The organism is Pantoea agglomerans (assembly GCF_020149765.1).
GTDB lineage: Bacteria > Pseudomonadota > Gammaproteobacteria > Enterobacterales > Enterobacteriaceae > Pantoea > Pantoea alvi.
In genome coordinates this window covers 1991710-2101319 of record NZ_CP083809.1, presented here as the reverse complement: position 1 = coordinate 2101319, position 109610 = coordinate 1991710, and the positions used below count along the sequence as shown (strand labels likewise).

Annotated in this window: 120 protein-coding genes and 2 pseudogenes (2 of these 122 only partly in view); 89 read left to right on the top strand and 33 right to left on the bottom strand. The window is 57.5% G+C overall.

Going from position 1 to position 109610, the window contains the following annotated elements:
• Both LB453_RS23320 and LB453_RS12695 read left to right on the top strand, forming a co-directional pair.
• On the top strand, nucleotides 1-50 hold the 3' portion of the coding sequence (locus LB453_RS23320; RefSeq protein WP_263489576.1) for a hypothetical protein. 73 nt of this gene lie to the left of the window's left edge; the window shows 50 of its 123 coding nt (coding positions 74-123); its start codon lies beyond the left edge, outside the window; the stop codon is at nucleotides 48-50.
• Complete coding sequence (locus LB453_RS12695) at nucleotides 47-1369, top strand: ParB/RepB/Spo0J family partition protein (RefSeq protein WP_103795708.1); 1323 nt, start codon at nucleotides 47-49, stop codon at nucleotides 1367-1369. Before LB453_RS23320 ends, LB453_RS12695 begins: the two co-directional genes overlap by 4 nt.
• 201 nt (nucleotides 1370-1570) lie before the next feature.
• Here LB453_RS12695 and LB453_RS12690 read toward each other — a convergent pair whose 3' ends face one another.
• Nucleotides 1571-2098, bottom strand: coding sequence for a hypothetical protein (locus LB453_RS12690; RefSeq protein WP_103795709.1), 528 nt, complete (start codon nucleotides 2096-2098; stop codon nucleotides 1571-1573).
• Nucleotides 2099-2238: 140 nt separating this feature from the next.
• Complete coding sequence (locus LB453_RS12685; protein ID WP_103795710.1) at nucleotides 2239-2796, bottom strand: DUF4145 domain-containing protein; 558 nt, start codon at nucleotides 2794-2796, stop codon at nucleotides 2239-2241.
• 459 nt (nucleotides 2797-3255) lie between these two features.
• On the opposite strand from LB453_RS12685, the gene LB453_RS12680 reads away from it, so the two are divergent.
• Together LB453_RS12680 and LB453_RS12675 are read left to right on the top strand one after the other, a co-directional pair.
• Nucleotides 3256-4272 (top strand): DUF968 domain-containing protein, encoded by a 1017-nt coding sequence (locus LB453_RS12680; RefSeq protein ID WP_103795711.1) that lies wholly within the window; start codon nucleotides 3256-3258, stop codon nucleotides 4270-4272.
• Between the two features lie 21 nt (nucleotides 4273-4293).
• Nucleotides 4294-5061: an antitermination protein gene (locus tag LB453_RS12675; protein ID WP_103795712.1), complete on the top strand. Its 768-nt coding sequence runs from the start codon at nucleotides 4294-4296 to the stop codon at nucleotides 5059-5061.
• 12 nt (nucleotides 5062-5073) lie between these two features.
• Here the strand turns inward: LB453_RS12675 and LB453_RS12670 are convergent, their stop codons facing one another.
• On the bottom strand, nucleotides 5074-5358 hold the full coding sequence (locus LB453_RS12670) for a hypothetical protein (RefSeq protein ID WP_146053817.1): 285 nt from the start codon (nucleotides 5356-5358) through the stop codon (nucleotides 5074-5076).
• A gap of 142 nt (nucleotides 5359-5500) precedes the next feature.
• On the opposite strand from LB453_RS12670, the gene LB453_RS12665 reads away from it, so the two are divergent.
• The 31 genes from LB453_RS12665 (at nucleotide 5501) to LB453_RS12515 (ending at nucleotide 31131) form a co-directional block, all read left to right on the top strand.
• A complete protein-coding gene (locus LB453_RS12665; RefSeq protein ID WP_103795713.1) occupies nucleotides 5501-5854 on the top strand; it encodes a phage holin, lambda family in 354 nt (117 codons plus the stop codon).
• On the top strand, nucleotides 5838-6470 hold the full coding sequence (locus LB453_RS12660) for a glycoside hydrolase family 19 protein (RefSeq protein WP_103795714.1): 633 nt from the start codon (nucleotides 5838-5840) through the stop codon (nucleotides 6468-6470). Before LB453_RS12665 ends, LB453_RS12660 begins: the two co-directional genes overlap by 17 nt.
• Nucleotides 6458-6913: an Rz lytic protein gene (locus LB453_RS12655; protein WP_103795715.1), complete on the top strand. Its 456-nt coding sequence runs from the start codon at nucleotides 6458-6460 to the stop codon at nucleotides 6911-6913. The genes LB453_RS12660 and LB453_RS12655 overlap by 13 nt, the downstream gene beginning before the upstream one ends.
• Before the next feature lie 237 nt (nucleotides 6914-7150).
• Nucleotides 7151-7909, top strand: a complete 759-nt coding sequence (locus LB453_RS12650; protein WP_103795716.1) for a serine/threonine protein kinase — start codon at nucleotides 7151-7153, stop codon at nucleotides 7907-7909.
• Nucleotides 7906-8643 carry a PP2C family protein-serine/threonine phosphatase gene (locus LB453_RS12645; protein WP_103795717.1) on the top strand — a complete coding sequence of 246 codons (738 nt, stop codon included), beginning with the start codon at nucleotides 7906-7908 and terminating at the stop codon, nucleotides 8641-8643. Before LB453_RS12650 ends, LB453_RS12645 begins: the two co-directional genes overlap by 4 nt.
• Nucleotides 8644-9017: 374 nt before the next feature.
• A complete protein-coding gene (locus tag LB453_RS12640; protein WP_224481427.1) occupies nucleotides 9018-9242 on the top strand; it encodes a hypothetical protein in 225 nt (74 codons plus the stop codon).
• Nucleotides 9243-9280: 38 nt separating this feature from the next.
• Nucleotides 9281-9631: an HNH endonuclease gene (locus LB453_RS12635; RefSeq protein WP_103795719.1), complete on the top strand. Its 351-nt coding sequence runs from the start codon at nucleotides 9281-9283 to the stop codon at nucleotides 9629-9631.
• A 413-nt stretch (nucleotides 9632-10044) separates the two neighbouring features.
• Nucleotides 10045-10542 carry a phage terminase small subunit P27 family gene (locus LB453_RS12630; protein ID WP_103795721.1) on the top strand — a complete coding sequence of 166 codons (498 nt, stop codon included), beginning with the start codon at nucleotides 10045-10047 and terminating at the stop codon, nucleotides 10540-10542.
• Between the two features lie 3 nt (nucleotides 10543-10545).
• Complete coding sequence (locus LB453_RS12625; protein WP_103795722.1) at nucleotides 10546-12276, top strand: terminase large subunit; 1731 nt, start codon at nucleotides 10546-10548, stop codon at nucleotides 12274-12276.
• Nucleotides 12276-13580, top strand: coding sequence for a phage portal protein (locus LB453_RS12620; protein WP_103795723.1), 1305 nt, complete (start codon nucleotides 12276-12278; stop codon nucleotides 13578-13580). Before LB453_RS12625 ends, LB453_RS12620 begins: the two co-directional genes overlap by 1 nt.
• Nucleotides 13581-13591: 11 nt before the next feature.
• A complete protein-coding gene (locus LB453_RS12615) occupies nucleotides 13592-14437 on the top strand; it encodes a head maturation protease, ClpP-related (protein ID WP_103795724.1) in 846 nt (281 codons plus the stop codon).
• Between the two features lie 12 nt (nucleotides 14438-14449).
• Nucleotides 14450-15667 (top strand): phage major capsid protein, encoded by a 1218-nt coding sequence (locus tag LB453_RS12610; protein WP_224481426.1) that lies wholly within the window; start codon nucleotides 14450-14452, stop codon nucleotides 15665-15667.
• Between the two features lie 45 nt (nucleotides 15668-15712).
• Entirely contained in the window at nucleotides 15713-15898 is a 186-nt protein-coding gene (locus LB453_RS12605; RefSeq protein WP_103795726.1) for a hypothetical protein, read from the top strand.
• A 9-nt stretch (nucleotides 15899-15907) separates the two neighbouring features.
• Nucleotides 15908-16234 carry a head-tail connector protein gene (locus LB453_RS12600; RefSeq protein WP_103795727.1) on the top strand — a complete coding sequence of 109 codons (327 nt, stop codon included), beginning with the start codon at nucleotides 15908-15910 and terminating at the stop codon, nucleotides 16232-16234.
• Between the two features lie 11 nt (nucleotides 16235-16245).
• Nucleotides 16246-16572 carry a phage head closure protein gene (locus LB453_RS12595; RefSeq protein WP_224481425.1) on the top strand — a complete coding sequence of 109 codons (327 nt, stop codon included), beginning with the start codon at nucleotides 16246-16248 and terminating at the stop codon, nucleotides 16570-16572.
• On the top strand, nucleotides 16569-17018 hold the full coding sequence (locus LB453_RS12590) for an HK97-gp10 family putative phage morphogenesis protein (RefSeq protein ID WP_103795729.1): 450 nt from the start codon (nucleotides 16569-16571) through the stop codon (nucleotides 17016-17018). The genes LB453_RS12595 and LB453_RS12590 overlap by 4 nt, the downstream gene beginning before the upstream one ends.
• A complete protein-coding gene (locus tag LB453_RS12585; protein WP_103795730.1) occupies nucleotides 17015-17344 on the top strand; it encodes a DUF3168 domain-containing protein in 330 nt (109 codons plus the stop codon). The genes LB453_RS12590 and LB453_RS12585 overlap by 4 nt, the downstream gene beginning before the upstream one ends.
• A gap of 47 nt (nucleotides 17345-17391) precedes the next feature.
• Nucleotides 17392-17847 carry a phage tail tube protein gene (locus LB453_RS12580; protein ID WP_103795895.1) on the top strand — a complete coding sequence of 152 codons (456 nt, stop codon included), beginning with the start codon at nucleotides 17392-17394 and terminating at the stop codon, nucleotides 17845-17847.
• A gap of 48 nt (nucleotides 17848-17895) precedes the next feature.
• Entirely contained in the window at nucleotides 17896-18288 is a 393-nt protein-coding gene (locus tag LB453_RS12575) for a phage tail assembly chaperone (RefSeq protein WP_103795731.1), read from the top strand.
• A gap of 23 nt (nucleotides 18289-18311) precedes the next feature.
• Entirely contained in the window at nucleotides 18312-18581 is a 270-nt protein-coding gene (locus LB453_RS12570) for a DUF4035 domain-containing protein (RefSeq protein ID WP_103795732.1), read from the top strand.
• A 22-nt stretch (nucleotides 18582-18603) separates the two neighbouring features.
• Entirely contained in the window at nucleotides 18604-21882 is a 3279-nt protein-coding gene (locus LB453_RS12565) for a phage tail tape measure protein (RefSeq protein WP_103795733.1), read from the top strand.
• Nucleotides 21883-21885: 3 nt separating this feature from the next.
• Entirely contained in the window at nucleotides 21886-22227 is a 342-nt protein-coding gene (locus LB453_RS12560) for a phage tail protein (protein WP_103795734.1), read from the top strand.
• A gap of 50 nt (nucleotides 22228-22277) precedes the next feature.
• Complete coding sequence (locus LB453_RS12555) at nucleotides 22278-23015, top strand: phage minor tail protein L (protein ID WP_103795735.1); 738 nt, start codon at nucleotides 22278-22280, stop codon at nucleotides 23013-23015.
• A gap of 2 nt (nucleotides 23016-23017) precedes the next feature.
• Nucleotides 23018-23737, top strand: coding sequence for a C40 family peptidase (locus LB453_RS12550; RefSeq protein WP_103795736.1), 720 nt, complete (start codon nucleotides 23018-23020; stop codon nucleotides 23735-23737).
• Nucleotides 23730-24344, top strand: a complete 615-nt coding sequence (locus LB453_RS12545) for a tail assembly protein (RefSeq protein WP_103795737.1) — start codon at nucleotides 23730-23732, stop codon at nucleotides 24342-24344. Before LB453_RS12550 ends, LB453_RS12545 begins: the two co-directional genes overlap by 8 nt.
• A gap of 52 nt (nucleotides 24345-24396) precedes the next feature.
• Nucleotides 24397-27624 (top strand): host specificity protein J, encoded by a 3228-nt coding sequence (locus LB453_RS12540; protein ID WP_103795738.1) that lies wholly within the window; start codon nucleotides 24397-24399, stop codon nucleotides 27622-27624.
• A 311-nt stretch (nucleotides 27625-27935) separates the two neighbouring features.
• Nucleotides 27936-28586, top strand: coding sequence for a hypothetical protein (locus LB453_RS12535; protein ID WP_103795739.1), 651 nt, complete (start codon nucleotides 27936-27938; stop codon nucleotides 28584-28586).
• Between the two features lie 111 nt (nucleotides 28587-28697).
• Nucleotides 28698-28952, top strand: a complete 255-nt coding sequence (locus LB453_RS12530) for a TonB family protein (RefSeq protein WP_224481424.1) — start codon at nucleotides 28698-28700, stop codon at nucleotides 28950-28952.
• A gap of 61 nt (nucleotides 28953-29013) precedes the next feature.
• Nucleotides 29014-30354: a hypothetical protein gene (locus LB453_RS12525; protein ID WP_103795741.1), complete on the top strand. Its 1341-nt coding sequence runs from the start codon at nucleotides 29014-29016 to the stop codon at nucleotides 30352-30354.
• A gap of 217 nt (nucleotides 30355-30571) precedes the next feature.
• On the top strand, nucleotides 30572-30811 hold the full coding sequence (locus LB453_RS12520) for a hypothetical protein (protein ID WP_103795742.1): 240 nt from the start codon (nucleotides 30572-30574) through the stop codon (nucleotides 30809-30811).
• Nucleotides 30811-31131 (top strand): hypothetical protein, encoded by a 321-nt coding sequence (locus LB453_RS12515; protein ID WP_146053820.1) that lies wholly within the window; start codon nucleotides 30811-30813, stop codon nucleotides 31129-31131. The genes LB453_RS12520 and LB453_RS12515 overlap by 1 nt, the downstream gene beginning before the upstream one ends.
• A 32-nt stretch (nucleotides 31132-31163) precedes the next feature.
• Here the strand turns inward: LB453_RS12515 and pqqA (LB453_RS12510) are convergent, their stop codons facing one another.
• Nucleotides 31164-31235 (bottom strand): pyrroloquinoline quinone precursor peptide PqqA, encoded by a 72-nt coding sequence (gene pqqA / locus LB453_RS12510; protein ID WP_010617686.1) that lies wholly within the window; start codon nucleotides 31233-31235, stop codon nucleotides 31164-31166.
• Nucleotides 31236-31420: 185 nt separating this feature from the next.
• Nucleotides 31421-31681, bottom strand: a pseudogene (locus tag LB453_RS12505) (TonB-dependent receptor plug domain-containing protein); the annotation flags it as partial.
• A gap of 207 nt (nucleotides 31682-31888) precedes the next feature.
• Between LB453_RS12505 and LB453_RS12500 the strand changes: the two are divergent.
• Nucleotides 31889-32752 (top strand): NAD(P)-dependent oxidoreductase, encoded by an 864-nt coding sequence (locus LB453_RS12500; RefSeq protein WP_103795745.1) that lies wholly within the window; start codon nucleotides 31889-31891, stop codon nucleotides 32750-32752.
• Nucleotides 32753-32754: 2 nt separating this feature from the next.
• On the top strand, nucleotides 32755-33537 hold the full coding sequence (locus tag LB453_RS12495) for an AraC family transcriptional regulator (RefSeq protein WP_103795746.1): 783 nt from the start codon (nucleotides 32755-32757) through the stop codon (nucleotides 33535-33537).
• Here LB453_RS12495 and leuA read toward each other — a convergent pair.
• On the bottom strand, nucleotides 33458-35170 hold the full coding sequence (leuA, locus tag LB453_RS12490; RefSeq protein ID WP_224481423.1) for a 2-isopropylmalate synthase: 1713 nt from the start codon (nucleotides 35168-35170) through the stop codon (nucleotides 33458-33460). The two genes, LB453_RS12495 and leuA, sit on opposite strands and share 80 nt — an antisense overlap.
• 184 nt (nucleotides 35171-35354) lie before the next feature.
• Between leuA and LB453_RS12485 the strand changes: the two genes are divergently transcribed.
• From LB453_RS12485 to LB453_RS12400, 18 genes are all read left to right on the top strand, one after another.
• On the top strand, nucleotides 35355-36287 hold the full coding sequence (locus tag LB453_RS12485) for an ABC transporter substrate-binding protein (RefSeq protein ID WP_103795748.1): 933 nt from the start codon (nucleotides 35355-35357) through the stop codon (nucleotides 36285-36287).
• Nucleotides 36288-36417: 130 nt separating this feature from the next.
• Nucleotides 36418-36621, top strand: a complete 204-nt coding sequence (locus tag LB453_RS12480; RefSeq protein WP_103795749.1) for a hypothetical protein — start codon at nucleotides 36418-36420, stop codon at nucleotides 36619-36621.
• Nucleotides 36622-36996: 375 nt separating this feature from the next.
• Nucleotides 36997-38016 (top strand): dipeptidase, encoded by a 1020-nt coding sequence (locus LB453_RS12475; RefSeq protein WP_103795750.1) that lies wholly within the window; start codon nucleotides 36997-36999, stop codon nucleotides 38014-38016.
• A gap of 148 nt (nucleotides 38017-38164) precedes the next feature.
• Nucleotides 38165-38236, top strand: a complete 72-nt coding sequence (gene pqqA / locus LB453_RS12470; protein WP_010617686.1) for a pyrroloquinoline quinone precursor peptide PqqA — start codon at nucleotides 38165-38167, stop codon at nucleotides 38234-38236.
• A gap of 53 nt (nucleotides 38237-38289) precedes the next feature.
• On the top strand, nucleotides 38290-39207 hold the full coding sequence (gene pqqB, locus LB453_RS12465; RefSeq protein WP_103795751.1) for a pyrroloquinoline quinone biosynthesis protein PqqB: 918 nt from the start codon (nucleotides 38290-38292) through the stop codon (nucleotides 39205-39207).
• A 3-nt stretch (nucleotides 39208-39210) separates the two neighbouring features.
• Entirely contained in the window at nucleotides 39211-39966 is a 756-nt protein-coding gene (gene pqqC, locus LB453_RS12460; protein ID WP_103795752.1) for a pyrroloquinoline-quinone synthase PqqC, read from the top strand.
• Between the two features lie 4 nt (nucleotides 39967-39970).
• Nucleotides 39971-40249, top strand: a complete 279-nt coding sequence (gene pqqD / locus LB453_RS12455; RefSeq protein ID WP_103795753.1) for a pyrroloquinoline quinone biosynthesis peptide chaperone PqqD — start codon at nucleotides 39971-39973, stop codon at nucleotides 40247-40249.
• Nucleotides 40236-41378 carry a pyrroloquinoline quinone biosynthesis protein PqqE gene (gene pqqE, locus LB453_RS12450; protein ID WP_103795754.1) on the top strand — a complete coding sequence of 381 codons (1143 nt, stop codon included), beginning with the start codon at nucleotides 40236-40238 and terminating at the stop codon, nucleotides 41376-41378. Before pqqD ends, pqqE begins: the two co-directional genes overlap by 14 nt.
• A 2-nt stretch (nucleotides 41379-41380) precedes the next feature.
• Complete coding sequence (gene pqqF / locus LB453_RS12445) at nucleotides 41381-43663, top strand: pyrroloquinoline quinone biosynthesis protein PqqF (protein WP_103795755.1); 2283 nt, start codon at nucleotides 41381-41383, stop codon at nucleotides 43661-43663.
• 131 nt (nucleotides 43664-43794) lie between these two features.
• Nucleotides 43795-44379, top strand: a complete 585-nt coding sequence (locus LB453_RS12440; RefSeq protein ID WP_103795756.1) for a YceI family protein — start codon at nucleotides 43795-43797, stop codon at nucleotides 44377-44379.
• Between the two features lie 475 nt (nucleotides 44380-44854).
• The gene (locus LB453_RS12435) at nucleotides 44855-45835 is read left to right on the top strand and encodes a 6-phosphofructokinase (protein ID WP_103795757.1); all 981 of its coding nucleotides are present in this window, start codon (nucleotides 44855-44857) and stop codon (nucleotides 45833-45835) included.
• A 10-nt stretch (nucleotides 45836-45845) separates the two neighbouring features.
• On the top strand, nucleotides 45846-46160 hold the full coding sequence (locus LB453_RS12430) for a PTS sugar transporter subunit IIB (protein ID WP_103795758.1): 315 nt from the start codon (nucleotides 45846-45848) through the stop codon (nucleotides 46158-46160).
• Nucleotides 46153-47520, top strand: a complete 1368-nt coding sequence (locus tag LB453_RS12425; RefSeq protein ID WP_103795759.1) for a PTS sugar transporter subunit IIC — start codon at nucleotides 46153-46155, stop codon at nucleotides 47518-47520. The genes LB453_RS12430 and LB453_RS12425 overlap by 8 nt, the downstream gene beginning before the upstream one ends.
• The gene (locus LB453_RS12420; RefSeq protein ID WP_103795760.1) at nucleotides 47507-48349 is read left to right on the top strand and encodes a ketose-bisphosphate aldolase; all 843 of its coding nucleotides are present in this window, start codon (nucleotides 47507-47509) and stop codon (nucleotides 48347-48349) included. Before LB453_RS12425 ends, LB453_RS12420 begins: the two co-directional genes overlap by 14 nt.
• Nucleotides 48350-48403: 54 nt before the next feature.
• Entirely contained in the window at nucleotides 48404-48673 is a 270-nt protein-coding gene (locus LB453_RS12415; protein ID WP_103795761.1) for a hypothetical protein, read from the top strand.
• A gap of 9 nt (nucleotides 48674-48682) precedes the next feature.
• Nucleotides 48683-49120 carry a PTS sugar transporter subunit IIA gene (locus LB453_RS12410; RefSeq protein WP_103795762.1) on the top strand — a complete coding sequence of 146 codons (438 nt, stop codon included), beginning with the start codon at nucleotides 48683-48685 and terminating at the stop codon, nucleotides 49118-49120.
• Nucleotides 49117-49713, top strand: a complete 597-nt coding sequence (locus tag LB453_RS12405) for an AAA family ATPase (RefSeq protein ID WP_103795763.1) — start codon at nucleotides 49117-49119, stop codon at nucleotides 49711-49713. The genes LB453_RS12410 and LB453_RS12405 overlap by 4 nt, the downstream gene beginning before the upstream one ends.
• 107 nt (nucleotides 49714-49820) lie before the next feature.
• Nucleotides 49821-50249 (top strand): thiol-disulfide oxidoreductase DCC family protein, encoded by a 429-nt coding sequence (locus LB453_RS12400; protein ID WP_103795764.1) that lies wholly within the window; start codon nucleotides 49821-49823, stop codon nucleotides 50247-50249.
• Between the two features lie 2 nt (nucleotides 50250-50251).
• Here LB453_RS12400 and LB453_RS12395 read toward each other — a convergent pair whose 3' ends face one another.
• Nucleotides 50252-50581: a cupin domain-containing protein gene (locus LB453_RS12395; RefSeq protein WP_103795765.1), complete on the bottom strand. Its 330-nt coding sequence runs from the start codon at nucleotides 50579-50581 to the stop codon at nucleotides 50252-50254.
• A gap of 147 nt (nucleotides 50582-50728) precedes the next feature.
• On the opposite strand from LB453_RS12395, the gene LB453_RS12390 reads away from it, so the two are divergent.
• From LB453_RS12390 to LB453_RS12365, 6 genes are all read left to right on the top strand, one after another.
• Nucleotides 50729-51367, top strand: coding sequence for an RpiB/LacA/LacB family sugar-phosphate isomerase (locus LB453_RS12390; protein WP_103795766.1), 639 nt, complete (start codon nucleotides 50729-50731; stop codon nucleotides 51365-51367).
• Between the two features lie 175 nt (nucleotides 51368-51542).
• On the top strand, nucleotides 51543-52370 hold the full coding sequence (locus tag LB453_RS12385) for an MBL fold metallo-hydrolase (protein WP_103795767.1): 828 nt from the start codon (nucleotides 51543-51545) through the stop codon (nucleotides 52368-52370).
• 97 nt (nucleotides 52371-52467) lie between these two features.
• Complete coding sequence (locus LB453_RS12380; protein ID WP_103795768.1) at nucleotides 52468-53583, top strand: ABC transporter substrate-binding protein; 1116 nt, start codon at nucleotides 52468-52470, stop codon at nucleotides 53581-53583.
• Nucleotides 53584-53710: 127 nt separating this feature from the next.
• The gene (locus LB453_RS12375; protein ID WP_103795769.1) at nucleotides 53711-54118 is read left to right on the top strand and encodes a DUF2231 domain-containing protein; all 408 of its coding nucleotides are present in this window, start codon (nucleotides 53711-53713) and stop codon (nucleotides 54116-54118) included.
• A 12-nt stretch (nucleotides 54119-54130) separates the two neighbouring features.
• Nucleotides 54131-55423, top strand: coding sequence for a PQQ-dependent sugar dehydrogenase (locus tag LB453_RS12370; protein ID WP_103795770.1), 1293 nt, complete (start codon nucleotides 54131-54133; stop codon nucleotides 55421-55423).
• A gap of 658 nt (nucleotides 55424-56081) precedes the next feature.
• Nucleotides 56082-56711 carry a DapH/DapD/GlmU-related protein gene (locus tag LB453_RS12365; protein WP_103795771.1) on the top strand — a complete coding sequence of 210 codons (630 nt, stop codon included), beginning with the start codon at nucleotides 56082-56084 and terminating at the stop codon, nucleotides 56709-56711.
• 139 nt (nucleotides 56712-56850) lie between these two features.
• On the opposite strand, the gene LB453_RS12360 is transcribed toward LB453_RS12365, so the two are convergent.
• Nucleotides 56851-58170: an MFS transporter gene (locus tag LB453_RS12360; RefSeq protein WP_103795772.1), complete on the bottom strand. Its 1320-nt coding sequence runs from the start codon at nucleotides 58168-58170 to the stop codon at nucleotides 56851-56853.
• Nucleotides 58171-58653: 483 nt separating this feature from the next.
• On the opposite strand from LB453_RS12360, the gene LB453_RS12355 reads away from it, so the two are divergent.
• Nucleotides 58654-61008 carry a membrane-bound PQQ-dependent dehydrogenase, glucose/quinate/shikimate family gene (locus LB453_RS12355; protein WP_103795773.1) on the top strand — a complete coding sequence of 785 codons (2355 nt, stop codon included), beginning with the start codon at nucleotides 58654-58656 and terminating at the stop codon, nucleotides 61006-61008.
• 144 nt (nucleotides 61009-61152) lie between these two features.
• Here the strand turns inward: LB453_RS12355 and LB453_RS12350 are convergent, their stop codons facing one another.
• A complete protein-coding gene (locus tag LB453_RS12350) occupies nucleotides 61153-61893 on the bottom strand; it encodes a nitroreductase family protein (RefSeq protein ID WP_103795774.1) in 741 nt (246 codons plus the stop codon).
• A gap of 286 nt (nucleotides 61894-62179) precedes the next feature.
• On the opposite strand from LB453_RS12350, the gene LB453_RS12345 reads away from it, so the two are divergent.
• The 4 genes from LB453_RS12345 to LB453_RS23440 all read left to right on the top strand — a co-directional run bounded on the left by LB453_RS12345 (nucleotide 62180) and on the right by LB453_RS23440 (nucleotide 65732).
• On the top strand, nucleotides 62180-63301 hold the full coding sequence (locus LB453_RS12345) for a lactonase family protein (RefSeq protein WP_103795775.1): 1122 nt from the start codon (nucleotides 62180-62182) through the stop codon (nucleotides 63299-63301).
• A 212-nt stretch (nucleotides 63302-63513) separates the two neighbouring features.
• Nucleotides 63514-64647 (top strand): glutathione-independent formaldehyde dehydrogenase, encoded by a 1134-nt coding sequence (locus LB453_RS12340; protein WP_103795776.1) that lies wholly within the window; start codon nucleotides 63514-63516, stop codon nucleotides 64645-64647.
• Nucleotides 64648-64897: 250 nt separating this feature from the next.
• Nucleotides 64898-65329, top strand: a complete 432-nt coding sequence (locus LB453_RS12335) for a hypothetical protein (RefSeq protein WP_103795777.1) — start codon at nucleotides 64898-64900, stop codon at nucleotides 65327-65329.
• The gene (locus LB453_RS23440) at nucleotides 65316-65732 is read left to right on the top strand and encodes an Exc2 family lipoprotein (protein ID WP_224481772.1); all 417 of its coding nucleotides are present in this window, start codon (nucleotides 65316-65318) and stop codon (nucleotides 65730-65732) included. The genes LB453_RS12335 and LB453_RS23440 overlap by 14 nt, the downstream gene beginning before the upstream one ends.
• A 100-nt stretch (nucleotides 65733-65832) precedes the next feature.
• Here the strand turns inward: LB453_RS23440 and LB453_RS12325 are convergent, their stop codons facing one another.
• From LB453_RS12325 to LB453_RS12305, 5 genes and pseudogenes are all read right to left on the bottom strand, one after another.
• Nucleotides 65833-66051: a hypothetical protein gene (locus tag LB453_RS12325; protein WP_224481771.1), complete on the bottom strand. Its 219-nt coding sequence runs from the start codon at nucleotides 66049-66051 to the stop codon at nucleotides 65833-65835.
• A gap of 120 nt (nucleotides 66052-66171) precedes the next feature.
• Nucleotides 66172-66773, bottom strand: a pseudogene (locus LB453_RS12320) (hypothetical protein).
• 126 nt (nucleotides 66774-66899) lie between these two features.
• Nucleotides 66900-67466 (bottom strand): NTP transferase domain-containing protein, encoded by a 567-nt coding sequence (locus tag LB453_RS12315; RefSeq protein WP_224481755.1) that lies wholly within the window; start codon nucleotides 67464-67466, stop codon nucleotides 66900-66902.
• The gene (locus LB453_RS12310; protein WP_103795781.1) at nucleotides 67463-68479 is read right to left on the bottom strand and encodes an XdhC family protein; all 1017 of its coding nucleotides are present in this window, start codon (nucleotides 68477-68479) and stop codon (nucleotides 67463-67465) included. Before LB453_RS12310 ends, LB453_RS12315 begins: the two co-directional genes overlap by 4 nt.
• A 210-nt stretch (nucleotides 68480-68689) precedes the next feature.
• Nucleotides 68690-69586 carry a LysR substrate-binding domain-containing protein gene (locus tag LB453_RS12305; RefSeq protein ID WP_103795782.1) on the bottom strand — a complete coding sequence of 299 codons (897 nt, stop codon included), beginning with the start codon at nucleotides 69584-69586 and terminating at the stop codon, nucleotides 68690-68692.
• Nucleotides 69587-69782: 196 nt separating this feature from the next.
• On the opposite strand from LB453_RS12305, the gene LB453_RS12300 reads away from it, so the two are divergent.
• The 5 genes from LB453_RS12300 (at nucleotide 69783) to LB453_RS12280 (ending at nucleotide 75137) form a co-directional block, all read left to right on the top strand.
• Nucleotides 69783-70532, top strand: a complete 750-nt coding sequence (locus tag LB453_RS12300; RefSeq protein WP_103795783.1) for an SDR family NAD(P)-dependent oxidoreductase — start codon at nucleotides 69783-69785, stop codon at nucleotides 70530-70532.
• A 55-nt stretch (nucleotides 70533-70587) separates the two neighbouring features.
• On the top strand, nucleotides 70588-71886 hold the full coding sequence (locus LB453_RS12295; RefSeq protein ID WP_103795784.1) for an MFS transporter: 1299 nt from the start codon (nucleotides 70588-70590) through the stop codon (nucleotides 71884-71886).
• A gap of 12 nt (nucleotides 71887-71898) precedes the next feature.
• The gene (locus tag LB453_RS12290) at nucleotides 71899-72738 is read left to right on the top strand and encodes a transketolase (protein WP_103795785.1); all 840 of its coding nucleotides are present in this window, start codon (nucleotides 71899-71901) and stop codon (nucleotides 72736-72738) included.
• Between the two features lies 1 nt (nucleotide 72739).
• A complete protein-coding gene (locus LB453_RS12285; protein ID WP_103795786.1) occupies nucleotides 72740-73756 on the top strand; it encodes a transketolase family protein in 1017 nt (338 codons plus the stop codon).
• 313 nt (nucleotides 73757-74069) lie between these two features.
• Nucleotides 74070-75137, top strand: coding sequence for an NAD(P)H-dependent flavin oxidoreductase (locus LB453_RS12280; RefSeq protein ID WP_103795787.1), 1068 nt, complete (start codon nucleotides 74070-74072; stop codon nucleotides 75135-75137).
• Between the two features lie 215 nt (nucleotides 75138-75352).
• Here the strand turns inward: LB453_RS12280 and LB453_RS12275 are convergent, their stop codons facing one another.
• A complete protein-coding gene (locus tag LB453_RS12275) occupies nucleotides 75353-75682 on the bottom strand; it encodes an SMR family transporter (protein ID WP_103795788.1) in 330 nt (109 codons plus the stop codon).
• A 159-nt stretch (nucleotides 75683-75841) separates the two neighbouring features.
• The gene (locus LB453_RS12270) at nucleotides 75842-76102 is read right to left on the bottom strand and encodes a hypothetical protein (RefSeq protein WP_103795789.1); all 261 of its coding nucleotides are present in this window, start codon (nucleotides 76100-76102) and stop codon (nucleotides 75842-75844) included.
• Nucleotides 76103-76380: 278 nt separating this feature from the next.
• Between LB453_RS12270 and hpxO the strand changes: the two genes are divergently transcribed.
• Nucleotides 76381-77538: an FAD-dependent urate hydroxylase HpxO gene (gene hpxO, locus LB453_RS12265; RefSeq protein ID WP_103795790.1), complete on the top strand. Its 1158-nt coding sequence runs from the start codon at nucleotides 76381-76383 to the stop codon at nucleotides 77536-77538.
• A gap of 28 nt (nucleotides 77539-77566) precedes the next feature.
• On the opposite strand, the gene dcp is transcribed toward hpxO, so the two are convergent.
• Together dcp and guaD are read right to left on the bottom strand one after the other, a co-directional pair.
• Complete coding sequence (dcp, locus tag LB453_RS12260) at nucleotides 77567-79615, bottom strand: peptidyl-dipeptidase Dcp (protein ID WP_103795791.1); 2049 nt, start codon at nucleotides 79613-79615, stop codon at nucleotides 77567-77569.
• A gap of 60 nt (nucleotides 79616-79675) precedes the next feature.
• Nucleotides 79676-80995, bottom strand: coding sequence for a guanine deaminase (gene guaD, locus LB453_RS12255; RefSeq protein WP_103795792.1), 1320 nt, complete (start codon nucleotides 80993-80995; stop codon nucleotides 79676-79678).
• A 354-nt stretch (nucleotides 80996-81349) separates the two neighbouring features.
• On the opposite strand from guaD, the gene ydfG reads away from it, so the two are divergent.
• Entirely contained in the window at nucleotides 81350-82096 is a 747-nt protein-coding gene (gene ydfG / locus LB453_RS12250; protein WP_103795793.1) for a bifunctional NADP-dependent 3-hydroxy acid dehydrogenase/3-hydroxypropionate dehydrogenase YdfG, read from the top strand.
• 37 nt (nucleotides 82097-82133) lie between these two features.
• Here ydfG and LB453_RS12245 read toward each other — a convergent pair whose 3' ends face one another.
• Nucleotides 82134-82463, bottom strand: coding sequence for a YnfA family protein (locus LB453_RS12245; RefSeq protein WP_199187313.1), 330 nt, complete (start codon nucleotides 82461-82463; stop codon nucleotides 82134-82136).
• 131 nt (nucleotides 82464-82594) lie between these two features.
• Here LB453_RS12245 and LB453_RS12240 point away from each other — a divergent pair, with 131 nt between their 5' ends.
• Together LB453_RS12240 and LB453_RS12235 are read left to right on the top strand one after the other, a co-directional pair.
• Nucleotides 82595-82930, top strand: a complete 336-nt coding sequence (locus LB453_RS12240) for a DUF1283 family protein (RefSeq protein WP_103795794.1) — start codon at nucleotides 82595-82597, stop codon at nucleotides 82928-82930.
• A gap of 55 nt (nucleotides 82931-82985) precedes the next feature.
• Entirely contained in the window at nucleotides 82986-83282 is a 297-nt protein-coding gene (locus LB453_RS12235) for a DUF1161 domain-containing protein (protein WP_033747186.1), read from the top strand.
• Between the two features lie 83 nt (nucleotides 83283-83365).
• On the opposite strand, the gene LB453_RS12230 is transcribed toward LB453_RS12235, so the two are convergent.
• Complete coding sequence (locus LB453_RS12230; RefSeq protein ID WP_103795795.1) at nucleotides 83366-84832, bottom strand: MDR family MFS transporter; 1467 nt, start codon at nucleotides 84830-84832, stop codon at nucleotides 83366-83368.
• A 299-nt stretch (nucleotides 84833-85131) separates the two neighbouring features.
• On the opposite strand from LB453_RS12230, the gene osmY reads away from it, so the two are divergent.
• Genes osmY through osmV form a run of 4 tightly spaced genes read left to right on the top strand, consistent with a single transcriptional unit; the run spans nucleotide 85132 to nucleotide 88569 of the window.
• Nucleotides 85132-85845, top strand: a complete 714-nt coding sequence (osmY, locus tag LB453_RS12225; protein WP_103795897.1) for an osmoprotectant ABC transporter permease OsmY — start codon at nucleotides 85132-85134, stop codon at nucleotides 85843-85845.
• 13 nt (nucleotides 85846-85858) lie between these two features.
• Nucleotides 85859-86776: a glycine betaine ABC transporter substrate-binding protein gene (locus tag LB453_RS12220; protein ID WP_103795796.1), complete on the top strand. Its 918-nt coding sequence runs from the start codon at nucleotides 85859-85861 to the stop codon at nucleotides 86774-86776.
• Nucleotides 86777-86785: 9 nt separating this feature from the next.
• Nucleotides 86786-87433 carry an osmoprotectant ABC transporter permease OsmW gene (gene osmW / locus LB453_RS12215; RefSeq protein WP_033747177.1) on the top strand — a complete coding sequence of 216 codons (648 nt, stop codon included), beginning with the start codon at nucleotides 86786-86788 and terminating at the stop codon, nucleotides 87431-87433.
• Nucleotides 87433-88569, top strand: a complete 1137-nt coding sequence (gene osmV, locus LB453_RS12210; RefSeq protein ID WP_103795797.1) for an osmoprotectant ABC transporter ATP-binding protein OsmV — start codon at nucleotides 87433-87435, stop codon at nucleotides 88567-88569. Before osmW ends, osmV begins: the two co-directional genes overlap by 1 nt.
• Nucleotides 88570-88655: 86 nt before the next feature.
• On the opposite strand, the gene LB453_RS12205 is transcribed toward osmV, so the two are convergent.
• From LB453_RS12205 to LB453_RS12190, 4 genes are all read right to left on the bottom strand, one after another.
• A complete protein-coding gene (locus LB453_RS12205; RefSeq protein WP_103795798.1) occupies nucleotides 88656-90035 on the bottom strand; it encodes a nucleobase:cation symporter-2 family protein in 1380 nt (459 codons plus the stop codon).
• Nucleotides 90036-90217: 182 nt separating this feature from the next.
• Entirely contained in the window at nucleotides 90218-90916 is a 699-nt protein-coding gene (gene bioD / locus LB453_RS12200) for a dethiobiotin synthase (protein ID WP_103795799.1), read from the bottom strand.
• Nucleotides 90917-91020: 104 nt separating this feature from the next.
• The gene (locus tag LB453_RS12195) at nucleotides 91021-92238 is read right to left on the bottom strand and encodes an ROK family protein (RefSeq protein WP_103795800.1); all 1218 of its coding nucleotides are present in this window, start codon (nucleotides 92236-92238) and stop codon (nucleotides 91021-91023) included.
• A gap of 138 nt (nucleotides 92239-92376) precedes the next feature.
• Nucleotides 92377-93273, bottom strand: coding sequence for a LysR family transcriptional regulator (locus LB453_RS12190; protein ID WP_103795801.1), 897 nt, complete (start codon nucleotides 93271-93273; stop codon nucleotides 92377-92379).
• Between the two features lie 93 nt (nucleotides 93274-93366).
• Between LB453_RS12190 and LB453_RS12185 the strand changes: the two genes are divergently transcribed.
• From LB453_RS12185 to LB453_RS12170, 4 genes are all read left to right on the top strand, one after another.
• Nucleotides 93367-94626: an MFS transporter gene (locus LB453_RS12185; protein ID WP_103795802.1), complete on the top strand. Its 1260-nt coding sequence runs from the start codon at nucleotides 93367-93369 to the stop codon at nucleotides 94624-94626.
• 168 nt (nucleotides 94627-94794) lie between these two features.
• The gene (locus LB453_RS12180; RefSeq protein ID WP_103795803.1) at nucleotides 94795-95046 is read left to right on the top strand and encodes a hypothetical protein; all 252 of its coding nucleotides are present in this window, start codon (nucleotides 94795-94797) and stop codon (nucleotides 95044-95046) included.
• Nucleotides 95047-95170: 124 nt separating this feature from the next.
• A complete protein-coding gene (gene cybB / locus LB453_RS12175; protein WP_103795804.1) occupies nucleotides 95171-95713 on the top strand; it encodes a cytochrome b561 in 543 nt (180 codons plus the stop codon).
• A gap of 171 nt (nucleotides 95714-95884) precedes the next feature.
• On the top strand, nucleotides 95885-97069 hold the full coding sequence (locus tag LB453_RS12170) for a sugar transporter (protein WP_103795805.1): 1185 nt from the start codon (nucleotides 95885-95887) through the stop codon (nucleotides 97067-97069).
• Nucleotides 97070-97108: 39 nt separating this feature from the next.
• Here the strand turns inward: LB453_RS12170 and LB453_RS12165 are convergent, their stop codons facing one another.
• Both LB453_RS12165 and bhsA read right to left on the bottom strand, forming a co-directional pair.
• Complete coding sequence (locus tag LB453_RS12165) at nucleotides 97109-97366, bottom strand: hypothetical protein (RefSeq protein ID WP_103795806.1); 258 nt, start codon at nucleotides 97364-97366, stop codon at nucleotides 97109-97111.
• A 31-nt stretch (nucleotides 97367-97397) separates the two neighbouring features.
• Nucleotides 97398-97655 (bottom strand): multiple stress resistance protein BhsA, encoded by a 258-nt coding sequence (gene bhsA / locus LB453_RS12160; protein WP_103795807.1) that lies wholly within the window; start codon nucleotides 97653-97655, stop codon nucleotides 97398-97400.
• A gap of 293 nt (nucleotides 97656-97948) precedes the next feature.
• Between bhsA and LB453_RS12155 the strand changes: the two genes are divergently transcribed.
• Complete coding sequence (locus tag LB453_RS12155) at nucleotides 97949-98599, top strand: TetR/AcrR family transcriptional regulator (protein WP_103795808.1); 651 nt, start codon at nucleotides 97949-97951, stop codon at nucleotides 98597-98599.
• 61 nt (nucleotides 98600-98660) lie between these two features.
• Here LB453_RS12155 and rhaM read toward each other — a convergent pair whose 3' ends face one another.
• From rhaM to rhaB, 4 genes are read right to left on the bottom strand one after another with little or no spacing between them, the layout of a single operon-like run.
• Nucleotides 98661-98975, bottom strand: a complete 315-nt coding sequence (rhaM, locus tag LB453_RS12150) for an L-rhamnose mutarotase (protein ID WP_103795898.1) — start codon at nucleotides 98973-98975, stop codon at nucleotides 98661-98663.
• On the bottom strand, nucleotides 98965-99807 hold the full coding sequence (gene rhaD, locus LB453_RS12145; RefSeq protein WP_224481754.1) for a rhamnulose-1-phosphate aldolase: 843 nt from the start codon (nucleotides 99805-99807) through the stop codon (nucleotides 98965-98967). The genes rhaM and rhaD overlap by 11 nt, the downstream gene beginning before the upstream one ends.
• Nucleotides 99808-99816: 9 nt before the next feature.
• Nucleotides 99817-101073 carry an L-rhamnose isomerase gene (locus tag LB453_RS12140; RefSeq protein WP_103795810.1) on the bottom strand — a complete coding sequence of 419 codons (1257 nt, stop codon included), beginning with the start codon at nucleotides 101071-101073 and terminating at the stop codon, nucleotides 99817-99819.
• A complete protein-coding gene (rhaB, locus tag LB453_RS12135) occupies nucleotides 101057-102538 on the bottom strand; it encodes a rhamnulokinase (protein ID WP_103795811.1) in 1482 nt (493 codons plus the stop codon). The genes LB453_RS12140 and rhaB overlap by 17 nt, the downstream gene beginning before the upstream one ends.
• A gap of 290 nt (nucleotides 102539-102828) precedes the next feature.
• On the opposite strand from rhaB, the gene rhaS reads away from it, so the two are divergent.
• On the top strand, nucleotides 102829-103650 hold the full coding sequence (gene rhaS, locus LB453_RS12130) for an HTH-type transcriptional activator RhaS (protein WP_103795812.1): 822 nt from the start codon (nucleotides 102829-102831) through the stop codon (nucleotides 103648-103650).
• A 12-nt stretch (nucleotides 103651-103662) separates the two neighbouring features.
• Nucleotides 103663-104535 carry an HTH-type transcriptional activator RhaR gene (gene rhaR, locus LB453_RS12125; RefSeq protein WP_103795813.1) on the top strand — a complete coding sequence of 291 codons (873 nt, stop codon included), beginning with the start codon at nucleotides 103663-103665 and terminating at the stop codon, nucleotides 104533-104535.
• Nucleotides 104536-104627: 92 nt separating this feature from the next.
• Here the strand turns inward: rhaR and rhaT are convergent, their stop codons facing one another.
• On the bottom strand, nucleotides 104628-105662 hold the full coding sequence (rhaT, locus tag LB453_RS12120; RefSeq protein ID WP_224481753.1) for an L-rhamnose/proton symporter RhaT: 1035 nt from the start codon (nucleotides 105660-105662) through the stop codon (nucleotides 104628-104630).
• 357 nt (nucleotides 105663-106019) lie between these two features.
• On the opposite strand from rhaT, the gene LB453_RS12115 reads away from it, so the two are divergent.
• Entirely contained in the window at nucleotides 106020-106343 is a 324-nt protein-coding gene (locus tag LB453_RS12115) for a hypothetical protein (RefSeq protein WP_103795815.1), read from the top strand.
• Nucleotides 106344-106370: 27 nt separating this feature from the next.
• The gene (locus LB453_RS12110) at nucleotides 106371-106469 is read left to right on the top strand and encodes a YoaK family small membrane protein (RefSeq protein WP_146053821.1); all 99 of its coding nucleotides are present in this window, start codon (nucleotides 106371-106373) and stop codon (nucleotides 106467-106469) included.
• Nucleotide 106470: 1 nt separating this feature from the next.
• Here the strand turns inward: LB453_RS12110 and LB453_RS12105 are convergent, their stop codons facing one another.
• Nucleotides 106471-106737, bottom strand: coding sequence for a DksA/TraR family C4-type zinc finger protein (locus tag LB453_RS12105; RefSeq protein WP_103795816.1), 267 nt, complete (start codon nucleotides 106735-106737; stop codon nucleotides 106471-106473).
• 239 nt (nucleotides 106738-106976) lie between these two features.
• On the opposite strand from LB453_RS12105, the gene aldA reads away from it, so the two are divergent.
• Complete coding sequence (aldA, locus tag LB453_RS12100) at nucleotides 106977-108416, top strand: aldehyde dehydrogenase (protein WP_103795817.1); 1440 nt, start codon at nucleotides 106977-106979, stop codon at nucleotides 108414-108416.
• Nucleotides 108417-108663: 247 nt separating this feature from the next.
• Here the strand turns inward: aldA and LB453_RS12095 are convergent, their stop codons facing one another.
• Nucleotides 108664-109610 carry the 3' portion of an MFS transporter gene (locus LB453_RS12095; protein WP_103795818.1) on the bottom strand. Its footprint extends 328 nt past the window's final position, so 947 of the gene's 1275 nt are visible here — the last part of the coding sequence; its start codon lies beyond the right edge, outside the window; it ends in the stop codon at nucleotides 108664-108666.

Below are 109610 nucleotides of genomic sequence, written 5' to 3'. Positions count from 1 at the left end.
TGATAGCCGCGCTGATCGTTACCCTGTCCTGGGAGCTGGCATCCAAATGACTAACTTAGCAAGAATTTACGACAACAAAGCAAAGACTGAAACCAACATTACCACCCGAAAAACTTACCTGCTGGGCGTCGATGAGCTATACGTCGAAAGTGGTTACAACATACGTGAGATTGACCAGACCCACGTCGAAGAATTCCGCGATGCCTTTATCGCCGGTGAGCATGTGCCTCCGTTGGCTGTGCAGGTCACTGAACAGGGCATCAAGATCATCGACGGTCATCACCGTTACCATGGCGCGCTGCTGGCGAAAGAAGCTGGTTATGACATCCGCTTGGAGTGCAAAGATTTCGTAGGGTCCGAAGCCGATCGCATCGCCTTCATGGTCACGAGTAGCCAGGGGCGCGCGCTGGAACCGCTGGAGCGCGCAGCAGCCTATCAGCGCATGAGCAATCAAGGCATGGAACCGGCTGAGATAGCGAAGAAGGTGAAGCGCTCTATTGCTGACGTGGAGCATCACCTGCAGCTGCTTACTTCCGGAGATGAACTGATCGCCATGGTAAAAAACAAAGAGCTTGCTGCAACTACAGCCGTTGCCCTGGTGCGCGAGCATGGTGTGAAAGCCGGAAGTGTCGCAAAAACGCAGCTGGAGAAGGCGAAGGCGACTGGCAAGAAGAAGCTGACAAAATCCGATGCGATGCCTCAGTTCAGCGCTGCGCGCGCTCGTCGCCTGGTAGAACTGCTGTGTGATGCTCAGAAAGGCGAAGCCGAGGAGGGGAAAGGCGCTTTGCTTATCGACCTGAGCCGCATTGAAGAAGTTATGGCCATCATTTCCGAATACCGCTCAGGCATTCCCGCTGGCGCGTCGCCGTCTGCCGTAAACGCTGATAGCCAGTATGACGAAAACATGCCACTAACCCGCGCTGGCATTCTGGAGCAAAGCGGCGTTGAAGTCTGGGCCTGCGCCGCTGCGATGTTTGGCGACAAAGACATTTATCCATTCAATGAATCCCGTTTCGCGCATACCTGGGCGGCAGACTCATTTGAAAATCCAGCGGTCGTGGTAGTGCCGGCAGAGATTCTAGCCAAAGCACAGCGCCTGAAGCAGAAAAAGCTGGAGAACGCGGAGCTGAAAGCGTGGGTAGAAGCTCAGTATCCCGATCTGGAAGATGCGCAGGTAATGGAGAAGTTCAATCGCTTCAGTTCAGTAGCCATCGAGGCGCGGCTGAATACCGAAATGAGCATGGCAGAGTTTATCGGGCTGGTGGAGCGTGCTGATAAATCATCGTGGGAAAATATCCGTATGCTGCGCGCCGCCGTCACCGAACTGGCAGGGCAGATGACGATATCGGACATAGGGGGTAATGCATGAAAATGATTTTGCCATCTCCGATTAGCATAAACGGTCGCTCACCTTGCCTTTCTTAGATAAGAATAATCAGCACGTGTTAATGTATTTTTCATAAAATATAGTTTTGCTATGAAGGTCCGCTTGAAATTAAAGCGGACTGTAATTTGTATTTATTTTGCTTGCCAATAGTAAGCCAATTGTAGAAGTAAAAGGATAACTAACTTATATAAAGACTCCGGGGCGCTGTGTTGAGATGCATTCAGAGACTTTTTCAATGATTTCAAGGCAGTGTTTAATGAAATTATCATCAACCCTTACCAGACCCATAACACCAGATACATCACCTTCTTCAGTTGCGGGAGTCTCAGGTGTTTCTACAACAAAATCAATCGTGCTAATTTTCTCAAGAAGTTTAGCGTAACTTGCTCCATCACCATGTTTTAAGGCGTTTATTGCAAGGTAGCAATTGTGAAAATCTTCTTTTAAAGTGAGGTTGTTTGCTTCTTCAAGTATTAACTCAGTCTCTTTAAAGCCGTTTTTACAATTGAGCGCTAATTGTAGATGTGCTTCAAAGATTGAAAACATGCCTACTGCATGAATCATCCTTTGTAAGTTTAATGATTGAAGGTTTTTTACTGGGGTTGTTGCGCCAGTCTCTGATAATTCAATCACCGTTTTATCGTAAGCTTCATTTATTGTGCTTAAAGAAAAATAAGTGCATCTATATACCAATTCGGAAAATCGGTGCATATGTTAACTCCATTACTAATGGTGAATATAAAAATGCCCATATACTGATGGTTAGTATAAAGGATACTAAAATCAATATCTGTAGCTGGTTAAGTGTCATAATGGCTTATGCTGAAAACTGCATTTCCGTCCTGCAGGAATTACTCTGGCTCTATAATAAGCAAAGATATTTTAGCTGCGATTCTAAGGTATCGCTCAGCTTCATTTTTTGTGAGTTCAAAATCGTTTAAATGCAAAGCCTTATTTCTAAGCGCTTTCATTTTCCCTAATAAATCAGCTGTGGACTCGTCAATTCTTCCCTCTTTCACTAACCATTCAATAAATAACGCAGAGTTAATCCGAGGGACGGCTGCTCCTTGAACAAATCCGGCCTTACCAGCTGCTTCCTCAATTAGTGACCATGACTCGACAATCGCAGCTCTAGGGGAAATATCGGCGATTCTCTCCAGTTGAAACAATCTTTCGATGAAATCACTATCTTCTCCCGAAGAGTATTTAGAAACTTCATTAAGATGAGACTCAGTTGCCATGACTTCAGCATCAATTAAACCCAAATTAAATTCAGCTTCAGCACTTCCAATTTTTACTTTGGATATTCTTAAGATTAGCTCCTTCACGTCATTGCCATATTTGTTAACAAACCATACAAATGCTAGTGGCCAAGCCAAAGCAGAGACTAATTCTGTAATAGTAGACATCTATTTTTAAGCTCTAAGTTTTCATAATGCTTATATTACATTGTCTTAATATAAAAAAATATGGGCAAATTGTTTATGTATAGGTATCCTTTGCTAAGTCATTGATTGGTCAACGCAATGAATTTCTGCTTTTAACATAAGGGGACCATTAAAGCTATTAAAAGATGATTTTATACATCTAGGTCGTGAATTTTAGTTTTGAATTGTTATGATAGTTAGGTCGTTCAGCGTTTGCAGACGCTGCCGGAAAAGGTTGGTTCCGTTCATTTGCAGATGAGGGGGCGGGACCGGATTAAAAATGGTGTGGAGAGCAGACATGTCAAACCAGGTAACTGGCGGCTTAACGCCAGCCAGCCAAGCCGTAATCATTCCATCAAGCGCGCCTCTAAGCGTGCCATTAGTCACACATCGATATCCTCAGGCAAATTTCTCTGAGCGCCTGGCCCCCGGATTTACCTCGTGAGGGCGCTTCTAACACCGGAAGTGGCGCCGCGCACGGGGATAGTCTTGTTCAAGCCTGGCTCAGAACTGATGAGCCTGTTTCGTGGCCGCGTACTCATCAGCACGCCGACTGGCGATATGGCTGACCTGCCGTCAGGGAAAATCAACGATGGCAATCAGCCCTTACTGGATGAGCCGCTGCTGAATTCCTTCTTCCGTCATGAGCGTGTTATTGCCGCTGCTGGTGGCTTTCCCGATCTTACTGTCTGGGTAGGCATGATTAACGCATGCCAGTGCGATGACGGCGACGGCTTCCACTTCCACGAAATGACCACGCTTGAAACAGAAGATGGCGTGCTGTCGCTCTGCTACCACCATGACAACAAGCTGCGCAATAACGGCGTATCTGGTGAGATGGAAGAGGTTGCCGCGGCGAACGTCGCAGCGTGGATCATTCACAGCGCGTGTCTCGATATGGGCCTGCATGCTAACCATACGCTGACCTTGCCCGAACTGTGCTGGTGGGCATCCATCAAGGACGTAATCGACCTTGTCCCCGAAGCGCCGGCGCGCCGTGTTCTGAAGATGAAGGCAGAGCAGGTGGCTACCGGCACGCTGAAGGAATCACTGATTACGCCAGAGCGTCCGGGCCGGGAAGTTTTGCAGGAGGCCGGGGAAGTCGTGAAGAAGGTTATCAGCCTGGCGGCAGACCCGGAGTCGCCGGAATCATTTATGCTTCGTCCAAAGCGTAAGCGCTGGGAAAGCGAGAAGTATACGCGCTGGGTAAAGGCGCAAAAGTGTGCCTGCTGCGGTAAGCAGGCAGACGATCCGCACCACATCATCGGGCACGGTCAGGGAGGAATGGGGACGAAGGCGCATGACCTATTTGTGATACCGCTTTGCAGAGCGCATCACGATGAGCTGCACCGGGACATGAGGGAGTTTGAAAGCAAATATGGCAGCCAGATTGAGCTGCTTTTCAGGTTCCTCGATCACGCGATTGCAGTCGGCGTTATCGGGGCAGATAAAAAATAAAGGGTGTGGAGAAGGATTAGCATGAAAATTGAATCGGCGTTAAAGCATTTCAGCCCAAAGACTATGAACATCAGCGATACCTCACGCGCAACGGCATCTGAAGCGCTGACGGGTACTGACGTGATGGGCGCCTTTGGCATGTGCCAGTCAAAATCTCCGTTAGGGGTGGCGGCCGTCCTGGCTAAAGCAGGGCTGGGCGAAGAGGATAAAACGCGCGCAGTTAATTATTTACTGGCTTATGCGCGCACCTCGGTTCCCCGTCTGCTAATCAAAGGTGCAGGCGCCAAGTTGCTGCCTTGCCTGACCGTTATGTGCAAACTCGCTTTTGAAGAATACACACGCTCGGCTGCGTCTAAACATGACTGTCCTGATTGCGAGGGGCGAGGCATTACCAACAGCATCGCCAATGTGATGGTTCATCCTGGCTGTGGCGAAAAGACCCCGCCTAAATATCGCCTCGATACAACAGAGCATCGGTGCGTGACATGTCACGGGAAAGGATTCATCAGCGCTCGCTGCCGTTGTAACGGAACTGGACGCGTTCGCGACCTTGAACAGTCAAAGCTCAGAGGTTGCCCGGTTGAAAAAGAATGCGATCGCTGCAGCGGTAAAGGGTACAGGCGTAAACCATCCAGTAAGGCCTATAAAGTTGTGAGTATGATTGTCCCGGATTTGCATGTCAGGACGTGGGAGCGCAACTGGAAACCTTTCTTCGACGCGCTGGTTTCAAAGCTGGAAATGGAAGAGAGCCACGCGGACGCAGCCTTTAAATCGGTGACACGCCAGTAAACCGTGAAATAATTATCCATATGGCTGAATAAAAGAGTTGATTTTGTCGTAAAATGGATTAATATCGATCCCATAGTGGGCTTTCTGTACACGACGCTCACTACCATCATCAGTAAGCCCCGCCGCCCGGTGGGGTTTTTTATTTCCACACAATACCAAAGGCGCTGAGCGCAGGCGGCTTATCCGCACTGTCCGGGACTGCAAACCTGTAGTGCCTTTCATATTGTGATAAATACCAAAATTTACCCTGTTGCCGACGGGCAAGGCTGTTACCGCGTTTTGCGTCAGGGTATTCAAATCTTAGGGCTCGCTTCGGCGAGCCTTTTTCGTTTTTGCGCCCGGCCAATCAACTCAAGCTGAACCTTAACCGATGTGGCTGAGGCGCATTTCTCTTTGACTACGAACGGCACCGACCTATTGGGAGGTGAGGATGAAACGCATGCCAGAAAAAGACCCAGGCTTCTGGGCAAGCCTTCTTGCCTGGCTGTACGCCCACAAAAACGAATCCGGCTATGCAGGCCTGGCGGGAGTGATGGCTATTCTGCGCGCGTCGTGGATTGGCAAAGACACATGGCCCCGTCGTCTGCTCGATGCCGCGATGTGCAGCGTCTTTGCTTTCTTCCTTCAGCCGACGCTGCAGGTAATCGGATCGGTCTTTAACTGGAACTTCAGCGACGACACCACGCGTGTGGTTGCGGTGTTTCTAGGTTTTCTCGGCGTGGACTGGCTTTCATCAAAGCTGCGCAGGCTGATAGACAAGCGCTTAGGGGATACCAATGCTGACACCCAGTGATTTCCAGCGTGCTACTGGCGTATCTAATGCTGTTCGTGATGCATGGTTCCCGCATTTAGCGGCGAGCATGGCGGCGTTCGGCATCACAACGCCAATGAGGCAGGCTCATTTCCTCGCGCAGACTGGCCATGAGTCCGCAGGCTTCACAAAAGTAGAAGAGGGGCTGAACTACAGCGAGACAGCGCTGCTGGCAACTTTCAAGCGGCGGATAACCCCCCAGCAGGCTAAAGCCTATAGCCGTAATGAGGCGCACCCGGCAAACCAAAAGATGATCGCCAACATCGTTTACGCCAACCGTAACGGCAATGGCGATGTGAGTTCTGGTGACGGCTACCGCTATCGAGGGCGTGGATTAATCCAGATTACCGGTAAAGCCAATTACGCGGCGCTGGTGAAGCAGTTAGGCGTAGATATCGTTGCGTACCCTGACCGGCTGGCAGGGAATATGCTCGCGGCAATGTCGGCTGGCGCCTGGTGGAAGAATAACGGTCTGAATGAACTGGCTGACTCTGATGATGTTACCCGCATCACCAGAATCATCAACGGTGGCATTAACGGTCTGGACGACAGGAAATCCCGCTTAACTAAAGCTAAGGGGATTCTATGCTCAACGTAATCAGCTTCATCCGAAATTATTCTCATCTCATCATCATCGGCCTTATCTGCGTTTGTCTGTGGGGTCTCAATGCCCGCAATTCGCAGCTGAGCGCCACTAATGACCGGTTGGAAAAGCTTTCGAACAGCAAAGACGAACAGATTAACGATCTGCGCTCGAAGAATGACGATCTGGCCGGTAGCGTGAACGACCTGGTGAAAGCGGTAAATCAGCAAAACTCCGTGATGAGCCAAGTAGCTGAACAGCGCGCCGTGACAGCGCAGCAGAACCGGAAGCTTCAGAATGAAATTAAGCGTTACCTCGCGGCAGACAAATGCGCTGTTGCTCCTGTCCCTGCTGATGCTGTTGACCGGCTGCGGGATGCAGCAAAAACCGCTGGTGGAGTACCGGACAATCAAAGCGCCACGGTTAAGCCTTCCGACAGAACTCATAAGCCTGATTAAAGCGCCAGTGCCTGCCGAGCGCATGTCTTTCGGTGATAGTGTAATCCTCAACGCAGAGCTTTACAGCATCGTGGGGCAATGCAACCTTGACAGAGCGGCCATCAGAGCTATCGATAGTAGTAGGTAAAAAAAATAGCTACTAATTTCTTGTCTTAAGACATAGGAATTTTGATAAAGTCATAGAGAAATTTTGTAAATGATTGTAGCTTAGTGCTCACTGGAAAAATTTTTGGCGTGATGCTTATGGAACAGTGTGGCAACTATCTAATTGAACCTGTTGGGGTGATTGGCAGAGGAGGGTTTGGTTGCGTCGAAAAGATCAACCTTTACAACATGTATCAGGGGTTTTGCGGTTCTTTTGCAAGAAAAATTTTCTCCCCAGTCGATGAATCTTGTAGAGAAGAGTTTCTAAGAAGGTTTAAAAGAGAAGTAAATTATCAAGCTTTATGCTCTAACTCTTATATAGTCCCTGTTGTTTTACACAGTTTACAGGGAGATAGGCCCTATTTTGTTATGAGCCTTGCAGATAGCGATCTAACTCATGATTTGAGGGCAGGCTGGATGAGCCCTCTTCAGAAGTTGGAAGCAGTACGCATGGTTCTGACAGGGATACATTATCTTCATTGCTTAAAATATTACCATAGGGACATAAAGCCGTCGAACGTGCTCAGGTTTAGTGATGGCACTTACAAAGTATCTGATTTTGGTTTAGTGAAAAACGCTGACGCTGGTGCAGAATCAGAATTACTTACCAAAGTGGCTAGAGGTATGGGTACAGAGAAGTACGCTGCGCCCGAAGTATATGCAGGTGTCTATTCAGAAAGGACCGACATCTATGCTCTAGGCGTTTTGATTGAGGATATGAATATGTCGGACATTCCGGGTGTGCAGGAGCTTATAAATAAAAGCACCATGAGACGTCCAGCAGACAGGTATCAGATTGTTGAGCAGATGATCATGCATATTAACAAGATAATCGAAGGGGTGAGCAAATGATCAAGCTTATCTCTGCTGGAGCTTTTTCTAAGCCCAAAGACAAAAGCAGGGCAAACCAAGACTCAATTTTACCACCCTTAGCAATTGAAAATGGTATATTATTCGCTATTGCTGATGGTGTTGGGTCCTATGAAGGCTCTGGTCTTGCATCATCATTAGCCATTAAGAAATTGAAAGAGTTGATCGAAAGTAATTTTTTAATTGAAACTCATGCTGTCTTCAAAAGTATTAAAGAAACGATCAACGACATATCACTAAACCAATTGAGCCTTGAGCAGTCTGCTACTACGTTAACTTATTGCCATGTATTTGACGAAAAAATTATGGTTGGACATGTCGGAGATTGTCGGCTTTATATAAAAAGCGGCAGTAAATATTTACAAATTACCAAGGATCATACTCAGCATCAAAAATTGTTAGATGAAAAGCTCTTTACCAAAGCAGAGCTTAAAAAGATGTCTGGTAAAAACACTCTTACTTCGGCTATTTCAAAGGGAGTTCCCCTTGATGTACAAGAAGTTAGTCTATCGTTGGTTGATTATGCAGATGAAAATGGCTTGGTTAATTTAGTTGTGATGTCAGATGGAGCTCACCACTATTGGCATCAACGACCAACATTCTCTGAAAAAACAATGATAAACCCTCTATCTTTCTGCAGTAGTTTGTTAAAGAGGATTGAAAGAGGCGGTCCTGTAGATGACTATTCATTGATAGCAATACAAATTAAAATCTAGTACTTAACCGCCTCCGGGCGGTTTTTTATTGGAGTAAATATGTCATATCAAACCGAACAGCAGCGCCAGCGCGAGGAAGAGGATCGCCGCCGCCGTCACCAAAGCAATACCGGTTCAAGCAGTGATCTGATGAACACTCTTAACCCCATTAGCCCGATTTACGTTGGTAACGACTACAGCAGCTCAAGCAGCTCTGATTCATGCAGTGGCGGCTACGACTCTGGCAGTTCGTCAGATAGCGGTGGTAGCTGCGGCTCAGACTGATTGTTATTACAAAGCTCATCTGCTGGTGGGCTTGATAATGGTTAATTTTTCTTCACTAAGAATTATCTTAGCGGTAATCTATAGCCTCCATTAATGAACAGGAGGTTGTGATGCTAGAGAACTATTTTTTCAGCAAAAGTGGCTTTGAAACTGATGAAAGTCAAAAGCGTGAAAGGGCGGTGTCAGCAGCATTAGAAATCGCCAGAGCATCAGCCGCAGCCACGACGCAAAGGGCAAGAGGCGATAAAGTTGAAGATGATCTGAAGTTTGCTGCGCAAGGAATAGCAGCATTAGCCGATGCAATACAAAATGCGCTAAAACCTAAAAAAGTTTGAAATTAACCGCCTCCGGGCGGTTTTTTATTGGAGTTGGTATGCCATCAGCAATTCCTCGCGCATGCCGAAAGCTTGGCTGCGGTAAGACAACAACAGACCGTTCTGGCTACTGTGATGATCATCGCAATGAAGGATGGCAGCAGCACCAACGCGGGCAGAGCCGGCACCAGCGCGGCTACGGTAGTAAGTGGGATGTTATTCGCATGCGCATCCTGAAGCGTGATCGTCACATCTGCCAGGAATGCCTGCGCAACGGGAAGCCGGTCCCTGCCTCTACGGTTGACCACGTCACACCAAAAGCACACAGCGGCACCGATGTAGACAGTAACCTTCAGGCGCTGTGCTGGCCGTGCCATAAGCGCAAGACAGCAACGGAGAGAAACCGATGAGCCATTCACACTGTACTTATTGCGGATCGCAAAAGCATACCTTGGCGAACTGCCCAAATACTTGGGGTGGTTCAGCTCGACGAGCTAACTTGCGATGCGGTAATTGCGGGAAGCCTGGACACAACTCAAGTGCGTGTCCTCATAACGCGAGCAGTGGGCGGCGCCGCATGCTGAACGATGACTTTCACCTCGATTGATACCAACTTGAAACAATATCGTGTGCAAGCACAGCATCAATGGTAACGATTCTCAAATACATCAGAAGTTGAGACTAATTATCATTTGCAGGGGCGGGTTGAGAGTTCAGAGCTTTGGGCCTAAAGGACCGCCGCCTAACCTTTTTTCACACCGCCGCAGGTTAGAAAACTTTTTTTTGGGGTCCCCCAACCAGTAATTAATAGGAGTTTTCGATTATGCCAGGACCGCCGAAAACCCCGACTCATCTGGCTTTGGTGAAGGGGAACCCATCCAAACGGGCAGTAAATAAAAAAGAGCCAAAACCTCCTTCTGGGGTACCCCCAATTCCTAAGCATTTCGACAAGATGGGGAAGTACTGGTTTAAGCGAATCGGCGAAGAGCTTGATGCGGTCGGAGTAATGACAACTCTCGATGGCAAAGCGCTTGAGCTGTTGATCGAGGCTTACACCGAGTACCGCCAACACTGCGATACGCTAGAGCGGGAAGGCTATACCTATGCCGTTTACAGCGAGGAGGAGCCGGACGAAGGGAAAGAGCGGGAAATCAGGATGATTAAACCGCACCCGGCAGCAGTGATGAAGGCTGACGCATGGAAACGCATCAGAGCAATGCTCGCTGAATTCGGCATGACCCCGGCCAGCCGATCTAAGGTTGGTGCTAAAGGCCCGGCTGAGGCCGATCCTCTGGAAGAATTTCTTAAAAAGCGCAAATGATGAATGGCAACCGTTCAAGCTGGTATCCAGTACGCCGAGCGCGTGCTGTCTGGCGAGATTGTTGCTGGCGAACTGGTGCGCCTGGCGTGTCAGCGATTCCTCAATGATTTAGAGCATGGGCCGGAACGCGGTATCTACTTCAGTGAGGACCGCGCTCAGCACATTCTCGACTTTTATAATTTTGTTCCGCACGTCAAAGGTGCGCTGGCTGGTAAGCCGATAGAGCTGATGCCTTGGCACATCTTCATCCTGATAAATCTGTTTGGCTTCATTATCCCTCTGATTGATGAAGCAACGGGTGAGCCGGTGCTGGATGATGACGGTGATCCGGTTATGGTTCGCCGGTTTCGCACCGCTTATAACGAAGTGGCGCGTAAGAACGCTAAATCGACCGTCTCGTCTGGTATCGGTCTCTACATGACTGGTGCGGACGGTGAGGGCGGTGCAGAAGTTTACTCAGCCGCAACGACCCGCGATCAGGCGCGCATCGTCTTTGATGATGCCAAGAACATGATTAAGAAAGCGCCCCGCACGCTGGGGCGGCTTTTTGGTCACGTCAAACTGAACATTCACCAGGAGAGAACGGCATCGAAGTTTGAGCCGCTTTCCAGTGATGCCAATAACCTCGACGGCCTGAACATTCACTGCGGCATAGTCGATGAGCTGCATGCTCACCGCACCCGTGATGTGTGGGACGTCCTAGAAACAGCAACGGGCGCGCGTCTTCAATCGCTGCTTTTCGCCATCACCACGGCGGGCACGAATAAAGAAGGTATCTGCTTCGAGCAACGTGATTACGCCATTAAGGTTTTGCGCGGCGTGGTGGACGATGACACATATTTTGCTGTCATTTACACCCTGGACGAAGACGACGATCCCTTTGACGAAGCGAACTGGCCGAAAGCAAATCCCGGCCTCGGTGTCTGTAAGCGCTGGGATGACATGCGCCGCCTGGCGAAAAAGGCGAAAGAGCAGGTAGCCGCGCGTCCGAACTTCTTCACAAAGCACCTTAATATCTGGGTAACAGCTGAAAGCGCCTGGATGGACATGGATCGCTGGGCGAAGATGACGCCCACCGCCGAAGAGGCACAGCGCAAGGGCTGGCCACTTTGGGTTGGCGTGGACCTCGCGAACAAAATTGATATCTGTGCGGCTGTTAAAACATGGCGTGACCCGACAGGAGAAACGCACATGCAGCCTCGCTTCTGGCTCCCAGAAGGACGTATTGAGACGGCACCTAACCATATTGCTGAGCTGTACCGCAAATGGGCAGACGCCGGTTACCTTGAGCTTACTGATGGGGATGTTATCGACCATGGAGTGATCAAGGCGGAAATAGTTGAATGGGTTAAAGGGGAGAACATCAAGGAGATCGCTTTCGACCCATGGAGCGCATTGCAATTTAGCCTGGCGTTAGCCGAAGAGGGCCTGCCACTGGTGGAGGTACCGCAGACGGTTAAAAACCTGTCTGAGTCCATGAAGTCAGTTCAGGCAGAGATATACGGCAATAAATTCCATCACGACGGGAATCCCGTCATGACCTGGATGATGTCGAATATCACCGTCAAGCCTGACAAAAACGACAATATCTTTCCTAACAAATCCACGCCGGAAAACAAAATTGACGGACCGGTTGCATTGTTCACTGCCAAGAGCCGACTTCTGGTAAATGGCGGCGGCGATGCACAGGACCTGAGCGGCTTCTTTGAAAATCCGATAATGATAGGTTTCTGATGAAAAAGAATAAGCAGCCTGGCAAGGTCAAAAGCGCCTTGCTTAACTGGCTCGGTGTCCCTATCAGCCTGACGACCGGGACATTCTGGGAGGAATGGTTAGGCATGAGCAGCAGCGGAAAGGTGGTATCGGCTGATAAAGCGATCCACCTTTCTGCCGTCTGGGCCTGCGTCAGACTTCTGAGCGAGTCGGTTTCAACCCTGCCGCTTAAAATTTACGCGCGGCAGGCGGACGGGTCACGTAAGCCAGCAACGGATCATCCCGTCTATCAGGTGTTATGCCGGCGACCAAATCTGGAAATGACGCCTTCGAGATTCATGCTGATGCTGGTGGCGAGCATCTGCCTGCGTGGCAATGCCTTCATCGAAAAAAAGATGATAGGCAGCAAGCTCGTTTCGCTCGTTCCGCTGCTACCACAGAATATGGTAGTGAAGCGCCTAGAAAATGGCCGGCTCGAATACACCTATACCGAAAACGGACAGAAGCGAGTTATTCCTGAAAAGAACCTGATGCATATTCGCGGGTTTGGTCTTGATGGCGTCTGCGGAATGATGCCAATGAGGGAAGGCCGCGACGTTATCGGGGCGGCCATGGCCGTCGAAGAATCAGCAGCAAAAATATTTGAAAACGGTCTGCAAAGTTCCGGCTTTTTGTCCGCTGAACAGGCGCTGGACGCAGAGCAGCGCGAACGGCTGCGCGGCTACATGCAGGCGTTTACCGGTTCCAAAAATGCCGGAAAGATTATGGTCCTGGAAGGCGGACTGAAGTATCAGAACGTTACGATGAACCCTGAAGCGGCGCAGATGCTGGAATCGCGTGCGTTCAGCATTGAAGAAATTTGCCGCTGGTTCCGCGTGCCTGCTTTCATGGTAGGACATGCGGATAAGCAAAGCAGTTGGGCTTCCAGCGTTGAAGGAATGAACCTGCAGTTCCTGACTAACACGCTGCGCCCGCTGCTGGTGAATATTGAGCAAGAGATTTCCCGCTGCCTTCTGGACGGTGACGATGACTTGTTTGCTGAATTCTCTGTTGAAGGACTGTTGCGCGCAGACAGCGCCGGGCGATCTGCGTATTACACGACCGCGCTGCAAAATGGATGGATGTCTCGTAATGACGTCCGGCGTCTGGAGAATATGCCGCCGATTGAAGGTGGTGATCTCTACACCGTGCAGCTCAACCTGACGCCGCTGGAGGACCTGAAGCAAAACAGCAAGGCAGCGCAGGCGGCAAACCTTCTCAAAGTCCATAACTTCGTTTTTCCTGATATTCCGTTCGAACAATCCCCGCTGAAACAGGCGGCCTAGGAGCTATTCCCATGACACTGAAAAGCCTTCCGGCAGCGCCGGCGGGGCGGCCTTCTGCGCTCTCAAAACGGGACCTGCCGTCTGCCGCTATGGAACGCTGGAACGGCGGCATCAAAGCTGCCAAGTCCGATGACAACAGCATTTCTATTTTTGACGTAATCGGCGCGGATTACTGGGGAGAAGGCGTAACGGCCAGCCGCATCGCTGGTGCGCTGCGTTCGCTCAACGGGGCTGACGTGACGGTCAATGTCAACTCGCCGGGTGGCGATATGTTCGAAGGCCTGGCGATTTATAACCTGCTGCGCGAATACGAAGGAAAAGTAACGGTGAAGGTGCTGGGTCTTGCGGCTTCAGCGGCTTCCATCATTGCGATGGCCGGGGACGATATTCAGATCGGGCGCGGCGCGTTCCTGATGATCCACAACTGCTGGGTGTATGCGATGGGTAATCGCCATGACCTGGCGCAAATCGCGTCGGACATGGAGCCTTTCGACAAGGCTATGGGCGATATCTACTCGGTGCGAACCGGCCTCAGCAAAGAGGAGGTCGCCGCGATGATGGACGGAGAAACCTATATCGGCGGCAGTGATGCAGTTGATAAAGGTTTTGCCGATCGCCTGCTTTCCGCTGACGAAATTTCTGACGACGACGACAGCCCTGAGGCGGCGCTGCGCAAGCTCGATGCGCTGCTGGCTAAGACTGATACCCCGCGTTCTGAGCGGCGCAAACTGTTAAAAGCTTTATCCGGCAGCAAGCCAGGCGCTGCTGCCACTCCAGATGGTATGCCGGGCGCTACCGAAGAAATTAACCCTGACAATCTCAAACAACTTGAAGACGCCCTGGCGGCGTTCGGCTAATAAGGAAAGACCATGTCTGAAGTTAACGATTTACTGAAAAAAGTTTCGGCAAAGCTGGAAGAAGTTTCCGGCACTTTCAGCCAAAAGGCTGAAGATGCGCTGAAAGAGGCAAAAAGCTCTGGTCAGCTTTCTGCTCAGACCAAAGAGGCGGTAGACAAAATTGCTACTGAGTTCAATGCACTCACCGAAGCGAATAAGGCTCTGAAAGCTTCTCTGGGCGAGCTGGAACAGCACGTTGCTAATATGCCGCTCAACAACGCTAAAAAAGTTGTCGAAACGGTTGGTCAGGTAGTGATCAGCAATGAAGCTCTTAAAACCTTCGCTGCCAGTGTTGAAGGCGGCAAACGCGTCAGTGTTCCGGTCAACGCCGCACTACTTTCCGCCGATGTTGCTGATGGCGTGGTTGAACCACAGCGTCTGCCGGGCATCGACACAGCGCCTAAACAGCGGCTTTTTATTCTCGACCTGATCGCGCCAGGCCGTACCGCATCGCCGGCCATCTTCTGGGTGCAGCAGACCGGTTTCACCAATGCCGCGGCTGTAGTGCCTGAAGGCACGGCGAAGCCGTACAGCAATATTGAATTTGCTACCAAAATAACGCCGGTGACCACCATTGCGCACATGTTCAAAGCATCGAAGCAGATTCTGGATGACTTCGCGCAGTTGCAGTCAACGGTTGATGCCGAAATGCGCTATGGCCTGAAAAACGTCGAAGAGCAGGAAATCCTGTTTGGTGACGGCACCGGCGCGCATCTGCACGGCATCGTGCCGCAGGCAACCGCATACGCCGCCGCGTTCAGCGTTGAACAGCAGAACGGTATTGATGATCTGCGCCTGGCAATGCTGCAGGCGCAGCTGGCGCGCTTCCCGGCGTCCGGCCATGTTCTGCACTTCATCGACTGGGCGAAAATCGAGCTGACTAAAGACACGTTGGGCCGCTATATACTTGCGAACCCGTCAGCGCTGACCGGTCCGACGCTGTGGGGCCTGCCAGTTGTGGCCACCGAAGCAGCAGCGTTCCAGGGCAAGTTCCTGACGGGTGCTTTCAACGCAGCCGCGCAGTTGTTCGACCGTGAAGATGCCAACGTAGTGATCTCCACCGAGAACGCCGACGACTTCGAGAAAAACATGATTTCGATTCGTTGCGAAGAGCGTCTGGCTCTGGCCGTTAAGCGCCCCGAAGCGTTTATTTACGGCACCTTCACCGCACCGGCTCCTGCTGGCGCGTAATTCCTGACAGCGGCCTGCGGGCCGCTTTTCTTTTGAGGAAACGCCATGAAACTGCGATCAATCAAACCCATCTATCACAAGGGCGAAGTGCTGACCGAAGGCACAGAATTTGAAACGCTGGAACAGCACGGGCGCGAGTTGGTTGAAAGGGGTTACGCCGAAGACCCGTCTGTGAAAAAACCTGAAAGCGGCGCTGACAAAGAGCCAAAGGCCAAAGCAAAGGCAAAGTAAGGGGTTTTTATGCTGACCGTCGATCAGGTTAAGCATCACTGCAATATTGAGCAGGATTTTACAGAGGATGACGACTGGATCGAGGCACGCATCAAAGCGGCGGCGCGGTATGTGGAAAATTATACACGCCGTACGCTCTTTGAATCCGCCAACGACCCGCTTTATCTGGCAAATCCTGATCGCCTGCTGTATGGCGAAGATATAGAAACCGCCATGCTGATGCTTATAGCGCACTGGTACAACAACCGAGAAGCGGTGGCGACTGGCATCAGTGCGACCACGCTAGATTTTGCCGTTGAAGCTTTCCTTCAGCCCTACAGGATTTATGGCGTATGAGAGCAGGACCCATGCGTTACCGCGTGACGCTTCAAAAGCCCGCTTCCGGGCGCTTGCCGTCTGGTCAGCCGGCAACCGGCTGGACAGATGTGAAAAGCATACGCGCCGCCATATCTGATGTCTCAGGCCGCGAGTTGCTTAATTCTGGAGCTGAGTTAGCTGGCACCACGTCCCGTATCTGGTTGCGTCGCATTGCTGGCGTCACGATCACATCCGGGTGGCGACTTGTGCATAACCCACCAACGGGTGAAGGTGAGATTTACGACATTAAATCAGTAACGCGTGCCGAGAACGGCACCCGGCTTGAGCTGATGTGCGAAAAGGGGGTTAAGCAATGATTTCGACGAATCTGGATTTCTCCGGGCTAAACGATATTGCAAAAGACCTTGAGGCACTCAGCAAGGCGGAAAGCAACAAGGTTTTGCGAGACGCAACGCGTGCCGGGGCTGAGGTGCTGAAAGAGGAAGTTGTTGCCAAAGCGCCAGTAAAAACCGGAAAGCTGAAGCGAAACGTAGTTGTCATGACTCAGAAGGCACGCCGTCGCGGTGATATTTCTTCTGGCGTCCATATTCGTGGCGTTAATCCCGGAACAGGTAACAGCGATTCGTCGATGAAGGCTGGAAACCCGAAGAATGCTTTCTACTGGCGCTTTGTTGAAATGGGTACGTCAAAAATGCCCGCGCATCCCTTTGTCCGACCTGCGTTTGATGTCCGTCAGGAAGAGGCGACTCAGGCGGCGCTGGCGAGAATGAACCAAGCAATTGATGAGGTATTGTCAAAATGACAGAGGCCGACATCTATCCGCTGATTAGCAATATTGCAGGCGGAAACGTTTTTCCGTATGTCGCGCCATCTGGAACAGCGGCGCCCTGGATTGTTTTTCTGCTTCCCTCTGGCACAGACAGCGATGTCTTTTGTGGACAGGCTGAAACGGCTAGCACGCTGCAGATCGATGCATGGGCACAATCTATTGATGAGGCGCGCAGTCTGCGTGAAGAAATACGCGCAGCGCTTGCGTCGCTCAACCCCGTCTCCCTTAACGAAATGAATGATTACGAGCCTGATACCTCTCTTTACCGGGCAACGCTCGAAGTTCAACTCTGGGATTAACCCATGAATGCCGCCTCCGGGCGGTTTTTTATTATTTGGAGATCACCATGTCCTCAAAGTACGAGAAAACGCAGGGAACGAAAATTAATGTCTCTGCTGATGCAGCGACCGAAGCGAACCCGACCGGTGCAACCTGGCAAAGCATCAACTGCTCAACTAAAGAGCTGAGCTATACGGGCGGGCAAAAATCTGACATCGAAACGACTACGTTGTGCTCTACCGAGCAGGAGATGACGAACGGCCTGGCGGCTCCGGGTGAGGTCACTGTTTCCGGGAACTGGTCAGCAGATGAAGAGGGGCAAAATACCCTTCGAACCGCTTATGACACGGACGCGTTACACGCATTCCAGGTAATTTTCCCGTCTGGTAACGGCTATGCCTTCCTGGCTGAAGTGCGCCAGAACAGCTGGAGCATCTCAACTGCTGGAGTGGTAACGGCATCCTTTACTCTTCGCGTTAAAGGCAAGCCGGTTCCGATCGTACCGGCACCAGCTGCAGCCTAATAACAGCGGCGAAAGCCGCTTTTCCTGAATATAAATCGAGAAAATGAAATGGCAAAAACGGCATTACAGAATTCCTTACGCGCGCTGGCGCTGGCCCCGATGGCAGGGTTTCGAAGCAAAATTATCTCAGTCCCTGAATGGGAAAATGCCAAAGTAAAACTGCGAGAGCCGTCTGGGCAGGCCTGGCTCGAATGGCAGCAGATTATTAATCCAAATCCTGAAGGCGAGCCGGAAAAGCTGACCGCTGCGGAGCGCGCGCTGCGAAACAAAAACGCAGACGTAGTGCTGTTTATCGATGTGCTGCTGAACGAGGATGACTCACCCGTTTTTAAAGCCGAGGATAAGCCGCTTATTGAAAACATTTACGGACCGGTACATGCCCGTCTGCTCAAGCAGGCGCTCGATCTGAGCACGTCACAGGCTGACGCAGAAGCAAAGTAAGACAGCCCGGCACATTCTTCCTGATGACTCTGGCCCTTCGTCTTGGGCGGACTTTGCATGAGCTTAAATCGTCACTCACGGCCAGCGAGCTGCGCATGTGGATCGAGTATGACCGCCTTAATCCTGTCAGCGATCGACGCGGGGACATACAGGCAGCTCAGATTGCTACAGCCATCCTGAATTCGCAGGGCGCAAAAGTGAAAATGGAAGATGTGCTGCTTCAGTGGCAGGAACCTGATCCGGTTGAGGAATCCAGCGGGCTGGAAGATTTCTTTGCTGCGCTAGCCGGATAGCGCAGCCCTTACAGGGTGACTTATGGCTACGCTGCGTGAACTTATCATTAAAATTTCGGCGAACTCCACTTCATTCCAGTCCGAAATTGCGCGAGCGTCGCGCATGGGGTCTGATTATTACAAAACCATGGAGCAAGGCGGGCGAAAAGCCTCAGCTGCCACGCGAGAAACTCAGCGAGCCCTGGCTGATCTCAATTCTCAGCTGTCGTCAGTTCGTGAGCGTGCAGCAGGTATGGCTGGGGCATTTGCCGGCGCTTTTGCGACCAGCCAGCTGGTCCACTATGCCGATACATGGAACCAGCTAAGCGGTCGCCTGCGACTTGCCTCTACCTCCGCAGAGGATTTCACCCGATCGCAGCAGACGCTGATGTCTATCAGCCAGCGCACCGGAACGTCATTTGAGGCGAACGCGAATCTGTACAGCCGCATTGCCTCATCTCTGCGGGACGCCGGCTATGCATCGGCTGACGTCGCCAAAGTTACAGAGACCGTGGCCACCTCGCTTAAGCTGTCAGGTGCGAGCACCGAGGAGGCCAGTTCCGTTATTACCCAGTTGAGCCAGGCGCTGGGTTCAGGCGTGCTGCGCGGCGAGGAATTCAACGCCATTATGGAAAGTGGCGGCAGGCTGGCCAAGTTCCTTGCGGATGGTCTGGGAACCACCATTGGTGGCCTGCGTAACATGGCAAACAACGGCGAGCTGACCACAGATAAGATCGTGCCGCTCCTGACCAATGTCGACCAGTTGCGGAAAGAGTTCGATACGCTGCCAGCTTCAATCAGCGGCTCTGCGCAGAAAGTAGAAAACGCATTCATGGCATGGGTGGGTGGCGCTAACAACGCCGTCGGAGCCTCGTCATCCCTTTCAGGCGTGCTCGATGGCCTGGCAAAGAATATCGACACGGTGGCGAACGCTGCTGGCGTGCTGGTCGGGCTGGGTGTCGCCCGCTATTTCGGCAACATGGTCACTGGTGTTGCCAGCGCCACGGCCTCTGTCATTTCCACTACTGCTGCTGAGGTGGCTCTAGCAGAAGCCCAGTTGCGCGGTACTCAGGTAAGCGTCGCAACAGCCCGGCAGGCCGTATATCGTGCTCAGCAGGCACGTGCAGCAGCCGCTGGCATTGAGGCGCAGATTGCAGCTGAGCGTCAGCTTGCTGTCGCTCAGGCACAGTTGAACACCTCAATTACGGCCCGCTCATCTGCAGCCGGACGACTTACCGAAACAGCCTCTGTAATGTCTCGCATTGGCAGTGGGGTTCTGGGGCTGCTCGGTGGATGGCCTGGCGTGATTATTGCCGCCGGCACGGCCATGTACGGCGTATATCAGCATACGCAGCAGGTACATCAGGAGGCAGTGGCTTTCTCTGACAATCTGGACGCTATTAACAGCAAGCTCAATCAGATGTCAGTCGCCGGATTGCGTTCTACGTCAGCTGATGCGCGCGGTTCGCTGACAGCGCAGAAAAAAGACCTTGCCGATATCGATGAGCAAATCCGGCAAACACGCGACAGCTTGGCAGCCATGCAGAGCATGGAAAAGCAGTATGACGAGCATCCATGGCTGGCTCGAATTAACAACCTCATGACTGTTGAGGAGCTTACCCAGCGGCAGCAAGAAGCAACCGACCAGCTTAACAAGCTGGAATATCAACGTGAGCAGGCTGCTTCAAAGGTCGAAGCAACCCAGAAACTGGTAAACGATGCCAGCGATCTGGCCACTAAAAAGGCCATCGAGCAGGCTGGCGCCGTAGCAATTTTGAAAGGTGCTTATGATCTGCTGAATCGTTCGATGAGTGCTACGGGTGGTGCCACGCCTCCTCAGTATGCTGGTCCGGTTGTATCACTGGCTAAAGCTACACCTCAGCAGGCTACAGCCCTGGAGAAAGCCCGCCGCGATAACGAGCTGGCAAGCCTGTCAGGGTTGCAGAAACTGCATCGGCAGTATGAGTATGAAGCCGACGATTTGAAACTTACTGGCGCACTCTATACGCAGTACGTTTACAACAAGGACCAGGCTGCTAAAAAGGATGCCGAAGCAGCCCAGGCAAAAAAAGATGGCACTGCGGCGACCAATGCACAGAAAAAGGCCGAGCGCGAAGCGGCTTCTGTTGCTGAGCAGTACGCGCGGAAAATGGCCGATCTCAGCGTGGCGGTGGAAGTGCAAAAGGTCCGAGCCACCGAAGGTGAAAAGGCATCTGAGCTTTATGCCGCCTCACATCAGGCCGGGACGAAATGGACTGAGGAGCAGCGCAAGGCTATCAGGGCATCATCAACTGAACTGGAGAAATGGACCCAAAAAGCTGACGAAAATGTGCGAAAACAACGCGAGCAGATTGAAGCACTGAAAGACCTACGCGACGCAGCTCGTAAGTATCAGGACGATGCAACCTTGATCTCATCCACTGCAGGTATGGGAGACCGGAAGCGCGAGCGGTTCAACGAGCAACAGCAGGTGGATCGTGTGTTTGATAAAAGCGACAAGGGCGCTGAGGCCGTGGCGGCCCGAACAGCAGCAATCGACGCTTTGGATAGGAAATATCAGGAAACAGCCGCTGCCGAAGCGAACTGGCTCAATGGGGTTTCACGAGGTTATGAAAACTGGCTTGCAAATACCAGCAACATCGCTGGCACGGTTTCGCAGGGAATTACCTCTACTATGGATAGCGCGCTGGATAACATGTCGGCGATGCTGGTAGGGAGTAAGGCCGACTGGAAGAGCTGGGGTCTTTCTGTTCTTCAGATGATATCGAAAGTCGCGCTGCAAATGGCGATCGTCAATGCCATGGGCAGCAGCAGTTCTTCTTTCGGGAGCATCCTGGGTTCAGTTATCAGTAGCGCTGGTGGCGCTGCAGCTGGCGCTGCCGGCGGCACTACCGGCGCAATGGGGCTATCAACGAGCTTCAGCGCATATGACGAAGGTGGATTCACCGGTTCAGGAGGGAAATTTCAGCCCGCTGGCGTTGTTCACAAAGGGGAGTTTGTCTTTACCAAAGAGGCCACGGAACGTATAGGGGTTGCCAACCTTTACAGCATGATGCGGGGATATGCGAATGGAGGTGTTGTCAATGGGGGTTCAGGGACGCCTGCCTTTTCTTCCGGCGTGAACAGAGCATCAGGTACTGGCGTAGCCTCAATAAGCATTAATGCACCTATCAGTATTGTTCAGGGGGGCGGAACCGGGGAGACAACAACAGCGAACACTACCGACGCAGCGCGCCAGCTGCAGGGGATGATGAACAAAACAATCAATGACTGGGCGAAGCAGCAAGCGAACCCTGGTGGCTTGCTGTATCGGGGAGGATAACTGATGGCTATAGCCGAATTTGGCTGGTGCGTGAGAACTGGCGCTACTGAAGAACTCGATGTAACGACCATGCAGGCTCAGTTTGGCGATGGTTATAAGCAGGTGGCGGCAGCAGGCATCAACAGCGTTCGCGAATCATGGCCCGTATCCTGCAGCGGGAGCAAAGACGAAATGGCCACGGTCAGGGCATTTTTGAAAGCGCACGTGACCTCATCCTGCTGGTGGGTTAATCCGTGGGGCGAGCGGAAATTATACCGTATTAAAGCCGATTCAATTCGTCCGAGCTTTATCAATGGCAATTTTGTGGAGATTGCTTTCACATTTGAGCAGGCTTTCGCGCCGTGACATGTCACGGATTAACAGGGCGCTTTGCGCCCTTTTTTATTGGGTGAAATATGAGTTTTTCTCAGGACGTTCAGGCGCTGGAGCCGGGCGGAGTAGTGCAGCTAATTGAAATTGATGGCACTGCATTCGGCCTGGACACCATATTACGCTTTCATGCCTATAACCTGCCAACGGATGGCTGGGCTTCATTCGCCGCGGATAATCTTCCGTCCATCATCTGGCAAGGCAACGAGTATGAACCGTATCCGTATGAACTCAGCGGGATGGAGATGTCCAGTACTGGTTCTCAGCCGACGCCAAAGCTTTCAGTAGGAAACGTAGGTAACTACGTTACTGCGCTATGCCTTCAGTTCGACGATCTGGTGAAAGCGAAAGTCAGAATACGCACCACGATGACGAAATATCTGGATGCGGCAAACTGGACAGCAGGAAACCCGAACGCTAACCCGCAGGAAGAGCGGGTGCAGCTGTTTTATGTCAACGCGAAGACGGCAGAAACCCGCTCGCAGGTGGATTTTGAACTCTGTTCGCCGTTCGATATTCAGAGCCTGCAGTTACCGTCAAGGCAGATAACGCCGGTCTGCACCTGGTGCATGCGCGGCTGGTATCGAACTGGTACAGGGTGCGACTACAACGGTACAAATTACTTTATCAAAGACGGCACGCCTACAACTGACCCGTCGAAAGACGTGTGCGGTGGCCGTATGGCGGATTGCAAAGCGCGGTTCGGCGAAGACCAGCCCTTGTCATTCGGAGGCTTCCCGGCTGCCAATCTACAGGGGAAATAGCAATGCGCAAAAAAATCATGGCGGCCATTACCCAGCATGTAGCCGCAGAGTACCCGAAAGAGGCCTGTGGACTGGTGGTGCAGATTGGCCGCGCTCAGGAATATGTTCCCTGTACCAACGCGTCAGATAATCCGACAGAGCATTTTTCGATTCCGCCTGAAGAAAAACGCGCAGCGGAAAGTCGGGGGACTATCCTGATGGTTGTTCACTCTCACCCTGATGTTCCCCAGCTTATACCATCCGAAATGGACCGCGTGCAGTGCGATTACTCCGGCGTTGAGTGGGGCATCATGTCATGGCCAGACGGCGATTTCTGCACAATCAGCCCGCGCGGGGATCGTGAACTGGTTGGCCGGCCGTGGGTGCTGGGATATGCCGACTGCTGGACGCTCATCATCGACTACTACCGGCAAGAACACGGCATCACCCTCAATAACTGGTCTGTCGATTACGAGTGGTGGACAGATGGCAAAGAAAGCCGCTACGACGATAACTGGCAGGCTGAAGGATTTGTTGAAGTGCCAGCATCCGAGATGCGCGAAGGGGATATGATCATGATGCAAATTCAAGCGCCAGTCACCAATCACGCAGCCATTTACCTGGGCAACAATCAGATTCTTCACCACAACTCAGGCAATCTTTCTACCCGCGTTCCCTACGGGGACTACTGGCGGAACAGGACCGTGCGAATTGTACGCAGAAAGGAGCTAATGGATGCTTAAAACAATGCGCCTCAAGGGGCTTTTAGGTAAAAAATTCGGGCGCGTTCACCAGTATCACGTCGCCGATTTACGCGAACTCATCCGAGCGATGTGCTCGCAGGTGCCCGGCTTTAAGAAATACGTTTCGAATGCCCACCTGAACGGCGTCCGCTTCGCGTTTTTCAGCGGTAAAGAGAATATCGGCCTGCAGGAGTTTGACATGTCATCTGCTGCAACAGAATTTGAAATGGAGCCGGTTCTGGAAGGTTCGAAGCGCGGTGGCGTCCTGCAGATCGTAATCGGTGCCGTTGCACTCGTTGCCGCCTACTTTACGGCTGGTGCATCGCTCACTGCTATCGGCCTAAGCGCCACGGCGGCAACCGGCGTAACAACCGCTCTAACCGGACTGGGGCTCAGTATGATGCTGGGCGGCGTTGTCCAGATGCTGACCCCTCAGCCTAAATATAACGTCGGAGCATCATCGAGCACGGACAATAAGCCTAACTATGCCTTTGGCGCGCCTGTGAACACGGTAGCAATGGGTTATCCCGTTCCGCTTCTTTACGGCACGCGCGAAATAGGCGGCGCCATCATCAGCGCGGGCAGCTTTACCAGCGATCAGCAGTAGTCATCATCAGGCAGACAGGCCACCTCCGGGTGGCTTTTTTTATGGGTAAAATATGCGACTTCTCAGCGGCGAAACTATTTTTCACGGAAATAAAGGCGGTGGCGGCAGCGCTCACACCCCGACAGAGCAGGCGGACGATCTTCTCTCCATTGCTAAACTGAAAATGCTGCTGGCCATCTCAGAAGGTGAGATTCAGGGCGATCTAACCGCGCAGCAGATTTACCTGAATGATACCCAGCTTGCCAATGATGACGGCACCTATAACTTTACCGGCGTGATCTGGGACTGGCGCAAGGGTACGCAGGACCAGACCTATATTCAGGGCATGCCAGAGGTGGATAACGAGCTGTCTGTGGGCGTGACGGTTACACAGTCAGTGCCCTGGACGCGGCAGTACACCAATCTTTCTCTCGATGCTGTACGCATTAAGCTGAGCCTGCCGGCGCAGTATGCCTATAAGGACAATGGCGACATGGTGGGTACGGTCACGCAATACGCTGTCGACCTTTCCACCGATGGCGGCTCGTGGGTGACAGTTGTCGATGGCAGGTTTGACGGCAAAACCACATCTGAATACCAGCGCGATCATCGTATAGATCTGCCTGACGCGACCTCTGGATGGGCTATCCGGGTACGCCGCATTACTGCCGACTCATCTTCAGCAAAGCTGGTTAACGCCTTCAAGGTTTTCTCTTTCGCCGAAGTCATCGACAGCAAGCTGCGCTATCCAAATACCGCGCTGCTGTATGTTGAGGTGGATGCCAGCCAGTTTAACGGCAGTGCGCCAAAAATCACCTGTAAGCCGAAGGGCAAGCTGGTACGCGTACCAAATACATATGACCCGGTAAGCCGAACTTATGGCAGTAACTGGCAAGGGGAATTTAAGTTCGCTTATACCGATAACCCGGCCTGGGTTTTCTATGACCTGGTTCTGGATAAAATTTACGGCATGGGGAACCGCGTCGACGCTTCGATGATCGACAAGTGGGAACTGTACGCTATCGCGCAGTATTGCGACGAGATGGTTTCTAACGGCGCGGGCGGCACAGAGCCGCGATTTACCTGCAACGTGTTTATTCAGAGCCAGCAGGACGCCTATACCGTCCTTAAGGATATCGCTGCCATATTCCGGGGCATCACGTTCTGGGGCAATAGCCAGATTTTCGTTAATGCTGACGTTCCTCAGACTGACGCCAGCGGCAAAATGGATGTCGATTTCGTCTACCATTCTGCCAACGTCATTGACGGTCTTTTCACGTATGCCGGCGGCAGCTATAAAAACCGCTATTCCTCCTGTCAGGTATCATGGTCAGACCCGGTAAACCACTATTCCGACACGGTTGAGGGTGTTTACGATTCTGACCTGGTGCAGCGCTATGACGTCCGGGAAATGTCGCTGACGGCGATCGGCTGTACCTCGCAGAGTGAGGCGCATAGGCGCGGCCGCTGGGCTCTGCTGTCTAACGCCAAAGACGGAACCATTTCATTCGGTACAGGACTGGACGGTTACTTACCGGTTCCGGCAGAAATTATCGGTGTGGCCGACCCATTCAGGGCAGGCCGGCAGAATGGCGGTCGCATCAGTGCTGTTAACGGGCTGACGATAAAGCTGGACCGCGCTATTGATTACAGTGCTGGCGATCGTCTGGTGGTGAATCTGCCAGACGGGACGGCGCAGACGCGAACGATTGCCAGCGTCAGCAGCGATAAACTGTCGGTGACGGTTAACACTTCATTCAGGCTGGCGCCCGTGGCAGGCGCAGTGTGGGCCATCGACAGCGATAACCTCGCTATTCAGTACTATCGCGTCACTTCAATTGCCAGCAACGATGACGGCACCTTTACCGTTTCTGGCGTTCAGCACGATCCGAACAAATATCGCTACATTGATGACGGTGTACGCATTGAACCCGCGCCCATTACCGTCACGCCGATAAGCGTGCTGAAAGCGCCGACGAATATCGCCGTCTCCGAAGTGAGCTATGTCGAACAGGGACTGTCGGTTTCGATAATGCAGGTGACATGGGACAGAGTTGAGGGCGCAATTAGCTACGTAGCGCAGTGGCGTAAGGATAAAGGAGACTGGGTTAACGTCAGCCAGACCAGCGCGCAGGGATTCAGCATCAGCGGTATTTACACGGGCGTTTATGATGTCCGCGTGCGCGCCGTGAATGCAGCAGAGGTTTCTTCGCCATGGGGGTACGCTGATTCAACTTCCCTGACAGGCAAAGCGGGCAAGCCCGGCACGCCGGTAAACCTCATGGCGACTGACAATGTCGTGTGGGCTATCGACGTTACCTGGTCCTTTCCTGAAGGCTCGGGTGATACTGCTTATACCGAAATTCAGGTTGCCACCACTGCAGATGGTCAGAACCCACAATTTCTGGCATACGTGCCTTATCCTGGTGTTGGCTATCAGCACGGGCCAATGCCTGCAGGAGTTCGTCGCTGGTATCGCGCTCGTCTTGTGGATCGAATTGGCAATACGGGAGACTGGACGGCTTTCACGCCCGGCATGTCGAACGTTAACGCAGATGATCTGATCGGTAGCGTGGTAGAAGAGTTTCTTACTTCGCCTGACGGTAAGCAACTGCTCGAGCCGCTCATCACTGACCCGCAAGCTTTGCTACAGAGCATGCTGTCGGAATACGATTCGGTTAATCAGCAGTGGGCGAATTATGGCGATAACCGCGCCGGAATACTGCAGGCCCAAAAAGTAGCTGCTGACGCCCAAAGTTCGGTGGCGCAGCTTGAAACAAATGTCGTAGCCAGTTTCAAAGCGCAAGGAGAGCAAATCAGCGCCAATGAGGCGGCTATACAGCAGAAGTTTACGGCTTACGCTGATGTATCCAGCCCTTCAGCGATTTACACCCTTAAAACCGGCATTCGATATAACGGGACGAATTACGATGCTGGGCTTTCTGTCGCCGCAACGGTAAACGGCAGTGGCGGGGTAGATACCCGTGTCGCGGTAAATGCCAACCAGTTCGTTGTAATGAGCGGTGTAGGTAACAGCCTTTATTCTCCCTTTGTCATCAAAGACGGGCAGGTGCTTATCAGCCAAGGCTTTATTGGTCAGGGCTGGATTAATAACGCCATGATTGGAGATTACATTCAATCAAATAATTTCGTGGCTGGCTCTGTAGGTTGGCGCCTCGATAAGTCGGGGACATTCGAGCGAAACGCGGCAAATGGTTCAGGAAGAGTTATTGACACAGGGGTTCTCAAGCTGATCTACGACGCTAATGGAACTTTGCGAATCAGAGAAGGGCTCTGGTAAGGAGAAAAAATGCCATGCGGTATGCAGTGCTGGGATGCTACAGGGAAATTAGTTATCGACATTGGAGACTATAACACCAGATATTTGGGGAGAACGTCGATAACGCTCCCGGCGAACGCAAATGTGGTTGCTGGCTCTTTCGGCGGACTCACAACGTCAGGAACATTTGCTTCCGTTGTATTGGCATCGAGTTCGAGTTATTTCCAAAATAATAACTTCGCAACCAGAACTTATGACGGCGGCTATCGCGTCTGGCGATTATCCCGAGACTTAACCGCTGTTACATTAACCTTGGATTTATACGCATTCATATGAGCGGCTATCAGATTTTCAATTCTTCAGGCGCATTAGTAATAGATTCAAACTATAAGGGAAGCTATTACCGTGATAATGTGCAATACGGAGGGATTACTGATGTTGGCTATTACAATATTAGTTGTCAACTAGGTAACTCTACGGATATGGGTTTTGTAAGCGGAGGGGTGCCCGATGACGATAACTTGCGATGGTTTAAGCCAAATAACAATGCGAAATTTTTCGCATCTAACCCAGCATGGATGACGGCTAACGCTGGTTTGATGGCCAGGACGCACAGCGGTATGCCAGTGGAGAGCGGCTACAGAGATGTTTTTAATTCATCGGGTGAGCTTATTTGGTCAGCCGTCATGGCCGCAAAAATTCCTCGAATCATTGGTTTCTTTGAAATTCCGGCGAATTACGATCTCGATAGTACGGTTTACTCTCAGGCAATAGGCAATAACACGTGGATTCTTATGAGTTCTTGCCCAAGCGGAAACATATCTGACGACGGGGCGGCTACTGGTTATTCGGGGCTGTTTTTTAGGTTTGCAAATGGAACTCTTCAGTGTCAGTGGGTAAACCAACTTCAGCAAAGCTGGGCGAACACCTTAAAGCCATATGGTTTGCGCATACCTTATGCAATTCTTCCTAATCTAAGCTAAAGGTGATCGTTACGATCAAATAATTAAATTGCACTTTTCAGGCTAACGGTATTCTATGCGCTTATAACTTTTGAGGTGCTTATGTATAAATTCCTTTTTCCTGTTTTTTTTATGTTTGCTATCTTTAATGCCGATGCAAACATTATCAAATATCCTGTTCGAGCTGAAAATCTTCGCATCGATGGCGAAGTTAATGTGCTTTACGACGTTAACAGAAACGGGATGGTAGAGAACATCCGTCTGATCAGTGCGGAACCGCCTGATGTTTTCGATCGTAGCGTACGCAAGCAAATTTCGTACTGGAAGTTTACATCAGGCAAAGCCAAAAAAAACGAGCAGCTAAAAATCATTTTCAAAGCTAATTAAGCCAACATAAATCAACTAACCCGGCCATTGTGCCGGGTTTTTTTATTGCCCGGAGAGAAGCATGTCAGCAGGCACTATTGCACTAACAAACAACTCCGCCGCGGTCAGCGGCACTGGAACTAGTTTTACGACAGAGCTAAAGGTAGGTGATTTCATCGGTGTAATTGCTGGCGGAACGCCTTATACGTTGATCGTAGCAGCCATCGCTTCTAACACTCAGCTGACCCTTGGCGCCGCGTATGCAGGCCCAACCGCAAGCGGTCTGGCATGGAATGCCGTTCCCGCCAGCCTGTTATATGCCGTTACTCAGCAGATCATGAATGACATGGGGACGGCGTTACGGGGCATAAACTCACAGTTGGTGAACTGGCAGAGGATTTACAGCGATGCGTCTTCGGTTACTGTAGAGCGCCCGGATCGAACCACATTCACGGGTCCGAGCTGGGGATACATGGCCAACCAGTATACAAACAAAATTGACAAATCCCAGAACCTAAGCGATCTGGCAGATAAGTCCATCGCGTGGAAAAACCTAATTGATGGCAGGACTGCTGCAACGGCGCGTTCAGATTTGGGATTAAAAAGCCTGGCATTACAGGACCAAATCGACCGAACCGATTTGAATGCAGAGCTTTCAAACAACCTTTTTGCAGCAGGCTCAAGACCAAACACGCAGGGCGCGGGAGTTTTTTACTTTAATAACACTCCTTTTGCTCTCAACGAACAATACGGAACCTGTATTCAGGTAAATAACAGAACTGACACATCCAACGCAGCGGGTTCAGGCATCTGGCAACATTATCTTGCGCTGTGCACCAGCGGTAACATTCTCTATGTGACTAATATTAACGGCATCTATTCTGCACGTAAGCTTTATTCCACATCCAATACCACGACAAACTCAAGCGGTGCGCTTGTTCCTGCGTCGCCGATAGTGCGCATCGTCAATAACCGAGACACATCGAATCGAAGCGACCTTCTGGGTGTCAACAATGAAGAGTACACCTGGGCTACGGTTCGCGGCTTGTGCAATGAAGAATCGAGGGGTTGCACAGTGTCCCGGACCGATACGGGCACCTACCTGATTAAGGGTGCTATTGGCCTGGCTAAAGACCTCTGGTCTGTGATGGACTGCGGCAATGGTCAGGGCCGCATCATTGCGCTGGCAGAAGCAGAGGAAACTACAGAGGGTGTGGTAGTACGCTGCTACAAGCAAAAATACACCCTTTCTGATGATGGCGACCTTAGCGTTGGTAAGGGAGCGCTCATCGATATTCCGGACGAAACGTGGATTGATGTTCGTTTAGAAATGCCAGCTGATTCAGCGTACAACCTGCGCCAGCAGGAGGTAATGATTCAGATGCAGGCTCAAGATCAGGATGAAGGAAATCCCGACGCATAAAAAAGCCTTGGCGACGGGACAGAGGTATACCGGGCCGATCTGAGCTGGCTAAGGAGTAGGCCTTGTTGAATAAAACTTACCCACTCGCGTCTGGTACAGCCATAAACTCCTCGTCTCCAACCTAAGCTTTACAAAAAAAAACGAAACGAAGCGGCTTGCCAAAAACACACCTCAATATTACTGTATTTATATACAGTTATTTTGTGTGAGGGTCACCATGCCACGCGATTATGAGATCACAGCGGCTTTCAAAGAAGCGATTAAGTTAGACGCTAAAAATCGTCGATTAGTCACTACCGAAGACTTTCGAATAGCGCTCGAAAAGTACAATCACCACTGGCCGCTCGAAGAGTGCAACCGGTGGATTAAGCGCTACCAGTCATTTTTCTTTGAACTGGTCACTGATGGGGGCGCCAACAAAACGTGGGCGCTGCGAAACATGGGCTATGTGATCTGATGGGCTTCCAGTCTCCAGCACAAGATTACATTGAGCGCCGACTCACCGTTAACGATCTCATTGTGCATAATCCCGGCTCAACCCTCTTTATCGGGCGAGAAGAGGGGCTTCTGGTGGTAGATAGGTCTGCACGCATAAGCCGTGGTGATAAAATCGCGCTTATGCATGAGGGTGTGTCTCTTGTAGCCAGAACAGGCGAGAACTGTATCATCACGGATGAAGGGCAGCGCATCGCCGGCGAAGAACTGGAAGGTGTGCTTGTGCTCGGAAAGGTAACGTATGAAGTCATGCGTGTGTGGCATGATGACAGCCCAATGTAAAAAAAATGCCCGCACAGTTGCGGGCATCTTCATTAACGGTTAGAAATGTACAGAGTCACTTCCAGACCGAGGCGCAGATCAACAAATTCTGGCTTCTTCCACATAGTAATTCCCTCCTGAAGCGTTAAACACCACTCAATTATACCTCAAAAAGCCAAAGTAAAATGAGTACAGAAATGAGTACATGATTCACCATGACTCATATTAGGTCATCCTGATAAAACGCAGGAAAACTTGATATTAGCCATGCCTGCAGCCAAAGAAAGGCATAACTTTGCCGTCTCTATTCATAACTCTGTCGGTTCTGGATCTGCAGGCCGGGCACGCTGCCGAGATTTTCCGACAGATTGACGCGCGGGGCCGCCTGCCGCATATCCTCGCCGGTCACCACGCTGACCGCAGCGGGCGTATCGAGTTCAGAGAGGCCGGTTTGCGCCGGCGCGGCGCTGACGACCATGGTCGCGCTGCCGGTATCGTTCGCCGCCAGCAGCGGCAGCGGCAGCATGGCAGGCAGCAGCAGGCTGGCCTGACGCAGTGATGCAATTTTCATAAATGAAAGACCGTCATAAAGAGATGAAATGAACCAGATGGCACATTGTGCGCGTATGTTACGGGTTTTTACGATTATTTGAAAAGCGTAAATAATAAGGTCGATTTATGCGAAATTCAGCGTCGAAAAATGTTTTCCCGGCTGGATTTTTAGTGACTTTCCCTTCAGTGTTAAATGCTTAGTTCACGGATAACCAGAGGAATGCGTATGAGTCAACAACCGGCCGTCGCCGTATTGGGTTTAGGTGCCATGGGGCACGCTTTTGCCGCCAACCTGCTGAAAAAGGGCTTCACCGTCTATGGCTGGAACCGCACGCGGGCGCGCGGCGAAGATCTGGTCGCCTCCGGCCTGACGCTGTGTGACAGCCCGGCAGAGGCAGTGCAGGCCGCTGACGTGGTCATCGCCATGCTCTCCGACGGCGACACCACGGAAAAGACGCTTCATCAGGTGAAAGAGGCGCTGAAGCAGGGCGCGACCCTGGCGCAGATGGGCACTATCGGCGTTGAGAAAACCGACGCCCTGATCGCCTGGTTTGCATCAGCGCGCCCGGACGTGCTGTTTATCGACGCGCCGGTTTCCGGCACCAAAGCGCCAGCGGAAAATGCGCAGATCCTGGTGATGGCCAGCGGCGACCAGACGCGCGCTCAGGCGGCAGAAAAGGTCTTCGCCGCGATTGGCAAAGGCACCCAGTGGCTGGGCGAGGCGGGCAAATCGTCGCGCATGAAGCTGGTCGTTAACAGCTGGCTGATCGGCCTGATGCAGAGCCTGGCGGAGAGCACGCGCCTGGCGGAGGAGTTTGGCTTTACCACCGACGATCTCTGGAAGGTGCTGGAGGGCGGTCCGCTGGCGGCGCCCTACGCCAAAGGGAAGCTCGCGATGATCGCCAGTGAAGATTTTACCCCGCAGATGAGCCTGGTATGGGCGCTGAAAGATGCGAAGCTGGCGTTAGAGGCGAAGGGCGACGCGAAGCTGCCCGCGCTGGAGCAGATCGCTGAACTCTGGCAGCAGGCGGTAGACGCCGGCTACGGCGAGAAAGATCTGGCGTCGATTCATCACTATCTGAAGGGGTAACGATGTCGGCGCGGCTGACTTTTGATTTTGCCACCCGGCCGCTGGTGCCTTATGCGCATGATTACGCGCACGGTGACAGCGAACCCTGGCACCATCATAGCTGCGCGCAGCTGATCCACACCCTGAGCGGCGTCGTGCGCGTCGATACCGCGCAGGGCAGCTGGATCGTGCCGCCGAGCCGCGGCGTCTGGCTGCCTGCCTTTACCCGCCATGCGCTGCAGATAACCGGTAAGGTCGCCGCGCGCACGCTGTTCGTCGATCCGCTGGCGCGCGCCGATCTGCCCGCTGGCTGTCAGGTTGTGCAGATTTCGCCGCTGCTGCGCGAACTGATTGTGAGTTCGCTGCAGCTTCCGGAAAATTATCTGCCCGGCAGCCGCAGCGAGCGCATCTATGAATTGATTCTGGATGAGCTGCGCTGCATGGACGTGCTGCCGTTTAATCTGCCGGAGCCGCAGAGTGTGCGTCTGCAAAAGCTCTGCCGCGCTATTCAGCAGTCGCCGGGCGACTGCTGGACGCTGGAGGGCGCGGCGCGGCAGCTAAACCTTTCGGGTCGCACCTTAGCGCGCCATTTTTTATGCGAGACCGGCCTGCATTTTAGCGACTGGGTACGGCGCGCGCGGCTTGCTATCGCCCTGACGCGGCTGGCGCAGGGCGAGCCGGTGCTGAGCGTGGCGCTCGATCTCGGCTATGAAAGCCCGAGCGCTTTTAGCGCGATGTTTCGTCGTCTGCTGGGCGTTGCCCCGGCAGCCTGGTTTGCGGCGGAAGAAAAGCCGCCGCTGCGTTAAACAGCGCCTGGAGCGAGGCGCGGGCGATATCGCTGTCGATGCTCACGCCCCAGGTGCGCTTGCCCTGAGCGTCCAGGCAGCAGAGATAGGCGACCGATCGGCTATCGCTGCGTTTGCCCAGGGTATGCTCATGATAATCCTCAATGGTCAGGCTTAGCCCCAGCGCATGCTGCAGCGCGTCAATCGCCGCTGACAGCAGTCCGTTGCCGCGGCCGCGCAGGCGGCGTGTGCCGACGCTCAGAGAGAGGCTGACCTCCAGCTGCGTGAGATCGCCATCGCTGTGGCTTTCTGCGTTCATCAGCTTCAGCCTGGGCTCTTCTACGCCGTAGTGCAGACAAAAACGCTGCCAGACAGCGCGCTGCGTCATCTCTTTGCCGTCTCGGTCCGTTTCATGCTGAATATGCAGGCTGAAATCCTGCATCAGCGCGCGCGGCAGCCTCAGCCCGTGATTCTGCTCCAGCAGCCAGGCGGCGCCGCTTTTACCCGACTGGCTGTTGACGCGGATAACCGCCTCGTAGCTACAGCCAATATCGGCGGGATCGAGCGGCAGATAGGGCATCTGCCAGATCTTTTCCTGCTGCTGCTGGCGGATGGCAAAGCCTTTGCGAATCGCATCCTGATGCGAGCCGGAAAAGGCGGTAAACACCAGCTCGCCGGCATAGGGATGGCGAGGGTGTACCGGCAGCTGATTGCAGCGGGTCACCACCTCGATCACCCTGTTGATATCGCTGAAATCGAGTTGTGGCGCAACGCCCTGGCTGTAGAGATTAAGGGCCAGCGTGACAATATCGACGTTGCCGGTGCGCTCGCCGTTGCCAAACAGACAGCCTTCAACGCGATCGGCGCCTGCCAGCAGCGCCAGTTCCGCGCAGGCGGTACCGGTGCCGCGATCGTTATGCGGATGCACGCTGATGCAGACGGCATCGCGACGGCTGAAATGACGGCAAAAATATTCGATCTGATCGGCATAAACGTTGGGCGTGTTGACCTCAACGGTGGCGGGCAAATTGATAATCATCGGGCGCGCGGCGCAGGGCCGCCAGATATCCGCCACCGCCTCACAGATTGCCAGCGCAAACTCCGGCTCGGTAAAGCAGAAGGTTTCAGGCGAATATTCAAAGGTCCAGTGCGTTTCCGGACGCGCCTCGCAGCCGTCACGGATCTGACGCGCGGCTGCGCAGGCCAGCGCAACGATCTCCGCCTTGCTCTGGTTGAACACCCGTTCACGAAACAGCGGTGCCGTGGCGGTGTAGAGATGCAGGATCGCGCGCGGCGCATCCTGCAACGCCTCAAAGGTGCGGCTAATCAGCGCCTCGCGCGCCTGCGTCAGCACCTGAATGGTGACATCGCCGGGAATGCGCTGCTGTTCGATTAGCTGGCGCCAAAACTGAAAATCTGTCTGCGAGGCGGCGGGAAAGGCAACCTCAATCTCCTTAAAGCCGCAGGCCAGCAGCAGGTCCCAGAACGCCAGCTTGCGTTCCGCGTCCATCGGTTCGGCCAGCGCCTGATTGCCGTCACGTAAATCGGTGGAAAGCCAGCGCGGTGCGACGGTCAGCTGGCGGCTGGGCCACTGGCGATCGGGCAGGGCGATAACGGGAAAAGCACGGTATTTCTCGGCGGGTTGCGTCAACATAAAGCCTCCTGATTAAGTCCGTTCAGTCTGCCGCGGCGCACGCGCTTGCGGCGCGCGCAAAAGTGACAACTGATGGCGCAAAGGCGACAGCGTTATGCGCCTCGCGGCTATCCTCATGCGGAATCGGCATCGGCGTTTTTCAACGCCCGGTTTACTCTGGGTTTTTGCGCCAGGAGAAAACCCGATGAAATATCCCGCTTTTTATATTGTGCTTGCGCTGGTCAGCGTCCCCTCCGCGCAGGCCGTCACGCTGCGCATCGCCGATCAGAAAGGCAATATGCGCGCCGAGATGACGGCGGCGCATCAGCTCGACAATCTGAGCTACCGCATCGAGTGGGCGGAGTTTCCCGCCGCCGCGCCGCTGGCGGAGGCGCTCAATGCGGGCGCGGTGGATGCGGGCATTATCGGCGACGCACCGCTGCTCTTTTCGCTGGCCGCCGGTTCGCAGGTAAAAGCGGTGGCGGTCAGTAAATCGGTGCCTGCGGGACTGGCGGTGCTGGTGCGGCCCGATTCGCCCATCAAAACCGCCGCCGATTTGAAAGGTAAAAGCATCGCTACCGGACGCGGCTCAATCGGCCATTTTCAGGCGCTAAAAACCCTTGAGCAGGCGGGTCTGAGCGATAAAGATGTCAGCTGGCGCTTTTTACAGCCTGCAGATGCGCGTATTGCCCTCTCCAGCGGCGCGGTAGACGCCTGGGCAACCTGGGATCCCTATACCGCGCTGGCGGAAGTGACCCGGAGCGGCCGCGTGCTGGTCAACGGCGTCGGGCTCTCGACCGGCAACAGCTTTCTGGCCGCCACCGACGCCGCCATCAGCGATCGCGAAAAACGCGCCGCACTGCAGGATTACGTCAACCGGCTGGCGGCGGCGGATCGCTGGGCCAACAGTCACGTTGGCGACTACGCGCAGACGCTGGCGAAGATTATCGGTTTCCCGGCCGCCGCGGCAGAAAAGTCCTTTTCGCGCCGCCAGTCGCACTGGCAGAGTATCGACGACAATACGGTGCGCCAGCAGCAGGAGACCGCCGACTTTTATCAGAAATATGGCCTGATCCAGAAAACCCTGGATGTGCAGCCCACCTTTTATCGCGGACTAAAGGTGGCGCAGGGCAGTTAATGCCGCGTGCGGTTGCGCGCAAAAACAGAACGGCGCAGAAAACTGAACAAGGAATGTTCGCTGCGCCTGCCGTTTACTCACCTGAGCGCCCCATACACAGATGACCGCAGCGGAAAGGCGAGAAGCAGAGATGAACAGGCTGAAAACCCTGATGGGCAAATGGTTCGCCGAGCCGGATAAGTTTATGCGCGGCTTAACTAATGAAGTTTTGCATTACACCAGTCAGAACAAGCTGATCCTCGACGTTAACGGCAACGCCCGGCTGAATATGGATAAGCCGGAGGCAGGCAGAGCGATGCACGCCCGTATGGAAGAGCTGGCGCAAAAAGGTTAAGAAGGCGCCATGGGGCCGCTGGTCATCATGGTCGTGCTATACGCAAACCCCGCATCTGGCGCTTATCCCCTATATCAGCGGCTACCGCGACAAAGAGACGCTGCGCTTCTGCGAGCAGCACCGCTACTATGAACTCTACCTTGCGCAGAACATCACCCCGATTCCGAACCGCTCAACCTGCAGCATTTTCGTCATCCGATCCCGATGGCGGAAGTCGAGGCAGTTTCGCTGTTTGACGTCGCCACCTATAAGATTTTTGACCAGTTCTCGGTTAAGCCGCAGTCAGAGTGACCATTCGTGCCCTCTGATTTGGCGTTTATCCCGCAGCCGCGTAACATAGCGCGATGTTGAGTTCTTTAAGCGCTTATTTCTCCGATGTTAACTTTTGATGGGCATAACGATCTGCTGCTCAGGCTGTGGCTGCACCACCGCGACGCGCCAGTCGACGCCTTCTTTAACGGCATTGAACACGGCCATCTCGATTTTCCGCGCATGCAGCAGGGCGGCCTTTTCGGCGGCCTGTTCGCTATCTTCGTACCGCCGCAGGCTTATATCGCCCAGACGGCGCCGCACCTGGCCGACGCGCCCTGGCAGCCGCTGGAGATTATGTGGCAGCAGCTGGCTATTCTTACGCAGATCGCTGAGCAGTCGCAGGGCCGGGCGCGCCTGTGCCGCAGCGCCGCCGAGATTGCCCTCTGCCGTGACGCAGGCGTGCTGGCGCTGGTGGCCCATATCGAAGGCGCAGATGCGCTGGATGAAGAGGGCGAACAGCTGCAGGCGTTTTACGATGCGGGCGTGCGCAGCATCGGCCCGTTCTGGAACCTGCCTAACCGCTTCGGCGTCGGCGTGACCGGCGGCTTTCCCGGCTCGCCGGACAGCGGGCCGGGACTGACCGACGCTGGCAAAGCGCTGATCAAACAGGCCAACGCGCTTAATATGCTGATCGACGTATCGCATATGAACGAAAAAGCGTTCTGGGATACCGCCGCGCTCTCTCGCTCGCCGCTGGTGGCGACCCACTCTAATGCCCATGCGCTTTGCGCCCAGCCGCGCAACCTTACCGATGCGCAGCTCGCCGCTATACGCGACAGCGGCGGCATGGTCGGCATTAACTTCGGCAATGCGTTTCTGCGCGCCGACGGCAAGCGCGACAGCGACACCCCGCTAGGCGATATCGTCAGGCACTATGAAAGACTCATAATGATCATGGGCAGCGATCGTGTGGGATTTGGCTCCGATTTTGACGGCATCTCCGTGCCAGAGGCGCTAAAAGATGTGGCGGGACTGCCGCGCCTGTTCGCGGCATTGCGCGATGCGGGCTATGATCAGGATCGGCTGGAGAAGCTCGCCTCGGATAACTGGCTGCGCGTGCTGGGGCAGATCTGGCAGGGCTGATTCATTTTCTTAACATTTGCCGGTTGATCTCGCTGCGCCGTTAGCGCACCATCAGCCGGCTTAAAATTGCGTGCATAATCACTGGATTGTTTACGTAATGATACCTGACAGGTATCGCTTTGTTCATTCACCTTAGAGGAAGACTATTATGTGGAAAAAACCTGAATTTGTTGATTTACGTCTCGGTCTGGAAGTTACGCTGTACATCTCCAACCGTTAATCTCCATGCCCGCCTGCTGTGCGGGCATTTTGTTTCAACGCCGGGTTTCTCCTATGTTCATCAAAGTTCTTGGATCCGCCGCTGGCGGCGGTTTTCCTCAGTGGAACTGCAACTGCGCCAACTGTCAGGGCGTGCGCGACGGTACGATTCAGGCCAGCGCGCGTACACAGTCCTCGATTATTCTCAGCGACGACGGCGAAAACTGGGTGTTATGCAACGCCTCGCCGGACATCAGCCAGCAGATCGCCCATACGCCAGAACTGATAAAAAAGGGCGTGCTGCGCGGCACCGCCATCGGCGCCATTATTCTTACCGACAGCCAGATCGATCACACCACCGGCCTGCTCAGCCTGCGCGAAGGCTGCCCGCATCAGGTGTGGTGCACGCCGGAAGTGCACGCCGATCTTACCAGCGGCTTTCCCATTTTCACCATGCTGAAGCACTGGAACGGCGGGCTGCAGCATCGCCCCATTGCGCCGCTGGAGCCGTTCAGCGTCGACGTCTGCCCGAACCTGCGCTTTACCGCGATTCCGATCCTCAGCAACGCGCCGCCTTACTCGCCATACCGCGATCGTCCGCTGCCGGGACATAACGTGGCGCTGTTTATTGAAAACCTCGCCAGCAAACAGACGCTGCTCTATGCGCCGGGCCTCGGCGAGCCGGACGCGGTGATTATGCCCTGGCTGCAGAAGGCGGACTGCCTGCTGATTGACGGCACCGTCTGGAAAGATGACGAGCTGCAGGCCACCGGCGTCGGCACCAATACCGGCAAAGCGATGGGGCATCTGGCGCTCTCTGAAGAGCAGGGGCTGATGGCGCTGCTCGCCTCGCTGCCGGCAAAACGCAAGATTTTGATCCACATTAACAACACCAATCCGATCCTCAACGAGCAGTCGCCGCAGCGTCAGTTTCTGACGCAGCAGGGCATTGAAGTGAGCTGGGACGGCATGGCGATTCATCTCCAGGAGTGAGTGATGCAAATCACCGAGACGCTGACGCCGCAGGCGTTCGAACAGGCGTTGCGCGATAAGGGCGCCTATTACCATATTCATCATCCGTACCATATCGCGATGCATAACGGCAACGCGACGCGTGAGCAGATCCAGGGCTGGGTGGCGAACCGCTTCTACTACCAGACCAGCATCCCGCTGAAAGACGCGGCGATTATGGCGAACTGCCCGGATCCCGCTACGCGCCGCAAGTGGGTGCAGCGCATCCTCGACCATGACGGCAGCGACGGCCGCGACGGCGGCATCGAAGCCTGGCTTCAACTCGGGGAAGCGGTGGGTCTGACGCGCGACGCGCTGCTGTCGGAGCAGCATGTGCTGCCGGGCGTGCGCTTCGCGGTTGACGCCTATGTTAACTTTGCGCGCCGCGCCAACTGGCAGGAAGCAGCCTGCAGCTCGCTGACGGAGCTGTTCGCGCCGCAGATCCACCAGTCGCGCCTCGACAGCTGGCCGCAGCACTATCCCTGGATCAAGGAAGAGGGCTACTTCTATTTCCGTAGCCGCCTGAGCCAGGCGAACCGCGACGTTGAGCACGGCCTGGCGCTGGCGCTAGAGTTTTGCGATACGGTTGAGAAGCAGAACCGGATGCTGGAGATCCTGCAGTTCAAGCTCGACATTCTCTGGACCATGCTGGACGCCATGACCATGGCCTATGAACTGAAGCGTCCGCCTTACCATACGGTCACCGACAAGGCGGCCTGGCACACGACGAGACTGGTATAACGCTATGAATGACAACTTAATTCCCGCGTTCCGCCGCGGCTATCGCATGCAGTGGGAAGCCGCGCAGGATAGTCACGTGGTGCTCTATCCAGAAGGCATGGCGAAGCTGAACGAAACCGCCGCCGCGATCCTTGAACAGGTGAACGGCAAAGAGAGCGTTAGCGCCATTATCGCCGCCCTCGACGCGCGCTTCCCGGAAGCGGGCGGCGTCGGCGAAGACGTTAAAGAGTTTCTGCGCGCGGCCTGTGAACAAAAGTGGATAATGTTTCGTGACCCAGAATAAACCCGCCGTCAATCCGCCGCTCTGGCTGCTGGCGGAGCTGACCTATCGCTGCCCGCTGCAGTGTCCTTACTGCTCCAACCCGCTCGATTTTGCGCAGCAGGAGAAAGAGCTGACCACCGAGCAGTGGATTGAGGTGTTTCGCCAGGCGCGCGCCATGGGCAGCGTGCAGCTCGGTTTTTCCGGCGGTGAACCCCTGACGCGTAAAGATCTGCCGGAGCTTATCCGCGCCGCGCGCGATCTCGGCTTCTACACCAACCTGATCACCTCGGGTATCGGCCTGACCGAGAAAAAGCTCGACGCCTTCGCCGAGGCGGGCCTGGACCATATCCAGATCAGCTTCCAGGCGAGTGACGAAACGCTGAACGCCGCGCTGGCGGGCTCGAAAAAAGCCTTTCAGCAGAAGCTGGAGATGGCGCGCGCGGTGAAGAAGCACGGCTATCCGATGGTGCTCAACTTTGTGTTACACCGTCACAATATTGATCAGATCGACAAGATTATCGACCTCTGCATCGAGCTGGAAGCGGACGACGTCGAGCTGGCCACCTGCCAGTTCTACGGCTGGGCGCAGCTTAACCGGCAGGGGCTGCTGCCGACGCGCGAGCAGATCGCGCAGGCGGAAGCGGTTGTCAGCCGCTATCGCGAACAAATGGGCGCCAGCGGTAATCTCACCAACCTGCTGTTTGTGACGCCGGACTACTATGAAGAGCGCCCCAAACCCTGTATGGGCGGCTGGGGATCGATTTTCCTCAGCGTTACGCCGGAAGGCACCGCGCTGCCGTGCCACAGCGCGCGTCAGCTGCCGGTGCAGTTCCCGTCGGTGCTGGAGCAGTCGCTGGAAGATATCTGGTATCGCTCTTTCGGCTTTAACCGCTATCGCGGCTTCGACTGGATGCCGGAACCCTGCCGCTCGTGCGATGAGAAAGAGAAGGACTTCGGCGGCTGCCGCTGCCAGGCCTTTATGCTGACCGGTAACGCAGACAATACGGATCCGGTGTGCAGCAAGTCGCCGCACCACGATGTGATCCTCGAAGCGCGACGCGAAGCGGCCTGCAGCGACGTGAAAATCGGCCAGCTGCAGTTCCGCAACCGCACCAATTCGCAGCTTATCTACAAAACCCGGACCTTTTAATCATGGTGGAGACGCGTCAGCTGCGGCTGCAGAACGGCCTGCACGTCACGCTGATCCATCAGCCGGACGCGCAGCAGGCCGCCGCGCTGGCGCAGGTGGCGGCGGGCAGCCATGACGAACCTGACGCCTGGCCGGGGCTGGCGCATCTGCTGGAGCACCTGCTGTTCAGCGACAGCGCCAGCTATCAGGGCAGCAGCAGGCTGATGCCCTGGGTACAGGCAGCAGGCGGGCGGCTGAACGCCACCACGCTGCCGCGCAGCAGCGCCTGGTTTTTTGAGGTCGACGCCGGACTGCTGGCCGAGGGCGTGGCGCGCCTGGCGGATATGCTGGCCGCGCCGCAGTTTACGCCCGAGGCGATCGGGCAGGAAGCGGCGGTAATTGACGCCGAATACCGGCTTATCCAGCAGCATACGCCCTCGCGCCGCGAGGCGGCGCTCTTTACCCGCGTCGTCGCGCCCGCCACGTTTCAGCGTTTTCATATCGGCAGTCAGCAGGCGTTTGCGGATAGCGGGGCGCTGAAACAGGCGCTGCATCAGTTCCACCAGCGTTTCTTTCACCCCGGCCAGATGCAGCTGTGGCTGCAAGGGCCGCAGTCGCTGGAGGCGCTGCATCAGCTGGCGCTGCGTTTCGCCGCGCGGTTGCCCCAGGCGGGGGAGCTGAGCGGGCCAGCTGACGCGCTGCGTTTCGGCGCCGATGGGGATATCGCCCTGCAGACGCCAGGGCCGGGCCAGCTCTGGATCACCACCATTCTGCGCGGCGAGCCCGATCGCATTCGTGACAACGTCACTTTATTACGGGAGTTTTTGCAGGATGAGGCGCCGGGCGGTGCGATGGCGGGCCTGCGCAAGCGGGGCTGGGCAGAGCAGCTTGAGGCCCGATGGCTCAGTCTGGACAAGCAGCAGGGCTGGCTGGCGCTGCAGATTGACACCGCGCAGCCCGATGCGGTGTGCGCCTGGTACGATCATGCACTGCAGGCGCTAGCAAACACCTCATCCCGGCAGCAGCGCCACTATCTTCGCCTGGCGCAGCAGCGGTTCGCGGCGCTGACGCCGCTCGATCAGCTGCGCGAACGGGCGTTTGGTTTTTCTCCTCCTGCGCACGCGGAAGGTTTTCCGGCGCTGCTGCAGCTGCTGCGCGCCGCGCCGCAGGCGCGGCTGTGGAGTGATGCAGGGGTGCAGGGAGAGCTGACAGAGAGCCAGGGCTTCCGGCTTCATCTGCAGCCCTGGCGTGCGATGGCCTGTTACGAGGCGCAGCCCGTTATCCGGTTCCATCCGCAAAGCGCGCACGCCGCCGCACTGACGCCGCCTGCCGGGCGTGCGCCGCTGCTGCATCTTGCCGCTGGCGATGCGCCCGCCACCTTGCTACTGCGCCCCGATTTCTTTACGTCGCTTCGCCCGGCAACCGCTACCGCGCTGGATCGCCGTCTGCGCCCGCTTTTTGCGCTGCTGCGCCACCAGGGCGGCGTGGCCAACTGGCGGGAAAGTCAGGGCAGCTGGCAGCTGGAGCTACAGATCCCTCGCGGCGGGGAAAGCTGGCTGGCGTCGCTGCCCGATGCCTTACGCCTGGAGAGGAGCGGTGACGCCGCCGATCCGGCTGACGACGTGGCGATCCGCGAGCTGTTGCGCCAGCTGCCGCAGGCCGTCAGCGCGGCAGTGGAGACCGGCAGCTGGCGCGCCGCGCTCTATGGCGGGTCAGCAGAGCAGTATGACGCAATAGCGCGGTGGCTGGCGCCGGTGGTGACCGCGAGCGGCAAGGCGAATGCGCCAGACGCGCAGGGTAAACGGCTGATCGTCGATCATCCCGGCCCCGACAGCGCGCTGCTGCTGTTTCTGCCCTGTCCATCCGGGGTCTCGCTGGCAGCGCTGCGCGCCCTGGCGCTGATAATGGAGCCGCGCTTTTTCCAGCGCATGCGCGTCGAGCAGCAGATCGGCTATGTCGTCAGCTGCCGCTATCATCGCTGCGTCGATCGCGACGGCATTCTGTTTGCGCTTCAGTCGCCGGATATCGCGCCTGACGCGCTGCTGGCGCAGTGCCACCATTTCCTGCAGCAGCTTCAGACCGCGCAGGCGGGTGAAGAGCTGGAAAGATGCCGGGCGCGCCTGACCGCGCAGCTGGCACCGCCGCAGTCGGCGGCGCTGGCCTTGCAGCAGGCGCTGCGCAGCGCCTGCCTGTCAGACGATCTCAGCGAGGCGGCGGTGGCCGCGCTGACGCCAGCCGCGCTGCAACAGGCGCAGGCGGCGCTGCTGGACGCCTGGCCGCGCGCCGTCATACTGCAAACCCGTTAACTGCCATTGCAATAGTCACACGAGGATATTGCTGAATTTATTTGAAAATTAAGGCCAAAACTCTTCACTATAATTGCAGGGAAGTTTCGGCGACACTCATCTGGATTCAGTTGGATTAAAAGGAACCTAACGTGAAAAATATCAAACGTCTTGCACTGCCGCTGCTGGCTGCCACCGCTCTCTATGTCCCGTTCTCTCAGGCGGCTGCTCAGCAGTACGAGCTTGATCCGGCTCATACCTCCGTGACCGTGACCTGGACCCATTTCGGCTTCTCCCATCCGACCGCGGATATTCCAGACACTAAAGGGACGCTGGTGTTTGACAGCGAAAATCCTGCTGCGTCGCGCGTTAACGTTACGCTGCCTGTCAGCCAGATCGACAGCCACGTTCCGGCGCTGACCAAAGAGTTTAAAGGCGCAGAGTACTTCGACACCGCCAAATACCCGAACGCAACTTTCCACAGCACCAAAGTGGTAGCGAAGGGCGACAACAAGTTTGATGTTGAAGGTAACCTGACGCTGAAAGGCATCACTAAACCTGTCACGCTGCACGCCACGCTGAACAAGCAGGGTGAACACCCGATGGTGAAGAAGCAGGCGATCGGCTTTGATGCCACCGGTACTATTAAGCGCTCTGACTTCAAACTGGATAAATATGTTCCAGCCGTTGGCGACGACGTGACGCTGACTATTTCTACCGAAGCCTACGCGAAATAATGCCCAGACTCTCTCCCGCCTGCGGGAGAGAGTTTTGTCTTATCCCTAAATCCTGCTTATCAATTCCGCTCTGTTTTTTTCTTTCGCCGACCTGAATTGCAGTTAAATTCTGACGGACTGGTGCCTGCCAGACTATCGCCGGAAAAATTAATCTTTGTCCTGAATCAGGTTATTAACCGATAAAAATGAGGCGAAAATCACAATTCCGCACTGTGGTTACCTGTGTTTCTGTCGGCAAAAATCACCCGCTAAATCTCCCCGTTTATTTTTCTTCAAGCAGATGAAATTACAAAGAAAAGCGCGCCGCAGACGGTTTTCTTTACTGTGATGAGCGTCGCAAAAAGTCCGCTTTAAATCGCTGTGTCAATCCTGTCCTCGCTGTTATCTCTGCGCATTCTGTGATGTCCGTTGCAAATTATCCACCTTTCTCCCGGAACAATGAGCCTCAGGCTGATGAAGCGGCGAGAGGTTTATTATGCGGATCGGAATGGTGATCAGCGGCGGTGACGTCGCGGGAATAAATAACTTTATCTTTCAGGTGGCGCGGCTGGCGCAGGCAGAGATGGTGTTATTTAACGGCGGCATCCCTGGCCTGCTTGAAAATCGCCATCAGGAGATAAGCTGGCGCGACTTAATTGACTATTCCGTGGCATCCATTCCGCTGATGCAGTCGGGCCGCACCGAAAAGAGATTAATTCGCAGCGAATATGAGCGTATTGCGCGTCAGCTAAAAAGCCTGCGGGTAGAGATATTAATTATGGCGGGTGGCGACGGCTCGCTGCAATTTCTCCATACCCTGAGCGAATTTGGCGTGAACTGTTTTGGCGTCGGCATGACCATCGATAACGACGTGTTCGGCAGCGATTACACCATCGGTTTCTCCACCGCCTGCGAGCAGGTGCTGAAAGAGGTGGCAAAGCTGCGCAATACCGGCCGCGCGCTCACCGGACGCGTGTTTATGGCAGAGCTGCTGGGCGGCTTTTGCGGCGAACTGACGTTACAGTCGGCGATCAAAAGCAACGCGGATTTTGCGCTGATCCCGGAGTGTCAGATCCCCGTCACGCTGCTGGCGGCGCGGATCCGCGCGCGGCTGGAGGTGCAGAACAGCGTGGTGATCCTCTGCTCAGAAGGCTACACGCGCGAATATTCACCCGGCTTCCAGGGGGCCATCGACACCCTGATCAAACAGCTGGAGCCCCTGATCGGCGTGCGCGTTCGCAAAACCATTATTGGTTATGGCCTGCGCAACGGCGATCCCACCTGCGAAGAGATCTATCAGGGGGCTATCATCGCGACCGAAGTGGTGCGTTGTATTCAGTCGGGAATGCGAAATAAAGCGGTCATTATCAACGGCAGCAATAAACCTATTCCGATTGATTTAATTAGCATGAAAAAACGTCTTGTCGATACCGAAGGACATTATTACAAACTCGCTAAACAACTCAATATAATCTGAGGAGATTGCCATGCTTAAAATTTTATGTGTCTGCGGCTGCGGGCTGGGCTCCAGCTTTGCCATCGAGATGAGCGCAAAAGCCGTATTAAAGAAGCTGGAAATTGACGCTGATATCGATCACACCACCATATCAGAAGCCAGTGCCTTTAAGTCCGATATTATTTTAACGCAGAAAGCCTTTGCTGATGTATTAAACGCCGACGCCAGCCCGGAAGAGATGAAGCGCGTTATTGTGCTGAACAGGCTGACCGATAAAGGCGAAATCGAAGAGAAAATAGTCGCCTTTCTCAAAGAGCGCAATCTGAAGGTCGCCAGTCATGAATAGCGTAATCAATTTCCTGGTCAAAGATCTGTTAGGGCAGGCGTCAATATTGATCGCCTTTATTGCCCTGATTGGTCTGCTGCTGCAACGTAAATCCGCCGGTAAAGTTATTGAAGGCACGTTTAAAACCCTGCTCGGCTTTTTAATCATGATGGCCGGCATCAATATTATTGTCGGCACCTTAACCTTTCTGAATACCATATTTACCCACGGCTTTGGTATGCAGGGCTATATTACCGACGTGGCGGCCATTGCCGGACTGGCCAGTCGCGAGCTGGGATCGGAGGTGGCATTAACGCTGCTGGTGATCTTTATCGTCAATATTATTATTGCCCGCCTTACGCCGTTTAAATATATCTTCCTTACCGGGCAGGCGCTGCTGTGGATGGCCACCATCGGGGCCGTTATCGGCTACAAGGCGGGGCTGACCGGTCTGCCGCTGATCCTGACCGGCGGCATCTTTGGCGGGATTATGGCGGTGGTGATGCCGGCGCTGGCGCAGCCGGTGGTGCGCCGCATTACCGACTCCGACGATATTGCGCTGGGTCACTTCTGCACCATCGGCTATCTGGTGCAGGCGGCGGTGGCGAAAGTGGTCGGTAAAGGCTCGCGCTCAACGGAAGATCTCAAGCTGCCGGATAACTTTAAATTCCTCCAGGACACCTATCTGGCGATGGGCATTGTGATGGTGCCGATGTACCTCATCCCGGCGCTGGCGGCAGGGCCCGCCTTTATCGCCCAGTACAGCAACGGCATGAACTACCTGATGTACGCCTTTATGCAGGCGATGCAGTTTGTGGCCGGGGTGTTTGTGCTTTACAGCGGCGTGCGGCTGCTGCTCAACGAGCTGGTACCGGCATTTCGCGGTATAGCGATGCGCATCGTGCCCGACGCCCGGCCCGCGCTCGATTGCCCGGTTCTGTTTCCCTATGCCCCCAACGCCGTTATCGTCGGCTTCCTCGCCACCACCCTCGGCTCGGTGATTGGCATGATCGTCTTTCCGATGTTTGGTCTGGCGATGATCCTGCCGGGCCTGCTCACTAACTTCTTTGCCGGCGGCGCGGCAGGGGTGTTTGGCAATGCCCTGGGCGGCCGTCGCGGCGCGATGATCGGCGGCGTGGTACACGGCCTGTTTATCACCTTTTTACCCGCCATTCTGGTGCCGATGCTGGAAAGCTACGGCTTCACCGGTGTGACCTTCAGCGACGCTGACGTTATCAGCACCGGCCTGGTATTAGGCCACGCCTTCCAGGGCAACTGGCTGTTTGTCGCGCTGTTTGTGCTCTTTATTACCCTGATCGCCTGGTTTGTTAACGGAAAATCCACTAAGCCCCGTGAGGAAAAAATCCATGAATCTGTATAACTTTACCGATCTGCTACAGGTGGCAAAACAGCGTGATTTTAAAGCGCTCGGCTCGTTTAACCTGCACTGTCTGGAGATGCTGCCCGCCTTTTTTAAGGCCGCAGAGCAAACCAACAGCCCGTTAATGATCCAGATCTCAACCGGCACCGCAAAATATTTAGGCCACCGGCTGCTGGTTGACGCCATCTGTTCGCTCTCCGCCAGTAAAAACGTGCCGACCTGCCTGCACCTCGATCACTGCTCCGACCTGGCGGCGATTCAGACCGCCATTGATGCCGGATTCAGCTCGGTGATGTATGACGGGTCGCACCTGCCGATTGAGGAGAACATCGCCAACACGCGCCGCGTTATCGATATGGCGCGCCCGCATAAGGTGTCGGTAGAGGCGGAGCTGGGGGCGATAGGCGGCTCGGAGGATGGCAAAGAGGTGGCGATGGAGGAGACGGCGTTTACCACCGTAGAGGATGCGCAGCGCTTTGTGCATGAGACCGGCGTCGATATGCTGGCGATCTCCATTGGCACCGTGCACGGCCTCTATACCGGCAAAGCGCATATTCAGCATCAGCGGCTGGCGGAGATTACCCGGGCGACCGGTACGCCGCTGGTGTTGCACGGCGGCACCGGCGTCAGCGATGAGGATATGCGGCTGGCGGTGCGTAGCGGCATCGAAAAGGTCAACGTCGGCACCGAGATGAACGTGCAGTGGGTCGCGCGCTGCAAGCAGACCTTTGAAAAAGGCAGGGTCAACGACAGCGTCCGCAATTTCCTTGTGCCGGCAAATGACGCCGTGACCGATGTGCTGGTCGAAAAAATTCAGCTGTTCCGTTAATTCCTTTTCCACTCACGACGTTATTGCCCGGCGCGACAGGGGGCAGGAGGGGCTATGTTTGGATTTATGAAGAAGGCGACGCCAGATAACAGGCTGGATGAGGCAGAAAGCGAGCGTCTGGCGGCCAGCCTCAGCGCGGAAATCGCGGCGCTGGAGCAGCGGCTGGCGAGTAATGAGCGCGACGGCGAGGCGCAAAAACAGCTCATGGTGGCCTATAACCGGGCGCTGAGCTTGTTTGCCAGAAGCCGCCTTCACCGGGATGAAATGGATGCGCTGTTCGTTAAAATGGATGCGCTGCGTAATATTATGCGCAAGTCGATCTGAGGAGACCTGATGAGTATTAAACAGGTATTACAGGAGGCTAACGCCATTCAGATTGGCGTCAGGGTCAGCGACTGGCGACAGGCGATTGCGCTGGCGGCGCAGCCGCTGGTGCGCGGCGGCTATATCGACGCCTCTTATCCCGAGGCGGTGATCGCCAATACTCTGACGCACGGTGCCTATTATGTCTTTGAGGAGGGGATCGCCATTCCCCATGCGCGGCCAGAGAGTGGCGTGGTCAAAGACTGCTTTAGTTTGCTGCTGCTGGAGGAGCCCGTCTCCTTCGAGGGCAGCGATAAAGCGGACATTGTGATTATGTTCGGCGCACGCGACAGCAACGCCCATATTGAAGAGGGCATTCGCGCCATCGTGGCGCTGCTGGACAATGACGAAACGCTGGCGCGTCTGCGCCGGGCCAACAGCGTGGCGGAGGTCATCGATATCCTATGACGCTGACAACGCAACACAGGCAGGTGGTGCTGATCAACGGCATTCCCGCCTCTGGCAAAAGCACGCTGACTCAGGCGCTCGCGGCGCGGCTCGCACTGCCGGTGCTGACGCTCGACAGCCTGAAAGAGCCCTTTATGGCGAGCTTCGCGCCGGTGGATCGGCAGCGCAACCGGCAGCTGGGCTGTGCGGCCTATCAGGCGATCTGGAACATCGTCGGCCAGGCGCCGGCAGGCTGCGTCTACCTGATTGACGCCTGGTTTGGCTTTCAGCCGAAGGCGGTGCTGGAGCAGGGGCTGGCGGCGGCGGGGGTGACCCGGGTGCTGGAGCTGTGGATGACGATCTCACCTGACGAGGCGGTGGCACGCTATCAGGCGCGACTCGCGAGGCGGATGCCGGGGCACCCCGGCGCGGAGTATCTGCCGGAGCTGCGACGGCTGGCGGAGCAGGCGGAACCCATGGGGGTTGGCCCGGTGCTGCGTATCGACGGCAGCGATAGCAGTATCAACGCCGCCGAACGCTGGCTCAGCGCGCAATTATTGCCGCCGCGCCTGCGTCCGTGGGAGGCGGATAAGCCGCTGTATCAGCAGCGTTAATCTTATACCGGCCGCAGGGCCGGTCTTTTTATCTCCGCCAGCCGCTTGACGTATGAGCAATTAATGACCGTACTTAATTATTCATACCGTCATTAAAGGAGTCTACTATGTCACAGCCACCCTTTCTGAATCCCGGCGAAAAGGTCGTGCTCTATGACGGCGTCTGCAAAATTTGTAATAGCTGGGTCAATCTCCTGCTGCGCCTGAAACTTCCTCAACGCATCCGCTTTGCGGCCGTTCAGAGCGAAGAGGGTAAGGCGCTGCTGCGCTTTGCCGGCCTGCCGGATGAAAATATTCGTACCATTGTGCTGATTGACGGTAACCGTCACTGGATCCGCGCCCAGGCGATTTTGCGCGTAATGCGGCTGCTCCCTTTTCCATGGGGATGGCTGTCGCTGCCGGCCTTGCTGATCCCCCCTTTTATTAGCGACTTTTTCTATAACCGCATTGCGTTAAATCGCTACCGGCTGTTTGGCCGCTACGAGGAGCAGCATCCGGTCACGCCCGATTTTCCGGGACGGTTTTTACATGCCTGAGTTCAGGCTGGCGACAGAAAGTCTTCACGCTGCGGGGTAAAGATATCCAGCAGCGTGCCCGCCTCAAGGCAGAGGCAGCCGTGCACCACGTTGGGCGCCTTATAGAGCGTATCCCCCGCGCCTACCTCCTGGGTGACGCCGTCAATAGTAAAGGCGAAACGTCCGCTGAGCACGCAGGTCAGCTGCTCGTGAGGATGATGATGCAGCGGGCCGACCGCGCCCTGTTCAAAGGTCACTTCTACCGCCATCATGGTGCCGCCGTGCGCCAGTATGCGCCGCGTCACCCCATTGCCTGCCTCTTCCTGCTGCGTCTGCGATCGATATATAAACACAGGACCTCCTCGCTTATAGCCGTTATGGCACGCCGTCGGCTGCCGTTTTTGTGACTCGCCTCACGCCGTGGCGCGTGATTACCTCATGCACTTTAGCCGCTTTTGATTAAAATGAAACGGTGTTTCATAAATACTTAAGGGCAGATCATGAAAATTGCATTAATGATGGAAAACAGCCAGGCCGCCAAAAACGCTATTGTGCGCAAGGAGCTGGAAGAGGTGGCGCAGCTGACTGACCATCAGGTGTTTAACGTTGGCATGAGCGACGAACAGGATCACCATCTGACCTATATTCACCTGGGGATCATGGCCAGCGTGCTGCTGAACAGCAAAGCGGTGGATTTTGTCGTGGCCGGCTGCGGCACCGGCCAGGGGGCACTGATCTCGCTTAACCTGCATCCGGGAGTGGTCTGCGGCTACTGCATCGATCCGGCGGATGCCTACCTGTTTGCGCAGATCAACAACGGTAATGCGCTGTCGCTGCCGTTTGCCAAAGGCTTCGGCTGGGGCGCAGAGCTGAACCTGCGCTTTATCTTTGAAAAAGCCTTTAGCGGCGAGCGAGGCATGGGCTACCCGCCAGAGCGTAAAGAGCCGCAGGTACGCAACGCCGGTATCCTTAACCAGGTGAAATCCGCCATGCTGAAAGAGAGCTATCTCGATACGCTGCGCGCGCTCGATCCTGAGCTGGTGCGCACCGCCCTCAGCGGGCCGCGTCTGCAGCACTGCCTGTTTGAGCAGGGGCAGGTACCGGAAATCGCCGAGTTTGTTCGTCAGATCACGCAGTAACCTGCATCCCGCGCGCGGCGATCGCCGCGCCTTTGTTTCTCTCTCGCCCGCACCGGTTTCTTCGATTGTGCCGCTCACGCTTGCAGATGCGGCAGGGCTGACCATTATTGTTTCATTAACCCGTTCATCATTAACCGGCTTTTTGGCCGCTATGGCGAAAGGCAAGGAGGAAACAATGCGCGTTCATCATCTCAACTGCGGCTGTATGTGTCCCTTCGGCGGCGCGCTCTATGACGGATTCAGCCGCTCGCCGCTGGCGCACCTCAGCTGCCACTGCCTGCTGCTGGAAACGGACGCCCACGGCCTGGTGCTGGTGGATACCGGCATCGGCCTGCAGGATATGGCGCATCCCGGCCACCGCCTGTCTGGCTTCTTCCGGCTGTTCAACAATATTCAGTTCGACCGCAGGCTGAGCGCCTGGCAGCAGATTGTCGATCTCGGCTTTAAGCCGGAAGATGTGCGTCATATTATCCTGACGCACCTCGACTTTGACCATGCGGGTGGCATCAGCGACTTTCCGCAGGCGCGGGTGCATCTGCTGCAGCGGGAGCTGGATACCGCGCCGCAGCGCCAGAGCTGGCTGCAGCGGCAGCGTTTCCGTCCCCAGCAGTGGGGCAACCAGAGCGGCTGGCGCGGCTACGCTGCCGGCGGCGAACGCTGGTTCGGCTTCGATGCGGTAAGGGCGCTTGACGATCTCAACGACGAGGTGCTGCTGGTGCCGCTGCCGGGCCACACGCTCGGCCATGCGGGGGTCGCGGTGCGGCAGGGCGACGGCTGGCTGCTGCACGGCGGCGACGCCTGGTTTTACCGCGAGGAGATGCGGCAGGCGGAGCGGCACTGCACGCCGGGCCTGCGCTTCTATCAGTGGATGATGTGCAGCGATCGCGACGCCTGGCGCACCAACCAGCAGCGGCTGCGCGCGCTCTCTCTGCAAACTGACGCCCGGGTGACGCTGTTTTGCAGCCATGACCGGCGCGAGCTGGGCCTGCTCGACAGCCGGTAAAAGATTTTTCTCCGCCTCTTTTCCTTTAACGCATTTTGCGTGATAGTAACGGCGCTTTACATAAATAATTATCATTATCATCTGTATGGGTTAATCAATGAAAAGATGGATGTTAGCGCTGGGGTTGTTCTGCATAGCGGGGACGGCTGCGGCCAAAACCATTACCGACGTGGCGGGCCGTCAGGTTGAGGTCGCCACCGAGTCGAAACGTATTATCCTGGGCGAGGGGCGGCAGATCTATCTGCTGGCGGCGTTCGACACCGACGCGCCCTTTCAGCGCGTGGTGGGGTGGCGTGACGACTTTCACAAAGCTGACTGGGACGGCTATCAGGCATATGAAAAGCGCTATCCGCAAATTAAGACGCTGCCGACCTTCGGCGGCGCTAAAGACGGCACCTTCAATATTGAGCAGGCGCTGACGCTTAAGCCCGATCTGGTGCTGATGAATCTGGAGTCGAAAGCGGCGACCGACGAAGGCAAACTGATTGAGAAGCTGCAGGCGGTTGGCATTCCGGTGGTGTTTATCGATTTCCGCGAAGCGCCGATGGTCAACGCGGAAAAAAGCATTCGCATTATGGGCGAGCTGCTGAATAAGCCGGCGCGCGCGCAGGCGATTATCGACTTCCGCCGCCAGCAGATTGAGCGCGTCACCGCGCGGCTGAAAGATTTTCACGGCCCGCGCCCGAAAGTGATGATCGACCGCGCAGGCGGCTATACCGACGAGTGCTGCATGTCGTTCGGCAATGAAAACTTCGGGCAGATGGTGGAGATCGCGGGCGGCAACAATATCGCGAAAGATCTTATTCCCGGCACCTTCGGCACCCTGAATCCGGAACAGATTATCGCCAGCCGTCCCGACGTGGTGGTGGTGACCGGCGCGAACTGGAAGAACTACAACACCGTCGGCAAATGGGTTGGGGTCGGACCGGGCGCCGACACGAAAGAGGCGGAAAAGCGCCTGCACATGCTGATGATGCGCGACGCCTTTAAAACCCTTCCGGTGGCGCACAACGGCCACGCGCACGCCATCTGGCATCAGTTCTACGACAGTCCTTATCAGTTTGTCGCCATCCAGGTGCTGGCGAAGTGGCTGCATCCCGATCTCTTTGCCGATCTCGATCCGGATGCCACCTTCCGCGAATTCCATGAGAAATTTTTACCCCTGCCTTACCAGCCCGGCTACTGGGTCACGCTGCCCGCTGACAAGGGCTGACGCGGTTTTGCGGCAGGGACGCCGCATCACATCCTGAATCTTTCCGTCACTTTTCTTCATGTTTACTAATATTTTACAGGCGCAGCGCGTTTTATGTGCTGTAACGCTCAATGATATGGAGATGAGAATGACCAGACACTCGGGACGATCGGCTTTTGCCGTGGCGCTTTACACGCTGTTGGAACCTGTGCCGCTCGGCTTTTTTGTGGCGGCATGGATCTTCGACATTATTTACCTTAACAGTTATGTCGTGGAGTGGACGCACGCCGCCAGCTGGCTAATCGCCATCGGGCTGGTTATCGCCATTATTCCGCGTCTTATCGCCCTGATTGATCTGTTCCGCGGCAGCAGCCGCGCGGAGAAGGTCCATTTCTGGCTGACGCTGCTGGCGGTTGTGCTGGCCATCGTCAACGCCTTCGTTCACAGCCGCGACGCCTACGCTGTCGTGCCGTCCGGCGTAACGCTGTCCACCTGTGTGGTGGTGCTGATGCTGATCGCCAATGTTCAACTCGCGCTGCGTCAGCGCATCGCTTAAGGAGAGGCACCGATGAAAAAGCAAACGCTTATCGCCGTGGCGCTGACCGCGCTGCTGGCTGGCTGCGACAGCGGCGCCCAGCTCGATCCGCAAAAGCAGATCGGACCGAACCCGGAACTGCCTGAAGCGAAAAACTTCTTTATGCCGCCGATGCAGGTGCCGGAAGGGGTGCCGTGGAAGCAGGGCGAGATGCCGAAGGTGGCGCAGGGGCTGAAAATTGAAAAAATCGCGGAAAACCTCAGGCATCCGCGTCAGGTGCTGACGCTGCCTAACGGCGATGTGCTGGTGGCGGAATCGAACGGCCCGGCCAAACCCACCACGCGACCCAAGCAGCTGATTATGGGCATTGTGCAGAAGGCGTCAGGAAAAGGCGGCGAGGGCGGCAACCGCATCACGCTGCTGCGCAACGTCAACGGTAAATGGGAGCAGCACACCTTTATCGACAACCTCTTTTCCCCCTTTGGTATGCAGCTGATCGGCAATACGCTCTATGTCGCCAACGCCGACAGCCTGGTGAAGTTCCCCTATCAGGAGGGGCAAACGGAGATCCGCACGCCGCCTCAGCGGGTGACCGATCTGCCGGGCGGGCCGATTAACCATCACTGGACCAAAGCGCTGGTCGCCAGCCCGGACGGCAGCAAGCTCTATGTTGGCATCGGCTCCAACAGCAATATCACCGAGAACGGCATCGGCGCGGAATATCATCGTGCGGCGGTGCTGGAAGTGGACGCCGCCAGCGGCGCGACGCGCGTTTACGCCAGCGGGCTGCGCAACCCGACCGGGCTGCAGTGGGAGCCGCAGAGCAACCGGCTGTGGGCCATCGTTAACGAGCGTGACGAGATCGGCTCCGATCTGGTGCCGGACTATATGACGTCGGTGCAGGAGAATGGATTCTACGGCTGGCCCTACAGCTATTTCGGTCAGCATGTGGATACGCGCGCCCAGCCGCAGCGTCCCGACCTGGTAGAGAAGGCGATTAAGCCAGACTATGCGCTCAGCTCGCACGTTGCGCCGCTGGGGCTGCTCTTCTACCAGGCGGACAATATGCCGCAGTATCGCGGCGGCGCCTTCGTCAGCGAACACGGCAGCTGGAACCGCACGCCGCTTAACGGCTATCAGGTGGTGTGGGTGAAATTTGAAAACGGTAAGCCGGTCGGATTGCCGCAGCCGGTGGTGACGGGCTTTCTGACCGACGATCAGAAGCAGGTGCGAGGCTTGCCGGTCGGTCTGGCTGCCGATAGTCAGGGCGGACTGCTGATTGCGGATGACGCCGGCAACACGGTGTGGCGCGTCAGCGCGAAGTAGCTTTTTGCGGGCATAAAAAAAGGATTTGGCGTCACGGCCAAATCCTTTCTTTTTTTGTTCGCTTAACGGCTGGTGACCGCGCCGCGAACGAGGTGCTCAGCACTCTCCACACCTGCGATTCTAAATAGCGCGGAGAAATATTTCAAGTTTCGCCAAAATACTGTATGGTTATACAGGTGTTGAGCGCGTAGCTGAGCCGACTTGCTGACTGGCCGCTCCCAGGGGCACGGTTTTGAAAATCCCGGCAGGCATCAGGTGGTGCTGGCCTGTGGCTTTAGCAACGAGTGCCGCTCAGCGCTCTCCACAAGATGTGCTTAGGCGCCCGGCGGGTAGAGTCAAAGCCTCGGTAGCCGAACAGCGCGCTCCTGTTAAAGGAGAAGGAAAGTGATGGAGCTGATTAGATTGATCCTGGATCTTATCCGGATCATCTTGCAGATCATCGTTGCCCTTTTGCAACTGACCGGCCAGGATCACTAGCCGGAACTTGAATAAAGGCGGAGCTGACCACTCCGCCTTTTTCGTCGCCTTGTCCCGTCCTCGTCTTGCCCGGCCGCAACCTCGCTGTCTTCTGCCTGTCATCTTCGCCCGTTACCGTCAGCGCTGTTTCCGCCGCGCCGCGCGCGCCGCTTATCCAGACATCCGACCAGACGAGGCCACTATGTCTTTGCACGCTCTCTCTTCCGCCCGACTGCAGCAGACCTTTATCCACGACAGCGTACGCCTGCGCGACGCTACCGTCGGGCAGCAGTGCGAAATCCTGGCGCACAGCTGTCTCGAATACAGCACGCTGGGTGACTTCTCCTGTCTCGGCGAATACTGCAGCGTGGCGGACGCGCAGATTGGCCGCTTTACCGCTATCGCCAACCAGGTGCGCCTCGGCGCGCCAAACCATCCCATGGATCGCGCTTCACAGCATCGCTTTACCTACTGTCCTGAGTATTACGACGCCCGCGCGACGCGCGACAGCGGCTTTTTCGCCAGCCGCCGCGCCGCACGCGTCATTATCGGCAACGACGTCTGGATCGGTCACGGCGTGATTGTGCTACCGGGCGTCACGGTAGGTGACGGCGCGGTGCTGGCGGCCGGCGCGGTGGTGACCAAAGATGTCGCCCCCTACAGTATCGTGGGCGGCGTGCCGGCGAAACCGATCCGCATGCGCTTTACGCCCGCGATTGCGGCACGGCTGCAGCAGATCGCCTGGTGGGAGTGGCCGCTGGAAAAGCTGATGGCGAACCTGGCTGATTTCCAGTCGGGTGACATTGCGCGCTTCTGCGCACGCCACGGCTGAGGGCAGCGCCGCAGGTTGAGGCTCTGCGGCGTACCCGGCGGAGGGAACGGTTACCTGTACCGCAAACGGCTTCGATCCGCCGCGCGAGGCGGTGAGGGAACTGCGCAGCGCGTTACGGCCTGTCGTGCGCCCCCGACGGTTATAGCGCCTGCTGCGCCACGGCCGCCGCAGGCTGCGGCTGCAGACGCTTCTCTGGCTGCAGCAGCGTCATCGCCAGCATGCTGCCCAGCGCAATCAGGGCGGTGACGGTAAACATCGCATTGTAGCCGTAATACTCTGCCAGCCAGCCGCACAGCATTGGCGAGACAATGGCAGCGAGGTTGGCGATGGCCAGCGTCATGCCGCTAAAGGCGCCGACAGAGGCTTTTGGCGTCACGTCGATCACCACCGACCAGTAAACGTTATTCACCATGGCGTTGAGCGCGTTGCCCAGCGTCATCAGCGCAATAATCGCCGCCGCCGATCCGGCCCAGGGAATGGCCATAAAACAGCAGGCGGTGCCCAGCAGCGTCACGGCGGCAAACAGATTACGCGCTACGCGCAGATTACTGAAGCGCGCCAGCAGGCGATCGGCGAGTCGGCCGCCGAGCAGCACCGTCAGGCAGGCGCCGCTCCAGGGGATCATCGCCACATACCAGAGGGAATGGAGATCGTAATGGAAGCTGTCCTGCAGATATTTCGGCAGCCAGGTCACCAGGGTAAAGGTGATATAGAGAAAGGAGAAGTAGCCCAGCGCATTGCATACCAGCGTGCGGCTGGTGAAGAAGCGCCACCAGGGCAGCGGCGTATCGCCGTGCGCCTCCTGATGCTGTCCGTCGCGGATCAGCGCCCGTTCCGCCGCGTTCGCCGCCGGGTGCTGCGCCGGGGAGTCACTGAAGGTACGCGCAAACAGCAGCATCGCCAGCAGCGAGAAGACGCCCAGCAGAATAAACATCATGCGCCAGTCGTGGGTCAGCAGCAGCAGACCGACCGCAATCGGCGCGGTCAGCAGCGATCCTACCTGCGTGGAGAGCAGGCCGATGCTCAGCGCGAAGCCGCGCTCGTTATCTGGCGCCCAGTGGGCGATCGCTTTGTTCATCAGCGCGTAGGCCGGCCCCTCGGAGAAGCCGAACAGAATGCGCAGGGCGGCGAAGCCCATAATCGCCGAGCCGCCGAACAGCGCCATGCCCAAATCGCCGGCCCAGGCGGTGGCAATCTCCAGCAGCGACCAGAGCACGCCCGCTATCAGCCACACCTTGCGGGTGCCGAGCCGATCCGCGAGGAAGCCGCCGCACAGCGAACCGAACAGATAGCCGAAACCGAAATAGCCCAGCACCGCGCCCAGCTGCACTTTACTGAACTGATACTCCTGCGAGATGGCGTTAGCGGCAAACGACAGTGCGCCGCGGTCGATGTAGTTAATCAATGCCACGAAGAACAAAAGAGAAAAGATAACGTAACGATAGCGACTTGGCTGCATAGAGCTTCTCCTGCCTGAATAGGGTCAGCAAGGCAGAAGCAAGAACGGTGCCGGAATGGCGTTTGCCGCGCTGGCCGGGCGTCTGGCTCCGCGGGAAGGCGATACAGGCATCAAATTAACAGACTAATGGTTCGCCTGCGCATCATTAAGGTGCAGTAAAGCGATGCAGGCGGTGGCGATCGGGGACGAAAAGGGCATCGCGGGCTATTGTGTTAATTTTGTGTGTCTTATTTGTCATCAGCTTGAACAAAAGATGCGGTAAAACGCGTTAACTTATTAGCCGTATCGGACCATTACGGGCAGCTTCTGGCGTCGCATCTCTGCACAGCAAGCCTGTCGCGTTTTTTGCTGTCGCTAATTCGTTAGCCTCGCTAAAGGCTCGCAAGATATTGTGTTTTTACGAAAAATTTACCTAAGTTAAAATAACGTTGAAGTTATGTTTATTTATTTTATTTCGTCGCTGGAATGAGGAAGAGAAGGATCATGATTAACAAGCTAACCAGTATCGTGATGGCGATTGTCGCCGTTGCGATGCTGTATATGGGCGGGAAGCTTTTGCTGCTGGGGGGCAGCGCCTTTTATGCGCTGATGGCCGCAGGCTTGCTGCTTACCGCACTGCTGCTGTTCCTGAATAAACGCAGCGCGCTCTCGCTCTACGCGCTGCTGATGTGGATCACGCTGTTCTGGACTATCTGGGAAGTCGGCTTTGACAAGTGGCAGTGGATCCCGCGCGGCGACCTGTTCGGCCTGCTTGGCGTCTGGCTGGCGCTTCCCTGGGTGGTGCGTCCGCTGACCCAGCGCAAATTCCATCCTTTCCTCGGTTCTACGGTGGTGGTGATGATCGCGCTGGTGATCGGCCTCTGCTTTTACGATCCGCTGCCGCAGCAGGGCACCATTACTACTGCGCGCACGCCGTCCGCCTCCACCGGCGCCGGCAATGACTGGACAGCCTACGGCGGCTCCACCAATGCGCTGCGCTTCTCCTCGCTGAATCAGATCACCAAAGAGAACGTAAAAGATCTTGAGGTAGCCTGGACCTACCACACCGGCGACCTGCGCCAGAGCGATGACGCGACCGAGTATACCTTTGAGGCGACGCCGCTGAAGGTGAACGGCATGCTCTACTTCTGTACGCCGCATAATGAGGTGCACGCGCTCGATCCAGAAACCGGCGCGGTGAAGTGGAAATATGCGCCGCCGCAGAATCGCTCCTATATGCAGCAGCACCAGACCTGTCGCGGCGTTGCTTTCTACGACGCCAGCAGCGCGGCGGGGGCAGACAGCGGCTCGCAGCCTGCGCTCTGCCGTAAACGTATTTATAACGCGACCACCGATGCGAAGCTGGTAGCGCTGGACGCCGACAGCGGCAAGCCGTGCGCCGATTTCGGTCAGAACGGCGTGGTCGACCTGCATGTCAATATGGGCGAGGTGCGTCCGCATGCGCTGATGCAAACCTCCGCGCCGCTGGTGGCGGGCAATCTGGTGATTGTGGGCGGCTCGGTGATGGACAACGGCTTTAACCGCGGCAACCCGTCCGGTGTCATCCGCGCCTGGGACGCCGTCACCGGCCGTCTGGTGTGGAACTTCGATCCGGCTCAGCCAGAAGCGACCCAGCCGATTGCGGCGGATGCAACCTATCCGCAGGACACTCCGGTTGCCTGGGCGACGCTGAGCGCCGACCTGAAAAACGGCCTGGTCTACGTGCCGTTTGGCAACGCTTCGCCGGATGAAGTCGGCATCGAGCGCGATCCCAACAGCAACACGGAGAAATTCCGCGATGCGCTGGTGGCGCTGGATCTGAAAACCGGCGCCTTTAAATGGCGTTATCAGAGCGCCAGCCACGACCTCTGGGACCGCGATAACCCGTCTCAGCCGTCGCTGGTGGATATCGACTATCAGGGCAGCCCGCAGCCGGCGGTGATCCTGCCGACCAAAACCGGCAACCTGTTTGTGCTCAACCGTCTGACCGGCCAGCCGATCTATCCGGTTAATCAGGTGAAGGTGTCGACCGAAGGGGGCGTCCCGGGCGAGAAGTTCGCTGCCACGCAGCCGGTCTCCAGCCTGAACTTTATTCCGCAGCCGCTGACGGAAAAGGCGATGTGGGGTATTTCGCCGTTCGACCAGATGAGCTGCCGTATCGGCTTCCGCGAACTGCGCTATGACGGCAATCCGTGGACGCCGGCGACCGAGAAGGGCTCGCTGATTTTCCCGGGCAATTTCGGCGTGTTTAACTGGGGCTCGGTAGCGGTTGATCCTGAGCGTCAGCTGCTGATCGCCGCCCCGGTGCGTCTGGCCTATAAGTACAACCTGATCAAGCGTACGCCGGACACCGCCACCGAGCGTCTGTTTACTAAGGATGGTTCGCCTTACTGGAATGAAAACTTCCACGGCGATTACGCTATCCATATTCAGCAGTTCTCGTCAGAGCTGGGCATACCCTGTATTGCGCCGCCGTGGGGTCGTATGGTGGGCGTCGATCTGAAAACCGGCAAGACCGAATGGCTGCGCCGCGTCGGTACCACCAAAAACCTCAACACGGCGTTCCTGCCGGGCCGCTTCCCGATTGGCTTTCCGATGGGGATGGTGGCGCACGGCGGGCCGCTGGTAACGGCGGGCGATGTGGTGTTTCACGGTGCGACGGCGGATAATTTCTTCCGCGCCTATGACAGCACCACCGGCGCGCTGCTGTGGCAGACCGAGCTGAGTGCGGGCGCGCAGGCCACGCCGTCGACCTTTATGGGGAAAGATGGCAAGCAGTATGTGGTGATTGCCGCTGGTGGCCACGGGTCGCTCGGCACCAAAGGCGGCGACAGCGTGGTGGCGTTCCGTCTGAAATAACGCCAGCCATGCGCCTCGCGCAAAAAGAAAGAAAAAAGCGCCCGATCGGGCGCTTTTTTTTGCCGTGCATAACGGCTGAGTCTGGATTTCGAGCGCGCTGGCTTAAAGAGGTAGCGCTCCCGCGGGCCAGCGCGGCGGCAGGGGTTATTTATCGTTGCCGAAACCCTGTTTTTTCAGTGCCCCCAGCACGTGCGGGAAATAGATGTTCTGATAATAGCCGCTGACGCTTTCGCTCCAGCTTTCGCCATCGGAACGGCCGATGTTCTGCCAGTGCTGCACCATCTCCTGATTGTAGGCGGCGATCTTCTCCTCCAGGCCCGCTGTGCGGTAGGTCTCTTCGTGACGGAAGGTCTCCAGCGGCAGACGCGGTTTCTGGTGCGACGGCTCATCGACATAGCCAATCACCACGCCCGCGACCGGGAAGGTATATTCCGGCAGCTCAAGCAGGCTAATCAGCGCCTCTGGGTCGCGGCGGATGCCGCCAATCGGCACGATGCCGAGGCCTTCCGCGCGCGCGGCAGCCATCACCGAGCCCAGCGCGATGCCCACATCGGTGGCGCCGGAAACGATGCTTTCAATACTCTGCTGCGCGATCTGCTCGCGGCCGATCGCTTCCATCGCCACGCGCGATTTATGCATATCCAGCACAAAAGTCAGAAATACCGGCCCTTTGGCGATCCACGGCTGGCCGCCGGCAATCTGCGAGATCGCCTGACGCTTCGCCGCATCGCGGGTTACCACCACAGAGACCTGCTGCGAGTTAACCGAGGTCGGCGCGCGGTAAGCGGTGCTGATAATGCGATCCAGAATCGCGTCATCAATCGGCTGCTCGGTAAAACTGCGTTCGCTTTTATGGCTGGTAAAAATATCAATTAGTGAATTCATGGATCCTCCAGATGTGGAGGCTAAGAGTAGCAGGTTCGGGCCAGGCGAGATTTAACCGCATTGGTCATTGCGGGCAACCGGCTGCGTTTCAGAGGATTAGCGGGCTAATCGGCAGTGAGCCAGCACACATTTCTGAATAAATGATAAAAGATAACAACTATGTAACAATATGAATACGCTGGCATTTTGGGCAAATCCCCAACAGGCCTCTGGCAGCCACACATAACCCGGTCGCGTCCGGCTGCGTATACCTGAAGCGGCAACTCTTAACCCACTGAGGTGACACATGAATAACTCCCTGGCGCTGCGCCAGTCGATTCTTCTGCTGGGCATGGCCTTTAGCGGTTCACTGCTGGCGCAGACCTTTGTCTACGTATCGGCGGCGGAGGATGGCAATATCGCGCGCTACGCCCTGAACGAACGGACCGGCGTGCTGAAGCACCTTGGCGATACGCCAGCGGGCGGCAAGGTGATGCCGATGGCAATCAGCCCCGATAAAAAGACGCTCTATGCTGCCGTGCGCAGCCAGCCGATGCGGCTGGCGAGCTGGTCTGTTAACGGTAAGAGCGGGGCGCTGACGCCGTCGTCAGCGTGCGTGGCGGCCGCAAGCTATCCCTATATCAGCCTGGACAGGCAAGGGCGCTTTTTGCTGGCGGCTTCCTACGATAGCGGCCTGGTGCATGTTTATCGTCTCGGCGCGGACGGGAAGCTGGCGGCGCCCTTCATATCGGAGGTAGAGACCGGTCACGCCGCGCATTCGGTCATTGTGGATGCGACTAATCGCTCAGCTTACGTCGGCGTGCTGGGCACCGATCGCGTTCTGCAGCTCGCGCTGCATCCGGATGGCCAGCTGACGCCGCTGGAGCCAGGTTTCGTCGCCACGGCGGAGAAAAGCGGGCCGCGTCACTCGGCGCTGTCGCCGGATAATCGCTTCCTTTATAACGTCGGCGAAATGAGCGGTGCCATCACGCAGTTCGTCCGGCAGCCCGACGGCACGCTGACAAAGGTGGCAGACTATCCCAGCGCGGTTGCGGAGAAATATCAGCTGCAGCACGGCGTGGAGCGCACCGCCAGCTACAGCGACACCACGCCGCGCATCTGGGCAGCTGATATCCACATTACGCCAGACGGGCACTTTCTCTACGTGACGGAGCGCACCAGCAGCACGGTAACCGGCTACCGCGTCAGCCCACAGGATGGAAAGCTGCAGCTCATCAACAGCTGGCGGGTTGAAAAACAGCCGCGCGGCATCGCCATTACGCCAGACGGGCGCTGGCTGATCGCCAGCGGCGAGAAGAGTGCGGTCATCGGCAGCTATGCCATTAAAGAGAGCGGCGAACTGCAACGGGTTGCCGAAGCGCCCGTTGGCAAGGATGCAAACTGGGTCGCTATTGCCAGCATCCAGTAATCCCGGCCCGTGCTTCGTTCAAAAAAACTGGCTAAGCGCAGCCATTAATCACTGTTACAAAGTGACATAGTTGATTAAAATGTGAGCTAAAAGATGTTCTACACTTAAAAGTCAGTCAAAATATTTGATTGACGAGGCGGTGTCACTATGGGGGCGACAGCAAGTAGCCGCAGTCGCCGCCATAAACCGATCACTCATAAGAGGAGAACATTATGAAAGCAGTCGTTTACAACGGGCCTTTCGATGTTTCAGTAAAAGATGTTCCGGATGCCAGAATTGTTCGGCCAACCGACGTGCTTGTCCGTATCACCACCACCAACATCTGCGGTTCTGACCTGCATATGTACGAGGGGCGCACCAGCTTTGAACAGGGGCGCATATTTGGTCATGAAAATATGGGGCAGGTCATTGAGGTCGGCGGCGCCGTAGAGCGGATAAAAGTGGGTGATTATGTCTGCCTGCCGTTCAATGTTGGCTGCGGATTCTGTGAAAACTGCGAAAAAGGGTTAACCGGCTACTGCCTGACGGCCAACCCCGGAACGGCCGGCGCGGCCTATGGCTTTGCCGAAATGGGGCCGTGGGATGGCGGCCAGGCGGAATTACTGCGCGTTCCCTTTGCTGATTTTAACTGTCTGGTACTGCCGCCGGATGCGGTTGAAAAGGAGGAAGACTACGTCCTGCTGTCCGATATCTTTCCCACCGGCTGGCATGCCACCGAGCTGGCGGGGTTGCGACCAGGAGAAAGCGTCGCCATTTATGGTGCGGGTCCGGTCGGCTTGATGGCTGCGCATTCCGCCATCATTAAGGGCGCATCACAGGTGTTTGTGGTTGATACGCATCCCGATCGACTGGCGCTAGCGGAAAAAATCGGCGCAGTGGCCATCAATGGCGTTGGCGATGAGGCGGTAAATAAAATTCTTGAGTTAACCGACGGGCGCGGCACGGATTGCGGCTGCGAATGCGTAGGCTACCAGTGCTGTAATAAACATGGCCATGAGGATAACTCCGCCACCATGAACAGTCTGGTGGCATCAACCAAAGCGACGGGCGGCATTGGCGCGGTAGGCGTGTTTGTTCCGCAGGATCCCGGTGCGGCAAGCGAACTGGCTAAACAGGGCAAGATGCCTTTCGATTTTGGCAACTTCTGGTTTAAAGGTCAGTCGATTAAGACCGGTCAGTGCAACGTTAAGGCCTATAACCGTCAGCTTGCCAGACTTATCCATCAGGGCAAGGCGAATCCGGCGCAAATTATTTCGCACCGGCTGCAGCTGGCAGAAGCGCCCGAGGGGTATAAGCACTTTGACAACCGCGACGAGGGGTGGACCAAAGTGATTCTGAAACCCTGAATGCTTAACACCTGATAAAGCCGCATTCAGGCTCGGTACCGAGGAAAGGGAGACCGCTTGTCTGTGGCTTCATTCTGGTTCTCTGATTTGATGCGTGGCGCGCATAAGAAGCCGAAAGGAGAAGAGGGCGTAGAAAGAGAACGCCTTTAACGCCATAAGCGGTGCGTGTCAATTGAACCCACAGGCTAAATGGGTAATTATTTACCCGCATCTGTTATCAATGGAATCTGGATTAAACAGGGAATAGTTTATGCCAAACAGCACGGTTATTAAGTGGTTGCACCGCGCGCTCACTGCTGTACTTCTGTTGATTGTGGTGGGATATGCGACTATTCACTATTACGCATCACAGCCACCGGACGACGAGCTTTATTCAGAGCAGCAAATCACGCCAGAGGTGTATTTGTACGTAACAAAGTACAAGGGTGGTGGTGCAACGGTTTCGGATGTTTATCGTTATTACCTGGACACAAAGCAACAGGGTAATCCGCGGGAGCACCTTAAAAAGCGCACGCCTTTTATGGTTGCTGACACCGGCAGCGCCAGAATAACCGGCTATGGTTCGCACGTAAATGTGACGATAACAGGCCGAATTTATTCATTTACTAATTCAGATCTCTTTTACGCCGGTAACGTAGCCATCCTGCCAGTTATCGACCTTAACGCAACTGGCGCGTACTAACACCGCCAGCCATGCCGTTGCGAAACTCTCCAGCATTCACTTCGATCCCAATACGCGTCCGCGCCGGGAGCATAATTACCGCTGGATGACGGCGTTTCTGCGGCAGTTTTACGAACAGGGTAAAAAAGATCGGACGAACAACCTGACGCAGGTGCAGGCTGAACAGCGCGTTAAAGCATTTAGCGAATGTCCGACGGAGCCTTTCAGACCAGAGGCGCAGACCAGCCACATAGTTTCGCAGGTTTACAGCGCTGACCGTCCGAAGGAACAGAGTCAGATATTGCTGGAGAGCGCCACCGCGACATACTGTATAGAAAGGTTCGAGTCAAAAGAGAAGAGGAGGGAGAATAAAGGCTCTTTGAGAGATCTCTGTTTGCTGCGGCTAATATCTCATTTAACATAATATACATTATGTGCACCTAAATATCGGTAGCGGGAAACTGCCGTTTTCGGGCCGTAACTGCTCTGGTCATATCTTTGCGACTATCCCAGTTTTACTCGATCTATTTATCATCGGCTATCCGGTCAGCGCGTTCAGTAGAATCGTTGATAGCCAGCCTGTCCTGCTTCTCCTGCCGCGAGTCATACACCAGTTCTTCAGTTCCATCATCGTGATGGCGGATAATCTGATAATCCGGTTCAGGATTCTGGCATTCAGCCTCGTAAGCAGCCCGGAACGCCGGATCTTGCAGAAGTTGTTGCCGTAACTCGTGATGCGTAATGAATCTTTTCATCATTCTCCCTTGTAATGACGCTGCTGCGCTTAATCAGCTATAACGCTGAGATGTTATCTGCAGAGTTTAACTTCCCGGCCAGCAACACAGGCTCTTACCTCGCCTCAGTTAACATGCCAGCGGATAACACTCTGTCCAGTTGTAGTTGCATCTCGCTAATATCAGCTCTCCAGTCACATCGCCGAAATTAATGCCCTGACGTTCAAAAAAGAACTGACGCAGGGTCACGGGTAAAAAAGTCGCGCTGTAGCGTAAAACGGTGCTGTGCCAGAATGGTGCCGGCAATGAGCTGCCGGTGTGGCGCATCAGCAGCTCATTTTTCCATTGGGAATTCAGCACCTTCTCGCAGAATGACTGGCGCAAAGCTATTGCAGGACTCTCAGGAATGCCCGCAAGCAACAGCTGGCCAGGCAGCGCAACTAACCGAAGATGCCTGATAACAATTTTTTTTGCATGAAACTCACCCCAGATGCGGGTCAATTGCTCTACTTTCGCTGGCAGTTGCTCGTGAGGATTATAAAGCGGCAGAGTCAGAGGTAAGAAAGTAAAATGAAAGCCGTGTGTTGCTTTATACCTGCTGCAAGAGAGAGTTTTACGGGATCGTAGTAGTTTCCCTCGCGGATGTCCCCGATTCCTGCATTTTTCGCCCAGGCTGCGATCGTGTTCTCGCTTGCAGAACGATACATGCTTTGCAGAGCTGTTGATTTCATAACAGACCTTTATTTGACCGCCGCCGTCATGCCGATAATAACGGGCGGCGGGCGCATTTCAACTTGCTTGCCGGCGGAGTGACTATTTAACCCCCTTCTCAGCCGGAAACCTCTCTGGCTGAGCCGCTAAAGCGCAACAGTACGCTGAAGATCTGAACGGGTATCAATATCCAGCAGACATCCCTTGTCCGTTAACGCCACCGCCCGACACGGCGCGCTGTTAAGCACCCCACGCGCGCCGCTGTCGCCGGTCAGGGCTGCTAGCGCGGAATAAAACGCGTGCTGAAATCCCACCGGGTGCCCTGGCTTGCCTTCAACCTGCGCGCGAACCAGCGGTGCATGATGCAGCGCATCCGCCACGGCCAGCAGGCTTTCCTCCGCGATAAACGGCATATCACCTAACGTAATCAGCCAGCCGTCGTAGTCCGCTGTGGCTTTTACCCCCGCCGCGATAGAGTCGCCGATACCCGCGCTGCGGCAGATAACCGCGCGGCCAGCAGGAATCAGCGTATGGATTGCCCTGTCTTCCGGCCGCGTCACCACGAAAACATCCAGTCCGGTAGCAACGGCATGGTCCAGCGTGTGCTGTAAAACCGGCCTGCCGTTGAGCGAGGCAAGCAGCTTATGCTCGCCGCTGCTCGCTTTAAAGCGGCGGCTAAAGCCGGCCGCCATCACCAGAATGGCGATCCTCATAGCAAACTTCCCTGCCCGCACACTTCTGCCAGCCTCGGCTGCGCCGCCGCTACGCAGCCGTTTTTGTAGCGCACAATGTCCGCCATTACCGACAGCGCGATCTCCGACGGCGTTTTACTGCCGATATCGAGCCCGACCGGCGCGTGAATGCGGCTGATCTGATCGGGTGCCAGGTCGCCATACTGGCCCAGCCGCTCTTTTCTTCTCAGGCTGTTCTTTTTCGATCCCATCGCGCCGATATAGAACGCAGGCAGATTTACCGCCTCCATCATGGTGAGGTCGTCAATGCGCGGATCGTGGGTAAGCGACAGGATCGCCGTCCCGGCATGGCAGCCCTTCCGCTCCAGATAAACGGCGGGAAACTGCTTGATCAGCCTGACGTTTGGGTCCAGCGCCGAGGCCATATTCGCCAGCGCCTCGTCGCGGTGTTCGCAGACGATGGTTTCAAAGCCGAGCGCAACGGCAAAATTGGCGCAGAACACCGCGACGCTGGAAAGCCCACCGATAACCAGCCTGGGTGCGGTCGAGAGCGTCAGCGTTATCGCCGCCCCGTCGCGGTAAGTCAGCGTGCTGCTGGTATAGGCGGCCGGCTCCAGCGCATAACAGGGATGCGGCAGAATAATTTTCTTTTTCACCGCCGTCGCGGCGACCAGCGCATCGTGCATTTGCTGCAAATAGGCGCGGCTCTCTGCGCCGGGCGGCAGCTTTTCCACCAAAATATCGAGCACGCCGCCGCACGGCAGCGCCCTGTCCGGCTCAAATCCGCCTTCACCGTAGCGCACCACCTGGCTGGCGGCCGGAAAAGCGTTGCGATCGATATGCTCAATAAAACTCTCTTCAACGCAGCCGCCTGACAGCGAGCCGCAGTGATGCCCCTCTTTGCGGATGATCATCATCGCGCCGGGCGGTCGCGGCGACGATCCGTAGGTTGAAAGCACCGTACAGAGCCATACCTCATGCGCGTCAACCCACTGCAATCCTGTGTTTAATACCTGAATATCAAGGTTGTGCATGACCTGATGTCTCCGGCAACGATTAAAGCCAGGGCGCGTGCCCCGGCGGTAATTAAGTCGACAATATTGCTGCCGCACGCTATGTCGGTGACGAACGCGGCGGCTCGCCAGTACGAAAAAGATAGTCGAGAAGATCAGCATCGCGCGTCCAGCAATAAAAACTAGTCCGTCTGGCGTGAATGTGACAGTAGCGCGACTGGCGCTTTCCCATCAGGCGTCCAGCTGCGCCTGAATCCACTGCAAAAAGTAACTGACGCGCGGGAACTGCGCATAGCCGCGCGGATAAACCAGGTGATGGGCGCTGACCGGCAGGCTCATGGCGTCATCAAATACCCTGACCAGTTTGCCGCTGCGAAGATAGTCGGCAGCCAGCAGTTCGCTTTCGAAAATCAGCCCGTGGCCGAGCATCGCTGCCTCAAGGCTCATATAGGAGCGATCGAAGCGAAACAGCCACTCCTGAGTCGGCTGCGGCAATTGCTGCGTGGCGAACCACTGCGGCCACTGAATTAACGGCGATTCGGAAAGGATCAGCGCGTGGTTATTTAATTCGTCCGGCGCACGCAGCGGATATTTATCCAGATAGTCGGGCGACGCCAGCACTGACATTTTTTCATGGCGAATAGTTTTTATTTCAAACGCCTTCCATTCCGGAAAACCGTGGCGTACCGCAATATCGATATTATCGCGGCTGAAGGATAAGTTCTCATAGGAGCAGGAGAGCGAAACCTGTATGTCCGGGTGCGCTTCGCGAAACTGATGAATACGCGGCAGCAGCCATAACAGTCCAAAGCTGGGGGCGCAGTGAATGCGCAGCGCGCTGCGATCTTTCTCATTGCGCAGCCGCGCCGTAGCCTGCGTCAGGCTGAGGATCAGCGGACGAATCTCCGCCAAATAGCGCTCGCCCGCCAGGGTTAACGCTACCCCTTTTGCCGATCGGTGAAACAGAATCGAGCCCAGCTCCTTTTCCAGTTTTGCCAGCTGGTGGCTCGCCGCCGACGGCGTGATATTTAATTTTTCCGCCGCGCGAGCCACATTTTCTGACTGCGCCACTTCTTCAAAGACGCGCAGTGATTTTAATGAAGGAAGCTGGCTGACTGGTTTTTCCATAACTGTTTCCGCTCGCGATTTTGTGATTTATGTCCGTTTAAAACATTGAAAAATGTTAACTGCATCAAACCAACAATTTCATTCAGCATCAAATGAATTTTTTTGCATTGCCACTTTACGCGCTATTTCTGATGCTGAGGATGAACCCTGCCGGTAGCGATACCGAACCCTATAAAAAAAGAATCTGGAGCCAGTTATGTTGCTGAAAGAGAAAGTTGCGATTATTACGGGCGCCGCGTCTCAGCGCGGTATTGGACGCGCTACGGCCGCCTGCTTCGCTCACCATGGCGCGCGCGTGGTGGTGCTCGATCTTGATGAATCGGCAGCGCAGCGCACCGCGCTGGAGCTGGGATCCGGCCATCTGGGCCTTGCGGCCAACGTCACCGACGCCGAGGCGATTCAGCGTGCCGTCGCTGAGGTCATGAAGGAATACGGCCGCATCGACGTGCTGGTGAATAACGCCGGCATTACGCAGCCGGTGAAAACGCTGGAGATCGGCCTCGAAGACTACAACCGCATTCTGGATGTCAACCTGCGCGGCACGCTGCTGATGTCGCAGGCGGTGATCCCTGCGATGCAGCGTCAGGGCGGTGGCAGCATCGTCTGTCTCTCGTCGGTATCGGCGCAGCGCGGCGGCGGCATTTTCGGCGGTCCTCACTACAGTGCCGCGAAGGCGGGCGTTCTGGGTCTGACCAAAGCGATGGCGCGCGAGTTCGGGCCGGATCAGATCCGCGTCAATGCCCTGACGCCCGGCCTGATCCAGACCGATATCACCGGCGGACTGCTGCACGACGAGCGCCGTCACGCCATTATCGATTCGATCCCCCTCGGGCGTCTTGGCGCAGCTGACGACGTGGCGCACGCGGCGCTGTTTCTCGCCAGCGATCTCTCCAGCTACCTTACCGGCGTCACCTTAGACGTGAACGGCGGCATGCTGATCCACTGATCGTCCCCCTTTTCTCCAGCAGCCTGGCTGCTGGTTCACTCCCGGAGTGATAATCATGACAACGCTGAATATCGGTGCGGCGGTCGCTGCGCGCGACGGCGCCTATCGCAAAATCGCCTGGCGCCTGATGCCGTTCTTAATGTTGTGTTACCTCTGCGCCTATCTGGATCGCGTCAACGTCGGCTTCGCCAAGCTGCAAATGATGGACGATCTCTCACTGAGCGAAACGGTCTACGGCCTCGGCGCCGGGATCTTTTTTCTTGGTTACTTTCTCTTTGAGGTACCCAGCAATCTGATCCTGCATCGCGTCGGTGCGCGCCGTTGGATCGCCCGCATTATGATCACCTGGGGCCTGATCTCCGGCGCCTTCGCCTTTGTCGAGACCGCATGGCAGTTCTATCTGCTGCGATTCCTGCTTGGCGTTGCCGAAGCCGGACTGGCGCCCGGGCTGCTGCTCTATCTCACCTACTGGTTTCCCGCCCATCGTCGGGCGCGCATGACGGTGCTCTGGTTCGTCGCCATTCCGCTCTCCGGCATGATCGGCGGCCCGCTATCCGGCTGGATTATGGAAACTTTCGCCGGATCGCACGGCTGGGCCGGCTGGCAGTGGATGTTCATGCTGGAGGCGATCCCCACCATCCTGATGGGGTTTGTAGTGCTGCTGGTGCTGAAGGATCGCGTCGAGCAGGCGAGCTGGCTCGATGAAGGCGAAAAAAGCATGGTACGCGCCGAACTGGATGAGGATAACCAGCAAAAGTCGCATCACGGCACTATTAAAGAGTTTGTGGCGGACAAACGCCTCTGGACGCTGGCGGCGATCTACTTTTGCGTGGTGATGGGTCAATACGCCCTGACCTTCTGGCTGCCGACGCTGGTAAGAAATGCCGGCATCCGCGAGCCGCTGCATATCGGCCTGCTCACCAGCCTGCCCTATCTGTGCGCCATCGTGTTTATGCTGATGGCGGGCCGCAGCAGCGATCGCCATCGCGAACGGCGCTGGCATCTTATCGTGCCGATGGTGCTCGGCATGGCGGGCCTGACGATGGCGACTTTGCTGGGCCACAGCGTCACGCTGTCGCTGTTCTTCCTCTGCCTGGCGGCGGCGGGCATTCTTTCCGCCTCGTCGCTGTTCTGGATGCTGCCGACCAATCTGCTGGGCGGCGTCTCTGCCGCTGCGGGCATCGCGGCGGTGAACTGCCTCGCCAATCTCGCCGGATTCTTTTCGCCCTGGCTTATCGGATCGATTACCACGCTTACCGGTTCGCCCGCGTCGGGCATGTACTTTATCGCTGCGGTTCTGCTGCTCGGCGCGCTCTGCGTGCTGCGTATTCGGGCAGCGGACGTTAATCGTTAATCAGGAGGTTCTATGCATACTCTTACTTCGTCGGCGCCGCTGACCCTGCGGCAGCGCGCCGCGCGCATTCGTCGCCATGCGTTGCTGATGGGCCAGGTTCAGGGCCAGGGCTATATCGGTCAGGCGCTGGGTGCCGCCGATCTGCTCGCCGTAAGCTATTTCCATGCGCTGAACTATCGCGCCGAGGATCCCGAATGGGAAGGCCGCGATCGTTTCTATCTCTCTATCGGCCACTACGCTATCGCCCTCTATGCGGCGCTACTGGAAGCGGGCGTGATCCCCGAGGCGGAACGCGAAACCTACGGCAGCGACGAGAGCCGTCTGCCGATGTCGGGCATGGCGGCCTATACCCCCGGTATGGAGATCACCGGCGGCTCGCTCGGCCACGGACTGGGCATTGCGGTTGGTGCCTGCCTGGGGCTGAAGCGTAAGGGCTCGACCTCGCGGGTCTATAACCTGCTTTCCGACGGGGAACTGAATGAGGGCTCGACCTGGGAGGCCGCCATGTCGGCGTCGCACTGGCGGCTTGATAATCTGATCGCGATTATCGACGTCAACAACCAGCAGGCGGATGGCCACAGCAGCGAGATTCTGGCGTTCGAGCCTGTCCTCGAGCGCTGGCAGGCTTTCGGCTGGTATGCGCAGCGGGTGGACGGCAACGATATCGATGCGCTGGTTGCCGCCTTTGACGCCGCGCGCAACTGGCCGCAAGCGCAGCCGCGCGTAATTATTTGTGATACCCGAATGGGCAAAGGCGTGCCTTTTCTGGAAACCCGGGAGAAAACCCACTTTATCCGCGTCGACGCCGATGAGTGGGATAAAGCCCTTACTGCGCTGGAACAGGGAGAATAAGATGAGCACTTCAACGTTAAAAAAACGCCTGACGACCTCGGCGATGATCGCCTCGATTGCCGCCGAGGGCCAGCCGACGGAAGCCGCGCCCTTTGGCCATGCGCTGGTCGAACTGGCGCGTCAGCGTCAGGATATCGTCGGCTTAACCGCCGATCTGAGCAAATATACCGATTTGCACCTTTTCGCCGACGCCTTCCCCGACCGTTTCTTTCAGATGGGGATGGCGGAGCAGCTGCTGATGAGCGCCGCCGCCGGCATGGCGCGCGAAGGCTTTACCCCCTTTGTCACCACCTACGCGGTGTTCGCTTCGCGCCGCGCCTATGACTTTATCTGCATGGCGATCGCCGAAGAGAATCTGAACGTGAAAATCGCCTGCGCCCTGCCCGGTCTCACCACCGGCTACGGTCCAAGCCATCAGGCGACCGAAGATCTGGCGATATTTCGCGGTATGCCCAACCTGACGATTATCGATCCCTGCGATGCGCGGGAAATCAGCCAGGTAGTGCCCGCCATCGTCGATCATCAGGGGCCTGTCTATATGCGCCTGCTGCGCGGCAAGGTGCCGCTGGTGCTGGATAAGTATGACTATCGCTATCAGCACGGCAAAGCGCAGCGGCTGCGCTCAGGCAAACATGCGGTGATTATCAGCAGCGGCTTAATGACGATGCGCGCGCTGGAGGCGGCTGAACAGCTGGAAAGCCACGGCATTGAGGTCGCTGTGGTGCACTCTCCGGTGATCAAGCCGCTGGACGAGGCGACGATACTGCGCGAGGCCGGCGAAGCGGTCAGCGCGGGACGGCTGGTCATTACGGCGGAAAACCACTCGATTACCGGCGGCCTGGGCGAAGCCATCGCGGCGACGCTGCTGCGCCACGGCGTGACGCCCCGTTTCCGGCAGATCGCCCTGCCCGATGCCTTCCTCGACGCGGGCGCGCTGCCAACGCTACACGATCGCTATGGCATCTCGACTCAGGCAATGGTGACGCAGATTACGGCGTGGCTGGAGCGTGGCGTCTGACAGGCGGCAACTATCCGGAAGCCTTGCGCTTCCGGACGGTTAAGCCAGCTGCCCTTTTATCTGTAAGACAAGATATATATGCACAGAAGGTTATGATGATCAATATGTATATGACCTGTGTATGCTGTAACTAATGTAAAGTGATAATCTAACTCTTTACACTCGCTATTGCATCTGGATCTATCGCCGCCGCAGAGGCTGCTGCGGATATATGGTTTTTTGCTGCCTGACGCGCAGAGTTGAACACCGGAGTTGCGTTTCCTCTCCCACAACGCGATGCTGCCCGCTCTTAATTCCACCAGCAGGAGCGAAGATGGACAATCCCCTCTGCCGTGCGTTACAGATCGCTTTTCCTTTGATTCAGGCGCCGATGGCGGGCGTCTCTACCCCCGAACTGGCGGCCGCCGTGAGTAATGCGGGCGCGCTCGGCTCCATCAGCGTGGGTGCCTCTACCCCGGTGCAGGCCAGCGCTATGCTGAGCCGCCTGCGGCAGCTTACCGCCGCCCCGGTCAACGTAAACCTCTTCTGTCACGCCCCACCGCAGCGCGATGCCGAACGCGAACGCGCCTGGCTGGCGCGCTTTGCGCCGCTGTTTGCGCAGTATGGCGTCCCGCCGCCCGCGACGCTGACCGAGATCTACCCCACGTTCAACGCCGACTCCCCGCTGCTTGAGCTGCTGATCGATGCCGCGCCCGCCGCGGTCAGTTTTCACTTCGGCCTGCCGGAAAAAGCGGTTATTGAGCGGCTGAAACAGCAAGGCATTGTAACTCTGGCAAGCGCCACCTCGGTCGATGAAGCGCGCCAGGTCGCTGACGCCGGTATCGATTTCGTGGTGGCGCAAGGTTTTGAGGCGGGCGGCCATCGCGGCATTTTCGATCCAGAACAGGCGGATGCGCAGATGAGCACCCGGACGCTGCTGCAGGCGATACTCAAGGCGTGCGACCTGCCCGTTATCGCCGCAGGCGGCATTATGGACGGCAGCGATATCGCCGCAATGATGAGGCTGGGAGCCGCAGGGGTACAGCTGGGCACGGCGTTTGTGCTCTGCCCTGAGTCAGCCGCGAATGCTGCCTGGCGCGCGGCGCTGAAAAACGACGCGGCCGCCGGAACCGAAATGACCGCCGCGATCTCCGGTCGTCCGGCGCGCTGCCTCAGCAACGCCTTTTGCCGTGCGACGCGCGACCTGCCGCCAGCGGCGATCCCTGCCTATCCCCTGACCTACTCCCTTGGCAAAGCGCTGGCCGCCGCCGCGACGTCGCAGGGCGAGCACGGCTTTGACGCGCAGTGGGCGGGCCAGGGCGTTATGCGGGCGCGGGAAATGGCGGCAGCGGAGCTGGTTAACACGCTGATCGCGGAGTACCGCGCAGCGCAGCAGGCCTGATAACAGGGCTGCATCAGCAGCGACAGCCCGCCGGGTATCTTGCCGTCAGCGCTCAGCTGACCCATTCCCGCGCGGGTAAACCAGCCGGTGGCCATTACCTTATCCTGGTCTGCTGCCATATCAACAACGTCCAGATCGGTGGCGACATGGGTTATAAAAAGCGGGTCGCTGCTGACACAGGAGGCGTTGTAGCGGATAAGGTGAACCAGACTCCCTCAGTGCCCTACCGTTTTAGAAAAAAGATTCACTACCAGCACCCCGGCGATAATCAGCGCGAGGCCTATAATCGCGGGCAGATCGAGCTTTTGCTTAAACACCACCCAGCCGACGACGGAAATCAGCACGATGCCGACGCCCGACCAGATCGCATAGGCAATGCCGGTGGGCATGGTGCGCAGCACCAGCGCCAGGAAATAGAAGGCGATGCTATAGCCAACAAGCGACACCACGACGGGCCAGAGCCGGGTAAAGGATTCCGAAGCCTTAAGGCTGCTGGTTGCAATCACTTCCGCCACGATGGCGATAAACAGATAAAGGTAAGTCATAACATCCCTAAAAAGAGGCGGAACTTGTCCGCCAGTAGCCCGGTTCAGGCAGCAGAAAAGCCCTATTTTAGGTGATGGCCCACAGGAAAGGGAAACGGCGGCAGGATGGTTTGATCGCGATCTATAAACGGCAAACCTGCTGATTTGCCGTTTATGGCGTTATCTACACTGGCTGGCGCAGTTCTGCACGCAAATCTGCGTCTGGCTGCTGCAGGAGCCGTTGCCGCGCGTATTGCAGTGGGATCGCTCCACGTAGCAGTTCTGCTGACAGCTGGCGAGGTCGCACTTCGCCGCCACGGGCGTCAGCTGGGGCACAGGTGCCCGGCCGCTAAACAGCGTCGACGAGGCCGTCGGCTGAGCGATGGCACTCTGCCCCAGCAGTAAGGCGGCGAGCAGCAGTATGATGTAACGACTTTTCATTTTTACTCTCCCTGGGTTCGACACCGGCTAAGTATGGCTGGTGAACAGACAAACGTCTGCGCCGCGCGCGGAAAAGCGCCAGGCGGTCACACTTCCGCCGCCTGCCTGAAACGAAAGATTCAGGCAAACCGCAAAGCACCAAAAAGAGGCATTTATTCTCTCCTTCTGCCTGCTGCTGGCGCGTCCCTGCCCCTCTGCTGTCAGTAAAAGCCCGCCAGACGGGGGCTGCCGGGTTGGTACAAAAGTTGCAGCTTCAGGTTATCGACAAGGAGATATCTATGAAAGCGATTGTAATTGGCGGCGGCATCGGCGGCATGAGCGCGGCGCTCGCGCTGGAGAAGGTGGGCATTGAAACAGAAGTTTTTGAAGCGGTAAAAGAGATGAAGCCGGTAGGCGCCGCCATCTCTGTCTGGCCGAACGGCGTTAAATGCCTTAACGCGCTGGGGCTGAAAGCGCAGCTGCGCGCCCTGAGCGGCAATATGGCCTTTATGGCCTATCAGGATTTCGCCAGCGGCGCGACCCTGACGCGTTTCAGTATGGAACCGCTGGTGCGCCAGGTAGGAGAATATCCCTCTCCGGTGGCGCGCGCTGAACTGCAGGCGATGCTGATCGACAGCTACGGGCGCGAACGCGTCAGCTTCGGCAAGCGCGTGGCGCAGGTTGAACAGCATGAGCACGGCGTCACTGCCCTGTTCGAAGATGGCACCACCGCGCAGGGGGATCTGCTGATCGCCGCCGACGGTGCGCATTCGGTTATTCGGCAGAGCGTGCTGGGGGAAAAGGTCGAGCGCCGCTACGCCGGCTACGTCAACTGGAACGGGCTGGTGGAGATCGATGCCGCGCTGGCGCCCGCCGATCAGTGGACCACCTTCGTCGGCGAAGGCAAACGCGTCTCGCTGATGCCGGTGAGCGGCAACCGCTTCTACTTCTTTTTTGACGTGCCATTGCCGAAAGGCCTGGCGGAAGACCGCAGCACGGTCAAAGCGGATCTGCGCCGCTACTTCCAGGGCTGGGCGCAGCCGGTGCAGCGGCTTATCGACGCCATCGATCCGGCGACCACCAACCGCGTCGAGATCCACGATATCGATCCCTTTAGCCGTTTTGTCAGCGGTCGCGTCGCGCTGCTGGGCGATGCGGCGCACAGCACCACGCCGGATATTGGCCAGGGCGGCTGCGCGGCGATGGAGGATGCGCTGGTGCTGGCGACTTCTCTCGCCGCCCACTCGCTGGGCATTGAGGATGCGCTGCGGCGCTATGAGGCGCGCCGGGTGAGCCGTACCCGCGATCTGGTGCTGAAAGCGCGCAAGCGCTGCGACGTGACCCACGGCAAAGATCCCGCGGCGACGGCGGCCTGGTATCAGGAGCTGCGTCAGGAAACCGGCGAGCGCGTGCTGGCCGGCATGTGCGAGACCATTGAGGGCGGTCCGCTGGGATAAAAAAAGCGGGCGTTGCGCCCGCTTAATATTAGTCGGCCAGGCCGCGATTTTTCAGCATCGGCTCCAGCTGCGGCTCGCCGCCGCGCCACTTCTCATAGAGCTGTTTCAGATCGCTGCTGTTGCCGCGCGACAGGATCATCTGGCGGAAGCGGTCGCCGTTCTCGCGCGACAGGCCGCCGTTCTCCACAAACCACTGATAGCCGTCGTCCGCCAGCATCTGCGTCCAGATATAGGCATAATAGCCCGCCGCGTAGCCGCCGCCCCAGATATGCTGGAAATAGCTGGAGCGATAGCGCGGCGGAACGGCCTTCAGCGCCAGACCGTCGCTCTGTAGCGCCTGCTGCTCAAACCCCTCGACCGACTGCGGCGTCTCGCCGGCGCCGATGCTGTGCCAGTGCAGATCCAGCAGCGCGGCGGCCAGCAGCTCGCTCATGTCATAGCCCTTGTTAAAGCGGCTGGCGCGCACGATTTTCTGGTGCAGCGCTTCCGGCATCGCCTCACCGCTCTGGTAGTGGCGCGCATAGTTGAGGAACACCAGCGGCTCGCTCGCCCAGTGTTCGTTGAACTGCGAAGGAAACTCGACAAAGTCGCGCGGCGTGGCGGTGCCGGAGAGGCTCGGATAGCGCTGGGTGGCGAACAGCCCGTGCAGCGTATGGCCGAACTCATGGAACAGCGTAATCACCTCATCCCAGCTGAGCAGCGCCGGTTCGCCTTCCGGCGGTCGGGTATAGTTGCAGACGTTGTAGATCACCGGACGCGTCGCCAGCAGCCGCGACTGGTTAACGAGGTTGCTCATCCACGCGCCGCCGCCTTTATTGTCGCGCTTGAAGTAGTCGGTATAGAACAGCGCCAGCGGCGAGTCGTCGACATCAAAAATCTCATAGACGCGCACGTCAGGATGGTAGACCGGCAGATCGTGACGCTCGGTGACGCGAATGCCGTAGAGCTGATTCGCCGCCCAGAAAACCCCTTTCTCCAGCACGTTGTTGAGTTCGAAATAGGGGCGGATCTCGCTTTCGTCGAGATCGTACTGCGCTTTACGCACCTGCTCGGCGTAGAAGCTCCAGTCCCAGGCGGCCAGGGTAAAGTCGCCCTGCTGGCGATCGATGGTCTGCTGGATGGCGGCCGCTTCGCGTTCGGCACGCGCCCGCGCCGCCGGAACGATATGGCGCATAAAGGCGAACGCCGCATCGGGGGTTTTCGCCATCTGATCCTGCAGCTGCCATTCGGCGAAGCTGGCGAAGCCGAGCAGCTGCGCCTGCTGCGCGCGCACCTGTGCCAGCTCCAGCACCAGCGCCCGGGTATCGTTCTCGTCGCCCTTTTCGCTGCGGCTGACCGAGGCGTCGAACAGCGCCTGACGCGTCGCGCGCGTGCGCAACAGCTGCAGAGCCGGCTGCTGGGTGGTGTTCTGCAGCACCAGCAGCCAGGCGTTTTCCAGCCCGCGCGCCTGTGCCGCCGCCTGCGCTACCGCCAGATCCGCCGGACTCAGCCCCGCCAGCGCCTCGGCGTTCTGCACCACCAGCCCGCCCGCTTTGGTGGCGGCCAGCAGCTTATTGGTAAAGCGCGTGCTGAGGCGCGCCGCCTGCTGATTGAGCGCCTTAAGCTTCTGTTTGGCCTCCTCCTCCAGACTGGCACCTGACAGCTGAAAGTGCTGCCAGGTCACCTCCACCAGCCGCAGCGATTCAGGATCGAGTTCCAGCGTCTCACGCTGCTGGTAGATGGCGTCAAGACGGGCAAAGAGCGCGCCGTTCAGGACGATCTCGTCGTTAAGCGCGGTCAGCTGCGGCGCGATCTCTTCATCCACCTGCTGCAGATAATCGCTGGTATTGGCCGAGGTCATGGCGCTAAAAACCAGATTAACGCGTTCGAGCAGCTGTCCGCTGCGCTCCAGCGCCTCGAAGGTGTTGGCAAAGGTGGGCGCATCGGGATTATGTGCAATCGCCTGCACCTCCTGGCGCTTCTCTTCAATACCCGCCTGCAGCGCGGGCAGAAAGTCCTCTTCCTGAATCTGGTCAAACGGCGGTGCCTGCCAGGGCAGCGTGCTTACCTGAAAAAACGGATTTTGTCTGACGTTCATGCCTCGCTCCTGATTACCGTGCAAAGGTTTATCCTGGCAGGTTGCCGCGCCCGCAACAACTCAGCGCTGCGTTTCCGCCTCGTCGCGCCGCCATACCGGGCGTCCGTTCACCCAGGTCTCGGCGATATTGCGATCGTCGCCCAGCGTCATCAGTACGAACAGCCGCTCCCAGATATCCTTACTGTTGCCGATGCGCAGCCGCTGAAGCGGCGAAACCGCCGGGTCCAGCACCACGAAGTCCGCCTCTTTGCCGGGCGCGAAGTTGCCGATATGGTGGTGCAGATCGAGGGCGTGCGCGCCGCCGAGGGTGGCGTGGTAGAACGCCTCCGCCGCGCTGAGCCGATACTGCTGCAGCTGGCCGACCTTATAGGCTTCCCCCAGCGTCTGCAGCATATTAAAGGTGGTGCCCGCCCCGACGTCGGTGCCGATGCCGATCCTGACCCCCTGCTGCCAGCTGCGCTTCAGATTGAACAGCCCGCTGCCGAGGAACAGGTTCGAGGTCGGGCAGAAGGCGATGGCGGAATCGGTATGATGCAGACACTGCCACTCGTGATCCTCCAGATGCAGGCAGTGCGCGAACAGGCTGCGTCGTCCGGTAAGCTGGTGCCGATGATAAACGTCAAGATAGCCGTCGTGCTGCGGAAACAGCGACTTCACCCAGGCAACCTCCTGCGGGTTTTCGCTCAGGTGGGTATGCAGCCAGACGTCGGGATACTCTTGCCGCAGCTGCCGCACCTTCTCCAGCAGCGCCGGCGTCGAGGTGGGGGCGAAGCGCGGCGTCAGCGCATAGCTGAGTCGACCGCGCCCGTGCCAGCGCTCAATCAGCGCCCGCGTGTCGGCATAGCTCTGCTCCGGCGTTTCCAGCAGGGCTTCCGGTGCATGGCGATCCATCATTACCTTGCCGGCAATCAGCCGCATCTCTATCGCTTCGGCGGCGCTGAACAGCGCCTCGACCGACTGGGGATGCACGGTGCCGAATACCAGTGCGCTGGTGGTGCCGTTCGCCAGCAGCTGCTGCAGGAAAAAGGCGGACATGGCGGCGGCGTGGTCGGCGGAGTGGTACTGACTTTCCACCGGGAAGGTATAGTGGCTGAGCCACTGCAGCAGCTGCTCGCCAAAGGCGCCAATCATCTCGGTCTGCGGATAGTGGATATGGGTGTCGACAAAGCCCGGCACAATCAGCCGGCCGCGCAGATCAATAAGATCGGCTGGCGCATGGGAGAGCGTTTCCCAGCGATGCAGTCCGACAATACGCCCTGCCTCCAGCAGCAGCACGCCATCGTCGATATAGCGCGCCTGCGAGGCGATCGCATCGGGCTGATGCGCGACATCGGTAAAGTCAAAAAAGCTGGCGCGAATGGCCGTGAGGGGTGATGACATACTCTTTCCTTAATTCCGCTCCCGGGCGCGGTTTGCCGTCGGTCAATAAGCGATAAATTGCAACCTGCATGCCAGAACAAGACGATTAATCAGGATGTTATGTGAAAAAGGCATTTTTGCCGCGGCGGTAAAAAAGGTATCGTGTGCGCAACCGGTTGCCTCTCTGGCGGCTAAGGAAGGCTAAAAAAAGCCTGCATGGGCTCTGCCCGACGATGGTGCAGCGCGCGCCACCATAGCGCAGCGCCTCCCCTGAAAACGACCCTGACCGCCCGCGCGCGCATTTGCCGCGCAGCGGCGCTGCCGAAGTGGTATGGTGAAAACAGGTCAACCTGAAAACGTATAAGGAACAGTGAGATGATTATTTTTGTTACCGGCGCGACGGCCGGTTTTGGTCAAAGTATCACCCGCCGGTTCATTGCAGCTGGCCACAAAGTGATTGCCAGCGGCCGCCGCGCTGAGCGTCTGCAGGCGCTGAAGGAGGAGCTGGGCGAGAACCTTTATCCCCTGCAGCTCGACGTGCGCAACCGCGCCGCCATCGAAGAGGCGGTCGCCTCGCTGCCCGCCGGGTGGCGCAACATCGACGTGCTGGTCAATAACGCCGGCCTGGCGCTCGGCATCGAGCCGGCGCACCGCGCCAGCGTCGAAGACTGGGAAAATATGATCGACACCAACACCAAAGGCCTGGTCTTTATGACCCGCGCCCTGCTGCCGGATATGGTGGAGCGCAACGTCGGCCATATTATCAATATCGGCTCTGTCGCCGGCAGCTGGCCCTACGCGGGCGGCAACGTCTACGGCGCGACCAAAGCCTTTGTGCGTCAGTTCAGCCTTAACCTGCGCACCGATCTGCACGGCACCGCGCTGCGCGTCACCGATATCGAACCCGGCCTGGTTGGCGGCACGGAGTTTTCTAACGTGCGCTTCAAAGGCGACGATGAGAAAGCGGATAAGGTCTACGAAGGCGCAACGGCGCTGACGGCGGAAGATGTTACCGAGGCGGTTTACTGGGTCGCCACGCTGCCGAAGCACGTCAATATCAATACCCTTGAGATGATGCCGGTAAGCCAGACGCAGGCCGGCCTGAAAGTACACAAGCCCTGACGCCGCCCGAGGCCAGCCTGCCGCTGGCCTCCTCCGCTCAGGCGCGTCCCCAGCCCGCCACAATGATCAGCATGCCGCAAAACGCCACCAGCGCCCCGCTCCAGTCCCACGCGCTCAGCTTCACGCCATCCACCACGCGCAGCCAGAGCAGCGCGGTCAGCACGTAGACGCCGCCGTAGGCCGCATAGACACGCCCGCTCGCCGCAGGATGCAGCGTGAGCAGCCAGACAAAGGCCATCAGACTCAGCGCGGCAGGCAGCAACAGCCAGGCGGAGCCGCCTTTTTTCAGCCACAGCCAGGGTAAAAAGCAGCCGACTATCTCCGCGATGGCGGTAAGAAAAAAGAGCAGCGCGGTTTTGATCAGCATGGAACCCTCTCGGAAAGTTAAACAGAGCGCCCACTACTGGTGAGCAAATAAAGCGCGATGATATACTAAGCCCGGCCTGCCGCAACCCGGAACCATCCCTGCGCGCCAGGCGTTAACCGAAGGAAAAGATGATGAACAAATTGTTTCCGACCCTGCTCGCCGTGCTGCTGGCCGGCAGCGCGATGCTGACCGCTGCGCCGGCCAGCGCCAACACCAGCCGCCTGATTATTGAAGATGGCAACAACGCCGCCAGTAATGAAGCCGCGCGTCAGAGCAAAGAGCAATGGAATGACACCCGGCAGTTGCGCAATAAGGTGAACAGCCGCGTAGAGAAAGAGTTCGATAAAGCGAACCGCGCCTTTGATACCCGCGACGCCTGCGAAAAGAGCTATAACATCAACGCCTACTGGGAAGCCAATACCCTGCGCTGTCTCGATCGCCGCACCGGCCGACCGGTCACGCCCTGATTTTTTTCGCGGACTGCTATAGTCAGTAAGGTTCACTACGCAAAAGGAGAAGATGATGAAGAAACAGACCGGAATGTTAATCGCAACTTTACTGGCGCTGCCGATGCTGGCGCACGCCTCCTGCGAGTCCGTTAAAGCGGACATCAGCCAGAAAATTATTCAGAACGGCGTCCCGGAATCGGGTTTTTCGCTGGATATCGTGCCTAACGATCAGGTCGACCAGGCGGGCGGTCAGGTGGTGGGCCATTGCGAAAACGACACGCAGAAAATTGTTTATAAGCGCGTGGGCCGCGGCGACGAAGGCAGCGTGCCTGACAGCGCAGGCAGCTCGCAGGACGCGCCTGCGCAGTAATCTTAATCCGCTGACAACGCGGCGCGGATAAAGGCCATCTTATCCGCGTCGGCATCCAGTAAGGGCGACGCCGTCGCCCTTTTCTATTCTGCCTGTTCCGGCCGCTGCCGCGGCATCATCCAGGCGACCCCCAGCGCTAACAGCGCAATCATCAGCGCCACCACAAACACCCAGTGCAGCGAGGCGGCGATCGCCTGCACCATATGGTGCAGCCTCTCGCTGGAGAGCGCGTCGCGCGTTGGCGCCGACATAACCTGCTGCACCGGATCCTCAGCGTGCGGCAGCCGCTGCGCCAGATTAAGGTTCAGCACGGCACCCATCAGGGCGGTGCCGACAGCGGACCCCATCATGCGGCTGAACATAATCGACGCGGTGCAGATGCCGCGAATATCGTAGTGCGCATGGTTCTGCACCGACACCAGAAAGGTGGTGCTGGTCATGCCCATGCCGGTGCCGATGACAAAGGCGGTCGCCCCCGCCTGCCAGATGGGGCTCTCCGCGCGCAGCAGCAGCAGCAAGGCGCTGCCCGCCACCAGCAGCAGCGCGCCGAGCTGGGCGGTGAAGCGGTATGAGGTGCGCAGCATCAGCCGCCCGCTCAGCGTGCTGGCCAGCGGCCAGCCGATCGACATCATCGCCAGGGCGCTGCCCGCCTGCAGCGGCGTGCCGCCGGTGATGCCCTGGATCCAGGTGGGCAAAAAGGCGCTGATCCCCATCATCGCCGCGCCGATAATCAGGTTGCCGGCGTTACCGGCGATAATCAAACGGCTGCGCCAGATCTCCAGCGGAAACAGCGGTGCATCGGCGCGCTGCTCATGCTTTTTCAGCTGCCAGCCGGCGAACAGCGCCAGCAGCAGAAAGGCGAGTAGCCAGTAGCCGAGCCACTCCGCCTGCAGCAGCGCCATCAGCAGCGCGCTGACGCAGATCGTCAGCCAGAGGCTGCCCGTTACGTTCAGCGGCTGCGGCTTCTCATCGGCGCAGTGCGCAGGCAGGAAGCGCGCCAGCATCGCCATGCTGATAAGCCCTATCGGCAGATTAACCCAGAAGATCAGTGACCAGCTAAAGTGCTGTACCAGCCAGGCCCCGGTAAGCGGACCGACGATTGCCGCCACGCCCCAGACGCTGGAGAGCCAGCCCTGAACGCTGGCGCGTTCGCGCGGCGAGTAGATATCGGCGACGATGGTAGAGCTGAGCGGCATAATCGCCCCTGCGCCCAGCCCCTGAAAGGCGCGAAACAGGATCAGCCACAGCATGCTGTGGGCGAAGCCGCAGAGCACCGAGCCGAGCAGAAACAGCGAGGTGCCGATAAAAAACATTTTGCGCCGTCCCCACATATCCGCCAGCCGGCCGTAAAGCGGCACGCTCACCGCCTGCGTCAGCAGATAGACAGAGAAAACCCAGCCAAACTGTGAAAACCCGCCCAGCTCGGCAATGATGGTCGGCATCGCCGTGGCGACGATGGTTACCTCGATGGCGGCCATAAACATCGCCAGCATACAGGCGAAGAGGATCCAGCCGCGGTGGCTGACCTGCAGGTGTGCGCTTTCAGTCATACATCTCCCTTTTGTTATCCAGCAAGGCTAGCCTAAATTTGCGTCGCCGGTGTGCCTGACGTGCGCCGCTGATGTGACGGTGTCACGTTAGCGAGCCGTAAAGAGATAATTTCCTGCCGAAACCAGATACCATGCGGCTCTGGCCGCTATTCTGTCTATTTCTATCTGTCTGATTTTTCCGATAAAAACTGGCTTCACCCGTTTCATGCTGCTATAGGCTTAAAGGCTTTTTAACAAAACCTGAAAATTAGCGGTCAGTGCATTGCTGGCCCGCACAACAACCAACAGGGGAATTGATGATGCAACATGGTTCACTGGTCAGACGTGCCGGACTCGGGCTGCTGGCTATTGTGGGGGTGCTGGCGCTGCTGGTCTGGGGCATCGGTATCGATACGCTGCGCGCGCGGCGCGTCGACCTGATTTACCTGGGCCAGCAGCATCTCTATCTGGTCTTCTGGTCGATGCTGTTTGCGCTGCTGGTCGGCATTCCCAGCGGCATTCTGCTGAGCCGCCCTTTTGCGCGCCGCTGGGCCGAATATGCGATGCAGGTTTTCAACGTCGGCAATACCCTGCCGCCGCTGGCGGTGCTGGCGCTGGCGATGGTGGTACTGGGCATTGGCGAAAAACCGGCGCTCTTTGCCCTGTTTCTCGCCTCGCTGCTGCCGATTGTGCGCAACACCTTTTCCGGCCTGAGCGCGGTGCCGCCCTCTCTGATTGAAGCCGCAAACGGCATTGGGATGACCAAATTCCAGCGCCTGCGCCAGGTGGAGCTGCCCAACGCCTACCCGGTCATGCTGGCGGGCATCCGCATCGCCACCGCCATTAACGTCGGGACCGCGCCGCTGGCGTTTCTTATCGGCGCCAGCAGCTACGGCGAACTGATTTTCCCCGGCATCTATCTTAACGACTTTCCTACGCTGATCCTCGGCGCGGTCGCCACGGCAATGTTCGCGCTGCTGCTCGATATGCTGCTGGCGGCGCTGGGTCGCTTTCTCAGCCCACATGCGGCTTAACAGGGAGATTTTTATGACGACGCTGACGCGCTGGTTAAGAGCCACCGCCGTGGCCCTCGCCGCAACGCTGGCATTTAGCCAGGGGGCACAGGCCGCCGCGCCGCTGGTGATGGCGACCAAAAGTTTTACCGAGCAGCATATCCTTTCCGCCATGACGGTGATGTGGCTGCAGAAGAAAGGCTTTCAGGTGATCGCCAAACGCAATATCGCGACCACCATCGGCCGTAACGCCATGCTCAATAAACAGGTGGATATGACCTGGGAGTATACCGGCACCTCGCTGATCATCTTTAACCACATTAAAAAGCCGATGTCCTCTGACGAGGCGTACCAGACGGTGAAATCCCTCGACGGCAAGCTGGGGCTGGTATGGCTTAACCCGGCCCCGATGAATAACACCTACGCCTTCGCCATGCAGCGCGCGCGCGCCGAGAAAGAAGGCATCAGCACCATGTCGCAGCTGGTGGCGAAAATTGAACAGGTGCGCCAGCGCGATCCCGACCATAACTGGCGGCTCGGGCTGGATCTGGAGTTCTCCGGCCGCTCAGACGGCATGAAGCCGCTGCAGAGCGCCTATAACCTGACGCTGGATCGGCCGCAGATTCGGCAGATGGATCCCGGTCTGGTCTATAACGCGGTGCGTGACGGCTTTGTCGATGCAGGCCTGGTCTATACCACCGACGGACGGGTCAAGGGGTTCGATCTCAAGGTGCTGGAGGATGACAGGCACTTCTTCCCCAGCTACAACGTCACGCCGGTGGTGCGTAAAGATGTGCTGGAGAGCCATCCTGGCCTGGCGGCGGCGCTGAATCAGCTTTCGCCGCTGCTCACCAGCGAGGCGATTACCGAGCTGAACAAGCGCGTCGATATCGATCATCAGTCGCCCGAGCAGGTTGCGCGCGACTTTCTCACAGCCAACAACATGCTGTAAGGCGGCCCTATGGATACCTTTCACTACATTATTAACAACTGGAGCAGCCTGCTGGCGCTGACCTGGCAGCATACCTGGCTGGTGCTGGTGGCGGTTGGCTGCGCCATCGTCGCTGGCGTGCCGCTGGGGGTGCTGATCGTGCGCGTCAGGTGGCTGGCCGCGCCGGTGCTGGGCATCGCCACCGTGGTGCTTACCATCCCGACCATTGCCCTGTTCGGCCTGATGATCCCGCTCTTTTCGCTGATCGGCCAGGGCATCGGCGCGCTGCCGGCGATTACCGCGGTGTTTCTCTATTCGCTGCTGCCGATTGTGCGCAATACCCATACCGCGCTGGAGAACCTGCCTGACGGCCTACGCGAGGCGGGACGCGGCATCGGCATGACCTTCTGGCAGCGGCTGCGCTGGGTGGAAATTCCTATGGCGCTGCCGGTGATTTTCGGCGGCATTCGCACCGCCGTGGTCATGAATGTCGGCGTAATGGCCATCGCCGCGGTTATCGGCGCTGGCGGGCTTGGCCTGCTGCTGCTCGACGGCATCAGCGGCAGCGATATTCGTATGTTAATCGCCGGCGCGCTGATGATCTGCCTGCTGGCCATTATTCTTGACTGGCTGCTGCATCGTCTGCAGTCGGCGCTGACTCCTAAGGGGATTCGATAATGATAAAACTGGAAAACCTGACGAAAACCTTTACCCAGAAAAACGGCACCAGCGTCACCGCCGTCGATAACGTCAGCCTGCATGTACCGCAGGGAGAAATGTGCGTGCTGCTCGGCCCCTCGGGCTGCGGCAAGACCACCACGCTGAAGATGATTAATCGCCTTATCCCCAGCACCAGCGGCAAAATTTTGATCAACGGCGAGGATACCAGCACCCAGGATACCGTGACCCTGCGCCGCAATATCGGCTATGTGATCCAGCAGATTGGCCTCTTCCCCAATATGACCATTGAAGAGAACATCACCGTGGTGCCGCGCATGCTGGGCTGGGACAAAAAGCGCTGCCGCGAACGCGCCACCGAGCTGATGAGCATGGTGGCGCTCGATCCCCGCAAATTTCTGCACCGCTACCCGCGCGAGATGTCGGGCGGCCAGCAGCAGCGTATTGGGGTGATCCGCGCGCTGGCGGCGGATCCGCCGGTGCTGCTGATGGATGAACCCTTCGGCGCGGTCGACCCGATTAACCGCGAGGCGATCCAGAACGAGTTTCTTGATATGCAGCGGCAGCTGAAGAAAACCGTGATGCTGGTGAGCCACGATATTGACGAAGCGCTCAAGCTCGGCGACCGCATCGCGGTGTTTGGCCAGGGGAAAATCGTGCAGTGCGCCAGCCCGGATGAGCTGCTGGCCAGCCCGAAAAATGACTTCGTCGGCTCTTTCGTCGGCCAGGACCGCACGCTGAAGCGCCTGCTGCTGGTGCAGGCGGGCGACGTCACCGATCAGCAGCCCACTATCACCGTTAAGCGCGCCACCCCGCTGGCGGAGGCGTTCGCCCTGATGGATGAAAACGATATGCGTTCGGTCACGGTGGTGGATAACGACGGTAAACCGCTCGGCTTTGTCAAGCGCCGCGAGGCACGAGACGCCAGCGGCTACTGCGAAGAGCGGCTGCACACTTTTCGGGTAACCGGCAAGGCGGAAGAGAACCTGCGCGTGGTGCTCTCAAAGCTGTATGAGCACAACACCGTCTGGATGCCGATCGTGGATGAGGATGGCCGCTACAGCGGGGAAATTTCGCAGGACTATATCGCCGACTACCTGAGCTCCGGGCGCACCCGCCGCCGCCTTAATCCGTAACGCCTCAGAGGTTGCCTCCCTCCCACAGGCAAAAGGCCCAGGCGCAAATGTTATCGCGCCTGGGCCAAATTAGCTGTTATCCCTCTCTACAGCCCTTTTTCCACCGCTTCGCCCTGCGGCAAAACCACCGCACGCGGCTCGCTGGGCAGCACCAGATTGAGCAGGATCGCCAGCACGCCGCCGGTCGTCACCGCATGGCCAAAGATCTGACCCACCAGCGGCGGGAACTGCTTCAGCGCTTCCGGCACCGCCTCGACGCCCAGCCCCAGCCCAAAGGAGACCGCCACAATCAACATCTCGCGCCGCCCCAGCGGGGTTTGGGTCATAACGCGGATCCCGGCGGCCACCACGCTGCCGAACATCACCAGCGTCGCGCCGCCCAGCACCGGCGGCGGGATCTGCTGCATCAGCGCGCCAACGGCGGGAAACAGCCCGAGCAGCGCCAGCATCGCGCCCATTACCATGCCGACATAGCGGCTCGCCACGCCGGTCATCTGGATCACGCCGTTATTCTGCGCAAAGGTGGTGTTGGGAAAAGCGGAGAAAACCGCCGCCAGCACACAGCTGATGCCGTCGGCGCAGATGCCGCCCTGCAGGCGACGCTGAAACTGCGGCCCGCTGATCGGCTGCTGCGACAGCATACAGTTGGCGGTAAGATCGCCCACCGCCTCAATCACCGAGATCACCGACACCAGCGCAATCGGCAAGAAAATGGTCCAGTCGAAGGCGAAGCCGAAGCGGAAAAAGCCCGGCAGCGCCAGCCAGCCCGTCGCCGGCAGCGGTTTCAGCACCAGCATACCGCTCAGCGCCGCGGCGAGGCAGCCGACGGCAATACCGGCGATAACCGCAATCAGCCGCGCCCAGCGGTTGCGCATGCGGTTCAGCGCGATAATCACCAGCAGCGTCAGCGCGCCGAGCGCCAGATTGCCGGGCGCGCCGAAATTCACGGCGTTGTGCCCGCCTGCCCAGTCGGTAATGCTCACCTTAATCAGGCTGATGCCGATCAGCGTGATCACCGTGCCGGTCACCACCGGCGTCAGAACGCGGCGCAGCTGCGAGACGCAGCGGCTAATCAGCAGCGGGATCAGCGCGGCGACCAGCGTGCAGCCGAAGATCATCGCCATAATATCCTCCGGCGATCCGCCGCGGCTTTTGACGATCATCCCGCCGGAAAGGATCACGCCGAGAAAGGCGAAGCTGGTGCCCTGCAGACAGATCATGCCCGCACCAATCCCCGCCACGCGCCGCGCCTGAAGAAAGGTTCCCATGCCGGAGACCAGCAGCGACATGCTGATCAGATAGGGAATATAGGCCTGCAGCCCCAGTACCGAGCCAATGATCAGCGGTGGTGTAATAATGCCGACCACGCTGGCCAGCAGGTGCTGCAGCGCGGCGAAAAAAGCGGGCGCAGGCCTGATGCGTTCGTCCAGCCCGTACAGCAATGCTTTTTCTTCTGAATGCGACATAATCGTGCTCCGGCAGTCTAGTGATTAACGCTGTTAATGCATTAATCACGCCACGCGCGCAGGCAGCGAGAGAAAATATTGCTAACTGGCTGAATAGAATGGAATTAAAAAAGAGGCGCGCTGGGCTGGATCCTGAAACCATCGATTCAGCCGCAGCGGCTTTGAAGCATTATGTTTCACCCTCAGGCGATCTTTGCACCTGAATCGGGCAACGCGGCGATGCCCATTGAAGAGAGATCGAGGTAGCCGGCTAAATCGCGCTGTTCGGCGCGCGGCAGATAGGGCAATTCTCCCAGCAGCGGCGCGTCGATGCTGTCGCGCAGCACGTCAATCAGCTCCGCATAGTGCGCCAGTCCAGGGTTAATGCGGTTCGCGACCCAGCCCGCCAGCGGCAGCCCGTCGCGCGCGATCGCCTCGGCGGTCAGCAGCGCATGACTGAGGCAGCCCTGTTTGATGCCCACCACCAGCACCACCGGCATATGATGCTGAGCCACCCAGCCAGAGAGCGGCTTCGCATCGTTCATCAGGCTGCGCCAGCCGCCGGTGCCTTCGACCACCACGCAGTCGGCCTGCTGCTCCAGCCGCTGCAGGCTTTGGCTCAGCAGCGGATAGTCCACTGGCCGGCGCGGGCGAATGCTGACTTCGTCTTCTTCGTAAATTAACGGGTTAATCGCGTCGTAAGGCAGGGTAAGCGTCGAGCTGCTCTGCAAAACCAGCGCATCTTTACTGCGCAGGCCCTCTGCGCTCCGTACGGCGTTGCGCGCCACCGGTTTAAAACCGACTGCGCTCAGGCCCGCATGAGCGAGATACTGCAGAAGCGCGCGCGAAACAACGGTCTTTCCTACAGCGGTATCAGTGCCGGTAATGAACAGATTTTTCACCCCACTCCTCCTCAACGTAACGGTTTTGTTTTACAAAAAAGCAAAACCCATTGTAAGGAGTGCGGACGGCGGGCAGCTTGCGTTAGCGCAAAGTTCAGTCGCGCTTAACCTTGTAACAGCTTCACCAGCAGATAGCCGCTGTAGAGGGCGTCTTTGATCAGCGCCGCCGCGCCGAGGGTGCCCGGCTCGCGGAACGCCGTCGGGGCGAGCTGGATCACCTCGCTGTAGGCGGGCAGCGCCTGCTGACGAATGGTGCTGCTGACGGCGGGAAACAGCACCTCAGCGGCCTGGTTGAGCGGCGAACCGATTAAAATATGCTGCGGATTGAAAATATTGACCATCATCGCCAGCATCCGGCCAACGTGATGCCCAACCCCTGCGATGGCGTCGCGCGCCAGCCGATCCCCCTGCTGGGCCGCCAGGCAGAGCGACGCCAGCGTTAAGGGCTGCTGGTGCAGCACGCTGTCGGGCTGTGCCTCCAGGCGCTGCGCTGCCAGCGCCAGCAGGCTGCCGGTGCTGGCGACCGTTTCCAGACAGCCGTGATTGCCGCAGTAGCACTGCTGGCCATAGGGATCGATCTGGGTATGTCCAATCTCCACCAGCGCGCGGCCGCTTTTATGCAGCAGCTGGCCGCCGCTGATGACGCCAGCGCCGACCGTGTCGTCAATCACAATCTGGATAACGTCCTGCGCCCCGCGCGAGGCGCCGAACAGCGCCTCCGCCAGCGTCCAGGCGGAGATATCATGCTGCACGAAAACCGGCACGCCGGTGCGCTGCGCCAGGGTATCGCCCAGCGGGATATCACGCGCCTCGTAGCCCGGCAGTCGGTGCACCACGCCCGAGGCGGCGTTAATCAGCCCGGGCAGCGTAATGGCTATCGCCGTCAGCCGCTCCAGTTTGCGCTGATGGCGCATAAAAAAGGCGTCCACGCAGTCGATTAGCGAGGTGAGCAGCGGCTGCTGCGCTTCGTCAGGCAGCGGCAACGACTCCTCTACCAGCGCGCGGCTGCTGAGATCGCGCAGCGTCAGGGTCAGCGCGCCGCGGTGCAGGCGCACCGCGAGATAGTGCCAGGCGAGGGTATCGAGGATCAGGCCGATGGCCGGGCGGCCGCGCGAGCCAGGCTCCTGAAATTCCGTTTCCTGCACCAGATGGGCATCGAGCATTTCACGCACAATTTTGGTGATGCTGGCAGGCGCCAGCTGCGCCAGTCGGGAAAGTTCGATACGCGAAATCGGACCGTAGAGATCGATCAGGCGATAAACCACGCCTGCATTAGTCTGTTTGATCTGGTCAATATGGCCAGGCTGACTCTCCAGCTTCACGCCCTGTGCTCCCGGTTATTTTCGCGCTTCTAAATAAACAGCAGCTATGGTGAGGCAGATTGCGGCTTAGCGTCAAATATTTGATTTGAAATGTGATTTACAGCACATAAAAACCAGACTTTGCTGAAGGCCTGACCCCTATTTTTCCGCTGCGGGCGAGAGCAGCCGCATCATATTGCGCATCTGCATCGACGGCTCGCGCTCCGCCGACCAGACCAGCCATATCTCCGACAGCGCATCCTCCTCCCTGAGCGGCAGCCAGACCACATCGGCCAGCCGCGCGCGGGCGAAGGAGGCGGGCAAAATTGACACGCCGAGGCCGGTCGCCACCAGCCCGAGAATCGTCATCGCCTCGCCAACCTCCTGCATAATGTAGGGCTTGATCTGGTAGCGCCGCAGCAGGCTGAGGATTTCGCCGTGCAGCGCCGTGCCGCCCTGCGGATCGAAGAAAACGAAAGGTTCGCTGGCCAGCGCGCGAACAGAGATGGTCTCCTCATCCGCCAGCGGATGCGCCCAGTGCACCACCGCGCGCAGCGGTTCACGCAGCAGCAGCTGATAACGCAGGTCGGGCGGCAGCGCGGTGTTGCGCATCACCCCCAGATCGAGCCTGCCCTCATGCAGCGGCGCAAGCTGCTGGCGGGTGTTGATCTCCTGAATCTGGATATGCACCTGCGGCCAGCGCTGGCGAAACTGATAGAGCGCGTCGGAGACCAGGCCGGTAAAAGGCGCGGAAGAGGTAAAACCGATGCGCAGCTCCCCCTCCTCGCCGCGCTCCAGCCGCGCGGCGCGCTCGGCTGCCTGCTCTACCTGCTGTAAAATCGCGCGCGTATCGCTGAGGAACTGCTTTCCCGCCGGGGTAAGCTGGACGCTGCGGTTGGTGCGGGTAAGCAGCTTCGCCTCAATCGCCTGCTCCAGCTGCATAATCTGCTGGCTGAGCGGCGGCTGGGAGATACTGAGTCGCTGCGCCGCGCGGCCAAAGTGCAGCTCTTCCGCGACCGCGAGAAAGTAGCGCAGGTGACGCAGTTCGATATTCATAGTTTCAACATATCAATTAAGATTATTAATATATTAGACAACCTATTAGCGCTTTCCTAGAGTAGAGGGACTTTTTTCAGTTAAGGAATTAATGTGCGTCGCTCTTCTCAGGCGGTTACTCTCGACGACGGCGAGCCAGACGACTCGCCGGCACTCTCTCCCGCGGCCTCGCCCGTGTGGATCAAACGCGGCACGCCGCAGTTTATGCGCGTCACGCTGGCGCTCTTCTCCGCCGGTCTGGCGACCTTTGCGCTGCTCTACTGCGTGCAGCCTATTCTGCCGGTGCTGTCGGCGCAGTTCGGCGTCTCACCCGCCCAGAGCAGTATTTCACTCTCTGTCGCCACCGGGCTGATGGCGCTAGGGCTGCTGGTAACCGGGCCGCTTTCTGACGCCGTCGGCCGCAAAAACGTGATGGTCACCGCGCTTATGCTGGCGGCAATCTGCACCCTGATTTCCTCCGCCATGAACAGCTGGCAGGGGATTTTGCTGATGCGCGCCCTGACCGGGCTGTCGCTCAGCGGCGTTGCCGCCGTGGGCATGACCTATCTCAGCGAGGAGATCCATCCCAGCGTTATCGCTTTTTCTATGGGGCTCTATATCAGCGGTAACTCTATCGGCGGCATGAGCGGCCGCTTACTGAGCGGCGTGCTGACCGATTTCTTCTCCTGGCGCGTCGCCATCGCGGCGATTGGCTGCAGCGCCCTCGCCTCAGCGCTGATGTTCTGGCGCATACTGCCCGCGTCGCGCCACTTTCGTCCGGCGTCGCTGAAGCCGCGCAGCCTGATGATTAACTTTCGTCTCCACTGGCGCGACGCCGGGCTGCCGCTGCTGTTTGCCGAAGGCTTTCTGCTGATGGGCGCCTTCGTCACCCTGTTTAACTATATCGGCTACCGTCTGCTCGGCGCACCCTACCATCTCAGCCAGGCCGTTGTCGGCCTGCTTTCCGTGGTCTATCTGACCGGCTCATGGAGTTCGCCGAAGGCGGGCGCGCTGACGATGAAGTTGGGACGCGGCCCGGTGCTGCTCGGCGCCACGGCGCTGATGCTGGCGGGCCTGCTGCTGACCGCCCTGAGCGCGGTGTGGTGGATATTCATCGGTATGATGCTGTTTACCGCCGGTTTTTTTGCTGCCCACGCGGTCGCCAGCGGCTGGATAGGCCCGCGCGCGCGTCGTGCCAAAGGTCAGGCGTCGTCGCTCTATCTCTTTAGCTACTATGCGGGTTCCAGCGTAGCCGGCACCCTCGGTGGCCTCTTCTGGCACAGCTACGGCTGGCCGGGCATTACCCTTTTTATCTCCGCGCTGCTGCTGCTTGCCCTGCTGGTTGGCTGGCGCCTGCAGCAAAAAAGACTCTGACGCCGCGCGGCGTTAGCTAAACAGGACGCGGCTGCGTCCTTTTTAGCCTGTTAATACTGAGCATGCTTATTATTCAGATCCATAAAATAACAAAGCCCCTGTTAGCGGCTATAATTCCTCACACTCCAACAATAAATGTACTTTTCTTTCAGCAATGAGGATGTCCCAATGGGCCATTACTACTACGTTTCAAAAATTTCTGGCTACAATGATAATCACGTGGTCCACGCCGCTGGCTGCCAGTATCTCCCCCCGCTTGAAGCCCGCCTGTTTCTCGGCACCTTTTACACCGCCAACGCCGCTATTCAGCAGGCGCGCAAGTACTATCCCGGATCGCTGGGCTGCGAGGCGTGCTGCCCGCTGCCGGTAAAAAAAAACCTGAGGATACAGAATAGCGTGGCACTAAAGCATATCGCCTGACTCTGATAATGCTGGCCTCGCTCAGGAGGTCAGCCTGCGGGTTTGCGCCGTTGCGCCAGTTTGTTAAGATTTCGCCTCTTATTCCAGTAAGCTAGAGCTCTTCTTCCTGATGCCTGAGCAAACTATGCGCGAAAAATATGCCGCTTCACAAATTGCCCTTCACTGGCTGACCTTTCTGTTGGTCGCGCTGGCTTACGCGACCATCGAGCTGCGCGGCTTTGCCCAGCGCGGCTCCTGGCAGGGCTACGCGATGATTATCACCCATTTCAGCGCAGGCTTTACCGTCCTGCTGTTGATGCTGGCCCGTCTGCTGTTGCGCAAGCGCCACCGCACGCCGCCGATAACGCCGCCTGCCGCCCGCTGGCAAACCGGCCTGGCGCATCTGGTGCATACGCTGATCTATGCGCTGTTTATCACCCTGCCGATCCTGGGCATAACCTCGCGCTATCTGCGCGGACGCGACTGGTGGCTGTTTGGCATACCGATGCCGGTGGCAGGCGAGCCCAACTTCGACCTTTCCGATACCCTGATCGGCTGGCATGAAACCCTGGCCCCGCTGGGATACTGGCTGATTGGCCTGCATGCCGCTGGCGCGCTGTTTCATCACTATTTCCTTAAGGACAATACGCTCAGGCGTATGATGCCAGGCAAAACCCCGCGCGGATAACCGCTTTTATCGCCCGCCGGTCGGGCGATAAAAAACTTTCAGGATAAAACTGCGTTTCATCGTTCCCCTTGCCGTGCAATTCCTCCACAATAGTCAATAATTTGTGACGTAAGTCACTTTCGTGGATGTGAACCGCATCTTTTTTGCTGCTGCTCTGACTGATCTATTTTCATGCAACCAACTACTGTATCCCGTAAAACGGCCTGGCTACGCGTGGTGCTGCTGGCTATCGCCGCCTTTGTTTTCAACACCACCGAATTTGTCCCCGTCGGTCTGCTCTCCGATATCGGCGCCAGCTTCAGCATGAAAAGCGCTGACGTGGGCATTATGCTTACGATTTATGCCTGGGTGGTGGCGCTGCTTTCGCTGCCTCTGATGTTGCTGACGCGCAATATCGAGCGGCGCATTCTGCTGTCGGTGCTGTTCCTGATCTTTATCGTTAGCCATGTGCTCTCAACCTTCGCGTGGAGCTTCGCCTCGCTGGTGCTGTCGCGCATCGGCATCGCGCTGGCGCATGCGGTGTTCTGGTCGATCACCGCCTCGCTGGCGATCCGCGTCGCGCCCGCCGGTAAAAAGACCCAGGCGTTAAGCATGCTGGCGACCGGTACCGCGCTGGCGATGGTGCTGGGCGTGCCGATCGGCCGCGTGGTGGGACAATATCTGGGCTGGCGCACCACCTTCGGCATGATTGGCGTCTCGGCGCTGGTGCTGATGGTGCTGCTGGCGCGCATCCTGCCGCGTCTGCCGAGCGAACATACCGGCTCGCTCAGCAGCGTGCCGATGCTGTTTCGCCGCCCCGCGCTGGTCAGCATGTATCTGCTGGTAACGCTGGTGGTCACCGCCCATTACACCGCCTACAGCTATATCGAACCCTTTATGCAGTTCGTGGCCAGTGCGGATGAGAACTTTACTACGCTGCTGCTGCTGCTGTTCGGCTCCGCCGGGATCCTCGGCAGCCTGCTCTTTAGCTCGCTGGGCAATAAGTTTCCGTCGGCGCTGCTGATCGCCGCGATAGCCATTATTACGCTCTGCATGGGGCTGCTGATCTTCGCCGCGGTCCGTCCGGCGGCGATTTCGACGCTCTGTATTCTGTGGGGTATGGCGATGATGATGATCGGTCTGGCGATGCAGGTGCGCGTGCTGTCGCTGGCACCGGATGCCACCGACGTGGCGATGTCGCTGATGTCAGGCATCTATAATATCGGCATCGGCGCGGGCGCGCTGCTGGGCAATCAGGTCAGCGAACATTTAGGCATGGCCGACGTAGGAAATATTGGCGGGCTGCTGGGGCTGGTTGCGCTGTTCTGGTGTATCGCGATCTTCCGCAAATACCCGCAGTTGCGCAGCAACGGATAAAAAAAGGGGCTTCAGAATCTATTCTGAAGCCCCTTTTTCTTAGTTAAGGCTGGCGGCTGTGCCAGACAGCCTGCTCGCGCCAGAGGTCGAAGCGATGGGGAAAGAGGTTACGCGACCGCTCTCCTGCTTTCCCGACAGCTGCTGCTCCAGGGAAATCAGGCTGCTGCTGCCGCTCACGTTAACCGCTGCGGCCCCGGTCTGGAAACAGGGGGCGGCCTGAAGCGGTTGGGCCGCTGCGCTGGCAAAGGAAATGGTACCGAGCAGCGCCGCCATCACGACATATTTCACGCTTTTCATCCTCTCTCTCCTTCTCTCTGACGCCGCTCTCTTACTGATAAATTACCGCGGTGCCGTGCAGGTTGTTCTGGCCGGAAGTCGAGGTGATGCGGAATGATTTCGCCCCTGCGGCATCCGCTTTCGCGTTCAGCTGCGCTTCCAGTGAATCCAGGTTAGGGCCGCCCTGCGCGGAGATGGTGCCTACCGGCGTCTGGTGCAGCGGATCGCTGGCAACCTGGTCTGCAGCAAATGCGCCAAAAGTCAGGGTGGTAAGGGCCAGTGCGGCCAGGGTCAGTTTGGTAGTTTTCATGATATCGGCTCTCATATTCGGTCAGGTAAAAGATGTCGTTAAATTAATTAACGATCGTTAAATAAATAGTAGAGCATCCTGCCGGGTGGCGTCAACATTAATTTATCGATCGTTATTTTAATGCAGAAGAGGCGTGAGTATGGGCTTCAGCGCCCTTTTACACTTAACCATATGGGTGAAAAACAGGCGTCAACGCACAAAATGCCAACCTGCCTGCAGCGGCGTGCGGGCTGGCTTGCATATTTTCTTAATGATCGGTAATTTAATGGGATGTTTTTCAGACGTGAGGATCTATGAGCCAGCAACATGATGAAGCCGTAAAAAAATGTCGCGGCCGGCCCAAAACCTTTGACCGGGACGCGGCGCTGGACAAAGCGCTGACGCTGTTCTGGACCCACGGCTATGAAGGCACGTCGCTTTCCGATCTGGTCGCCGCTACCGGTGCGAAAGCGCCGACGCTTTACGCCGAGTTCGAGAATAAAGAGGGCCTGTTCCGCGCGGCAATGGAACGCTATATCGAGCGCTTTAGCGCCGAGCGCAACGCCGCGCTGCAGGATGAGAGCAAGCCGGTTGCCGAAGCGATTGAAGGCTGGTTCCGCGCCACGGCGGCCTGCTTCACCCACTGCGACACCCCGGCGGGCTGTTTCTTTATCTGCACCTCGACCGCGCTCTCTTCATCATCGAGCGAGATCGCCCATATGCTGCGCCAGCAGCACCAGGCGCAGCAGCAGACGCTGCTCGATTTTCTCACCGCGCGTCAGCAGCGCGGCGATATTCCGGCACAGGTCGATATTCTCTCCCTGGCGCGCTATCTCGCCTGTATGCTGCAGGGTATGTCGGTGCGCGCGCGTGAAGGCGTGCCGAAAGCGGATCTCGATAACATTATCGACACGCTGATGGCGATGTGGCCGACGCTGACCGGTCAGTGCATGAAGTCGCGCTGAATATTTTTGCGCTATGAAGTAATCAGGGCGGGAGTTATCCCGCCCTGCTCGTTTCTGCAGTTTACTCGAGGAAAAAGACCGGCTTCAGCGGCTGGCTAACCGGACTGTTGTCGGCATTGCTCGGCATCAGCTCTTTCATTGACGCCCACCAGCGCTGGCACACCTCTGTCTGCGCCACCGCGTTCCAGCGCTCTTCCGACTCGATTTCCACGCTGGCGAACAGCAGATGCCGTTCGGCATCCAGCCAGATCGCATAGTTGTGCGCGCCGTGTGCCTTAAGCGTTTCCGCCAGCTCCGGCCAGATGGGCGAATGACGGCGCTCATACTCCTGATGACAATCGGCGTTTACCTGCATAACAAAGGCTTTACGAAGCATTGGCTGGCCCTGCATCAAGCGCCGCCTGCCACGGCTTAACGTTGAAGCGCTGGCCCAGCGCCACCAGCTGTTCGGTGGTGATGCTCTGGCGGATGCCCCCCATCGACAGCACCTTCACGATCACCTCGGAGGATTTCTCTGCGGTGTCGATCAGGCCAAAGGCCTCGTCCAGCGTCGGCCCCGCGCCGAAGATGCCGTGGAACGGCCACATCACAATGCTGTGAGACGCCATCTTCTCAGCCGTCGCCTGGCCGATTTCATCGGTTCCCGGCACCATCCACGGCAGAATGCCGACGCCATCCGGGAACACCACCAGACACTCGGTGCTGCCTTCCCACAGCAGACGGGTAAAGCGCGCTGAATCGAGATCCACCACGTAGCTCAGCGCCATAAAGTGGGTGGCGTGGCAGTGCATAATTACGCGATCCGCGCCGCCGGTAACGGCTTTGCGCACGCTGTGGGACTGGAAGTGCGACGCCAGCTCGGAGGTGGGCAGCCCACCGTTGCTCAGCCCCCAGTGAATTTTAAAGGAGAGGCCTTGCTCATCGACCTTCAGCAGCGCCAGGCTGTCGGCCGGGTCGAGCTGTACGTTGCGGAAAAACTTGCCGGAGCCGGTAACGAGAAACCAGCAGTTGGCCAGTTCGGGCGCCGGTTTCGTCAGCTCAACGCAGCGCGGCTCGGCGTAAAAGTCGCTGGCAAAAGGCTTCACCTCCTCTTCCAGCAAGCGCAGCGAGACGTTGCCGCCGTTACGTTCGTCCCAGCCCTTCAGCCACATATCGCTGGTGGCTTTCACCATTCCCTGTACAAACCAGGATGAAAGAATGCTTTGCATAGTGAACCCTTAACGTTGATTCAGAATTTGTTTTTCATAGTGACGCACATCGCTTAGCCAGCTGGCGTCGGCGGGAACGTCATGGCGCAGGCACCAGGCCTCCCATACCGCCTGCCACGGCAGCGATTTTTGCTCTTCCAGCAGCGCCAGACGCGCGGTGTAATCCCCGGCGGCTTCGGCCTGACGCAGGCGATCGGTCGGCTCCAGCAGCGCGCGCAGCAGTGCTTTCCGGGTGTTGCGCGTGCCGATGACCCAGGCGGCGATGCGGTTAATCGAGGCGTCGAAGAAGTCGAGGCCGATATGCACCTTGTCAAACAGCTGGTGGCGCACGATCTCGCTGGCGATCGCTTGGGTTTCATCGTCAAGCAGCACCACATGGTCGCTGTCCCAGCGCACCGGACGGCTGACGTGCAGCAGCAGGCGCGGTACAAAGAGCATGGCGGCGGAGATCTTGTCGGAGATCACCTCGGTCGGATGAAAATGGCCGGCGTCCAGCGTCAGCGCGGTCTGACGGCTGGTGGCATAGCCCATAAAGAACTCGCTGGAGCCGACGGTGTAGCTTTCCGCGCCGATGCCGAACAGCTTGCTCTCGACCGCGTCGATATGGTGCTGCGGGCTGAGCTTCTCGGCGATCACCTCATCCAGCGCGCTCAGCAGACGCTGACGCGGCGCCAGCCGATCCACGGTGAGATCCTTCATCCCGTCCGGCACCCAGATATTCATTACCGACGGGGTGCCGAGCTGCTCGCCGAAGTAAGCCGATATGCGACGGCTCGCCTTGCAGTGATCGATCCAGAACTGGCGAATCGCCTTGTCGGCGTGCGACAGGGTAAATCCGTCGGCGCTCAGCGGATGCGAGAAGCAGCTCGGATTAAAATCGAGCCCCAGCTTCTGCTGCTTCGCCCACGCCACCCAGTTAGCGAAGTGCTTTGGCTCAATGACGTCGCGATCCACCGGCGATTCGCTTTCCAGATAGATAGCGTGCAGGTTGAGACGCTTAGGGCCGGGGATCAGCGACATCGCTTTTTCCAGATCGGCGCGCAGCTCATCGGCGCTGCGCGCTTTGCCCGGATAGTTGCCGGTTGCCTGAATGCCGCCGGTCAGCGCGCCCTGCGGATTCTCAAAGCCGCGCACGTCGTCTCCCTGCCAGCAGTGCATGGAGACGGGAACGCTATCCAGGCGCGCCATTGCTTCATCGACATCCACGCCGATATCGGCATAACGTTGTTTAGCCAGTTCAAAGGCTTGCTCAATCAGCTTTGTCATATGCGAGTTCCTTAGCAGGCTGACTCAGCGCCGAAAAGCGTGCCCGACTGGCACGAAAGGCGCTGTTGGTCAGCGGTTCAAATGTCTTCAGAGGGAAGTTTTTTTCTACGCAGCGGCGGAAATCCGCGACGTCGGTCAGTTCGCCTGAGGCGATAAGCTGGCAGCCGACGTTGCCCAGGGTTGAGGCTTCGACCGGCCCGGCCAGCACCGGTATTTCGCAGGCGTCGGCGCAGAGCTGGTTAAGCAGCTGGTTCTGGCTGCCGCCGCCCACCACGTGCAGCTGCTGAAACGCGCTGCCGCGCAGCCTGCCCAGCTCGTCGATTACCTCACGGTAGAGCAGCGCGAGGCTGTCGAAAATACAGCGCGCCAGCGCGGCGGCGGACTGCGGCACTGCCATATGCTGTTCGGCGCAGGCGTTCTGGATTTCGTTCACCATGCTTTCGGGATTGATAAAGCGCGCGTGGTTAGGATTGATCAGGGCGCGGCAGGCGGGCTCCTGCTCGGTCTCGGCGATCAGCGCGCAGAGATCCTCAATCTGCAGCTCGACGCAGACCCGCTGCAGCAGCCAGAGGCCCATGATGTTTTTCAGCACGCGATAGCCTTCCGCCCCGCCCTCATTGGTGATGTTGGCCCTGAGGGCGTCTGCGGAGGCGTAAGGCAGCAGGCTTTCGAATCCCATCAGCGACCAGGTGCCGGAGCTGAGATAGGCCGCGTTGTCCTGCTTCAGCGGCGTGGCGAGCACCGCGCTGGCGGTGTCGTGCGTGGTGACGGCGATTATCGGAATATCGACGCCGCGGGCGTTCTGCCAGTAGCCGATCACATTGCCCGGCGAGGTCGGCTTGCCGAACCAGGCGGGCGACGCGCCGGCCCAGCTGAGCAGGTCAGCATCCCATTCGCCGCTTTCGATATTCAGCAGCTGCGTGGTGGTGGCGTTGGTATATTCCCAGTTCAGCCTGCCCGTCAGGCGATAGTGCAGATAGTCGGGGATCATCAGGGCGTGGGCCACCTTCTCTTTCCAGTCGGGCTGCTGCTGGCTCAGGGCGCGAAACTGATAAAGGGTATTGAAGGGCAGAAACTGGATGCCGGTGCGCGCGTAGATCGCCTCTTTTCCCAGCTCGCGCAGCGCCTGCTCCATCACGCCGTGGGTGCGCTTGTCGCGATAGCTCACCGCTTCGCCGACGCGGTTGCCCGCCTTGTCGAGCAGCACCATATCGACGCCCCAGGTGTCGATGCCGATGCTGTCCGGCACAATATTCTCCTCATCCAGCCGCGCCAGCCCGGCGCGAATTTCACGCTCCAGATGATCGAGATCCCAGCAGTCATAGCCGGCACGGCGTTCGCGGCGGCTGGCGAAACGATGTACCTCGCGCAGATCGATCTGCTGTGATGCGGCGTCCCACCGGGCGAGCATCACGCGTCCGCTGGATGCGCCCAAATCAACCGCAACGATATTTCGCTTACTCATGGTCCGCTCTTCCTTAGATATGATGCTGACAGAGTAGGAACCTTGCGCGCCCGCCACCTTCCCCTTACTGCCAGCGCGGCAATGCCGCTGGCAGGTTTGCAAAGAAGTTCGTGAGAGAGATCACAGAGGCGCAAGGGCGATGGATGTGAGCTTCGCCGCAATTCTGTTAACTGGCGGGAATATCTTGAATAAAAAGCAGATTTCCTGCGCTTCGTGGTTGAAAATTCAAGGTGAGCCGCGCGGGCGCTGAGTAGACTCGGTTACGCTTTTGTTAAATGACCGAGGCTCCCATGACGATTTTACACAGTGCCGATTTCTTCCCGCCGGGCGACTACGCCATCGCTATCGAACCGCGCGTGCCGCAGCAGGCGTTTCCCGAACACCACCACGATTTTCATGAAATCGTGCTGGTGGAACAGGGTTCAGGCATTCACGTCTTCAACGGCCAGCCGCAGACGCTCTGCGCCGGCTGCGTCTGCTTCGTGCGCGATCACGATCGCCACCTCTATGAGCAGACGGATAATCTCTGCCTGACCAACGTGCTCTACCGCAGTCCGGGCGCGTTTCGCTTTCTGTCGGGTCTGCAGGCGCTGCTGCCGAACGATCGCGAGGGCAACTACGCTTCCCACTGGCGGATAAATACCAAAGTGATGACGCAGGCGCTGGATGTGGTGGCGAAGATGCGGCAGGATGATGGCTGGTCGCTGGAGAAGCAGGCGCGACAGGAACAGCTCTTTCTGCAGCTGCTGGTATTGCTGCGCGAAGCGTGCCGCAACGAGCAGGCGCAGGATCAGGAAGCACGCCTGCATCGCCTGCTCGACTGGCTTAACGACCACTACAGTGAAGAAATTTTGTGGGAGGCGCTGGCCGACCGCTTTTCGCTGTCGCTGCGCACGCTACACCGTCAGATGAAGCAGCAGACCGGCAGCACGCCGCAGCGCTATCTGAACCGTCTGCGCCTGCTGCAGGCGCGTCACCTGCTGCGCCACAGCGATCTGCGCATCACCGATATCGCCTTTCAGTGCGGCTTCGGCGACAGTAACCATTTCTCCACCCTGTTTCGACGTGAATTTGGCTGCGCCCCACGCGCGGAGCGCCAGCAGATGATGTAAAAGGAGCGAGCGATGACGCTGATACTGAGTCGGGACGACTATTTTGCCGCCCCAGGCCTGCCGGTTACGGTGGCTGAGCGGATGCCGCAGCCCTCTTTTCCCGCTCACCAGCATGAGTTCAGCGAAATTGTTATCGTCTGGCGCGGCAACGGCCTGCATATTCTTAACGATCGCCCCTGGCTGATTACCTGCGGCGACGTCTTCTATATTCGCGATCGGGATTGCCACAGCTATGACAGCGTCAACGATCTGGTGCTGGACAATATTCTCTACTGCCGCGACCGCTTCGGCCTGGCGCTCGACTGGGGACAACTGCTGCCGCCACAGGGGGGCGACGCCCCCGGCTGCTGGCGGCTGACCACGCGCGGTATGGCGCTGGCGCGCGGCGTTATCAGCCAGCTGGAGCGCGAGAGCCGCAAGAGCGATCCCCTCTCGATTCAGCTCACCGAAGCGCTCTTTTTACAGCTGGCGTTGATTCTGCGCCGTCACGGCTATGCGGCGGATCGCCCCTGGGCGCTGCCGGAGGGCGAACAGCTCGACCTGCTGATGTCGGCGCTGCAGGGCGCGGTGGCGCGCCCCTTCGATCTGGCGGCGTTTTGCCAGCAGAATTCGCTGAACGAGCGCGCACTGAAGCAGCTGTTTCGTCAGCAGACCGGCATGACGGTCGGCCACTACCTGCGCCAGCTGCAGCTCTGTCAGGCGAAGCATCTGCTGCGCACCCAGGATTGCCTGATTGGCGAAGTGGCGGCACGCTGCGGTTTCGACGACAGCAACTATTTTTCGGTGGTGTTTACCCGCGACACGGGCTTAACCCCCAGCGCCTGGCGCCAGCAGTTTGTGCCGCAGCGGTCAGGCAGTTCAGCGCAGGACAAAACGCCGTCCTGAAAAAAAGCATCAGCCGTTTATCTCTCCGGCAGCGCCAAAAAAGTGCCCGTGCGGGCACTTTATCTCTGCGTTAAAACCTTATTCCTGCAGGCTTACGCGGCCAGACCAAGTCCGACGATATTGGCGGCGATAATAATCACCACGCAGCCGATGGAGAGCACGCTGACCGGACGGCGCCCGGCCGACTTCCACTCTTTCAGCAGCAGCCCGACCAGTCCGCCGCACAGCACGTACAGGCTCATATGCAGCATCCAGCTGACGTAGTCATACTGCGGCGGAATGCTGGCGTGGCCCCAGGCGTAGAAGAAAAACTGCAGATACCACATCGTGCCGCCCAGCACCGCGAAGGCGATATTGGCAATCAGCAGCGGCCTGGCCACGGCGAGATCGCGACGCAGCGACAGATCCGGCTTCACCGCCAGGCGGATAAAACAGAACGCCAGATTGACCAGCGCCCCGCCGCCCATAATCACCACATAGCTTGGCAGCGCGACGTAGAGCGGGTCGATTCCCAGCTGCGCCGCCGCTTCATGCATCGGCTTAGCCGCATCCATAGCAAACGACATGCCGGCCGAGAAGATGCCGCACAGTACCGCCAGCACCAGCCCCTTTCTGAGGTTGAACTCCTCGGCGTTGATCCCCAGCGCACGCTCCTTCAGCAGGCCGGCGCGGGAAACGATGGCGACCCCTACCAGCGCCACGGCGACGCCGAGCAGCGTCAGACGACCACCGGTCGAGGCGAACAGCTCGCCGAAGCGCCCCTGGATCAGCGGCGTCATCAGGGTGCCGACCACCAGCGTAATGCCGATCGCAATGCCAATGCCCATCGACATGCCGAGATAGCGCATCGTCAGGCCGTAGTTAATGTTGCCGATGCCCCACATCGCGCCGAACAGAAATACCGGCAGCAGCTGAGAGAGGCTGAAGCTGCCGTAGTAAGCCCAGAAGTTCGGCAGCAGCACGGCGCTCACCGCCCACGGCAGGATCAGCCAGAAGACAAAGCCGCCCACCGACCACATCGTTTCCCATGACCACTTTTTCACCTGTTTAAACGGCGCGTAAAAACACGCGGCGCTGGCAGCTCCGACGAGATGCCAGAAGATACCTGCAATAATGGCACTGTTCATTGTTATTCCTTGCATAAGGTTGAGGCCTACAGGAAACCGGGTTCCTGATTAGCAGGCAGTCTACGGCGCGCCTGAACGCCTCAGCCTTTGGATGGCTGCCGATTGCAAAGCCGGAATGGCAATATCCGCCAGTTACTCCCTACGCGGATCACAGTTTCGACTTTGTCGGACTGGCAGCGGGATCATCCTTTAAGTAACTTATTATTCAGGTTTTTTTTGAAATATGCTGTGCCGCGCAGCACATTTATCAGCTGGCTGCCGCTTTTGTCTCGCCGCTGGCAGCAACAGAAAGATCGCTTCACTAATGGCGCTTAACACCGTATAAAACGGTAAAAATCTTCAATGGCCGGGATAGAGATGACGGGAAAATGGTTAACGCTGTTTTTAACGCGTGGGGTCAGCCGCGTCATGCTGGACGACCTGCGCGCCATACTGCCCGCCAGCGCGTTAAAGATTTTTATTAATGGACTGGAAGAGGCGCAGTACGCCACGCTGGAGTGCCAGCAGGCGGAAGATAACTGCGCGCTGATCGCCTCGGCGCTGGTGGTGTGGCGTCAGCTGGGTCAGGTACACCGCATTACCTATAAAAAGGGTGAAGTGCTGCGCGACGTTAGCGACGCCTCCCAGTTTCAACTGTTTAGCATGCTGAAAACGCACCGCGCGGTAATGCAGGTCGCCTGACGCAAAGATAGAGATAACGAGGTTTTAATGAGAGTGGGTATTCTGTTTCCGATCGCGATTATCGCGGCTGGCGTCGGCTTTCTGGCATGGTTCATCGGCAGCGGCCTCGCCATGCCAGGCTCCTGAGCTAACGCAGCTGGCTGTCTTTACTGCCGCGGCGGTTGAAGAGCGCGCTGCCCTTTAGCGCCTTGTCATGCTCCTGCTGGCACGCCAGGCAGAAGCGCACACCGGGCACCGCCTCACGGCGCGCCTGTGGGATCGGCTCGCCGCACTCGTCGCAAAACTCGGCGCTTTCGCCTTTGCTCATGGTGCCGCGCACGCGCGCGATCTCATCATTTACCGTACTTTCGATCTGTTCCTGAACGGCGCCGTCTGACGCCCATCCGCTAGCCATAACATCCCCCTTATACCTACTGAAAGTGTTGGCCCAAATTCCGCTTTGTGCAACTCAGGTAGATATGCGGGCCGCTGCCGACCAATACAACCTTCTGCCGCCGTTATCATCCCAATCTGCTTATATTTGCCAGCGCCGCACCGCACATGGCAGTGAGACTAAGGTGACGCTTTGGGTTTTGTTTCACGCTGCATTTATAAAACACTTTATTAACGTACCCGACATCGGAGATTCGGCAGATGACAACAGAACTCAAACATTACATTAACGGTGAGTTTGTCGCGCACAGCGGCGATAAATGGATTGAGGTGATCAATCCGGCCACCGAAGCGCTGCTGGCTCGCATACCTGAAGGTCGCGCGCAGGACGCCAGCCGCGCGATTGACGCCGCCGAAAGCGCACAGCCGGCATGGGAGGCGCTGCCCGCCGTTGAGCGCGGCAACTGGCTGCGCAAGCTGGCGGCCGCGATCCGCGACCGCGAGCCGGAACTCACCGCCACTATCGTCGCCGAAGGAGGGAAAACGCAGGGGCTGGCGCAGACCGAGGTGCTGTTCACCGCCGATTATCTGGAATATATGGCCGAGTGGGCGCGCCGCTATGAGGGCGAAATCGTCAACAGCGATCGCCCAAATGAAAACATTTTTGTCTTTAAAAAGGCGATCGGCGTGACCACCGGGATCCTGCCGTGGAACTTCCCTTTCTTTTTGATCGCGCGCAAAGCTGCGCCCGCGCTGATTACCGGCAACACCATTGTGATCAAGCCCAGCGAGCTGACGCCGCTTAACGCCAGCATCTTTACTGAGATCGTTGATCGCATCGGCCTGCCGCCGGGCGTGTTTAATCTTGTCTATGGCTACGGCCCGGAGATTGGTCAGGAGCTGGCCGCCAATGCGAAGGTTGGTCTGGTCAGCCTGACCGGCAGCGTTGGCGCAGGGGTCGCCACCATGTCGGCGGCGGCAAAAAACGTGACCAAAGTGTCGCTGGAGCTGGGCGGCAAGGCGCCCGCCATCGTGATGGATGATGCCGATGTGGAGTTAGCGGTTAAGGCGATCGTCAGCTCCCGGGTCATCAACAGCGGACAGGTGTGTAACTGCGCGGAGCGGGTTTATGTGCAGGAAGGCATTTACGACCGCTTTATGAGCGCCTTAACCGAGGCGTTTAACGCCGTGACCTTCGGCGATCCGGCAGAGCAGCGCGAGCTGGATATGGGGCCGCTGATTAACGCCGCCGCGCTGGCGCGCGTCGAGAAAAAAGTGGCGGACGCGGTGGCGGCGGGCGGCAAGGTGGTGCTGGGCGGCAAACGCGCCGGTGAGAAAGGCTTCTTTTTCCAGCCTACCATTATCACCGATGTCCGTCAGGATATGGAGATTATGCGCGAGGAGATCTTCGGCCCGGTGCTGCCGGTGATGACCTTTAAAACGCTGGACGAAGCCATCGCGCTGGCTAACGACTGCGAGTACGGCCTGACCTCCTCTCTTTATACGCGGGATTTGAATACCACCATGGTGGCGCTGCGCAAGCTGAAGTTCGGCGAAACCTACGTAAACCGCGAAAACTTTGAAGCGATGCAGGGTTTCCATGCGGGCTGGCGTAAATCGGGCATCGGCGGTGCCGACGGACGGCATGGGCTGGAAGAATACCTGCAGACGCACGTCGCCTATCTGCAGTTCTCCTTGTAAAGCTGAGACGGGCCTCCTGGAGCAAAACAGCTATTCGACAGCGTTGTCAGCGCAATAGCCCTTTTCAGGCTGAATAATCTGTCAGCACACCACCTGAAGGCCGTCCTCGAGACGGCCTTTTCAGCTGTAAAAGCCGCAGTTATGCGAAGCTGTACGGTTGTCCCGCCCCGGTAACAGGCCGTCTCGCGCCTTGCGACGCGAGACGATAAGCCCCTTCCTCGCCCGTAACCCCTTCTCTAAAACGCGTTCAGGCAACGCGCGACCGGCTGCGCAGCAGCGCCGCGGCGCTCAGCAGCGATACCGCCATCAGATAGTATCCCGGCGCGAGGCTGCTGCCGGTGGCGTTAATCAGCAGCGTGCAGACCAGCGGCGCAAAGCCGCCGAAGAGGGTCACCGCAACGTTATAGCCGATCGCCATGCCGCTGGCGCGCGTGCTCACCGGAAAGAGATCCGCCATTACCGACGGCACGGTGGAGAAGTAGATCGATTTCAGCAGCGCCATCCAGCCCACCAGCAGCATCAGCGTCAGCGGCGAGGTGTGATCCACCATATAGCTGAAGGCGGGATAGATCGTCACCAGCAGCAGCAGCAGCGAGCCCCACATCAGCGGCACGCGCCCTACGCGCTCGGCCCACAGCCCCATCAGCGGCGTGACCAGCGTCAAAATGGCGCCCGCCAGCAGCGTGGCGCTAAACGCGACGCTGCCCGGCAGATGCAGCGTTTTGGTGGCGTAGGTCGGCACATAGTTAAGCATGTAGTTAACCGCCGTTGAAATCACCATCAGTCCGATCGCCAGCAGCATCCGCTCTTTCTGCTGCCCGAACAGCTGCTTCAGCGGCGCCGTGGTTTTCGCCTGCTGCGCGAAGCTGGCCGGTTCATGAACGTGACGGCGGATATAGATCCCCAGCGGGCCGATTAGCAGACCGAAGGCAAACGGAATGCGCCAGCCCCAGGAGTGGATCTGCGCCTCGCTAAGGATCTGCGTCAGCCCCAGGCCAAAGGCGGAGGCCATCAGCGTGCTGGCGCCCTGCGTCGCAAACTGCCAGCTGGCGATAAAGGCTTTGCGCTCGGGAAAATGCTCCACCAGAAACGCCGTTGAGCTGCCGAACTCGCCGCCCGCCGAGAAGCCCTGAATCAGGCGCGCCAGCATGATCAGCAGCGGTGCCGCCAGCCCGATGGTGCCGTACTCCGGCA

What these genes read in the sequence shown, in the direction of transcription:
- LB453_RS12695 (WP_103795708.1), top strand. Translation starts at nt 47, where the DNA reads ATGACTAACTTAGCAAGAATTTACGACAACAAAGCAAAGACTGAAACC.
- LB453_RS12690 (WP_103795709.1), bottom strand. Translation starts at nt 2,098, where the DNA reads ATGCACCGATTTTCCGAATTGGTATATAGATGCACTTATTTTTCTTTA.
- LB453_RS12685 (WP_103795710.1), bottom strand. Translation starts at nt 2,796, where the DNA reads ATGTCTACTATTACAGAATTAGTCTCTGCTTTGGCTTGGCCACTAGCA.
- LB453_RS12675 (WP_103795712.1), top strand. Translation starts at nt 4,294, where the DNA reads ATGAAAATTGAATCGGCGTTAAAGCATTTCAGCCCAAAGACTATGAAC.
- LB453_RS12665 (WP_103795713.1), top strand. Translation starts at nt 5,501, where the DNA reads ATGCCAGAAAAAGACCCAGGCTTCTGGGCAAGCCTTCTTGCCTGGCTG.
- LB453_RS12660 (WP_103795714.1), top strand. Translation starts at nt 5,838, where the DNA reads ATGCTGACACCCAGTGATTTCCAGCGTGCTACTGGCGTATCTAATGCT.
- LB453_RS12655 (WP_103795715.1), top strand. Translation starts at nt 6,458, where the DNA reads ATGCTCAACGTAATCAGCTTCATCCGAAATTATTCTCATCTCATCATC.
- LB453_RS12650 (WP_103795716.1), top strand. Translation starts at nt 7,151, where the DNA reads ATGCTTATGGAACAGTGTGGCAACTATCTAATTGAACCTGTTGGGGTG.
- LB453_RS12645 (WP_103795717.1), top strand. Translation starts at nt 7,906, where the DNA reads ATGATCAAGCTTATCTCTGCTGGAGCTTTTTCTAAGCCCAAAGACAAA.
- LB453_RS12640 (WP_224481427.1), top strand. Translation starts at nt 9,018, where the DNA reads ATGCTAGAGAACTATTTTTTCAGCAAAAGTGGCTTTGAAACTGATGAA.
- LB453_RS12635 (WP_103795719.1), top strand. Translation starts at nt 9,281, where the DNA reads ATGCCATCAGCAATTCCTCGCGCATGCCGAAAGCTTGGCTGCGGTAAG.
- LB453_RS12630 (WP_103795721.1), top strand. Translation starts at nt 10,045, where the DNA reads ATGCCAGGACCGCCGAAAACCCCGACTCATCTGGCTTTGGTGAAGGGG.
- LB453_RS12625 (WP_103795722.1), top strand. Translation starts at nt 10,546, where the DNA reads ATGGCAACCGTTCAAGCTGGTATCCAGTACGCCGAGCGCGTGCTGTCT.
- LB453_RS12620 (WP_103795723.1), top strand. Translation starts at nt 12,276, where the DNA reads ATGAAAAAGAATAAGCAGCCTGGCAAGGTCAAAAGCGCCTTGCTTAAC.
- LB453_RS12615 (WP_103795724.1), top strand. Translation starts at nt 13,592, where the DNA reads ATGACACTGAAAAGCCTTCCGGCAGCGCCGGCGGGGCGGCCTTCTGCG.
- LB453_RS12610 (WP_224481426.1), top strand. Translation starts at nt 14,450, where the DNA reads ATGTCTGAAGTTAACGATTTACTGAAAAAAGTTTCGGCAAAGCTGGAA.
- LB453_RS12605 (WP_103795726.1), top strand. Translation starts at nt 15,713, where the DNA reads ATGAAACTGCGATCAATCAAACCCATCTATCACAAGGGCGAAGTGCTG.
- LB453_RS12600 (WP_103795727.1), top strand. Translation starts at nt 15,908, where the DNA reads ATGCTGACCGTCGATCAGGTTAAGCATCACTGCAATATTGAGCAGGAT.
- LB453_RS12595 (WP_224481425.1), top strand. Translation starts at nt 16,246, where the DNA reads ATGCGTTACCGCGTGACGCTTCAAAAGCCCGCTTCCGGGCGCTTGCCG.
- LB453_RS12590 (WP_103795729.1), top strand. Translation starts at nt 16,569, where the DNA reads ATGATTTCGACGAATCTGGATTTCTCCGGGCTAAACGATATTGCAAAA.
- LB453_RS12585 (WP_103795730.1), top strand. Translation starts at nt 17,015, where the DNA reads ATGACAGAGGCCGACATCTATCCGCTGATTAGCAATATTGCAGGCGGA.
- LB453_RS12580 (WP_103795895.1), top strand. Translation starts at nt 17,392, where the DNA reads ATGTCCTCAAAGTACGAGAAAACGCAGGGAACGAAAATTAATGTCTCT.
- LB453_RS12575 (WP_103795731.1), top strand. Translation starts at nt 17,896, where the DNA reads ATGGCAAAAACGGCATTACAGAATTCCTTACGCGCGCTGGCGCTGGCC.
- LB453_RS12570 (WP_103795732.1), top strand. Translation starts at nt 18,312, where the DNA reads ATGACTCTGGCCCTTCGTCTTGGGCGGACTTTGCATGAGCTTAAATCG.
- LB453_RS12565 (WP_103795733.1), top strand. Translation starts at nt 18,604, where the DNA reads ATGGCTACGCTGCGTGAACTTATCATTAAAATTTCGGCGAACTCCACT.
- LB453_RS12560 (WP_103795734.1), top strand. Translation starts at nt 21,886, where the DNA reads ATGGCTATAGCCGAATTTGGCTGGTGCGTGAGAACTGGCGCTACTGAA.
- LB453_RS12555 (WP_103795735.1), top strand. Translation starts at nt 22,278, where the DNA reads ATGAGTTTTTCTCAGGACGTTCAGGCGCTGGAGCCGGGCGGAGTAGTG.
- LB453_RS12550 (WP_103795736.1), top strand. Translation starts at nt 23,018, where the DNA reads ATGCGCAAAAAAATCATGGCGGCCATTACCCAGCATGTAGCCGCAGAG.
- LB453_RS12545 (WP_103795737.1), top strand. Translation starts at nt 23,730, where the DNA reads ATGCTTAAAACAATGCGCCTCAAGGGGCTTTTAGGTAAAAAATTCGGG.
- LB453_RS12540 (WP_103795738.1), top strand. Translation starts at nt 24,397, where the DNA reads ATGCGACTTCTCAGCGGCGAAACTATTTTTCACGGAAATAAAGGCGGT.
- LB453_RS12535 (WP_103795739.1), top strand. Translation starts at nt 27,936, where the DNA reads ATGAGCGGCTATCAGATTTTCAATTCTTCAGGCGCATTAGTAATAGAT.
- LB453_RS12530 (WP_224481424.1), top strand. Translation starts at nt 28,698, where the DNA reads ATGTTTGCTATCTTTAATGCCGATGCAAACATTATCAAATATCCTGTT.
- LB453_RS12525 (WP_103795741.1), top strand. Translation starts at nt 29,014, where the DNA reads ATGTCAGCAGGCACTATTGCACTAACAAACAACTCCGCCGCGGTCAGC.
- LB453_RS12520 (WP_103795742.1), top strand. Translation starts at nt 30,572, where the DNA reads ATGCCACGCGATTATGAGATCACAGCGGCTTTCAAAGAAGCGATTAAG.
- LB453_RS12515 (WP_146053820.1), top strand. Translation starts at nt 30,811, where the DNA reads ATGGGCTTCCAGTCTCCAGCACAAGATTACATTGAGCGCCGACTCACC.
- LB453_RS12500 (WP_103795745.1), top strand. Translation starts at nt 31,889, where the DNA reads ATGAGTCAACAACCGGCCGTCGCCGTATTGGGTTTAGGTGCCATGGGG.
- LB453_RS12495 (WP_103795746.1), top strand. Translation starts at nt 32,755, where the DNA reads ATGTCGGCGCGGCTGACTTTTGATTTTGCCACCCGGCCGCTGGTGCCT.
- leuA (WP_224481423.1), bottom strand. Translation starts at nt 35,170, where the DNA reads ATGTTGACGCAACCCGCCGAGAAATACCGTGCTTTTCCCGTTATCGCC.
- LB453_RS12485 (WP_103795748.1), top strand. Translation starts at nt 35,355, where the DNA reads ATGAAATATCCCGCTTTTTATATTGTGCTTGCGCTGGTCAGCGTCCCC.
- LB453_RS12480 (WP_103795749.1), top strand. Translation starts at nt 36,418, where the DNA reads ATGAACAGGCTGAAAACCCTGATGGGCAAATGGTTCGCCGAGCCGGAT.
- LB453_RS12475 (WP_103795750.1), top strand. Translation starts at nt 36,997, where the DNA reads ATGTTAACTTTTGATGGGCATAACGATCTGCTGCTCAGGCTGTGGCTG.
- pqqB (WP_103795751.1), top strand. Translation starts at nt 38,290, where the DNA reads ATGTTCATCAAAGTTCTTGGATCCGCCGCTGGCGGCGGTTTTCCTCAG.
- pqqC (WP_103795752.1), top strand. Translation starts at nt 39,211, where the DNA reads ATGCAAATCACCGAGACGCTGACGCCGCAGGCGTTCGAACAGGCGTTG.
- pqqD (WP_103795753.1), top strand. Translation starts at nt 39,971, where the DNA reads ATGAATGACAACTTAATTCCCGCGTTCCGCCGCGGCTATCGCATGCAG.
- pqqF (WP_103795755.1), top strand. Translation starts at nt 41,381, where the DNA reads ATGGTGGAGACGCGTCAGCTGCGGCTGCAGAACGGCCTGCACGTCACG.
- LB453_RS12435 (WP_103795757.1), top strand. Translation starts at nt 44,855, where the DNA reads ATGCGGATCGGAATGGTGATCAGCGGCGGTGACGTCGCGGGAATAAAT.
- LB453_RS12430 (WP_103795758.1), top strand. Translation starts at nt 45,846, where the DNA reads ATGCTTAAAATTTTATGTGTCTGCGGCTGCGGGCTGGGCTCCAGCTTT.
- LB453_RS12425 (WP_103795759.1), top strand. Translation starts at nt 46,153, where the DNA reads ATGAATAGCGTAATCAATTTCCTGGTCAAAGATCTGTTAGGGCAGGCG.
- LB453_RS12420 (WP_103795760.1), top strand. Translation starts at nt 47,507, where the DNA reads ATGAATCTGTATAACTTTACCGATCTGCTACAGGTGGCAAAACAGCGT.
- LB453_RS12415 (WP_103795761.1), top strand. Translation starts at nt 48,404, where the DNA reads ATGTTTGGATTTATGAAGAAGGCGACGCCAGATAACAGGCTGGATGAG.
- LB453_RS12410 (WP_103795762.1), top strand. Translation starts at nt 48,683, where the DNA reads ATGAGTATTAAACAGGTATTACAGGAGGCTAACGCCATTCAGATTGGC.
- LB453_RS12405 (WP_103795763.1), top strand. Translation starts at nt 49,117, where the DNA reads ATGACGCTGACAACGCAACACAGGCAGGTGGTGCTGATCAACGGCATT.
- LB453_RS12400 (WP_103795764.1), top strand. Translation starts at nt 49,821, where the DNA reads ATGTCACAGCCACCCTTTCTGAATCCCGGCGAAAAGGTCGTGCTCTAT.
- LB453_RS12390 (WP_103795766.1), top strand. Translation starts at nt 50,729, where the DNA reads ATGAAAATTGCATTAATGATGGAAAACAGCCAGGCCGCCAAAAACGCT.
- LB453_RS12385 (WP_103795767.1), top strand. Translation starts at nt 51,543, where the DNA reads ATGCGCGTTCATCATCTCAACTGCGGCTGTATGTGTCCCTTCGGCGGC.
- LB453_RS12380 (WP_103795768.1), top strand. Translation starts at nt 52,468, where the DNA reads ATGAAAAGATGGATGTTAGCGCTGGGGTTGTTCTGCATAGCGGGGACG.
- LB453_RS12375 (WP_103795769.1), top strand. Translation starts at nt 53,711, where the DNA reads ATGACCAGACACTCGGGACGATCGGCTTTTGCCGTGGCGCTTTACACG.
- LB453_RS12370 (WP_103795770.1), top strand. Translation starts at nt 54,131, where the DNA reads ATGAAAAAGCAAACGCTTATCGCCGTGGCGCTGACCGCGCTGCTGGCT.
- LB453_RS12365 (WP_103795771.1), top strand. Translation starts at nt 56,082, where the DNA reads ATGTCTTTGCACGCTCTCTCTTCCGCCCGACTGCAGCAGACCTTTATC.
- LB453_RS12360 (WP_103795772.1), bottom strand. Translation starts at nt 58,170, where the DNA reads ATGCAGCCAAGTCGCTATCGTTACGTTATCTTTTCTCTTTTGTTCTTC.
- LB453_RS12355 (WP_103795773.1), top strand. Translation starts at nt 58,654, where the DNA reads ATGATTAACAAGCTAACCAGTATCGTGATGGCGATTGTCGCCGTTGCG.
- LB453_RS12350 (WP_103795774.1), bottom strand. Translation starts at nt 61,893, where the DNA reads ATGAATTCACTAATTGATATTTTTACCAGCCATAAAAGCGAACGCAGT.
- LB453_RS12345 (WP_103795775.1), top strand. Translation starts at nt 62,180, where the DNA reads ATGAATAACTCCCTGGCGCTGCGCCAGTCGATTCTTCTGCTGGGCATG.
- LB453_RS12340 (WP_103795776.1), top strand. Translation starts at nt 63,514, where the DNA reads ATGAAAGCAGTCGTTTACAACGGGCCTTTCGATGTTTCAGTAAAAGAT.
- LB453_RS12335 (WP_103795777.1), top strand. Translation starts at nt 64,898, where the DNA reads ATGCCAAACAGCACGGTTATTAAGTGGTTGCACCGCGCGCTCACTGCT.
- LB453_RS12315 (WP_224481755.1), bottom strand. Translation starts at nt 67,466, where the DNA reads ATGAGGATCGCCATTCTGGTGATGGCGGCCGGCTTTAGCCGCCGCTTT.
- LB453_RS12310 (WP_103795781.1), bottom strand. Translation starts at nt 68,479, where the DNA reads ATGCACAACCTTGATATTCAGGTATTAAACACAGGATTGCAGTGGGTT.
- LB453_RS12305 (WP_103795782.1), bottom strand. Translation starts at nt 69,586, where the DNA reads ATGGAAAAACCAGTCAGCCAGCTTCCTTCATTAAAATCACTGCGCGTC.
- LB453_RS12300 (WP_103795783.1), top strand. Translation starts at nt 69,783, where the DNA reads ATGTTGCTGAAAGAGAAAGTTGCGATTATTACGGGCGCCGCGTCTCAG.
- LB453_RS12295 (WP_103795784.1), top strand. Translation starts at nt 70,588, where the DNA reads ATGACAACGCTGAATATCGGTGCGGCGGTCGCTGCGCGCGACGGCGCC.
- LB453_RS12290 (WP_103795785.1), top strand. Translation starts at nt 71,899, where the DNA reads ATGCATACTCTTACTTCGTCGGCGCCGCTGACCCTGCGGCAGCGCGCC.
- LB453_RS12285 (WP_103795786.1), top strand. Translation starts at nt 72,740, where the DNA reads ATGAGCACTTCAACGTTAAAAAAACGCCTGACGACCTCGGCGATGATC.
- LB453_RS12280 (WP_103795787.1), top strand. Translation starts at nt 74,070, where the DNA reads ATGGACAATCCCCTCTGCCGTGCGTTACAGATCGCTTTTCCTTTGATT.
- LB453_RS12275 (WP_103795788.1), bottom strand. Translation starts at nt 75,682, where the DNA reads ATGACTTACCTTTATCTGTTTATCGCCATCGTGGCGGAAGTGATTGCA.
- LB453_RS12270 (WP_103795789.1), bottom strand. Translation starts at nt 76,102, where the DNA reads ATGAAAAGTCGTTACATCATACTGCTGCTCGCCGCCTTACTGCTGGGG.
- hpxO (WP_103795790.1), top strand. Translation starts at nt 76,381, where the DNA reads ATGAAAGCGATTGTAATTGGCGGCGGCATCGGCGGCATGAGCGCGGCG.
- dcp (WP_103795791.1), bottom strand. Translation starts at nt 79,615, where the DNA reads ATGAACGTCAGACAAAATCCGTTTTTTCAGGTAAGCACGCTGCCCTGG.
- guaD (WP_103795792.1), bottom strand. Translation starts at nt 80,995, where the DNA reads ATGTCATCACCCCTCACGGCCATTCGCGCCAGCTTTTTTGACTTTACC.
- ydfG (WP_103795793.1), top strand. Translation starts at nt 81,350, where the DNA reads ATGATTATTTTTGTTACCGGCGCGACGGCCGGTTTTGGTCAAAGTATC.
- LB453_RS12245 (WP_199187313.1), bottom strand. Translation starts at nt 82,463, where the DNA reads ATGCTGATCAAAACCGCGCTGCTCTTTTTTCTTACCGCCATCGCGGAG.
- LB453_RS12240 (WP_103795794.1), top strand. Translation starts at nt 82,595, where the DNA reads ATGAACAAATTGTTTCCGACCCTGCTCGCCGTGCTGCTGGCCGGCAGC.
- LB453_RS12235 (WP_033747186.1), top strand. Translation starts at nt 82,986, where the DNA reads ATGAAGAAACAGACCGGAATGTTAATCGCAACTTTACTGGCGCTGCCG.
- LB453_RS12230 (WP_103795795.1), bottom strand. Translation starts at nt 84,832, where the DNA reads ATGACTGAAAGCGCACACCTGCAGGTCAGCCACCGCGGCTGGATCCTC.
- osmY (WP_103795897.1), top strand. Translation starts at nt 85,132, where the DNA reads ATGCAACATGGTTCACTGGTCAGACGTGCCGGACTCGGGCTGCTGGCT.
- LB453_RS12220 (WP_103795796.1), top strand. Translation starts at nt 85,859, where the DNA reads ATGACGACGCTGACGCGCTGGTTAAGAGCCACCGCCGTGGCCCTCGCC.
- osmW (WP_033747177.1), top strand. Translation starts at nt 86,786, where the DNA reads ATGGATACCTTTCACTACATTATTAACAACTGGAGCAGCCTGCTGGCG.
- osmV (WP_103795797.1), top strand. Translation starts at nt 87,433, where the DNA reads ATGATAAAACTGGAAAACCTGACGAAAACCTTTACCCAGAAAAACGGC.
- LB453_RS12205 (WP_103795798.1), bottom strand. Translation starts at nt 90,035, where the DNA reads ATGTCGCATTCAGAAGAAAAAGCATTGCTGTACGGGCTGGACGAACGC.
- LB453_RS12190 (WP_103795801.1), bottom strand. Translation starts at nt 93,273, where the DNA reads ATGAATATCGAACTGCGTCACCTGCGCTACTTTCTCGCGGTCGCGGAA.
- LB453_RS12180 (WP_103795803.1), top strand. Translation starts at nt 94,795, where the DNA reads ATGGGCCATTACTACTACGTTTCAAAAATTTCTGGCTACAATGATAAT.
- cybB (WP_103795804.1), top strand. Translation starts at nt 95,171, where the DNA reads ATGCGCGAAAAATATGCCGCTTCACAAATTGCCCTTCACTGGCTGACC.
- LB453_RS12170 (WP_103795805.1), top strand. Translation starts at nt 95,885, where the DNA reads ATGCAACCAACTACTGTATCCCGTAAAACGGCCTGGCTACGCGTGGTG.
- LB453_RS12165 (WP_103795806.1), bottom strand. Translation starts at nt 97,366, where the DNA reads ATGAAAAGCGTGAAATATGTCGTGATGGCGGCGCTGCTCGGTACCATT.
- bhsA (WP_103795807.1), bottom strand. Translation starts at nt 97,655, where the DNA reads ATGAAAACTACCAAACTGACCCTGGCCGCACTGGCCCTTACCACCCTG.
- LB453_RS12155 (WP_103795808.1), top strand. Translation starts at nt 97,949, where the DNA reads ATGAGCCAGCAACATGATGAAGCCGTAAAAAAATGTCGCGGCCGGCCC.
- rhaM (WP_103795898.1), bottom strand. Translation starts at nt 98,975, where the DNA reads ATGCTTCGTAAAGCCTTTGTTATGCAGGTAAACGCCGATTGTCATCAG.
- rhaD (WP_224481754.1), bottom strand. Translation starts at nt 99,807, where the DNA reads ATGCAAAGCATTCTTTCATCCTGGTTTGTACAGGGAATGGTGAAAGCC.
- LB453_RS12140 (WP_103795810.1), bottom strand. Translation starts at nt 101,073, where the DNA reads ATGACAAAGCTGATTGAGCAAGCCTTTGAACTGGCTAAACAACGTTAT.
- rhaB (WP_103795811.1), bottom strand. Translation starts at nt 102,538, where the DNA reads ATGAGTAAGCGAAATATCGTTGCGGTTGATTTGGGCGCATCCAGCGGA.
- rhaS (WP_103795812.1), top strand. Translation starts at nt 102,829, where the DNA reads ATGACGATTTTACACAGTGCCGATTTCTTCCCGCCGGGCGACTACGCC.
- rhaR (WP_103795813.1), top strand. Translation starts at nt 103,663, where the DNA reads ATGACGCTGATACTGAGTCGGGACGACTATTTTGCCGCCCCAGGCCTG.
- rhaT (WP_224481753.1), bottom strand. Translation starts at nt 105,662, where the DNA reads ATGAACAGTGCCATTATTGCAGGTATCTTCTGGCATCTCGTCGGAGCT.
- LB453_RS12115 (WP_103795815.1), top strand. Translation starts at nt 106,020, where the DNA reads ATGACGGGAAAATGGTTAACGCTGTTTTTAACGCGTGGGGTCAGCCGC.
- LB453_RS12110 (WP_146053821.1), top strand. Translation starts at nt 106,371, where the DNA reads ATGAGAGTGGGTATTCTGTTTCCGATCGCGATTATCGCGGCTGGCGTC.
- LB453_RS12105 (WP_103795816.1), bottom strand. Translation starts at nt 106,737, where the DNA reads ATGGCTAGCGGATGGGCGTCAGACGGCGCCGTTCAGGAACAGATCGAA.
- aldA (WP_103795817.1), top strand. Translation starts at nt 106,977, where the DNA reads ATGACAACAGAACTCAAACATTACATTAACGGTGAGTTTGTCGCGCAC.